Raw genomic sequence first — 109,344 nt, forward strand, 5'->3', positions numbered from 1 at the left:
CCGCGCCGGAAACCACCTCGCTGCGCCCCTGCCGTCTCTCCAGGCGTCCAAAGCCTAATAACGCAACAGGCCCCTTGAGGGGGAGATGGCCGGCAGGCCAGAGGGGGTCGGACCGACCGGACTCGGCCTGATTTCGCAGATAGAGGCTAGCGCTTCACGCGATGCGACCCCCTCTGTCGCCTTCGGCGACATCTCCCCCTCAAGGGGGGAGATCGGCCACTCACCTACCCCACAAACCCAACCCGTTTATGCGATCCGTCGCAAAACGGCTTGTTGGCAGAGTGGCCGCAGCGGCACAGAAAGGTGCGGGTGGTGCGGTCGATCGTGTGGCCGGTGCCGGTGACGATCTCGGCATTGCCTTCGACCTTCAACGGCCCGTTGGTGGTTGGCGTTATGGTCAGCGGGCCATTTCGCGCCTCCAGCGTCGCCGGCGCCTCCTTCAGCGGCGGCTCGCCGGTGGCTGTGAAGCCGGCCTTGATGTGGCTGTTGTCGCAGAACGGCTTGTTCTGCGAGGCGCCGCAGCGGCAGAGCGTGGCGCGAAAGGAGGTCTCGCCACCGAGCACGATCTCGGCATGGACGGCCAACGGCCCGTTCTCGCGCAGCCGCACGGTGTTGACCACCGGCGGCTTCTCCTGCGGCCCGCCATCCTTCCTCAGATAGCCGATGGCGCCGGACGGACAGTTTTCGGCCAGCGTCACAACCTGCTCGACGCTAGCCGCCTCGGGGTGGATCCACTCGCCGGGCGCATTGGGCACGAAGACATGCGGGTTGCCGAGCACGCAATTGCGCGAATGGATGCAGCGCTTGCCGTTGAAGGAAACGTCGATCTTTTCGCCTTCGACCGTGCCTGCCATGGAGCTCTCCTCGTGGTGGGTGACAAGAGGCTAGGGCGGCGGCGGCAAGGGCGTCAAGCTCGGCGGAGCGGCTGATCAGAGGGGGTCGCCGCGCGTGGAGCGCTGGCCCTCTTCTACGGCAATGAGGCCGAGCCCGGTCGAACCGACCCCCTCTGTCGCCTGTCGGCGACATCTCCCCCTCGAGGGGGGAGACTAGTTCCTCACTCCACCAGATCGATCGTCTCCGTCGTCTTCTCCACGCAGATGAAACAGCAGGTATCGCACGGCTGGTCATTGTCCGGCCCGACCCCCGCCGAAATCGCGTCGTTGCCGTTGACCCAGGCGCCATAGCAGATGTTCTCGCCCTGATTGCACGAGATCGGCACCGATTTCTGCGAGTTCGGCTCGATCAGAAACACCTGCTCGTCGCCCGGCCATGACATCTTGCGGTCACGGCTGAACAGCTCCACCGCCACCGCCTGTTTGCGCAGGTTCTTGACGAAGAACGCCATGTCGGCGGCATGCGCCGGAGTGGCGAGGAGGAAGGCGGCAAGGGTGAGGCGGAGCATGGCGGTGGTTTCCGAATCGGAGAGGGGAACTAGAGCATGAGCGGAGAGACGGCGCGAGGCGGAGCGTAATCTCCCCCCTCGAGGCGGAGATGGCCGGCAGGCCAGAGGGGGTCGGTTCGTCCGGGCTCGACGTACTTTGCCGCAGAAGGGGGTTAGCGCTCCACGCGCGGCGACCCCCTCTGTCGCCTTCGGCGACATCTCCCCCTCAAGGGGGGAGATTAGTGCCCCACGACCACCTGCGGCGCGAATTTTCTCACCGCCTCGATAACGTCCTGGCCGCTCATGTCGAGCGAGGTGATCTCCATGTGCACGATGTTCCTGCCGAAGGGCAGGATCCGGTTCAGCGCATTGGCCGATGCGTATTTGATCTCGTCGGGCGGCTCGCCGGTCAGTTCGAAATTGACCATTCCCGAGCCCTTGCCGGGGGAGGAGAGGTGCACGCTCACCACCTGGTCCCATGGCACCAGCACGTCGCCGAGGCGGCGATCGCGGAAGCCGTTTTCGTCGAGCACCACCTTGACCCGGGTGTCGAAGGCGCCGCGCGCGCTGTAGCCGGCGAGCCCGAGGAAGCCCAGCGCCAGCAGCGCCACCAACAACACCCGCCCGCCGTCGGCGCCGCCGGCCAGCCCCTTCAGCGTGTAGAAGCCGAAGATCGCCGCCATCAGCAACGACCCGGCGACGGAACTGAACTTGTTGGTGGGACTGTTGCGGAGTTCTATCGGCGCGGACATTTCGGTGGTTTCCGAGTGTTGAGGATCAGGCGGAACGGTTCCTCCTTCCTTGCCTGAGTGAGAAGGAGAATCAGAGCCTCACCACCACATGCGGTGCGAATTTCTTTATGGCTTCGACCATGTCCTGGCCGACAAACCTCTCCGTGCTTTGAGCGTCATCGCGGCGAAAGAGCCCATCCCAAAGGAAGTCTATAAGGAAAAGAACCAGCTGTATTTCTACATGACACGCTATCTAATCGAGCGCTTGTCTTGGCTCTGTCGGGATCACCGTCCACTAGCTCCAGAAGGCGATGGACGAGTGGCGATCACTTTCTCCCGCCGGGGCGGGATGCAGTACGAAGAGTTTCGGGAATACCTTGAACGTTTGAAGGCCGACAAGTCGGGCGACGTTCGTATACACTGGCCAGTGATTGACATTGATGCCGTGACAGCAGCCGATCATAGCAAGAGCGCGAGCCTTCAGCTTGCCGATGCGATTGCCTCTGCGATGGCCGCTGGTTTTGAACCTGATCGGTATGGAAATTGTGAGCCGCGTTATGCCGAGACGCTTAAGCCTGTAACTTACAGCCGCAAGAAAAAGTATCTCAGCTACGGAATAAAGATGGTCCCGCATCACGAACAATGCAATTTGGATCAGCAGCAACTGAAGATGCTAGAAATCTGGAAATAAAAGCGGCAGCCCCCCGGCCCATAATTGCGATTTCTCGCCTGCAATCTCGCGACTGCTTTGGGGTGTTCCGGCGCATGGCTGCCTTACACCAATATGGCATTGTTCCCGGTATGTTTCAATAGAGGTTGAGAGAAAATCTATTTGAATCAATGGTTTATGACGTAAGTCATTGTTTATGAATCGGTTTTTTATCTGTCCGACGTCCACTTTTTCGTTTTGCCAGCGCTGAATTTCTAGACCGTATCGTGGTTGAAACAGCCTTCGGGTACAACCGCACTCAGATCATTAACGGTCTTCAACAAGTCAGCTGCTTGCTTCTGACCCAATTTGGCTAATGGCGCTCAGCGGAAGGCGGATCGCGGCGACCTCTGGCGAATAAACGTCCACCCAGCAGCTTCAGCGCCGAGCTGGCGGGGGCCCGCTGCCTCCGGCAGCTCCCCCCGCTTTCGAAGCCTGCCATCGATCCACTGGATCGATGTCTTGGCGCGCTATGCGCGCCAACCGACTTCTCAATCCCCCATCTTAAGCGCCTGGATAAACGCCTCCTGCGGGATATCCACCTTCCCGAACTGCCGCATCCGCTTCTTGCCCTCTTTCTGCTTGTCGAGCAGCTTGCGCTTGCGGCTCACGTCGCCGCCATAGCACTTGGCGGTAACGTCCTTGCGCAGCGCCGAGATGGTTTCGCGGGCGATGACCTTGCCGCCGATCGCAGCCTGAATCGGGATCTTGAAGAGGTGGTGCGGGATCAGCTCCTTCAGCTTCTCGCACATCTGGCGGCCGCGCTTTTCCGCCGCCGTGCGGTGGACCAGCATGGACAGCGCGTCGACCGGCTCCTCATTGACCAGGATCGACATCTTCACCAGGTCGCCCTCGCGGTAGTCGGTCAGGTGATAATCGAAGGAGGCGTAGCCCTTGGAGATCGACTTCAGCCGGTCGTAGAAATCGAAGACCACTTCGTTGAGCGGCAAATCATAGGTCAGCATGGCGCGCTTGCCGACATAGGAGAGGTCGGCCTGGATGCCGCGCCTGTCCTGGCAGAGCTTCAGGATGCCGCCGAGATAGTCGTCGGGGGTGAGGATGGTGGCGCGGATCCACGGCTCCTCGATGGCCGAAATCTTCACCACGTCCGGCATGTCGGCGGGGTTGTGCAGCTCTTTCATCGAGCCGTCATTGAGCAGCAGCCGGTAGACGACGGATGGGGCAGTGGCGATCAGGTCGAGGTTGAACTCGCGCTCCAGCCGCTCCTGGATGATTTCGAGGTGCAGCAGGCCAAGGAAGCCGCAGCGATAGCCGAAGCCGAGCGCGGCTGACGTTTCCATTTCATAGGAGAAGGAGGCGTCGTTGAGGCGCAGCTTGCCGACGGCGGCGCGCAGGTCCTCGAAATCCGCGGCGTCGACTGGGAACAGGCCGCAGAACACCACCGGCTGCGCCGGCTTGAAGCCGGGCAAGGCATGCGCCGTCTGGCGCTTGTCCTCGGTGATGGTGTCGCCGACGCGGGTGTCGGCCACTTCCTTGATCGAGCCGGTGAAGAAGCCGAACTCGCCGGGGCCGAGTTCGTCGACATTGATGCGGGCGGGCGTGAAGACGCCGGTGCGCTCGACCAGATATTTGGCGCCGGTGCCCATCATACGGATGGTCTGGCCCTTTTTCAGCACGCCGTCGATGATGCGGACCAGAACGATGACGCCGAGATAGGCATCGTACCAGCTGTCGACCAGCATGGCTTTCAGCGGGGCCGTGGCATCGCCCTCGCGCGGCGGCGGCAACTGGTGGACGATGGCCTCCAACACGTCCGGAATGCCGAGGCCGGTCTTGGCCGAGATCAGCACGGCGTTGGAGGCGTCGATGCCGATGACCTCCTCGACCTGCTCGCGGATGCGCTCGGGCTCGGCGGCCGGCAGGTCGACCTTGTTCAGCACCACGACGATCTCGTGGTTGTTGTCGATGGCCTGGTAGACATTGGCCAGCGTCTGCGCCTCGACGCCCTGGGAGGCGTCGACCACCAGCAGCGAACCCTCGCAGGCGGCCAGCGACCGCGACACTTCATAGGCGAAGTCGACGTGTCCGGGCGTGTCGATGAGGTTGAGGATGTAATCCTCGCCATTGTTGGCGCGGTATTTGAGCCGCACCGTCTGCGCCTTGATGGTGATGCCGCGCTCGCGCTCGATGTCCATCGAGTCCAGCACCTGCTCCTTCATGTCGCGCAGCTCCAGCCCGCCGGTCAGCTGGATCAGGCGGTCGGCAAGCGTCGATTTGCCATGGTCGATATGGGCGACGATGGAGAAATTGCGGATGTGGTCGAGGGGCGTGCTCATGGCGCGGCCTTTAGCAGGGGCGGGGTTGAGGGGCAAGCGGGGCGGGGATGGCCTTCCTTCCCCCCTTGTGGGGGAAGGTGGATCGGCGCGATAGCGCCGAGACGGATGAGGGGTGTTCCAGCGGAGTGAGACGTTGGTTATTCTGACGCTATGCCGCATCAGCCTGTCACTCCCGCCAAGCGCAGCTTTGCCCGTTCGCTTCGGCGTGACATGACCGAGGCGGAGAGCAGGCTCTGGCAAGAACTGCGAGATCGCAGGCTCGACCGGATAAAATTTCGGCGCCAGATGCCTGTCGGCAAATACATCGCCGATTTCGCTTGTCCCGAAGCGCGCCTTATCGTCGAGATCGATGGCAGTCAGCACGCAGACTCGGATTCCGACCTGGCTCGCGGATCTGAACTGAAAGCGAGAGGCTTTCGCGTTTTGCGCTTCTGGAACGATGATGTGCTGAAGGATTTGAATGCCGTCTGCGATACAATCATCGCCTATGTAAGGGACACAAACTTGCAGCCCTGGCGGTGACGGATGAGGGGTGTTCCAGGGAACGCCAACGCCTCACTCCGCTGGAACACCCCTCATCCGTCGCCTTCGGCGACACCTTCTCCCACAGGGGGGAGAAGGGAAGGCGCCGGCGCCCCCGCAATCACAAACCGGTGAGCGATGTAACGAAGCCTCCGGACACGGCGAAGTGAGTGATGACCGGCGCATCCCAGCGCCCCACGGAGCAAGCCATGTCCAGAAAACTTATCGCCTTGTCCGGCCTCCTTGCAGCATCGCTGTTGTCGTCGATGGGCACCGCCTTCGCCCAGCCGCTCACCGTGGTCGAATTGTTCACCAGCCAGGGCTGCTCGTCCTGCCCGCCGGCCAATGCCAATCTGATCAAGGTCAAGGACAAGCCGGGCGTGCTGGCGCTGTCGTTCAACGTCACCTACTGGGACTATCTCGGCTGGAAGGACACGTTCGGCCGCGAGGAGTTTACCCAGCGCCAGGTGCGCTATGAGCCGTCGCTTGGCCGCTCGGGCCCGTTCACGCCGCAGGTGGTGGTCAATGGCGGTGCCGACGCCGTGGGCGCTGCACCCGGCGAGATCGAGCAACTGATTTCCTCGAGCAGCGGCACCAAGGGTCCGTCGCTGTCGCTCGATAGCGGCAAGATCGCGATCGGCGCCGGTTCCGCTCCGGGCGGCAAGGCCGATGTCTGGCTGGTTCGCTACAACAAGGGCGTCATCGAGGTGCCGGTGGCGCGCGGCGAAAACACCGGCCACACGCTGCCGCATGCCAATGTCGTGCACTCGCTGACAAAGCTCGGCAGCTGGAACGGCGAGGCGGCGACGCTGAAGCTGCCGGCGCCAAGCGCCGGGCTCAGCACCGCGGTGCTGGTGCAGACGCCGGGCGGCGGGCCGATCCTGGCCGCGGCCGCCGACTGATTTTCCCCACGCAACGCCGCAGACGGCTGCGCATCACCGGCCCGCATATGCGCGCCACAACCCCTGAGAAGGAATACCAGCATGACCAAGACCCTTACCGCGCTCGCCTTTGCGCTTTCGATGACGGCTTTTGCCGCAGGCGCCCGCGCCGAGGATACGACCAATGCCATGAAGCCGGCCGATGCGATGGCTACCGAGGCGATGAAGCCTGCAACGGACGCCATGAAGCCTGCGGATGCGATGGCGCCAGACCCGATGGCCACCGAGGCGATGAAGCCGGCAACGGACGCCATGAAGCCCGCGACCGACGCGATGAAGCCCGCCGATGCGATGGCGCCGGCCGACGCCATGAAGCCTGCGGACGCCATGAAGCCCGCGGACGCGATGGCGCCCGCGCAATAAGGCATGAGCACTGGTCCGGCTGCCTGGCGGCCGGGCCACGCACGGCAATTTGAGAAACCCGACACGACAATCTGTCGTATAGTCGGAAACACCATCAAGGGAGATCAGACATGACCGGCATGGAAAAGACGAGAACGCCGATCTTCGCCAAAAGCGCTCTTGCGGCGCTCATCGTTGCCGGGGCGGCGGCCGCCTTTTGGCAGAGCCCGGCCCAATCGGCCGAGGACGCGGTGGTGATCCCGCCGCCGGCAATGGACGAAAAGGCCGCCAGCGGCAGCGAGAAGGCCGTTTTCGCCGGTGGCTGTTTCTGGGGCGTGCAGGGCGTGTTCCAGCACGTCAAGGGCGTGACCAAGGCCGTCTCCGGCTACACCGGCGGTGCCAAGGACGATGCCGTCTACGAAACGGTGGGCAGCGGCCGCACCGGCCATGCCGAATCGGTCGAGATCACTTACGATCCGTCCAAGGTGACCTACGGCCAGCTGCTGCAGGTCTATTTCTCGGTCGCGCACAACCCGACGCAGCTGAACTACCAGGGCCCAGACTCGGGCACCCAGTACCGCTCGACCATCTTTGCCGAGAATGGCGAACAGCAGAAGATCGCCCAGAGCTACATCGCCCAGCTCGACCAGGCCAAGGTGTTTTCGAAACCCATCGTCACCACGCTGGAGACGGGGAAAACCTTCTATCCGGCCGAGGAATATCACCAGGACTTCCTGACGCTGAACCCGACCTACCCCTACATCGTCTACAACGACCTGCCCAAGGTGGCGAATTTGAAGTCGCTGTTCCCGGCGCTGTACAGCGACAAGCCGGTCCTGGTCCTGGCGGCGAGCAAGAGCTGAGGATTGGGCTTGGGGGGCACGGGTCGCGACGCTCCCCAACCTTCGTCATCCTAGGGCGAAGCAAGGAGCGAAGCGACGCAGCGCAGACCCTAGGATCCATGCCGCGCCCGCCGTGCAGTGCTCCAGCGGTGCAAAAAACCGGGCGGCTACCAGCCTGTCCCACGGAAGAGCTCAAACCATTCGGGATTGGCCTTTTCGATCAGGTCGATCTTCCACTGTCTTGGCCACCGCTTCAGTGACTTCTCGCGCTGGATGGCATCGGTGATGTCGAAGAATTCCTCGTACCAGACCAGCCGCTGTACGCCGTAGCGGCTGGTGAAGCCTGCACCCTGGCCGGATTTGTGCTCTGGCATTCGGCGGCCAAGGTCATTGGTGACGCCGATGTAAATCGTGCCGCGTTTCTGGCTTGCGGTCATGTAGACATAGCCGGTCATGGCTCAGGGTAACAAGGGTCGGTGCGCGCACAAGCGCCATTCTTGTCCGCTGCGTTCCAGGGCAAACGTCACGGCATGGATCCTAGGGTCTGCGCTGCGTCGCTTCGCTCCTTGCTTCGCCCTAGGATGACGAAGTCGCGAGGGCTTTTGCCAACCTCTTCGCCAACGCCCTTACCCCTCAATCATACGTCAGATCCGTCGCCTTGCCGCCAAACACGCGATACGCGTAGAACGAATAGAAGATGATGATCGGCAGGACGACAACGACGCCGGCCAGGATTATGGCGAGGCTTTCGGTCGCCGAGGCCGCCTGCCAGATGGTCAGACGATCTGGCACCACGAACGGGTAGAACGACCAGGCGAGCCCGGCAAAGCCGAGTGCGAAGATGGTGGCGAGCGTCAGGAACGGCCTGAGCGCATGGCGGTCGTCTTGCTTAGGCAGATGGAAGGTCTGCCGCCACAGCCACAGGAACAGCAGCGCCGACAGGATCGGCAGCGGCGACAGATAGAGCATTTCGGGCCAGTCGAACCATTTGGCGAAGATGCGCGGGCTGGCAAAGGGCGTGGCGAGCGACACCGCGGCCATGCCGAGCGCGGTCAGCACAAGCGCCGTGCGCAGCCAGGCCACCGCCTTCTTCTGCAATTCGCCTTCGGTCTTGTAGATCACCCAGGCGGCGCCCATCGCTGCATAGGCGGCCGACAGGCAGAGCGCCACCAGCGCGCCGAAGGCGATGCCGCCAAGGCCGACATCGAGGCCGAGCACGTACACGCCGAGCATATAGCCTTGCGCCAGCGAGGCGATGATTGAACCGAGGAAGAAGATGCGGTTCCAGCGATGCTTCTTGCCGGCCGGCACCTTGGCGCGGAAATCGAAGGCGACGCCGCGCAGGATGAGGCCGACCAAAAGCACGAAGACCGGCAGATAGAGCGCGGTGAGGATGACGCCATGCGCCATCGGGAAGGCGACCAAAAGCAGGCCGACAGCCAGCACCAGCCAGGTCTCGTTGGCGTCCCAGAACGGGCCGATGGCGGCGATCATCGTGTCCTGCTCGGCGTCCTCGGCAACCGAGAACAGGATGCCGATGCCGAGATCGAACCCGTCGAGAATGACATAGATCAGGATGGCAAGGCCCATCAGGCCAGCGAAGATGAGCGGCAGCGCGGTTGGCCAGTCGAAGCTCATGGGTCTGTCGTCCCTCTCATCAACGGTTCTGCCCTTCGCTATGGCTCCGGGCGTTCGTCATTCGAAAAGCCAAATCGTTGGCTTTTCGTCCGCTGCGCGGACCATTTCTCACTCCCCTGCAGCCGGTTGCGACATGGCCGTCTTCATCACGCCCGGCAGCGGCGAGGTGTCGCCATCCTTGGCCGCCTTCAGCGCCAGGTGCACCAGCACGCCGAGATAGGCGATCAGCAAAAGCACATAGAGGATGAGATAGACGGCAAGCGTCAGCGCGACATGGCTACCGGCGACCGGGCCGACGGCGTCGGCGGTCTTCAACACGCCCGTCACTAGCCAGGGCTGGCGGCCGATCTCGGTCGTGTACCAGCCGGCGAGCGTCGCCAGCCAGCCGGACAGCGCCATCGGCACCATCAGCATGGCCAGCGGCTTCGGCAGGCTGTGGCGGCGCTTGAGGAAGAAGGTCGCCGACCAGGAGACGATCAGCATCAAGATGCCGGTGCCGACCATGATGCGAAAGCCCCAGAACAACGGAAGGACCGGCGGATGCAGGCCGGGATAGTCGTTCAGCCCCGGCACGATGCCGCTGGTCGAGTGCCGCAGCACAACACTGGCGCCATCGGGAATGGCGACCTCGAACCTGTTTTCCTTCGTCGCCTCATCCGGCCAGGCGAACAGAACCAGCGGCACATTGGGGCCGGTGTTCCAGTTGGCCTCCATGGCGGCGATTTTCTGCGGCTGATGCTCCAGCGTGTTCAGCCCGTGCTGGTCACCGGCAAAGATCTGGATCGGGATCAGGATGGCGCCGGTGAAGACGCCGGTGCGCAGCGCCTTCCACATCGATTCCGAACGGTCGCCGCTGAGATAGCGCAGCGCCGACAGGCCGGCGATCAGGAACGAGACGGTCAGCCCCGAGGCAATCAGCATGTGCACGAGGCGGTAAGGCATGGACGGGTTGAAGACGATCGCCCACCAGTCGACGGGATGCGCCTTGCCGTCGATCATTTCGAAGCCGGCCGGCGTCTGCATCCAGGAATTGAGCGCGATGATCCAGAAGGCGGACAGCGTGGTGCCGCCGGCAACCAGCACGGTGGCCAGCGTGTGGACGCGGTTCGACACGCGGCGGAACCCGAACAGCATGATGCCGAGGAAGGCCGCCTCAAGGAAGAAGGCGGTGAGGATCTCGTAGGCGAGCAGCGGCCCGGCGATGTTGCCGACCGTTTCCATATAGCCCGGCCAGTTGGTGCCGAACTGAAAGCTCATGGTGACGCCCGAGACGACGCCCATGGCGAAGGATAGCGCAAACACCTTCACCCAGGTGAAGTAGGCGCGCATCCAGGCGGAATCGTTGGTGGCGTTGTAGCGGAGCTTGAAGAACAGCAGCACCCAGCCAAGCGCAATCGTGATCGTCGGAAACAGGATGTGGAACGAAATGTTCGCCCCGAACTGCATACGTGACAGGATGAGCGGGTCCATTGCGGGCTCCGGCTGCTGTTTGTGGTTGAACAATAGGGCGGAAGCCCAGCCCGGTCAAAGCGGCGTGGCGCCACGCGGGGCGCGTTGTCGCAGCAGATCGGGCCAAACCGTCAGCGCTCCCGGCTACATCTTGGCGAAACGACGAAAAGGGAACGTTTGTCCACATTTGTCAGCAGCGGCATTGACTTCCGGCCGTCCGCACCGACATTCAGCGCAATAAAAATCCCTTTCAAGCAGTCGTTCCCCGCCTCATGTCTTCCACCAATTCGCCCTCCATCATTTCGATTTCCGGCGTCACCAAGACCTACGCCACCGGCTTCAAGGCGCTGAAGGAAATCAACCTCGGCATCGAACGCGGCGAGATCTTCGCGCTGCTGGGGCCGAACGGCGCCGGCAAGACGACGCTGATCTCGATCGTCTGCGGTATCGTCAACCGCTCGTCAGGCACGGTGACTGTCGACGGCCATGACATCACCAGAGACTACCGCGCCGCGCGCAGCCTGATCGGGCTGGTGCCGCAGGAATTGACCATAGACGCCTTCGAGAGTGTCTGGGCGACGGTCAATTACAGCCGCGGCCTGTTCGGCAAGGCGCCCAATCCGGGCTTCGTCGAAAAAGTGCTGCGCGACCTCTCACTGTGGGACAAGAAGGACGCCAAGGCGATCACGCTGTCGGGCGGCATGAAGCGCCGGCTAATGATCGCCAAGGCGCTGTCACACGAGCCGCGCGTGCTGTTCCTCGACGAGCCGACGGCCGGCGTCGATGTCGAACTGCGCCAGGACATGTGGGCGATGGTGCGCCGGCTGCGCGACGACGGCGTCACCATCATCCTCACCACGCATTACATCGAAGAGGCCGAGGCGATGGCCGACCGCGTCGGCGTCATCAACCGCGGCGAGATCATCCTGGTCGAGGGCAAGGCCGAGCTGATGCGCAAGCTTGGCCGCAAACGCCTGATCGTGGAATTGCGTAACACCCTCACCGCTATTCCAAACGCCTTCTCGCACTATGCGCTGGAACTCTCGCCGGATGGCACACAGCTGACCTACACCTATGACAATCAGAGCGAACGCCCCGGCGTCGCTTCGCTGCTGCGCGAGCTCGAGGCGGCCGGCATTCAGTTCCGCGACATGGACACGCAAAACTCTTCGCTAGAGGAGATCTTCGTCAATCTGCTGAGGCAAGAGCCATGAATATTCGCGCGGTCTGGGCGATCTACCGGGTCGAGATGGCGCGTGCGTTCCGCACCGTGCTGCAGAGCATCGTCTCGCCGGTGATTTCGACATCGCTCTATTTCGTCGTCTTCGGCTCGGCCATCGGTTCGCGCATCACCGAGATCGACGGCATCAGCTACGGCGCCTTCATCGTGCCCGGCCTGATCATGCTGTCGCTGTTGACGCAGTCGATCTCCAACGCCTCCTTCGCCATCTATTTCCCGAAATTCGTCGGCTCGATCTACGAGCTTTTGTCGGCGCCGGTGTCTTATCTGGAGATCGTCATCGCCTATGTCGGCGGCGCCGCGACCAAGTCGATCATCCTCGGCCTGATCATTCTGGCGACGGCCTCGCTGTTCGTGCCGCTGCATATCCAGCATCCGTTCTGGATGCTCGCCTTCCTGGTGCTGACAGCGGTGACCTTCAGCCTGTTCGGCTTCATCATCGGCATCTGGGCGAAAAGCTTCGAGCAGCTGCAGCTGGTGCCGCTTTTGATCATCACGCCGCTGACCTTCCTTGGCGGCAGCTTCTATTCGATCAACATGCTGCCCGAGGCCTGGCGCACGGTGACGCTGTTCAATCCGGTCGTCTACCTGATCAGCGGCTTCCGCTGGAGCTTTTACGGCAAGTCGGACGTCTCGGTCGGCGTCAGCCTCGGCATGACTGTGGTGTTCCTGGCCATCTGCATCGCCATCGTCGCCTGGATATTCAGGACCGGCTACCGGCTGCGCAACTGACCCCTCCGCCCTGGCAATCGCGTATGGGCCGGTCAAATCTACGTTTTGCCGAGGGCAGATCGGCCGGGCGGGCCGCCACGGATCTTGCTAGACCGCCTTGATCAGGCGCAGCAGGCCCAGCATTTCAACCAGCGTGCCCTTGCGGAAGGCGATGTAGGTCGGCTCCTCGACGCCGTGGAAGCGGCGCTTGAACGCCGCCTGGCCCTTGAGGTTGAACTTGCTGCGGTTGACCCAGGGCGAGTCATAGGCGCGCTCGAAGGCGTTGCGCCAGAAGCTCGATTCGGTAAATTCATTGGCCCCGACGTCGAGCATCGGCGACAGGCCGAGCGTGACGACGGAAATGCCCTCGCCGCGAAAGCGGTCGACGGCGAATTTGGTCAGCCCGATCTCGGCATGCGGCGAGGCATCGATGTGCTTGCGCTTGAACGAGGTGGTGTAGCCGATCACCTTGCCGTCCCTGAACAGCGGATCGAAATCGAGCAAGGCGACAAGCTCGCCCTCCGGGCTGTAGAGCACGAAACGGCGCATATCGATGCCGAGATGATCGGAAAAGGGGCGGTTGAGGAAGGCCATCTCCCAGCGCTTGACGATGCGGTCGGCCCGCCAGTTCTGCGACAGGCGCTGAACCTCGTCGAGGTAGACCGCTCCCTCGCCAAAGGAAAACCCCTTCTTCAACAGCCAGCGTTCGGAATAGCGCACGGTTTCGTTGCGCTTGCCGGAAAAGTTGTGCGCCGGAAGCTCCAGCCGCGTGTCGATGCCGAGGCGGTTGACCTGGTAGCCAAGCCCGGACAGCACGCGCGCCGTCGGCTGGCCGATCTGCACGAACCATGGGCTGTCGGCGGCTTCGACAAAGCGTCTGATATAGTCGGCCCGGTCGGACGGATGGGCCACCGGATCGCCGAGCGCGAAATGGTGCTTCATCTTGGTGCCGAAGGCGATGTAGCCATCGGTGTCGCCGAAATAAGAGAGTTTCTGCTGCACGGCGGTCGAATAGGCCAGCGAGAAGTCGCCGTGCCGGCGGACCATCACCAGCCGCTCGACATGCGACAAATCCTGGCGCGGCACCTTGGCTGCGGCGCCCTCCAGCAGTCTGTCGAGAAAGATACGCAAGGAGGGCATGGTCGAGCTTCCGCGTGCCGATGATAAACAGAGGCCTGCCCCCGAGGCCTCGAATCAGTCGCATTGACGCGACCTCATTATCGATCATATCGCCCCTGTGCCATACAGGACGTGCCATACAGGACGGGTCCCCATGGCGCAGCTAAAAGGGAATCTCGACCGAATGGCGGCAACGACAAGCGAAACGATGCCCATCGTCCCTAGGTCGAAAGGATCCGACGAGACGGTGATCGTCATCGGTGCCGGAGCAGCAGGACTGGCAGCGGCCGACGCGCTTGCAACGTGCCGGCTAGGCCAAGGGCCGGCTTCGCGGCCTCAGGCCGATTTTGGCTCCAGCCGGCGGAAACCGACGGCTTCAATCAGCATGTCCTCCTCGACCATGCCGGCATTGTGCAGTGCCAGCACAGTCAGCGCGAGTTCGCGCGCCTCGGTCGAATCGGGATGCAGGTCGCGCCTGCTACAGGCCTCGTCGAACACACGTTGCAGCTTGGCAATATCATCGGGCCTGAGCAGGCCCCGGTCATAAACAGACTTCGGCATGGCAGCCTCCTCCAGAAGACCTAGGGCGCCGTGTTTAAATGTCCAATCTTTCCCGAGGCTTGAGCGGAGCAGTCGCCTGGATTCGGGTAAATCCGGCTCGAGCGTTGGCAATCAGACCACGATCCGGCTGCCACCCACCCGGCCATCTCTCGCCGCCGGCCGGGCATGTTCCGCTGCAGTTCGCTTGACGTGCCGGCGCGCTTGCGGAACAAGGGCTGCCACAAACGGCAGCGAGGGACAAAGTGAGCTTCTGGGGACTGGCGCAGCTTGTCATTTCAACGGTGATCTTCCTGCTGGCGGCAACCGCGGCCAAGCAATGGGGGCTGGCGCCGAGCCTTGGCAAGATCCTGGTGACGCTGGCGCTGTATACGCTGGGCAATCTGATCATGCTGCGGCTGGTCCGCGAGTTCGGCATGTCGGTGTCGTTCAGCCTGTCGGCGGTGATCCAGCTGGTGTCGGTCAATGTCGTGGCGCTGGTGTTCTTCGGCGAACGCGTCAATACCTTGCAGGCGACCGGCATCGTCCTGGCCATCGCCGCCGTGGCGCTGATCACGCTCGGGCCCTATCTGCAGGGACGGCTATAGTACAATGAAGACCGCCCTCCGCATCCTCGCCAACTGGATCGAATTTCCGGTGCTGCTTGCCGGGCTGATCATCGCCGGCGGGCTTTGGGGGCTCGAGGAGCTGATGGAGGTGGCGCGCGACACCACCCCGCATGCTTTCGATACCGAAATCCTGCTCGCCTTCCGCCAGGCCGGCCATCCCGACGTTCCGCTCGGCCCGCTCTGGTTGCACGGCGCGATGCGCGACATAACCAGCCTCGGCAGCTCGGCGGTGCTGGTACTGATCGTGGCGGCGGTGATCGTCTACCTCCTGCTGATCCGCAAGGCAGGGACGGCGCTGTTCGTCCTGGCGGCGGTGGCCAGCGGCCAGGCACTGTCCAGCCTGTTGAAAGCCGACGTCGACCGGCCGCGCCCGGACCTCGTCTCGCACCTCGTCACAGAGACGTCGCTGTCGTTTCCAAGCGGCCATGCCATGGTCTCGGCAGTGACCTATCTGACGCTCGGCTCGCTGGCGGCGGGCTTTCTGCCGGGACGCACGACCAAGATCTTCGTGCTCTGCCTTGCGGTTCTGACGACGCTGCTGGTCGGCGTCAGCCGCGTCTATCTCGGCGTCCACTGGCCTTCCGACGTGCTCGCCGGCTGGTGCGCGGGCTTCGCCTGGGCGATGCTGTGCTGGCTGGCGGCGCGACTTCTGCAGCGGCGGCATGCGGTGACCGATAGTGGCGGCGACCTGAAAGACTGATGGCGCGGGGTGACAATCAGATCAGCCGGTCGATCAATCCGTTAGCGCAGCATGCTTATCCCGTTTCCCGCCATCCGACTCCACAGACAGATCATGTTTCATATATGCTTCATGATGGTTGAAACATCATAATGATTATATTATACGTGAAACCGCAGACTCAGACGGGGGGTTCCGGTCGATGATCACTGCCGCGCAGATGCGCGCCGCGAGGGCGCTGGCCGGCATCGATCAGAAGACGCTCGCCGAGCGCGCCGGGGTTTCGCTTCCGACTATCCAACGCATGGAAGCGAGCGACGGCGTGGTCAGGGGCGTGGTCGATACGCTGATGAAGGTCATCCAGGCTCTCGACGAGGCCGGGGTGGAGCTGATCGGCGAGAACCAGACCAGCGAGCGCGGCGGCAGAGGCGTGCGCCTCAAGCCGGTCGCGGCGCCGAACCCGCAAGGCTGAGCCGGCATACAGTCGCGACGGCGACCGCCGACAGTCCTGCCGACGATCCCGCCGCCTTCACGCAAGCGGAAGGCAGTCCATGGATCAGATCCGTCAGGCAGTCGAGCAACCGGCCCATCACCTGGCGAAGCCGACATTTTCGGAGCTGTTCACGCCGAAACTGGTGACGGTCTGGCGCGAAGGTTACCGCCTGCCGGAATTCAAGGCCGACGTCATGTCCGGCCTGACGGTTGCCATTGTCGCGCTGCCGCTGTCGATGGCGATCGCCATCGCTTCGGGTGTGACGCCGGAGCGCGGCCTCTACACCTCGATCATCGGCGGCTTCATCATTTCGGCGCTCGGCGGCAGCCGGTTCCAGATCGGCGGCCCGGCCGGCGCCTTCATCGTGCTGGTGGCGGCTACGGTGGCGCGCGTCGACGTCGACGGTCTGCTGCTGGCGACGATGATGGCGGGCGTCTTCCTGCTTGCCATCGGCTACCTCCGCCTCGGGACCTATATCAAGTTCATCCCCTATCCGGTGACGGTCGCCTTCACTGCCGGCATTGCGGTCATCATCTTTTCCGGCCAGATCGCCGAACTGTTCGGATTGACCTTGCCCGGGAAGGAGCCGGGACCTTTCGTGCCCAAGCTGATCGCGCTTGGCGAAGCGGCTGGCACGATCAACGTTGCGGCGACTTGCGTGGCGGCACTGACCATCATCACCATCGCCTTCCTGAAGCGCTGGCGGCCGAAATGGCCGGCGATGCTGATCGCCATCGCACTGGCCTCGCTCGTCGCGGCGCTGCTGGCGCTGCCGGCCGAAACGATCGGCACGCGCTTCGGCGGCATCCCGCGCAGCCTGCAAGTCCCGGCCTTGCCGCCGATCAGCCTGGACAGGATGATCGACGTGCTGCCGGACGCCATCGCCTTTGCCCTGCTCGGCGCGATCGAATCGCTGCTGTCGGCAGTGGTCGCCGACGGCATGACCGGACGCCGGCACCGTTCCAACTGCGAACTGGTGGCGCAAGGTTTTGCCAACATCGCCTCTGCCATGTTCGGTGGCATCTGCGCCACCGGCACCATTGCCCGCACGGCGACGAATGTGCGGGCCGGCGCGCACGGGCCGGTCTCGGGCATGGTTCACTCGGCGATCCTGCTGGCGCTGATGCTGGTGGCGGCGCCGCTTGCCAGCTACATCCCGCTTGCCGCCCTTGCCGGCGTACTGGCGGTGGTCTGCTGGAACATGTTCGAGAAGCAAGCCTTTCTCACATTGCTGCGCGCTTCGCGCGGCGACGCGCTGGTGCTGGTGGCGACTTTCCTGATCGTCGTGTTCCGGGACCTGACTGAAGGCATCGTCGTCGGCTTCGCGCTGGGCTCGATCCTGTTTATCGACCGCATGGCCAAGTCGATTGCCGTCGAGGCGGATCAATCGCTGGTACCGGAGGACGTCGCCGACACCGCTGGCACATACGATTCCAGCGAAGCCAGCGATGCCGACACCGTCGTCTATCGGATCTCCGGCGCCTTCTTCTTCGGCGCCGCCTCGACCGTCGGCACGGTGCTCGACCGCATCGCCGACCAGCGCAAGAACTTCATCCTCGATTGCTCGGCGGTGCCGTTCTTGGATTCTACCGCGGCCAATGTCATCGAGGGCGCGGCGCACAAGGCGAAGCGCGCCGGCGTCCGCTTCATCATCGCCGGCGCCTCGCCGCAGACGCGGCGCATGCTCATCACCCACGGCGTCAAGCGGCCGCTGGTGACCTTTGCCGCTTCGATCCGGGACGCGCGGGCGCAGCTCAAAGCGGCACCCGCTGGCTGAGCCGGCAAGTGTGCGGCCTCAGTCGAGACTCATCGCCGCGATCTCACCTTCGTTCATCAGCGGCACATAGATCACCGACGCGCCGTCGGTGCCGATATCGGCGCTGCCCGGCCTGAACTGCACGACTGCTTCCGGCGTGCCGCCGACCTTGTAGCGATAGAGCGTGCCGGTCAAGTAGGCGGTGGCGTAGATGCTGTCGCCGATGGCGACGACACCGTCGAGGTCGGCGAAGTTTTGTGCCCTCGGCAGCGGCGTGATCGCCTTGCTGGCGAGGTCGACAGACAGCAACCCGCCGGGCTCGGCGGTGCTGAAATCGGCCTTGATGCCCTTGCCCCAGGACGCCACGATCAGCCGATCGCCATCGGCGAAGACGCCATTGGGCGAGGCGAGCTTCGCATCCTTCACGAACAGTTCAGGCTTGTCGCCGTCGATGCGGTAGATCGCATCGGCAAGCATGTCGGTGACATACACCTTGCCCGAACTGTCCGACGTCACGTCGTTGAGGAAAACGGCGCCGGGCACATCGATGGTCGAGACGAGGTTGCCGCTGGTCAGATCGACGACCCGCATCTTGGTGATGTCGGCGACGTAGAGCTTGCCGCCGGAGATCGCCGAGCCCTTCGGTGCATCCATGCCGTCGGTCCAGTGCTGGGCGACGACCTTGCCGTCCGCAGACAGCAGCGAGAGATAGCCGTTGCCGTCGGCTGCACCGGGATTGCCGACGATGTTGGAAACGATGATGCGGTTGTTGGTGGCGTCGAACAGCGCCGATTCCGGCTGCTGGAAGCCGGAAGCGCGCCAGACTTCACCGGCCTGTGCGGTCGGTGCGAGCGTGATCCCGAAGGTGGCGACACAAATCGAGGTGATGAGGGTTTTCATGGCCAGGTCTCCTGTGATGACGAGCGGAGAGCTAGAGATTTTGATACTTTTCTGGAAGGCGGATTGCCGCTAGTATCGAAACCCGATACCAAATCATGCGAAATAGGCGCATCCCATGAACGGACTGATCTTCGAGGCGCTGAAGCGGACGCTGAAGGCCAAGGGCGTCACCTATCGCGACCTTGCCGAGCGTATGGACGTTTCCGAGCCGACCGTGAAGCGCATCTTCCACGAGCGCAACTGCAAGCTCGACCGGCTGGTGGAGATCTGTGCTGCCGCCGGCGTCGAGCTGGAAAACGTGCTCGGCTCGATGAACAGGGGACCGGGGCCGGTCAACCGCATCGCGCCGGAGATCGAGCGCAAGCTTGCCGGGCGGCCGGCGCTGCTGTTCATCTTCGTCATGCTGTCGGAGAAGTTCACCCCTGAGGGCGTAATGCGCTCGCAAGGGCTGAGCGAAGCCTCGATGTTCCTCTATCTGCGCGATCTCGAAGCGCTCGGCCTGATTGCGCTTGGCAGCGGGCTGTCGGCCCGGCTGCTGGTCGACACACCCATCCAGTGGAATTTCGAAGGACCGCTCAGGCCATTGTTCGAGATGACCAACAAGAATTTCATCGGCTGGGCGATCACCCATCTGGAGCGGGAAGCGACCTTTGTCTCGTTCTCCAGGCGCATGCGGCCGGAGACGGCGGAGATGGTCAAGCGCGAGGCCGAGGAACTGGCCGAGCGCGTCAAGCTGCTCGCCCACCACGACCAGCACACGACGCCAGAAGACGGGCTGACCGGCTACAAATGGACGTTTGCCTTTGGTGCAACGCCGTTCCCGGCAATCATGCCGATCGGCCCGCATCCCAGGGATGCCGGTGCGTCCGACCGGCCCGCCGTTCCTGCAAAGGGCCGCCGTCCATTGCCGGCCTGATACGGCCAAGCCTCCGCCCTGTCCTGCTTCGGTTTTCACCCAGATCTTTTGTCCGGACGTTTTTGCTCCTTGCAGCCGCGTTTCAAAAATGAAACCGACATTCGTGATAGAGTTCGCGCATTGATTTGCCAGAACGCATCACACGTCCCCCCGAATCGAAGTGATCCCATGCCGACCGCGCCAACACTTGAACTTCGCCGCTATTCGCGTCTGAAAAATTTGCGGGATCGCGCAGAACGCCAGGGAGCTGCATTGCAGTTCTGGGCGCGTACGGCATCTCTTGCCGCGATCTCCTGCTTCTTTTCATTGATCAGCCGCTGGGATGCCTCGTTGCTCTTCGTGCTGGCGGGCCTCGTGCTGTTCCAGCTCGTCGGCCTGATCCAGTTTCTCTTCGCGCGCCGTCGCACCACGGCGCGATGGTGGATCGGTTACCTCGTCGGTACGCTGGACATCTTTCTGTTGACCGTCCTGCTGGTAACGCCCAACCCGTTTTCCCAGGAGATCGCGCCGGCCGCGATGCAATTGCGCGAGGGCAGCTTCAAATTCCTGCTGATTTTCGTATGCCTCGGCGCGCTGACCCTTTCGACACGGTTGGCGCTCTATCTCGGCGCGCTCGCGGCCTTGACGTGGACGATCGGCGTGGGATGGGTGATTTTTCGTCCGGGAACCGTCATTCCGGCGACGAACCTCTATTCGCTGCCGATGACAGAGCGACTGAACCTCTATCTCAACCCCAATTTCGTCGACACATTCGCGCAGGCGACCAACGTGTTGGTTGTGCTGATTATCGGTGCGATCATGGCGCTGGTCGTCTCTCGTTCCCGGCATCTGTCGGAAGACTATGTCAAGGCAGAGCGCGCCCGCGCCAATCTCGCCCGGCATTTTTCGCCCAATGTCGTCGACCAGCTCGCCACGGATGACGAGCCCTTCGGCCCGGTCCGCCGGCAGGATATCGCGGTGCTGTTCGCCGACATCGTCGGCTTCACACACTATTCCGAGGATCATCCGGCCGAAGCGGTGTTCGAACTTCTGCGCCAGTTCCACCGTCGCATGGAGCAGGTCGTTTTCGACCACCATGGCACCGTCGATAACTATATCGGCGATTGCATCATGGCGACATTCGGAGTTCCGCAAGCCAGCCATGACGATGCGACCCGGGCCATCCAGTGCGCCGAAGCGATGATCGCCGCTCTCGAAGACTGGAATGTTCAGCGGGTGTCCAGGGGATACCCGCAGCTGGACGTTCGGATCGGTGCACAATATGGCGCAGTCGTCATCGGCGCGGTCGGCAGCGAGCGCAATCTGTCCTTCGCGGTGGTGGGCGACACGGTCAACGTCGCCAGCCGTTTGCAGGCGCTTTGCCGCGAGCTTCAGGCGAATATTTGCTTTGGGTCACGACTGATCGAGGCCGCGAAAGCGGAATCGCCCACGACACAGTTGAATGCGCGCGATCATGGACCGGTGAGCATCCGCGGCCGGGACGAACCGGTCCATGTCTGGGTCGAACACAGAGCCGAAAACCAGGGCGCTGTTGCGGTTTCGGCCGCCATGTGAAACGCCTGCGCCTGGGCCAGACAGCGGCAGGGCGCCATGGGGCATGTCTTGCCCCATGGCCGAAAGCCATCACGTGTCTGAGGCGATTGCGCTAGCCTTCGCGGCCGCGGCGTCTGTGCTTGCCTTGTCCTCCCAGGTCACCGCCCGGTAGTCGAAACCGTATTCCAGTGTCGGCTTGACGATCCGGAAGAAGGGCGAAAGGTCGAAGTCGCGCGGCGTGTAGAGCGAATGATGGCGTATGTGCAGGATTTCCCGTCGCGAATAGTTCGACTGCGCCGAGGCGCGGCCGGGCGCGCGGGTGATCTCGGGCAGGATCGGATAGCGAATCTCGCCATAAGCTTCGGCGATCAGCGTCGAGCAGATGGCGCGCGTTGGATCGCCCGAGCCGAAAGCCAGCATGCGGCGGCGCCAGCGTACCGGAACGGGCAGCGTCGGCATGAAAAAGCGCAGCATGTCGAAAATGTTCTTGAGATCGTATTTCAGGCCGAGCTTGCCGATCATGAAAGCGACGACATGGTCGCGATCCTCCGGCGCCAGCCCGCTCGCCCGGCAGATGCGGGTGTTATAGGTGTGGTAGCGCGACAGCGGCACGGCGACACAGCCTTCGCCGAGCGTCACTTCGATCAGGCGGGGACGTTCCGATCCGTCCGGCGGTTTGGGCAACGCATCACCGACATAGAAGGCCGCATGCGACCAGGTTGATTGCGTCAGGTACTTGATCACCGCCGAGATCTTCTGGTTGCCCTCGACAAGCAGGATGTCGCCGGATTCGAGCGTGCGCCGCAGCGTCTCGGCATCGGATGGCGTGTAGGGCTCATAGCCCGATGATTCATCCTGCAGCCGGCCGGCAAGCCAGCGGCCAAGCCGGTCGAGAAGCGTGTCGCGAGGCGCGGTCATGGTAGAGCGTGACTAGCACGAGCCGGCGGGGGAGGGCTAGCGTCAGCCGACGGTCGCGTCTTCGAGGGGCGCTGGGCCGGCCAGATCATCGCGCGCATTGCGGGCGAGTTTCTTTGTCGAGCGCTTGGGGCTGTCGCCGAACAGTTCGGCAGCCCCGGCGAGACAGGCCTTCTTCAGGCTCTTTTCCGAGCGCTTCAACAGCTTGCCGAGAAGCTTGGTGTCCTGCGCATCGCCAAGCGGCTCCCCGTCGGCTTCGAGCAGCGCGCGCATGACGAAGACATCGTGCAGTTCGCCGAGTTTTTCGCCCAGTTCGTCGACCGCCTTGCGCCGCACCTTGATCGGCGTCGGCCACAGCCGGCCGAGCAGCGACAGATGCATCGAATGGGTTTTTGCCGCCTTGCGCAGATCGTGGAAATCCTCTGCTTCGCCACGCGATCCCGCCCTGTCCAACGCCTTCCTGGCGCGGCGCAAGGTCTTGCGGGCGCCGTCGGCAAGCACGTCGGCGGCATGTTCGGGCAAATCTGGGAGCAGCAGCCGCTCTATCCGCACCAGGCCTTCCTCGCAGGCGGCGGTCGCCGCGCCGATTGCCGCGTCCAGGCCGGCGCCGGCATGCATTTCATGCTGGCGGGTGACAAGCCGGTCGCGCACGCTGTCGAGGCCGCCGCCGGCAACTTGCTCAGGGAAGGCCGCTGCCAGCCGGTCGATGGTCTCGACCAGCGCGGTCGCTTCGCGCGGACCCGCCAGCAGGGCCGCCACCTGGCGGTAGCACTGGTTTTCGGTCTGGCAAAACGTTTCGTTGCCGGAATGGACAAGGCGCAGCAAGGCACGCGCGCTCTTCAGCCGCTTGCGGCATTTGTGCAGCGCCTGCTCCGGCCGGTCGTGTGCGACGGCCAGATGGGCAAGCGCCCTGGCGATCTCCTCGCCAAGGATGCGCCTGACCTCGCCGGTCAGCGGCAGGCGCGGGTCGATGCGAAAACTCATGCGGCGATCTCCGGAATCCCCCCAAGGGCGAGCGACGCGTTGTAAAACCTTTGCTCGCCGGTCACTTCGCGGCCGAGCCAATCAGGCAGCATTTCGTCAGGTACATCCTCCGGCGTCTCGAGCTCGGCCACCACAAGGCCGGCAAGAATCCCGCCGAAAACATCGACTTCGTACAGATAGCCGCGATGCCTAACATGGTGCCGTGTCTTCTCGATGACATGTCCGATGGCGAAGGCCTGCATCTCCTCGGCATCGGCCAGCGGGATCGTATACTCGTATTCGTCGCGCTCGCGGGCGCGGCTGCCGAATTTGAGCGTCAGTTTCGCCGAGCTACCGTCGCTGATGCGCACGCGCACGGTGCGGCCAGGCGCTGCGGCAAGATAGAACTGGCGAATGCGGATATCCGCCTCGGCCAGATTACGCCACGCGGCGCTGGAGACCAGGAACTTGCGTTCGACTTCCTTGCCCATGGCCGCGCACTAAAGCGCCTGCGGCTCGACATGGCAAGCCAGCACAGAGAATCAGTTTGACTTTAATCAATCGATTGATTAACAGATCGGCATGATCAAAGCCGCGCCGAATAAAACGCCCCGCCAGGAGACATCGCCCGCTGAGCAGACCCGCGCCGCACTTGTGCTGGCCGCGCTCAAACTGTTCGGACGGCAGGGCTTCGACGGCACCTCGACGCGCGAGATCGCGGCGGAGGCGAAGGCCAACATAGGCTCCATCGCCTATCATTTCGGCAGCAAGGAAGGGCTGCGCGCGGCTGCCGCCGACCACATTGTCGAGACCATCCAGGCAATTGCCGGACCAGCGATCGGAACTGCGCCGGCCCCCTCCACCCCCGAGGCCGCCAGGGCGCAGCTGGTCGCAGCGCTGGAGCGCATGGTGGGGTTCGTTGTCGCGAGTCCCGAGGCCGGCGAAATCGTACAATTCGTACTTCGCGAGCTCTCGCATCCCACGGCCGCGCTCGACCGCATCTATGCCGGCGTGTTCGAGCCGACGCATCGGCGGCTCTGCCAGGTCTGGGAACAGGCGACCGGCGAGCCGGCCGAGAGCGAGGCCACCAAGCTCACCGTTTTCACCCTGATCGGCCAGGTCATCTATTTCCGCATCGGCCGCGAGGCGGTGCTGCGCCGGATGGGCTGGCGCGAAATCGGCGCCGCGGAAGCCGCCAAGGTGGTGGCGGTCGCCACCAACAATCTCGAGGCCATGCTCGGCGCGCGCAAGGCCGCCGCCCGCAAGGAGGGCAAGCGATGAGTTTTCTCTGTTCCCTGCCGCTCGCGACCCAGCTGTTCGGCGCCTGCGCGCCGGCAGCGCCGCTGGCCGTTGGTTATGTCGAGGGCGATTATGTGCTTCTGGCGCCGATCGAGGTGGCACAGGTCGAGACCGTGACGGTCAAGCGTGGCGATCGCGTTGTAACAAACACGCCGGTGGTGACGCTGGAAAGCGCCGACGCCAAAATCGCCGTCGCCCAGGCCGAGGCAGCTCTCGCCCAGGCGCAGGCGCAGCTTGCCGATCTGCAGGTCGGCAAAAGACCGGAAGAAATCGCTGTGTTGAAGGCCGAGGTCGACATGGCCCGCGCGCAAGCCACCGACGCCATGCGCCGTTATGACCGCGCCTCCGATCTGTTCAAGCGCGGCACCGGCACGCAGGCCGACTACGACACCGCGTCGGCGACGCTGGAGACGGCAAATGCGCAGGTCGGCCAGGCGGAGGCAAATCTCGCCGTCGGCGGCCTGCCGGCGCGGCCCGAAACCATCAAGGCGGCGGACAATCAGGTCAAGCAGGCGCAGTCGGCGCTGGAACAGGCACAATGGCGGCTGTCGAAGCGGGTGCTGGCGGCGCCCTCGTCCGGTCGCGTCAACGATGTCATCCGCAACCCCGGCGACACTGCCGGGCCGACCGCGCCCGTCATCTCGATGCTGCCGGATGGCGCGGTGAAGCTCAGCGTCTATATCCCGGAAAGCGCCTTTTCATCGATCAACGTCGGCACGCTGCTTTCCGTCCATTGCGACGGCTGCGGCGAGGGTGTGAAGGCGCGTGTCAGCTACGTTTCGCCCGATCCCGAATTCACCCCGCCGGTGATCTATTCGCTGGAGAACCGGCAGAAGCTGGTCTACCTCGTCGAGGCGCGGCCCGAGGGCGAGGCGCAAGCGCTGCAGCCGGGACAGATCGTCGATGTCGAACTGGCGGCCGCGGCAAAATGAACGCCATCGACGTTCATGGCCTGGTCAAGCGTTTCGGCGACAAGACCGTCGTCGACCATGTAACGATGACGGTAGCCGAAGGCGAGATCGTCGGTTTCCTCGGGCCGAACGGCTCCGGCAAGACGACGACCATCCGCATCATGTGCGGCCTGCTGACGCCCGATGAGGGCGAAGGCACGGTGCTGGGTTTCAACATCCGCACCGAGTCGCTCCGCATCAAGCGCGAAGTCGGCTACATGACGCAGAAATTCTCGTTCTACGAGGATCTGACGATCGGCGAGAACCTCGAATTCGTGGCGCGGCTTTACCGGCTGAAGCCGGTCGAGGAGCATGTCGCCCGCACATTGGAGGATCTCGGCCTCTCGACCCGCCGCAATCAGCTCGCCGGCACGCTGTCGGGCGGCTGGAAGCAGCGCCTGGCGCTGGCCGCCTGCATCATGCACAAACCGAAGCTGCTGCTGCTCGACGAGCCGACCGCCGGCGTCGACCCGAAGGCGCGGCGCGAGTTCTGGGACGAAATCCATCGCCTCGCCAGCGGCGGACTGACCGTTCTGGTCTCCACCCACTACATGGACGAGGCCGAGCGCTGCCACCGCATCTCTTACATCTCCTACGGCAAGATGCTGACCACCGGCACCGTTGCCGAAGTGGTGGAGAATGCCGGGCTGACCACTTTCGTGCTGCAGGGACCGCAGCTCGACCAGGTGGCGCAAGCGCTGCAAGGGCGCCACGGCGTCGACCAGGTGGCGCCGTTCGGCGCCACGCTGCATGTCGTCGGCTCCGATGCGGCGGCGCTGAAAAAGGCGCTCGCCGATGTCGAGAAGGATCACAAGGGCGTCACCGTGCAGCCCGGCGAGACCAGCCTGGAAGATGTGTTCATCCAGTTCATGTCCGGCTCGAAGGACAATATGGCATGAACGCGGTCTTCTCCTTCGCCCGGCTGGGGGCACTGCTGATCAAGGAATTCATCCAGATGCGGCGCGACCGCATCACCTTCGCCATGATGCTGGGCGTGCCGCTGATCCAGCTGGTGCTGTTCGGCTACGCCATCAACAACGATCCGAAGAGCCTGCCCGCGGCCCTGGTGGCGATGAGCAGCGACCCCTATACGCGCGCCATGGTGTCTGCGCTGCAGACGACGGGCTATTACCGCTTCGACCATGTCGCGCAAAGTGCGGCGGAGGCCGAGTTCCTGATGTCGCGCGGCGACGTCGCCTTCGTCGTAACCATTCCCGCCGATTTTGGCCGCCGGGTGGAGCGTGGCGACAAGCCGCAAATCCTGATCGAGGCCGATGCCACCGACCCGGCGGTGGCGAGTGGCGCCATCTCGACGCTTGGCACCGTCGCCGGCCAGGCACTGCTCAGGGCGCAAGGCATGCAGGAGGCCGCGGCGGAAACCGCGCGTGGCCAGCTCGATGTCGTCGTGCACCGGCGCTACAACCCGGAAGGCGTCTCGCAATACAACATCGTGCCCGGCCTGCTCGGCGTCATCCTGCAGATGACCATGGTGATGATGACCTCGATCGCACTGACTCGCGAAACCGAGCGCGGCACCATGGAAAACCTGCTCGCCATGCCGTCCAGCCCGCTCGAAATCATGATGGGCAAGGTGCTGCCCTATCTGGTGGTCGGCGGCGTGCAGGTGCTGGTGGTGCTGGCGGCGTCGAAGCTTCTGTTCGCCATCCCCTTCACCGGGTCGATAACGTTGCTGCTCAGCGCCGTGCTGGTGTTCGTGCTGGCGCTGGTGCTGCTCGGCTACACGATCTCGACCATCGCCCGCACGCAGATGCAGGCCTTGCAGCTGACCTTCTTCTTCTTCCTGCCGTCGATTCTTTTGTCCGGCTTCATGTTCCCCTATCGCGGCATGCCGGGCTGGGCGCAGGCGTTCGGCGAGATTTTCCCCCTGACGCATTTTCTGCGTATCACCCGGGCGGTGATGCTGAAGGGCGCCGAACTGCCGGCGGTGGCGGGCGAGATCACCTGGCTGGTCGCGTTCGTGGCCTTGTTTGCCGGCGTCGCGCTGGTGCGGTTCAGGCGCACGCTGGATTAGCTCGGTTCACGATTTGGCGGGATCGAAGGGGAGACGAGCATCGCCTCGGCGCTCAGCATCAAGCGACAGTTCAATCATCCTCGATGGCAAGATCGGTGCCAACGATGCGCCCGTATCTGCGAACTGCGCGGTTCATCGACGGCATTTTTTGCTGGATGATCCCGAGACACCGGCGACGGTCGCTGGAGAGGTCGGTCGTTTCATTTCAACGTGACCAGGTCTATACTCCACGGGGGACAGGCCAGATCGATGGACCGCAAGCTTTCCGCCATTCTCGCTGCCGATGTTGTGGGCTATTCCGCCCAGATGGAACGCGACGAGGCCGGCACGTTCGAGCGCCTTCGTGCTCAACGCAAGGAACTGTTCGAGCCTGAGATTGCCCGCCAGCACGGCCACATCTTCAAGCTGATGGGCGATGGACTGCTGGCCGAATTCGGCAGCGTCGTGGACGCGGTCGAATGTGCCGTGTCGTTGCAGCACGCCCTGGCGGAACACAACGCCGCCGTTTCCGAGGATCATCGGATTCGCGTCAGGATCGGGATCAATCTCGGCGAAGTGATTGTGGAGGGCGAGGACCGATATGGCGAGGGCGTCAACGTCGCTGCCAGGCTCCAACAACTAGCGGAGCCTGGCGGCATCTGTGTCTCGGCAAAGGTCGCAAAAGAGGTTGAGAAGAAGTTGGCTTTCGGCTTTGAGCCGATGGGCCAACAGAAGCTGAAGAACATCGCCGAACCGGTGCAGGCGTATCGGGTGCTGCTCGATCCCACGGTGGCGGGAAAGCCCATGGCGGTCAATCGACACCGACGTTTCAGCCGCAATCTGGCCGTCGCTATTGCGGTCCTTGTTGTCGCAGTCGGCCTTGCAGCAGCGTGGTGGCGACCGTGGGAGCCTCCGATTCGGCCCACCGCTGTTACGGACAATGCGAAAGCAGACACCCGGCCATCCCTCGTCGTGCTTCCATTTGACAATCTCAGCGACGACAAGGCGCAAGGTTATCTGGCTGACGGTTTCACCGAGGACCTGACCACAGAACTTGCACGTGTGCCCGGTCTGTTCGTCGTATCGCGAAACGCGGCTTCCACCTACAAGGGCAAGGAGACTAAACCCGCTGAGGTCGCCGCAGCGCTTGGTGTCCGGTACATCCTGGAGGGCTCGATACGTCGAGTCGGCGACGACATGCGTATCAACGCGCAACTGATCGACGGCTCGACCACCGGTCACCTCTGGGCGGAACGTTTCGACGGCCAGTGGACAGATGTGTTTACGCTGCAGGACAAGGTCGTCGTCAGCATCGCAGGCGCGCTCAAGCTCCGTCTCGTCAGCGCCCAAGGCAAGGCAGATGTCGCGGGCGGCACGCGCAATCCTGCGGCGTACGAAGCTTACCTCCAGGGTACGGAAATCTACAATCGTCGCAATACTCCAGACGAGTTTGCGCAGGCAGTGAGGCTTTTCCAGCAGGCGCTGGAACTCGATCCGAATTTCGGCGCGGCGGCAGCCTCACTCGCATGGGCCTATTGGGAGATGGACGGGCCGCGGGTCAAAGCTTTGGCCTCTTCGGATATCATTGCGCTGTACAACGTCTACAAGTACCTGGGGGAGGCAGCCAAGCATCCTTCGCCGTCCTACTATCAACTCGTCGCCAGTTTGATGGTTCGCGAGCACCGGTCCGACGAGGCAGTCGCGGTTATGTTCAAGGCAGTGGCGCTCGACCCGAGCGATCCCCTGAACTATGTCGGGCTGGCAGAAGCCCTAAACTTCAATGGCAGGCCGAACGAGGCGCGCGACTACCTCATCGCGGCCAATCGTGTCGACCCAGGCGGCAATGACCATCGGCACTACCTGGCTGGGCTGGCTGAATTTGGCCAGGGTCGTTTCGAAGAAGCTGTCGACTACCTTGAAAGGATCGATCTCCAATCGCCCGATCCATGGCCGAAATTCTACGGCCTGCAGGTGTTGGTTTCGGCCTACGCACATCTCGGGCGCAGCGATCAGGTTGCGGCCTATAGTGACAGGCTAAAGAACGTCATGTTGGAACGAAAGGATGGGGGGGCAAATCAGCTGGTCACGCAGAGGTATTTTGTGTTCAAGAACCCAGCTGACATCGGGCGCCTGCTGGACGGCCTGGACAAGGCCGGATTGCCGGAGTTGCCGGAAGAGGTCGATGTGGACGCGAAGGACCGGCTTACCGGTTCGGAGATCAGGTCGCTCATCCTCGGTCGTGACCTGAGCGGGGGAGGCGCATGGATAGATAAAGGAACCAGCTGGGTGCAGGGGAACTTCCTGTGCGACGCCATTCCGAAAGTTCAGACAACCTGCGGCGCGATCTTCCGCAATCCTACCGGGACGCCGGAGCGACGCAACGAGTATACGGCAGTCTTCCGTTTCGATCGTTTTGAGTTTTCGACCGTCAAATGAGACCACCCCCGACCTGCCGGCGGTGGTGGGTGAGATCGCCTGGCTGGTTGCGTTCGTGGCTTTGTTTGCCGGCGTCGCATTGGTGCGGTTCAGGCGCACACTCGATTAGTTCTCACGGGTTGAGCGATCTCGGACCGCTTACGAAAGCGCTTCCCCTGACATAAAATCGCAGCGGGCGGTCCGCATCCTTGGTGATGCCGATCCGAATGCCATGGCCGATATCGCCGGGCTCGTGCTCGTCGGCTGCCAGCCATAGCGGGCCTTGCCGGCACAGATCGAGGCCGTCCAGCGAACGGTCGATCCGCAAGGCCTGGGCGAGCCGGCCCGGTCCCCGCGCCAGGTCGCGCAGGCGCTCGACGCCCCGGTTCTGCTGCATAAGTGGGATGCCTTCGAGCGGTTCGAGCGCCCGGATCAGGACGCCGGTTCCGGTCCCCGGCCCCTCGCTCGAGACGTTGAGCATCCAGGAGACGCCATAGGCGAGATAGACGTAGGCATGTCCGGGCCCGAGGAACAGCGAGCGATTGCGCGGCGTTATCCCGCGATAGCCGTGGCCGGCGGCATCGCCGACGACATAGGCCTCGGTCTCGACGATGCGGCCGCTGGCGATGCCTTCCGGCAGCTCCCGCACTACGAGCTTGCCGATGAGGTAGCGGGCGAGAGCGGCGGTATCGTTAGGCAGGTCGGCGCGGGAAAGCGGTTCGCGCATCCGGCCCTTCGCCTAGGCCGCGGCCATGATCGCGGCATAGGTGCTGAAATCGACATTGCCGCCTGACAGCACCACGGCGACGCATTTGCCCGCCAGTTCGATCTCGCCGGATGAAAGTGCGGCCAGCGCCACGCAGCCGCCTGGCTCGACCACCAGCTTGAGATGCGCCATCGCGTCGCGCATCGCCTGTGCGGCCGCCTTGTCGGAGACGGCGATGGCGCCGGCGAGGTTCTTGCGGTTGATCTCGAAGGTGATGGCGCCGGGCTCGGCGGTCAGGATCGCGTCGCAGATCGAGCTGTGGCCCGGCTCGTTGGAAACTCTTTTTCCCTCGATCAGCGAGCGGCGCGTGTCGTCGAAATGCTCGGGCTCCACCGCCCAGACGGCCGTGGCCGGAGAGGCATCCTTGACGGCGATCGAAATGCCGCTCGACAGGCCGCCGCCGCCACAGGGGATGGCGACCGCGTCGAGGCTGACGCCGAGCGCCTTGGCCTGACGCATCAGTTCGAGGCCGATGGTGCCCTGACCGGAGATGATGGCCGGATCGTCGAAGGGCGGCACCAGCACCATGCCCTTGTCCATATAGGGGCGCACCACGGTCATGCGGTCGTCGCGAAAGCGGTCGAACGGCACCACTTCGGCGCCCATTTTGCGGACATTGGCGATCTTCATCGCCGGCGCGTCGGCGGGCATGGCGATGACGGCCTTGACGCCGAACATGGCGGCGGACGCGGCGACGCCTTGAGCATGGTTTCCGGACGAAAAGGCGACGACGCCGCGGCTGCGTTCTTCCTCGCTCAGCGTCGACAATTTGTTGTAGGCGCCGCGGAACTTGAACGAGCCGGTGCGCTGCAGCGTCTCCGGCTTGAAAAGGATGCGGCCGCCGAAGCGCTTGTTGAGTTCTAGCGACTCGATCAAGGGCGTTTCAACGATCAGGCCGGAGAGCCGCGCGGCGGCAGCGTGGATGTCGGCAATGCCGGGAAGCGTGGTCATGGCGAAGTCCTGAGAGGGATGAGATCGGCGCATGGTGCACGCAAAGGCAGGCCGCGCACCAATGAAAAAATGTGACCGTTACAAAGTTTGGCGGGCATGTCTTGCGAGGAGAAGGGTCACACTGGCCCACCTCTCCCGCCTTTATCCGCGGGGCCGTATCGGCTAAGGGCGGGGGAACAGAATTCCGGACCGCCAGAAATGACCGCCAAACCAAAACCCCTGTTCCTCGGTATCGACACCGGCGGCACCTATACCGATGCCGTGCTGTGGTCCGAGCAAGGCGGGCCGAAAGGCATGGTGCTGGCCAAGGCCAAGGCGCTGACCACGAGGCACGACCTTGCCGTCGGCATTTCAGGCGCGGTCGATGCGGTGCTGGAAAAATCGGCCACTAACCCGGCTTCGATCAAACTTGTGTCGATGTCGACGACGCTCGCCACCAATGCGCTGGTCGAGGGCCAGGGCGGCCGCGTGGCGCTGATCATGATCGGATTCACCGAGGCCGATCTTGCCCGCGATGGGCTGAAGACCGCGCTCGGCACCGATCCGGTGGTGTTTTGCCCCGGCGGCCACGATGTCCACGGCAACGCGGCCAAGCTCGATCTGTCGGGATTGGAAGCGGCACTCCCCGAGCTTGGCGCTTCGGTGTCGGGCTTTGCCGTCTGTGCCTATTTCGCCACCCGCAACCCGGCGCATGAGCTTGCGGCGCGCGACCTCATCCGCGATAAGACCGGCCTGCCTGTCACCGCCAGCCACGAATTGTCGGCCAAGCTCGGCGGCCCGCGCCGCGCGCTCACCACTTTGCTCAACGCCCGGCTGATCTCGATGATCGACCGGCTGGTGGCGGCGACCGAAGGCTTTCTCGACGCGCGCAAGATCGTGGCGCCGCTGATGGTGGTGCGTGGCGACGGCGCGTTGGTCTCGGCCGCCTTTGCCCGCCAGCGGCCGATCGAGACCATCCTGTCCGGTCCGGCCGCCAGCCTCGTCGGCGCCCGCCACATGACCGGGCTCGACAACGCCATGGTTTCCGACATTGGCGGCACCACCACGGATGTCGCAGTGCTCGACGGCGGCCGTCCGCGGCTCGATCCGGAAGGGGCCACCGTTGGCGGCTTCCGCACCATGGTCGAGGCGGTGGCCATGCGCACGTTCGGGCTCGGCGGCGATTCCGAAGTGGCGCTGGAAGATGGCGCTCTCAACCCGAAAATCCTGCTCGGCCCGCGCCGCCTGGTGCCGCTGGCGCTGGCCGGCATGATGCATGGCGTTGCCGTGATATCGGAACTCGAACGCCAGCTCCGCGCGCCCAATCCCGGCCGCATGGATGGCCGCTTCGCGCTGCGTACCGGCGTGCCGGACAGGCTCGCCGCCGGCCTGACCGCGCCCGAGGCCAAACTCTACGAGCAGATCGGTGCCGTGCCGCTCGCCATCGACAGGTTGCTAACGTCGAACGCCCAGAACGCCACACTGAACCGCCTGGTGTCGCGCGGGCTGGTGCATATCTCGGGCTTTACGCCATCCGATGCCGCCCATGTGCTGGGCAGGCAGGCCAACTGGGATCAGGCTGCGGCTCGGCTCGGCGCCGAACTCTTCGCCCGCAAGCGCGACGGCCGTGGACAGAACATCGCCGCCTCTCCCGAGGTGATTTCGGAACGCGTGCTGCTGACCCTGACGCGCTGGTCGGCCGAATACATTCTGGAAACCGCCTTCGCCGAGGACGGGCTGGACGGCGCCGCCACCGTCGCCCATGCGCTGGTGCAGCGCGCCGTCGATGCCCATCCCGGCATCGCGCGCTTAACCGTCGCGCTCGACCGCCCGGTCATCGGCCTGGGCGCCTCGGCGCCGCTGCACTATGCCGGCTTGGCCGAACTGGTCGGCAATGAGTGCGTCGTGCCGGAGGATACCGACGTCGCCAACGCGCTCGGCGCCGTCGTCGGCCAGGTCCGCGTTTCCGCTGAAGCCCGCGTCAGCCAGCCCAAGGAAGGCCTGTTTCGCCTGGCGTCGGGGCAGACCGTGCGCGATTTCACCGACGAGGTGAAGGCAATCGCGGCGGCGGAGGCCGATGTACGGGCCATCGTTGCGGAACGCGCGAAGGATGCCGGCACGGACAATGCGGAGATCGAGGTCGCGACAGAGTTTCGCGTCTCCACAGTGGAGGCTCAGCGCATGTTCATCGAGGCGCATGTGGTCGCGGTGGCGTCGGGACGGCCGAGGATTGCGGTTTGAAAGCCTTTTCCTTCTCCCCGTAGAACGGGGAGAAGGAAGCATTCACCCTAAGCTGAATTGACCCTTCACCCCTGACATGCCAAAGGCCGCAAAGCCTTTCATCTGGAGAAGCCCTGATGACCGATTGCGTCGAGATCGCCGGATTGCGGATTGCCCGCGAACTCAATGACTTTGTTGCCGGCGAAGCGCTGCCGGGCACCGGCATTGCGGCCGACGCCTTCTGGACCGGCTTCTCGGCCATCGTCCATGATTTCGGGCCGAAGAACCGGGCGCTGCTGGCCAGGCGCGACGCCATGCAGGCGAAGCTCGACGCCTGGTACCGCGCCAATGGCACGCCGATCGATATGGAGGCTTACAAAGCCTTCCTCAAGGAAATTGGCTATCTCGTGCCGGAAGGACCGGCCTTCTCCGTCTCGACCGACAAAGTCGACCCCGAAATAGCCGTTGTCGCCGGGCCGCAGCTGGTCGTGCCGGTGATGAACGCGCGCTATGCGCTTAACGCCGCCAATGCGCGCTGGGGTTCGCTCTACGATGCGCTCTATGGCACCGATGCCATTGCCGAGACCGGCGGCGCCGAAAAGGGCAAAAGCTTCAACCCCGTGCGCGGCGCCAAGGTCGTTGCCTGGGCAAAGAGCTTTCTCGACGACTCCGTGCCGCTCACCTCCGGAAAATGGGCCGGGGTGAACGGGCTTACAGTCCAGGGCAGCATCTTGCGGCTAAGCGCCGGCGCCGGCGGCACCACGCTGGCCAACCCGAAACAGTTTGCCGGCTATCGCGGCGATACCGCCAACCCTGAGGCCATCCTGCTGGTCCAGAACGGTCTGCATATCGAAATCCTGATCGACCGCGCCAACCAGATCGGCCGTACCGATCCGGCCGGCATTGCCGACGTCATCCTGGAATCGGCGCTGACCACCATTCAGGACTGTGAGGATTCGGTCGCGGCGGTGGATGCCGAAGACAAGGTCGTCATCTACCGCAACTGGCTCGGCCTGATGAAGGGCGACCTTTCGGAAGAGATCAGCAAGGGCGGCAAGTCTTTTGTCCGCAAGCTGAACCCCGACCGGGCCTGGACCGCGCCCGATGGCGGCGCGCTGAGCCTGCCTGGCCGCTCGCTGATGCTGGTCAGAAACGTCGGCCACCTGATGACCAATCCGGCCATCCTCGACCGCGACGGCAATGAGGTGCCGGAAGGCATCATGGACGCGGCGATGACGGCGTTGATCGCGCTGCACGATGTCGGCCCGAACGGACGGCGGATGAACTCCCGCGCCGGGTCGATGTATGTGGTGAAGCCGAAGATGCATGGTCCGGAAGAGGTCGCCTTCGCCGTCGAGATTTTCGACCGCGTTGAAGCGTTGCTCGGCATGGCCAAAAACACCATCAAGATGGGCATCATGGACGAGGAGCGGCGCACCACCGTCAACCTCAAGGAGGCGATCCGCGCGGCGAAGGAACGCGTGGTGTTCATCAACACCGGCTTCCTCGACCGCACCGGCGACGAGATCCACACCTCGATGGAAGCCGGGCCGATGATCCGCAAGGGCGACATGAAGCAGGCCGCCTGGATTTCCGCCTATGAGGCGTGGAATGTCGATACGGGCTTGGAATGCGGGCTGGCCGGCCACGCCCAGATCGGCAAGGGCATGTGGGCGATGCCGGATCTGATGGCGGCAATGCTGGAACAGAAGATCGCCCATCCCAAGGCCGGCGCCAACACCGCCTGGGTGCCGTCGCCAACCGCGGCGACGTTGCACGCCACGCACTATCACAAGGTCGATGTCCATGCCGTGCAGGCGGCGTTGAAGAGCCGGCCGAAGGCCAGGCTCGACGACATACTGTCCGTGCCGGTCGCGGTGCGGCCGAATTGGACGCCGGACGAAATCCAGCGCGAGCTCGACAACAATGCGCAAGGCATTCTGGGCTATGTCGTGCGCTGGATCGACCAGGGCGTCGGCTGCTCGAAAGTGCCTGACATCAACGATGTCGGCCTGATGGAGGACCGCGCCACGCTGCGCATCTCCTCGCAGCACATCGCCAACTGGCTGCACCACAAGGTTTGCTCCGAGATTCAGGTGATGGATTCGCTGCGCCGCATGGCGGCGACCGTCGACCTGCAGAATGTCGGCGACCCGCTCTACCGCGCGATGGCCGCCGATTTCGACAATTCCATCGCCTTTCAGGCCGCCTGCGACCTGGTCTTCAAGGGCCGGGAGCAGCCGAACGGCTACACCGAACCGGTGCTGCACGCGCGGCGGCTGGAGCTGAAGGCGAAGCAGGACCACTGATCTCCGCCCTTGTGGGTGAGATCATCTACGCTGCCTGCGCCACCCGCTCCGACATCATGCGGTAGGAAATCGCCTCGGCCAGGTGAATGCGGCCGACCGTCTCGCTGGCGTCGAGGTCGGCGAGCGTTCTCGCCACTTTCAGCACCCGGTGGTAGGCCCGCGCCGAAAAGCCGAGCTTCTCGCTGGCGTCCTTCAGCAGCGACAGGCCGGCGGCGTCCGGCACGGCAATGTCTTCGATGATTGCTGGCGAGCAATGCGCGTTGGTGGTGGCGCTGGTGACGCCGAGACGCTCGAAGCGTTCGCGCTGGATGGTGCGGGCGCGGGCTACGCGCAGCGCAACGGAAGCGCTCTTTTCCGCGCGGTCGGGCCGGATGAGGTCGGCGGCCGAGACTGCCGGCACTTCGATCCTGAGGTCGATGCGGTCGAGCAGCGGGCCTGAGATGCGCGCCTGGTAGTCGGTGCGGCAGCGCTCGCCGCGCAGGCAGCGATAGCCGGGTTCGCCGGCCATGCCGCAGCGGCACGGATTCATCGCCGCCACCAGCTGGATGCGCGCCGGATAGGTGACGCGGTGGTTGGCGCGCGCGATCATGCAGTCGCCGGTCTCCAGCGGCTGGCGCAGCGCGTCCAGCGTCTGCGGTGAAAACTCGGGGAATTCGTCGAGGAACAGCACGCCGTGATGGGCGAGCGAGACCTCGCCCGGCCGCACCCGCAAGCCGCCGCCGACCATTGCCGCCATCGAGGCCGAATGGTGTGGGGCGCGGAACGGCCGCCGGTCGGTCAGCTTGCCTTCGCCGAGCTCGCCGGCCACCGAGGCGATCATCGAGACTTCGAGCAATTCCTTCGGCGCCAGCGGCGGCAGGATCGACGGCAGCCTTTGCGCCAGCATCGATTTTCCCGAGCCAGGCGGGCCGACCATCAATAGGTTGTGGCCGCCGGCCGCGGCCACTTCCAGCGCCCGCTTGGCGCTCTCCTGGCCCTTGATGTCGCAGAGGTCCGGCAGGTCGCGCGCCGAGACATGGATACCGGGTTCGGGTCGCGACAGCACCTGCGTGCCGCGAAAATGATTGGCGATGGCAATCAGGCTGCGCGGCGCCAATATGTCGAAATCCTTGCCCGCCCAAGCCGCTTCCGGCCCGCAGCCGAACGGGCAGATCAGCCCCTTTCCCTCGGCATTGGCGCCGATCGCAGCCGGCAGCGCGCCGGCGACCGCGGCAATGGTACCGTCGAGCGACAATTCGCCCAGCACGACATAGGAGGCCAGCATGTCGCCCGGAATGGCGCCGAGTGCGGCCATCAGGCCAAGCGCGATCGGCAGATCGTAATGGCTGCCTTCCTTGGGCAAATCGGCAGGCGCAAGGTTGACGGTCACCTTCTTCGACGGCATCGACAGGCCCGACGCATGGAGCGCCGCCTGCACGCGCTCGCGGCTTTCGGCCACCGCCTTGTCGGCCAGGCCGACGATCTGCATGCCGACCTTGCCCGGCGCGATCATCACCTGGACATCGACCGGAACGGCCTCGATGCCCTGGAAAGCAACCGTGCGAACCCGCGCCACCATTTTGATCTGCCCCCGGTTACCGGCTCGCTCGGGCCTTTGTGGTCAGGCCGCGCGCGACGTCGGCCCAAGACAACCATAGATTTCAGGCCAAGGCAAGAACATTACGGGAACATACGGTCCACCGTGCTTCCGGCACCATAGATGCCGACGCAAGCTTCCGCCCGAGACAGAATTGACTGCAAAGGCGGCGTGATTGGTGTCACCGATCCGACTCGCATACTATGGTATGGTTGGGATCGGGGGATATCCGCAGCGCGTTCAAGCGCAAAAGCGAGGACAACAGGATGCCGACCTTAAGCAATGGCAGTGTGCTCACTGTATGGGAAGAACCTGACAATCCCAACCCGAGCCCCGACGCGGTGCTTTTCAGCATCACGGAAACCGATGGCGACGTGATCGGACCGATAGGGGCAAAGCCGGATTTCCCGTTCGGCGGCATCGACGTGGCTTCGGTCGATGTCTTCGACGGCTTCTTCACCATCACCAGTTTCACCAATGAGGGCCGGACCGAGACCTGGACGACGGTGGAAGCGCAGGTCTTCGACAATGAAGGCAATCTTCTCCGCACCTTGTCCGACCAGGCGGCCTACCTGTCGGCCCGGATCGTCTCGGTCAACGCCGACAGCCCCGACACCATCACCGTGACATGGATCGGGGCGAACGAATATTTTGGCGGCGAAAACACCCAATACGGCCAGCACCAGATCATCCTGGACGGCGGCGCGCTTCAGCCCGACACCTTCGTCAACCATGCGCCGACGGCCGCCGATCTGGATGTCTCGGTTTCGCAGGGGCAATCTCTCGATGACATCAAGTTCAGCGCGGCGGATGCCGACTACGATCTCTTGAGCTTCGTCGTCGTCGATGGGCCGGACCACGGCGCCCTTGAGCAGAGCACGCGGTTCGACGGCAATTACTATCCGTTCCACCAAGGTCACGTAGGCACCAGCCTGCACTATCATGCCGACTTTCTGAACGGCAATCTGTTCGACTATACGCCCGAGGCCGGCTTCGTCGGCACCGACAGCTTTAAAGTTTACGCCACGGACGGCCAGGGCAACAGCAATGTGGTGACGATTACGGTCACGGTCACGCCACCGGCCGAGTCCATCGCGCTGGACGACGCCACGAACACTGTGAGCTATGCAGGCAACGACAGTGCCGTGCTCGTCGCCGCGCTGGACGGCGGCGATCGGGTCACCGGCACCGCCTTCAACGATATGCTCGACGGCGGCGCAGGCCACGACCAGCTGTTCGGCGGCGCTGGTTCCGACACCCTGATCGGCGGCGCGGGCACCGATTGGTTGAAGGGCGGCGCCGGCAATGACGTCATAAGCGGCGGCGCGGGCACGGACGGCCTCCGCGGCGATGAAGGCGACGATAACCTCGACGGCGGCGCCGGTTCCGACGACCTGCGGGGCGGCGCTGGCGATGACATCCTCAATGGCGGTGCCGGCAGCGACCGGTTGGCCGGCGGCGAGGGCAGGGATGTCTTCGCGTTCGACACCTTTGGACTGGCGAACCGCGACTGGATCGAGGACTTCAATGCGCACGATGATGTGATCCGGCTCGACAGCTCCGTATTTGTCGGGCTGCAGGCCGGCCCGCTCTTCGCTTCGGCTTTCGCGGTCGGTAGCGCAGCCATCGATGACAGCGACCACATCCTTTACAACGACGTGACCGGCGATCTGCTGTTCGATGTGGACGGGGTGGGAGGCTCGGCGGCCGTCAAGTTCGCCGCCATCGACCCCGGCACCTTGCTCACCGCGGACGACTTCATCCTGGTCTAAACTCAAGCAACTGGCGACCGCCAACGACCGAGATTGGTGGAAGACGGACGGTCCCAAATTCCGTCGAAACGGGTAGAATGGGCCGCAGCTGACATTCGTGCCGCTTCTCCAGAGTGCGGGATATGCCCGACGATCGCATCGTAGCGTTCCGCGTAACCTTCATACGAAGCGATCGTCTGGCGGCTCTGCGCCAGCCGTGCTGGTTGCAGCCGCGTTGTGCCCTGTAGAGGGCGACGGAGTTCCTCCGGCAATCCGAGGCTGTTGCCGTCTAAGCGGTGACGAAGGCATCGACGGCACCTGAAAGGGATCGATCGATTGCGATTTGGGGTGGAAGCCACTCCATGACAGGATATCGGAAAGGCCAAGGCATGGCGATCCGGTGCAAAGAGCCGCTTTCCAGAAAAATCTCATTTACAAGGTCTATGAACCGCCCGCGGTCTCGTTCAATTCGTTTCAAAGTTTGCGAACGAATGTAATCCCGGGGAATTCGTTGCTCCTTCAGCGCTAAGACAGCCTCCGCGATGGATCGAGGATCGGGTGGAACTGTACGCGAATAGTCGTCATCCAGATAAAGGTCTCGGCCACCATGGTTCGGCGTCGTGACCACGGGAAGCCCCGCGAGAAGATATTCTGTGCTGGCGAACATTGGTCCCTCCACCTCAGAGAGACAAATTCCCACGGCTGCACGATTTAGATGCGTGTTCACCTGAGCCGGTGCCAATCGGACAGGCTTGCCGGTGCCGTCAAACTCGTTGATAAAGACGTGATGCGGCGCGAGCTCCCTGTGCCGATTTATTCTTGCTCTTTCCGACGCCATCCTAGAGGACCCGCTTGAATCTCGATAAAAGACAAATGCGCAACGCTGGATGCCAAGCGACAAGTCATGGCGCTTCCACGGAGCCAGTTGCGCATTGTAGATCGCATCAAATTCTACAGGGACGTCATCGAGAGGCCTGAATATGTGTTCGGAGGTTGTTGACGTCTTGTTGTGCAGGACGGCGGCCTCGCCGGACTGGTTCAACAGATCAGCCTCGGCCTGAGTGTTGGACAGGAAGATTAGCGAGTGATGGGGGTTCTTGAGTCTATGCAGAACGGCATAGGTCCGGATGGTTTTGACGCTAGCACTGTTTTCGATGGACCAAGTTGGCGAGATGAGAAACCAGGCGCGGTGGCTGGCTGGAAGGAAAGGCATATGACTTGCTAATCCGAGGGGCGTACCGGACATTCCCGAATAGGATATGAACGGATCGTCCGACAGCAAACTTGCCTGAAGAGCAGGTTGCGACTTCGCGGAAGGGTGCCCTTTTCTGAGGTTGTGGCCATGACGCAGCATGGCTCTGACAATCTCGAATTTGGTAGGAGGGCGATACCCGTGCTGTAGGGTCAACATGCGGCAATTGCGATCTTGAGTGCGGGAGAAAAACTCGCTTCGACAGAGAGAAATTTGGCAAAGAAAACATCGCCATTTGATCGACGGAATATCTCAGGCGATCAAATCTGGTGTACGGAGACGCGCCTCTTGAAAGAAAACATCGTCCCAAGCGGGGCTGGTTCTCACATCGCACTACCAACCGTATCCGTTTGCGTAGGCTGTTTCAATCAAGAGGCATTCATCGACACTGCGATCCGATCCGTAGCGGCGCAGACGTACACTGCGTTCGAGTGCGTGGTGGTCGATGATTTTTCGACCGACGGTTCCCGCCGAAGGATTGAAGAGTGTCTGTCCCAGCTTGGCGACAGTCGTTTCCGCTTTCTGCCCCGACTGCAAAATGGCGGGCAGTTGGCAACAATGATGACCGGGCTTGACGCGACAGCCGGACCTCTGATCTCCTTTCTTGACGGTGACGATGCTTGGCATCCTGACTTCATAGAATGCCATGCGAGAGCGCATCTCAGCCACACCCGTATCGCGGCGATGTCAAGCTCCGATGAGGTGTTGATAGATACGGCCGGCAACCTGCTTGCGGGCGGTCATCCCGTATTCCACCTGAATGACCCGCGATCGATGCCGAAAATGAGCGGCTACCTGCATGTCGATACCGAAGCTGACCCAACATTATTATTTATTGATCGGGGTACCGTGGGTTGGTTTTGGTCAACCACATCGGGGATGATGTTTCGTCGAGCTCCGCTTGAAATCATGCGTCCATCTGATCCGGACGAAATAAGGATATGTGCCGATGGTTATGTGGCTCGTGCCGCCCATATGATCGGCGGAACCGTGAGGATTGGGCGGGCTCTTGGCAGTTATCGGCTTCACGGCGGCAATGGCTGGGCGGACGGGCGCGTCCTGGGTACCGGAGTAGGCCTCGGCAGGATGTCGCCTGATAATGAAATAGCGATACGGCGGGCACTGGCCAATCGTTGGTGCGAAGTGGCGCCGGGACTGGAGCATTTAATCTCCCGCCACTCAATGCGCAGGACCTTGGTCGACCTGATTGGACTGTCTGCGGCTTTTGCATTGCTGGAAAAGAACTCCGATGCGGGTTTTCTGCTGAAAGACTGGGCAACACCACAGCGAAAATTGCAGACCAGACTTATCGGTCTCCTTCCTCCGAAACTGAGGCCTCGGCGCTTCCGGGACAGAGTTTGATGTGATGAGCCGATTGCTCGGCAGTCTTACTCGATAAAGAGCATCTTTCGATGCTTCTCTGGAAAGTCCTCCGTAGCAACGCACACTACGCGCCCGACTTCCGCCGCTTTTCCTCCACCGCATCCCAGAACAGGCTCGCAATGTCGGCGCCGCCAAAGCGCTGCACTTCGCGCACGCCGGTGGGCGAGGTCACGTTGATCTCGGTCATGTAGTCGCCGATCACGTCTATGCCGACGAGGATGAAGCCGCGTTCCCTGAGCGACGGCCCGATGCGCTCGCAGATTTCGCGCTCGCGTTTCGTCAGCTCGGTCTTTTCGGCGCGGCCGCCGACATGCATGTTGGAGCGCGAATCGTGGTCGGCCGGCACCCGGTTGATGGCGCCGACCGCCTCGCCGTCGATCAGGATGATGCGCTTGTCGCCCTTGCGCACGTCCTTGAGATAACGCTGCACGATATAAGGTTCGCGCGACAGCTGGGCGAACATTTCGAGCAGCGAGGCAAGGTTGCGGTCGTCCTCCTTGAGATGGAAGATGCCAGCGCCGCCATTGCCGTAGAGCGGCTTGACGATGATGTCGCCGAACGCCTTGCGGAAGGCCGCGACCTCCTGCGGGTCCTTGGTGATCAGCGTTTCCGGCATCAGGTCGGGGAATTCGGTGACGAAGATCTTTTCCGGGCTGTTGCGCACCCAGGCCGGGTCGTTGACGACCAGTGTCTTCGGGTGGATGCGCTCGAGCATGTGCGTGGTGGTGATGTAGTTCATGTCGAAGGGCGGGTCCTGGCGCAGCAGGATCACGTCCATTTCCGACAGGTCGGTGCGCACCTTGTCGCCCAGCGTATAATGGCTGCCCTTCTCGTCGCGGAGCTTCATCTCCTCGATGCGGGCAAACACCTTGCCGCCCAGCATCGACAGCCGGTCGGGCGTGTAGTGGAACAATTGGTGGCCGCGCCGCTGTGCCTCCAGCGACAGCGCAAACGACGTGTCGCCGGCGATCGAGACGGTGGAGACATGGTCCATCTGGACGGCGATTTTCAGCTTCATGGCGGTCTCCGGCGCGATTGGAGCGAGTTCGGGTCGATGCGTCGACGAGAGCGATATACGGAACTCGGCGCCGTCTGCCAATCACGCTTGCTTGGCTCAGGCTTAATGCGTGTCGTCAGCGGCAAGTCGGCCGGGACGGCTCAGCCGATCGCGGAGGGATCGTCGGTGACCTTCGGACTCGGCAGGTGCCGACGCTCATCAGTTCGACTCTCAGCCAATTTCCTTTGCGTGAGTATTGGCTAATATATACTTGCGCCGGGGGAGCCATGAATGAGAGTCAATGTCGTCTACGCACATCCACTCGCCGACAGTTACCAGGCATCGCTTCACAAACGCGTCGTGCGGACACTCAAAGCCAGGGGCGACGAGGTCGTCGACTTCGACCTCTACGAAATGAAGTTCAATCCGGTGATGCAACCAGAAGAGCGGCGTGGCCACTTTGATCCTTCTAAAATACCGACGGATTTGCGAGTCTACATCGAAGCCTTGCAATGGGCCGAGGCGTGCGTGTTCTGCTTTCCAACATGGTGGTCAGGCATGCCCGCCATGCTGAAGGGCTATTTCGATCGCGTTTGGCGACCCGGTGTCGCGTATCACGTGCCGGCGGACGGCGGCGTCATCAGACCGGCACTTCTGAACATCCGCCGAATGGGAGTGGTGACGACGTGCGGATCGCCCTGGTGGTATACGGAAATGTATATGCAAAATCCTGGAAGGAAGGTGCTGCTGCGTGGCCTGAAGACCATGTGTGGAGGCAACGTGAAGCATCTGTACATGACGAGATATTCCGTCGAGGGCATATCCAACGAAAAGAGGGAAATGTTCGCGCGAAAGGTGGAGCGGCGGTTCGAGAAATTCTGATGAGCCGAGGCTGCGCCGTGGTGTTGGACAAGAGGCAAGTGGAACCCTGAACAAGGAGGGCCGGGCAGGAGAGCTGGAAACCAATGCCGAATTCGGCAGGCGGCGCGACTTTGCCTTCGGCCACCCTGTGCGCCGGTCTGGCGTCAGATACGATCCTTGCAGGACGTGAGAGCGGCAACATCGTCGGGTTCTCCGTAGGCTGACACGATCGAGGTGGCGCGGTTTATGCGCCCGGCGGGCGACATCCGGCCAATCGCGACATTGTGAGAGGGATCAGCCCGCCGCCGGATCGGTCCCGTTCGGATCATTTGGAGACAAGGCGAGGCAGCGCGTCATCGTTTTCTTAAGCCTTGCCGTGCAAGGTAAGTGCCGCTTCGCCCGGCCACGCCACGCCCGCGCCTCGATGGAACAACGACCATGAACGCCGTCACCGCCATCCGCACCGCCTCGGTCAAAGCGCTCGAACTCACCATCCTGATGCCGTGCCTCAATGAGGCCGAGACGCTGGCCGTCTGCATCGGCAAGGCAAAGGCATTTCTCGACAAGGCGAAAATCTCCGGCGAGGTGCTGATCGCCGACAATGGCAGCAGCGACGGCTCGCAGGACATCGCCACCGCCATCGGCGCCCGCGTCGTGCCGGTGGCGCAGAAGGGTTATGGCGCCGCCCTGCTCGGCGGCATCGCTGTAGCCAAGGGCCGTTTCATCATCATGGGCGATGCGGACGACAGCTATGATTTCGGCGCGCTCGAGGCCTTCGTCGCCCGCCTGCGCGACGGCGCCGACCTGGTCATGGGAAACCGCTTCCAGGGTGGCATCGAGCCCGGCGCCATGCCGCCGCTGCACCGCTATCTCGGCAATCCGGTGCTGAGCTTTGTCGGCCGGCTGTTCTTCCGCATCAAGACCGGGGATTTCCATTGCGGCTTGCGCGGTTTCAATGCCGAGAGCATACGCAAGCTCGACCTGCAGACCACCGGCATGGAATTCGCCTCGGAGATGGTGGTGCGCGGCGCGCTTGCCGGCCTGCGCATCGAGGAAGTGCCGACCACGCTGAAGCCCGACGGCCGCAGCCGGCCGCCGCATCTGCGGACCTGGCGCGACGGCTGGCGGCATCTGAAATTCCTGCTGGTCTACAATCCGCGCTGGATGTTCTTCATCCCAGGCACGCTATTGTGCGGCGTCGGCGCACTGTTTGCCGCGCTGCTGGTGTTCGGGCCGCTGCGCGTGATCGACAATCTGTCGCTCGACCTCAACACCTTCGTCGCCGCCTGCTTCATGATCGTCACCGGCGTCCAGCTCGTCACCTTCGGCGCCATTTCGCGCTACTATGCCGAGATCACCGGCATCCTGCCGCCAAGCCGCCGTTCCGGCTGGCTGGCAAAAACCATCAGCACCGACCGTCTTGCCGCCAATGCCGGCATCTGCTTTGCCGGCGGCGCGCTGTTCGTGGGCTACGCCGTGGCGCGCTGGGCGCATCTCGGCTTCGGTCCGCTCAATGATTCCGAAATCCCGCGCATCGTCGTGCTCGGCCTCAGCCTGATCGTGATTTCGTTCCAGGCCTTCTTCTCGGCGTTTCTTCTCGGCGTCCTGGAGATACCGGTCAAGCGGATGAAAGCAGGCCAGCCCAGCCGATCGGATGACGCCCTGGCGCCGGCGGAAGAATGAACGGGTTTGCGCGAAAATTCGCCGCCATACGGCTTATCCGGTTCGCCGTGGTCGGCATTGGCGCGGCGCTTCTGTTCTTCGTGCTGTCGTGGGCCCTGGTTTCGGCCGGCTTGCCGCCATTTGTCGGGAGCGTCATCGCCTATGGGCTGGCGTTCGTGGTGGCGTATTCGGCACAGCGCGGCTGGACGTTCGAGGGACAGCACGCCCATGGCCGTGCGTTGCCACGCTATCTCGTCACGCAGTTGGTCTGCGCAGTGTTTGCCGGTCTGTCGGCCCATGTCGCGGTGTCGGTATTTTCCGCCTCACCGCTGGTGATGTCAGCCATCATAACGGTCGCCGCCGGCGCAGCCAGCTACGTGCTTTCATCGGTCTGGGTGTTTCGCGACGATCAAAGAGCCGCGTGAAGGCGCCCGGCCGCAGCCGCGGCTCTACCGAAGCGATGCGACGAAGTGCAGTCCCCTGTCAAACAGCAGGTTCGCCGGAAACGGATACAGCGACAGGTTCTCGCGCCATGCCCGGGCTTTGAGCCCGACCTGATCGAAAATCGCGTCCCATTCCCGTCTGGACAGATAGTTGTAGGGCAGCCGCACGTCGTGCCCCTTGTTTCCCACCCAGTCCATGAACCTGAGTGTGCTATAGGCGAAGGGTCCATCACGCAGATGGTCCTTGATGACAACGCCTTTGCGGGCGACCCTTGCGGCTTCAGCGACAAGTCGGCTGGGATCGTCCGTGTGGTGGAGGACGTCGACTATGGTCACCCAGTCGAACGACCCGGAAGCAGCCGGGATCGTAGTGCCGTCGAAAATCTCTACGGGGATGGCTGTTTGCGGTCGCAGAAAAACATCGATCCCGCGAAACGTCAGTCCGGGTTTCCTGTCCATCACCGCCTTGGCGAGCGAGCCATCGCCGCAGCCGAGATCGAGAACAGTGCCGTCGGCGCCCAGCATGTCGCTGATATGTTCGGAAAGGACCCGGATGCGGCGTTGAAACACTGCCCGATTATGGGCTGCGTTCAGGATCTTCTTTTCGACAGCCATAACACTCATGCCAGGATCCAGGTCCGAGTTGCCTACTCATATTTGTTCCGGGAACGTATCTGTGAATGGCAAACAAAGCGTTTCGCAACCTCTGACAAGGGCGGTTTAAGGTTTGCGCAGTGAGTTGGCGCTAGGTTTCCTCTTGCGAAAGAGAGCAACCAAAGGCCGCGCCCCGTGACTTCTGTCGATGCTGTGATGCCCATCAAGGCCCGCCCATCATGGCGCAATGACCTCGCGCTTGCGCTCATCGCCGCGCTGCTGTCGGTTGTCGTCAGCGCGTGCACCGGATTCCGCGAACTGACCAATGCCGGCGGCGACAATGACAGTCTGCTGCGTCTGGTCGAGGTTCGCGACTTGCTGGCCGGACAGGGCTGGTTCGATCTGCATCAGTACAGGATGGGGCTTGAAGGCGGCTTCGTGATGCACTGGTCGCGGCTGGTCGATGCGCCGCTCGCCGCCATCGTCCTTGCCGCTCACGCGCTGACCGGCAGTATGGCCATGGCCGAGGCCATCGCGCAGGTGCTGTGGCCAGCGCTGCTGTTCTTCCTGGCCGTGTTCTTCACCGCCCGCGCGGCCCGCGGTTTCGCTGGCCCGGGCGCCGTACTGCCGGCGATCGTCGTTGGTGGGGCGGCGCTGCATTTCATTGGCATCTTTTCGCCGGGTGCGCTCGATCATCACAATGTCCAGCTGACGCTGACCATGGCCAGCCTCAGCCTGTTGCTCGAGGCGCCGGCGCGCCGTTGGGCGGCGTTGTTTTCGGGCCTATGCGCGGCGCTGACGCTCGCCGTCGGCATGGAAACCGTGCCCTATGTCGCCACCATCGGCGTGTGCATCTCCTTGCTGTTTGTCGTCGACCCGGGGGGCGAGGCAGGGATCGCCAGGGATTTCGGTCTCGGATTCGCCGGGGTTTCAGCGCTCGTCTTCGTCACCACCATCCCGCCATCGGCCTGGAGGCAGGCGCAATGCGATGCCTTCTCCACCGTGCAATTCGTGGTGGCGGCGATCGCTGGACTGGGCCTTGCTGCCATCACCTCGTTCAAAGCATCCAGCGGCACCGTCAGCCGTCGCCTGATTTCGCTCGGTCTTCTTGCGCTGGGGCTCGGCGGCGTTGTCGTTGCGCTGTTCCCGCAATGCCTGGCCGCGCCCTATGCGAACGTTGATCCGCGTTTCAAGGAGTTCCTGCTCGACCACATCGACGAAGCGCAGTCGATGTTTAACCTCATGGTCAACGAGCCGGCCTCGGTGGCGGCGCGATACGCCACGCCGCTGGTGGCGCTCGTGCTGATGGCGCTTCGCCTGCGCGGGTCATGGCGCCGCCAGGACAGCCTCGTTGGCGCCTTGCTGGTCGCCGCCTTCATCGTCAGCGCCTGGCAGGTCCGCGGTTCGACCTTCTCGATCGCCTTTGCCGTCATCCCGCTGTCGGCCTGGATCGCAACCTGGCGCGAGCGGGCGAGAATCACCCCCTCGCGCAGCGTGTCGCTGCGCATGGCCGCAGCCTGGCTGGTGTCGGTGAATGTCGTCTGGACCGCCGCCGCCGCCGCGACCTCGGCAGCCTTGGAGGCCAAGGTCACCGCTGCGGCCAAGGACGCCGACGCCGATGCGCCTTGCGAGCGCAAGGCTTCCTTCGACGCCTTATCCAGGCTGCCGGACACCACGGTGCTCGCCATTTCCAATCTTGGCTCGCCCATCCTGGCCTATTCCGGACACCGCGCGTTTTCCGGTCCCTATCATCGCAACATCGCCGGCTACTTGCTTGCGCTCGATGCTTTTCTCGGATCGGCGGACCAAGCGAAGACAATCGTGGCGGAGCACGATGTCGGCCTGGTTGCGCTCTGCCGCGGCAGCGCGGAAACCAAGATGCTCACCGCCAAGGCACCGCAAGGCTTCCTCGCCGGGCTGGTGCGCGACAGCGTGCCGGACTGGCTCGAACCCATCGCCGAAACGCGCGGAAACCCGGTCGAACTCTACCGCGTCCGCTAAAGCATCATTCGTCAGCGAAAAATCGATTTCGCGATACGGTTCCTAAACGCTTTGCTGCCAGTCTCAGCGCAAATTTCGGACGTCAAAAACAGGGATACCGATGCAAACGATGTTTGGCACCGGGCAGGCAAGCAGGGAAAACACGGATCTGGCGTTCACCGACACGCTGACCGGGCTTGGCAACCATCGCCGCTTCTTCGACAAGGTCGACCGCCTGATCAGCGACCGCGCCGACGATCCCGCGCCTTTCACCGTCGGCATTCTCGACCTCGACGGCTTCAAGCCGATCAACGATCTGTTCGGCCACAAGGCCGGCGACGACATATTGATCCAGGTGGCCATGCGGCTGCGCGCCTCGATGGACAGCCATTCCACGGTCTGCCGCATCGGCGCCGACGAATTCGCCTTCCTCTATCCGATGGTGTTCTCCGAGGAAGCCGCGGCCGAGAAGGCGCGCATGATGATCGAGATCCTGTCGGCGCCCTACGATGTCGGCGAACGCACCGCCAGGCTCTCGGCCTCGGTCGGCTGCTCGTTGTTCTATTCCGGCGACGAAACCACGGAAATCCTCGTCCACAAGGCCGAAACGGCGCTCTACCACGCCAAGCGTTCGGGCCGCGGCCGCGTCGTCGTCTACACACGCGAGATGGAAGAGGCGGCCAAGCGCGTCACCCGCATCGAACAGGCGCTGCGCCGTGCCGTCTCGGCCGGCGAGGTCGAGCCGCATTTCCAGCCCATCGTCGATCTCAACACCCGCCGTACCATCGGCTTCGAGACGCTGGCGCGCTGGACCGATCGCGACCTCGGCGTCGTCCCGCCGACCGTGTTCATTCCCATCGCCGAAGAGCGCGGCATCATCGGTCCACTGTCGCAGCTGGTGCTGCGCAAGGCGACCGAAGCGGCGCGCAGCTGGCCGAAGGACCTGTTCCTGTCCTTCAACCTGTCGCCCTCGCAGCTCGTCGACCAGAACACCGGCCTGCACATACTGTCGATCCTCGACCGCACCGGCTTCGATCCGCGCCGGCTGGAGATCGAGATCACCGAAACCGGCCTGATGAACGATCCGGCATCGGCCGAGAAGATCGTCGAGGATCTGCGCCGTGTCGGCATCCGCGTCTCGCTCGACGATTTCGGCACCGGTCAGTCCTCGCTCGGCCGCCTGCGCGAATTCCATTTCGACAAGCTCAAGATCGACCGCGCCTTCGTGTCTTCCATCCTTGACGACCGTCCGTCGGAACACATCATCCGCGCCATTCTCGCAATGTGCGAAGGGCTCGGCATGGATGTCGTCGCCGAGGGCATCGAGGAGGAGGCCCAGGCCGACCGCCTCGTCCAGTTCGGTTGCGCCGGCGGGCAAGGCTATCTCTTCGGCAAGCCGGTCGATGCCGACGCCACGCTCGGCTACCTCCGCGATTCCTATCGCGGCGCCCTCTACGCCAAGGCGATCTGAGCGGCGGTCTGCCGCAATCTCCAATCCGGGGATGACAGCGCAGTGTGGCGCCTTGTCGTTTTGTCTGACATAAGCCCGCAGACCCGACGTTTCACCCTTGCCCGCCGAACTTCTCTGGCTAGGATGCGCGCCGGTTGTGGTCGGAGAAAAAAGATATGATGCCATCGGCGGATTTTGCCGACCTCAGGGGCGCCTCGGTGCTGATCACCGGCGGCGGTTCCGGAATTGGTGCGGCATTGACCGAGGGTTTCGTTCGCCAGGGCGCCAATGTCGCCTTCATCGACATCGCCGATGGCCCAAGCGCGATGCTTGCCGACCGCGTCGAACAGGAACTTGGCCGGCGGCCGCTCTACCTCAGGACCGATCTGCGCGATGTCGAGGCGCTGCGTGCCTCCGCTGCCAAGGCGGCTGAGGCGCATGGCGACATCACCGTGCTGGTCAACAATGCCGCCTGGGACGAACGCCACGATGTCGCTGACGTCACCGTTGAGTTCTGGGACAACAACCTCGCCGTCAATCTGCGACCGCATTTCTTCACTGCCCAGGCGGTGGCGCCGGGCATGAAGCGGGCCGGCGGCGGCTCGATCATCAACTTCACCTCGACCTCCTATCTCATCAACCACCCCGATATGCCGGCCTACACCACCGCCAAGGCCGGCATACTCGGTCTGACCAAGGGGCTTGCCGGCAAGCTCGGCGTCGACGGCATCCGCGTGAACGCGATTGCGCCGGGCTGGGTGATCACCGAACGGCAGAAGGAACTCTGGGTCACCGAACAGGGCCTTGCCGCCCATGTCGCCAAGCAGTGCATCAAGCAGGTCATGCAGCCCGACGATATTGTCGGCACCGTGCTGTTCCTGGCCTCGGATGCCTCACGTATGCTGACGGCGCAAATGCTGATCGTCGATGGGGGGTTCCTGTGAGCCCGGCAAGCCAAAGTCCGGCCAACAAGGCGCCGGCCGTCGCCGCCGTCGACTGGGGCACGACCCGCATGCGGGTCTGGCTGATCGACGAGGCGGGTGGGGTGCTTGCCGAAAGACGCGGCGATGACGGCCTGATCACCGCGCAGCAAAAGGGCTTTTCAACCATCCTCGAGGGCCACCTGGGGGCACTGGGCGCGCCGCAGGGGCTGCCGGTCATCATCTGCGGCATGGCCGGCTCGCGCCAGGGCTGGGTGGAGGCGCCTTACGTCACCGTGCCGGCGCCGATCGGCGCCATCCTCGCGGGCGCCGCGCGCATCCCTGGCCAGAGCCGCGACATCCGCATCGTGCCCGGCCTTGCGCAGCGACTGGCCGACGCGCCGGACGTGATGCGCGGCGAGGAAACGCAGCTTGCCGGCGCCGGTTTGCCGGCTAAGGGACGCCATCTCGTCTGCATGCCCGGCACCCACTCGAAATGGGTTCTGGTCGAGGATGGCGCGGTCGATGGTTTCTGCACCTGGCCGACCGGCGAGCTGTTTTCGGTGCTGGCCGCACATTCGATCCTGCGCCACTCGCTGGGCGAGAACCCGAAGCCGGTCGCGGCGGACAATCCGTTCTTCCAGGACTGGTGCCGCGAGGCGCTGGCCGAGGGCGGTGATGTCACCTCGCGGCTGTTTTCGATCCGCGCCGCCGGCCTGCTGCAGGACCTCAAGGCGGACGATGCCGCCGCCTGCCTGTCCGGGCTGCTGATCGGGGGCGAGATCGCCTCGGCCGGCCGCCGTTACGGCGAAAGCGCCACCGCAATCGTGCTGGTCGCCTCCGGTTCGCTTGCGGCTCTCTATCGGCAGGCGCTCGACCTTGCGGGACTTGCCGTCAGGACGGTCGATGCCGACGAGGCGGTGCGTGCCGGCCTCATCGAGGCGGCACGCGAAAATGGCATGATCGCCAAATGAATATGACCCACCAGAGTGGAGTGACCGCGTGACCCAGACCGCACCTTTCCCGAAGCTCAAGCGTGGTCTCGTCGCCATTCTGCGTGGTCTGAAGCCTGGCGAGGCTGTCTCCATCGGCCAGGCGCTGTTCGATGCCGGCATCGAAGCCATCGAGGTGCCGCTCAATTCGCCGGAGCCGTTTGTGTCGATCGCCAGCATTGTCGCGGCATTGCCCAAAACGGCGCTGGTCGGCGCCGGCACGGTGCTGACGGCGGCCGATGTCGACGCCTTGGCAAAGGCCGGCGGCAGACTGCTGGTCAGCCCCAACATCGATGCCGAGGTCATGGCCCGCGCCATGCACCATGGCATGGTGACGATGCCCGGTGTGTTCACGCCCACCGAAGCTTTTCTGGCGATACGGCTTGGCGCCTCGGCGCTGAAATTCTTCCCGGCAAGCGTGCTTGGGGCCGGCGGCATTTCGGCGACGCGCGCCGTGCTGCCGAGCGACACCGTGGTAGGCGCCGTCGGCGGCGTTTCGGACAAGGACTTTGCCGGCTACAAGTCGGCCGGGGTGACCGCGTTCGGCCTCGGCTCAAGCCTCTTCAAGCCGGGCATGAGCGTTGACGAGGTGGCCACGCGCGCCCGGGCGGCGGTGACGGCCTGGGATGCGGCCTTCGGCGGAGAGGCGTGATGGAAAACGTTTCGGTTTTCTCGAGCCATGTCTGCGAACTCGGCGAAGGTCCGAGCTACGATCCCGCCACCGATACGCTGTTCTGGTTCGACATCGTCAACGGGCTTCTGCTGGAGCAGGGTGTCACCTCAGGCGCGCTGAAGGTCCATGAGCTCGGCCAGATGGCCAGCGCCATCGCTGTCATCGATGACAAGCGCCAGCTTATCGCCACCGAGACCGGCCTGCATGTCCGCGATGTTTCGACCGGCAAGCTGACATTGCATACAGCCATCGAAGCCGACAACGCGCTGACGCGCTCCAACGATTCGCGCGTCCACCCTTGCGGCGCCTTCTGGGTCGGCACCATGGGCAAGGGTGAGCAGAAGGGCGCCGGGTCGATCTACTGGTTCTTCAAGGGCGAGCTGCGCACGCTCTACACCGGCATCACCGTATCGAACTCCGTCTGTTTTTCCGAAGATGGGACGATCGCCTATTACACCGACACCGCGACCGGCCTGTTGATGCGCGTCGCCTGCGACCCGGCGACGGGCCTGCCGGCCGGCGAGTCCAAAGTGTTCGTCGACCACCGTTCATCCAAGGGCTATGTCGACGGCTCGGTTGTCGACCGCGACGGCGTGCTGTGGAACGCCGTCTGGGGCGGCAAGGCGGTCAAGGCCTATGCGCCTGACGGCACGCTACTGCGTGAAATACCGATGCCGGCGGGGCAGTCCTCGTGCCCGGCCTTTATCGGCGCCAAAGCTGACCGGCTGGCGGTGACCTCGGCCTGGAAGGGCAAGGACGACAAGCAACGCAAACTCGATCCGCAGGCAGGCATGACCTTCCTGCTCGACATCCCTGTCAACGGCCGCTTCGAGCCGCGCGTGCTGATCGCCTGACGGCTCGGGTTGTCGCGCAGGCGTCCGGCGCTGGTCGGTTTCGCGCAAGCTGATTGCGGTGGCCATGCGATGGTGGAAGCATCACCAGGAAGTCCTGATCCATGCCAAGCCCGACCTTGTACCTCGTTCACGAGCCGGAAAAGGCCTGTCTCGACCGGCTGGTCGCCGACGGCTTTCCGGCCGAACGTGCGCTCGAAATCTCGTCCTATCTGGCGCAATCGACCGATCTCGCCCCGGAATTCGATGACCTCGCCGCTGCTTGCGCACGGCGCGGCCTCACCTTCATGCCCGTTGAGCTCGACGATGCGGCGGCAGCGCTGGCGAAGGCCGATCCGCAGACGACCATTGTGTGGACGCTGACCGATGGCATTGCCTATTTCCGCGGTGCTGCGGCGCCCGCACTCGCCAGGCTGAACGGGCTCAGAACCATCGGCGCCGACGATGCGCTGTTCGCGCTCTGCCAGGACAAGTTCCGTTCCGGCGCCGTGCTCGGTGCGCTCGGCCTGCCGGTGCCGCAGGCGGGTCTCGCCCGCGATGGCCACTGGCTGGCCGAGCCGCCGCCGTCAGCCGCGGGCTGGTTCGTCAAGCCGAACCGACTCGGCTCCAAGGTCGGCATCTGGCCGGATTCGCACTGCAAGGGCCTGCCCCATGCGCTGGAACTCAGCCGGCGTGTCTACGCGGCCTACCGTGACGATGTCGTCGTCCAGCCCTATGTCGCCGGCCGAAATGTGCGCGCCAGCTTTTTGGGCCTTGAGCCGGGAACCGGCCCGGAGGCGCTCGGTATCGCTTTCGTCGACTCCGGCGGCGATTTCCAGACCATGGCCGACTCGATGGCGCTGTATGGCGACACCGGCGAGGCCGCCAGGGCGGCGGGAGAGTACAAGGAGCCGCTGCTGGAGCCGGTCGCCGACAACCAGCCCGGCGCCGCCGCAACCATCCGCCGCATCGCCGAGCGGCTGGTCAGTGGGCTTGGCCTGCGCGACGTATTCTCCATCGATTTCAGGGTCAAGGCCGACGATCACGTCCAACTCATCGAGTTCGAGGTCTGCCCCGGCCTGCCCTGCTTCGATTTCCGCGCCTATTGTCGGCAGCAATGGGGCATGACGCTGGCCGATGCGATGGCCGCAACTGCGGCCAATCGGCTGAGCGGCTAAACCCCTTCGACGAGTACGATTTCGCCGTCGGCCACTTTCTGGCGGATGGCGACGGCGCGCTGGTATTCCGGCGAGTGGTAGCAATCATGCGCCACGCCAAGCGATTCGAATTCGATGATGACGTTGCGGGCGCGCCCGGGGCCTTCGGCCTTTTCGTGCTCGCCGCCGCGCGCCAGGAATTTCGCGCCGAAGCGCTCGAAGGCCAGCTTCGACGCCGCGACATAGTCCTTGTAGCCTTCGGCGTCGCGCACATCGACGCGCGCGATCCAGTATCCCTTGGGCATCTGTTTTCTCCTCGCTTCCTTCTTTGACGCAATCCCGGACGGGAAAACCGCTTCACACTTTTCCTGGAATTGCTCTATGCCGAGCGCATCTCTTCCAGTATGGCCTCCGCCGCCGCGCGCCTGTCGCTTGCCGCGACGATCGGCCGGCCGACGACCAGATGGCTGGAGCCGTTGCGGATCGCCTGAGCGGGCGTCACCACGCGCTTCTGGTCGCCATGGTCGCTGCCCTTGGGGCGGATGCCGGGGGTCACCACCGCCAGGTCGGGTCCGACGATGCGGCGCACCGCTTCCGCCTCCTCGGCAGAGCAGACGACGCCGCCCATGCCGGCATGCAGCGCCTGTTCGGCACGCCTCAGCACCAGCGTGTGCGGGTCGTATTCATAGCCGGCGTCGATCACGTCCTGCTCGTCCATTGAGGTCAGCACGCTGACCGCCAGCAGGCAGAGATCGCTGCCCTGGGCGGCCTCCACCGCGGCCCGCATTGCCTTGGGATAGGCGTGGATGGTAAGCATGGTCATGCCCATGCGCATAATGTTCTCGACACCCTTGGCCACCGTGTGGTCGATGTCGAGCAGCTTCATGTCGAGAAAGATCTTGGTCCCGCCGCTGGCCAACTCGCGGGCAAAGTCGAGCCCGCCGGCGAAGGCCAGCTGATAGCCGATCTTGTAGAAGGAGACGACGCCGTCGAGCGCGCGCACCGCCTCTTCGGCCTCTTTCACCGTCGGCACATCGAGGCCGACGATCAGCCGGTCCCTCATGGTCTCGGCCTGGATTGCCTTGGCGATCAAGGTTCGACCCTGGTCGACAGCATGCGCGAGGTTTCGATCAGCGTGCGGCATAGGTGCTCCATCGATCTGTGCAGTCGTTCATCACGGAAGTTGCCGTCACTGTCGAAGGCATTGCCGCCTTCGGGCACCGAGCACTCCGGCGTCACCACCTCCATCTGGCAGCGTACCAACACGGCGCGCAGATGGTTGATGCAGCGTATCCCGGCGAAATGTCCGTTGGAAGACGAGCACAGGCCCGCGACCTTGCCGGCAAGCGGCCTGACCGACCGGCCGCCATCGGCGCGCACCCGGCTTACCCAGTCGATCGTGTTCTTGAGCAGTGGCGGGATCGAGCCATTATATTCCGGCGTCGCAATCAGCAGCCCGTCATGGGCTGCGATCAGCCGACCAAGCTTCACGGCATTGTCGGGGACGCCTTTTTCCTTTTCGAGATCTTCGTCCAGGATCGGCAGCGGATAGTCGGCCAGCGAAATGCGGGTCACCTCGGCGCCCCGCATGGCCAGCTCCTTCTGCGCCACATCGGCGGTTCTGCCGCTGAAGGCGCCGCTGCGCACCGAGCCGGCAAAAACGAGGATTTTCGGGATCACTGCCATTGGCCAACCTTGTCCCGGGACAGGTACAGCCAAGGATCACTCAAATCAATGCGCCTCGCGCCGGTAGATCCACAGCTGCGTTGGCGGGATGTTGCGAATGATGAAATCGAAATGCTTGACGGTGTAGTTGCCGCGGCCGGGCGGGATCGGCGACAGCGGCCCGTAGGTCAGCTGTACGATCGGCCGCCCCACCGGGATGCGGTCGAGCAGGCTTTCGATATAGGTGATGCGCTGGGCAACCGGGAAATTGAGCAGCGGCACGCCGGAGACGACGGAATCGAACACCATCCCGCTCTTCTCGCCAAGCGTGGCGTTGAGATTGAAGGCGTCGCCCTCGATGACGTTGACGCCGGGATAGAGCTGCCGCAGGTGGCGCACGAAATCGGTGGAATATTCGACCGCGTAGAGGTTTTCGGGCTTCACGCCCAAGGCGAGAATTTGGCGGGTGATGACGCCTGTGCCGGGGCCGACCTCGAGAACCGGCAGGCCGGACTTCGGATTGACGATGGAAGCCATCTTGCGGGCGGTGATGGAACTTGTCGGCACGATCGATCCGACGGTCTTCGGCTTGTCGATCCAGCCTTTAAAGAATTTCAGTTCGTCGTCGAACTTTTCCGCCAGCGCTTTCCGCAATCCCGGACCACGTGCCATGCAAGTTCTCCTCAACCACCCCCCTGCACGCTACTTAGCAGCTAACAGGTCCAAGGCAAGGCGCGATCTGGCATAAGATGTTGATGACGTTCGGGAAGCGCCAAACGCAAGTCGCCCAAAAGTGCCCGGCGGTTTTGGGATAGCGACTTGCGTCAGGAAAAGATCAGCGCTCGCCGAATGACTCGAAAAAGTCCTTCATGCGAGCGAAAAAGCCGCTCGACTGGGGCGAATTGTCTTTTGAGGACAGCTGTTCGAACTCCTCCAACAGCTCGCGCTGGCGCCGCGACAGGTTCTGCGGCGTCTCGACTGCGGTCTGGATATAGAGGTCGCCGACATTGGGCTGGCGCAGCACCGGCATGCCCTTGCCCTTGAGGCGGAACTGGCGGCCGTTCTGGGTGCCCTCGGTGACTTTCACCTTGGTCTGGCTGCCGTCCAGCGTGGTCACCTCGAAGGAGCCGCCAAGGGCGGCCGTCGTCATCGAGATCGGAACCTTGCAGTAGAGGTCGGCGCCGTCGCGCTGGAAGAATTCATGCGGTTTGACCGCCAGGAAAATATAAAGGTCGCCGGACGGGCCGCCGCGCAAGCCGGCCTCGCCCTCGTTGGCAAGCCGGATGCGGGTGCCGTCCTCGATGCCGGCCGGGATGTTGACCGACAGCGAGCGCTCCTCGGTGACGCGGCCCTGCCCGGCGCATTTCGGGCATGGGTCCTTGATCGTCTGGCCGCGGCCCTGGCATTGCGGGCAGGTGCGCTCGATCGAGAAGAAGCCTTGCGTGGCGCGGACCTTGCCGTGGCCATGGCACATCGAGCAGGTCACCGGCTGGGTACCGGGCTTGGCGCCGGTGCCGGAGCATTCCGTGCATGAGATCGAGGCCGGCACGCGGATCTGCGCGGTCTTGCCGGTAAAGGCCTCTTCAAGAGAAATTTCCATGTTGTAGCGCAGATCGGCGCCGCGCTCGCGGCCGCCCGACGAACGGCGCTGCCGCCCGCCCATCATGTCGCCGAAAATATCCTCGAAAATGTCGGCAAAGCCGCCGGCGCCGAAGCCGTGCGCGCCGCCATTCATGCCCTGTTCGAAGGCGGCATGACCGAAACGGTCATAGGCCGCGCGCTTCTGCGGGTCCTTCAGCGTCTCGTAGGCTTCGTTGATTTCCTTGAACTTGTGCTCGCAGGCATGGTCGCCTGGATTGCGGTCGGGATGGAACTGCATGGCGAGCTTGCGGAAAGCGCTCTTGAGCTCCTTCTCGTCGGCGCCCTTTTGTACGCCCAGCGTCTCGTAGAAATCAGCTTTCATCTTTTCCCGCAGTCCGGATGCTCAACGTCTTGATGCATGTTGCGTCGTTTGCCGGCACGTTGCCTCGATTTAGGAGCGGTGCTGCCCGGATGCTAGGGGCCGGCGCGGACTTGTTCGTGTTTTTCAGCGACTTTTTCGGCAGGACCCGCACTTTTTTCAGCGAGGGTTGCAAAAAAGCCCGGCTTTGCGCCGGGCTTTCAGCTTTATCTTGCCGTCAACCGGTTCAGGCCGACTTCTTCTTGTCGTCGTCTTCGTCGATTTCTTCGAAATCGGCGTCGACCACGTCGCTATCCTTGGCGGCGTCCGCCTTGGCGTCGGCTTCCGCCGCTTCCTTCTGCGAGGCCTCGTACATGGCCTGGCCGAGCTTCATCGAAGCTTCGGCAAGCGCCTGCGACTTGGCCTCGATGTCGGCGGCGTCATCGCCTTCGGCAGCAGCCTTCAGCGCCGCGATCGCATCCGATATCGCCGTGCGCTCGGTTTCCGAAACCTTGTCGCCATATTCCTTCAGCGACTTCTCGGACGAATGCACCAGCGCCTCGGCCTGGTTGCGGGCCTCGACCACGGCGCGACGCTTCTTGTCGGCGTCGGCATTGGCCTCGGCGTCCTTGACCATCTTCTCGATGTCGGCGTCCGAAAGACCACCCGAAGCCTGGATGCGGATCTGGTGCTCCTTGCCGGTGCCCTTGTCCTTGGCCGAGACGTTGACGATGCCGTTGGCGTCGATGTCGAAGGTGACCTCGATCTGCGGCACGCCGCGCGGCGCAGGCGGAATGCCGACCAGGTCGAACTGGCCGAGCGCCTTGTTGTCGGCGGCCATTTCGCGCTCGCCCTGGAAGACGCGGATGGTCACGGCCGACTGCGAATCTTCAGCGGTCGAGAACACCTGGCTTTTCTTGGTCGGGATCGTCGTGTTGCGCTCGATCAGTCGGGTGAACACGCCGCCCAGCGTCTCGATGCCGAGCGACAGCGGGGTCACGTCGAGCAGCAGCACGTCCTTGACGTCGCCCTGCAGCACGCCGGCCTGGATGGCGGCGCCGAGCGCGACGACCTCATCGGGGTTGACGCCCTTGTGCGGCTCCTTGCCGAAGAACTGCTTCACGATTTCCTGGATCTTGGGCATGCGGGTCATGCCGCCGACCAGGACCACCTCGTCGATCTCGCCAGCCTTCAGGCCGGCATCCTTGAGCGCCGCCTTGCAGGGGTCGATGGTGCGCTGGACGAGGTCGTCGACCAGCTGCTCGAACTTGGCGCGCGTCAGCTTCAGCGTCAGGTGCTTCGGGCCGGTCGCGTCGGCGGTGATGAAGGGCAGATTGATTTCGGTCTGCGTCGTCGACGACAGCTCGATCTTGGCCTTTTCAGCCGCCTCCTTGAGGCGCTGCAAAGCGAGCTTGTCGTTCTTCAGGTCGATGCCCTGTTCCTTCTTGAACTCGGCCGCCAGGTATTCGACCAGGCGCATGTCGAAATCCTCGCCGCCGAGGAAGGTGTCGCCATTGGTCGACTTGACCTCGAACACGCCGTCGCCGATTTCGAGCACCGAAATGTCGAACGTGCCGCCGCCAAGGTCATAGACGGCAATGGTCTTGCCATCCTTCTTGTCGAGGCCGTAGGCGAGCGCGGCTGCCGTCGGCTCGTTGATGATGCGCAGCACTTCGAGGCCGGCGATCTTGCCGGCATCCTTGGTGGCCTGGCGCTGGGCGTCGTTGAAATAGGCCGGAACGGTGATGACCGCCTTCTCGACCTTCTCGCCGAGATAGGCTTCCGCCGTTTCCTTCATCTTCTGCAGGATCATGGCCGAGATCTGGCTGGGCGACTGCTTCTTGCCGCCGGCCTCGACCCAGGCATCGCCATTGTCGCCCTTGACGATCTTGTAGGGGACAAGCTTCTTGTCCTTCTCCGTCACCGGATCGTCATAGCGGCGGCCGATCAGGCGCTTGACCGCGAAGATGGTGTTTTCTGGATTGGTGACCGCCTGGCGCTTGGCCGGCTGGCCGACGAGACGTTCGCCGTCGCCACTGATGGCGACGATGGAAGGCGTCGTGCGCGCGCCTTCCGCATTCTCAATCACCTTGGGTTCCTTGCCATCCATGATGGCGATGCAGGAGTTGGTGGTGCCGAGATCGATACCGATTACTTTTGCCATTTTTCTAGTCTCTCCGCTAAGCAGGCTCTCAGGACCCGTAAGGCGTTCCGACGAAAGCCCCTGTTCACAAGAAATCCCGTTTGGCGACCGGTGTTCCGCCGCCGCAGGGCTGGCGCGTATATAAGAACAGGCGGCATCGGGCGCAAGCATTCTGCGCACGGCGTCCACTATGCGCCAAATCGACCCCTTATAGGGGCGGAAGCGGCCGAGCGGACAGCATTGTGGACGAAAACGCCGCTTCTCATCGTTTTTGCCGCGGTTATAGTGCCATATCGTTTGGGGACCTGGATGATGCGTTGGATTTTTGGGCGATTGCTCGCTCTTTTTGCCGTTGCCAGCCTGTCATGGGCCGCTTGCCCGCCGGCCCAGGCAGTCGAGTTCCAGACCATCACCATCAAGGTCGGCTATGGCGCAGGCGGCGGCTATGACCAGACATCCAGGCTGATTGCCCGTCATCTCGGCCGGTTTCTGCCCGGAAATCCCAGCATCATTGTCCAGAATGTGCCAGGCGGCGGCAGCCTGAAGCTCACCAAGATGCTTGTCGGCAGCGAACCGGCCGACGGCAGCGTCATCGCCTCGGTCAGCGAGGCAATGTTCTATGCTCCGATCCTCGATCCCGAGAATGCCAGTTTCGACCCGCTCGCCCTGCAGTGGATCGGTTCGCTGGTCGACGACCCGGCCTATTGCCTGACCAGCAAGCAATCCGGCATTGATACGATGGAAAAGTTCCTGCAGGAGGATTTCCTGATCGGCGCGACAGGCAAGAACAGCACCACCTACATCTTCGCCGCACTGGCCAAGAATGGCATGAAGGCCAGATACAAGATCGTCACTGGCTTCGACGGCACCGCCGACATCGAACTGGCCATGCAGCGCGGCGAGATCGCCGGCATGTGCGGAGTATCGAGCTCCCTGCTCAGGAGTGATCGCGCCGCGATCAACATCATCGGCAGGTTCGGGCAGGGCGGTTCCGGCGCGACGCCGAGCATTTCGGCAACCATCGCCGACCCGACGGCACGTCAGGCGGCCGACCTTATCGAATCGGCGTTGCACATTCACCATCCGCTCGTCGCCCCGCCCGGCGTGCCGAAAGAGACCGTCGACGCGCTGCGCAAGGCCTATTCCGCGATGGTCGTGGACGCCGATTTTCTCGCCGATGCCACGAAGCTTGGCGACCTCACCCTCAATCCGACATCCGGCGAAGCGATCAGCCAGTTGGTCGCGCAACAGCTGAAAGCTGCGCCTGCGGTCTTCGCCGCCGCCCGGGAACTCGTGAAATAGGCCTCCGGTGGACCTGATCCTTACCGCCATTGCGGAGATGGCGCAGCCATTCCGCATGCTCATGCTGGTCACCGGCGTGTTCGCCGGCCTCGTTGTCGGTGTCGTGCCGGGCATTGGCGGCCTGTTCGCCATGGCCCTGCTGATTCCGATGACCTACAATATGGACCCCTATGCCGCCTTCGCGCTGCTGCTCGGCATGGGCTCTGTAACCACCACATCGGACACCATTCCGGCGATCCTGTTCGGCGTTCCGGGCACGGTTGGTGCCGCGGCGACCGTGCTCGACGGCCACGCCATGGCCAAGAAGGGCGAAGCGGCGCGGGCCTTCGGCGCCTCCTATTCGGCCTCGATGATCGGCGGCGTGTTCGGCGCGCTGGTGCTGGCCGCGGCAATTCCGGTCATGCGCCCGCTGGTGCTCTACCTCAAGACGCCCGATTTCTTCGCCATTTGCGCCTTCGGCCTTTCGATCGTCGCCATTCTCGCCGGCAGCCAGCCGTTGAAGGGGCTGGCGGCGGCGATGCTCGGCATGCTCGCCTCCTTCATCGGCATCGACAGCATTGCCGGGGTCGAGCGCTGGAGTTTCGGCCAGGTCTACCTCTGGGACGGCTTGCCGATTTCGCTGGTCTTCCTCGGCCTGTTCGGGCTGCCCGAACTTGCCTCGCTGCTGCTGCGCGGCTCCATCCAGGGCAATGCCGAGCGGCCGACCTATGCCGGCATGTGGCAAGGCATCAGGGATACGCTGCGCGAATGGCCATTGGTGCTCCGCTGCAGCGCTATCGGCTCGCTGCTCGGCGCCGTGCCCGGAATCGGCATCGCCGTGCTCGACTGGATCGCCTACGGCCATGCCTCGCGCCGGCCGGGTCCGGGTCCGAAATTCGGCCAGGGCAATGTACGTGGCGTCATTGCACCGGAAAGCGCCAACAACGCCAAGGAAGGCGGCTCGCTGATCCCGACCATCGCCTTCGGCGTGCCGGGATCGGCTTCGATGAGCATCCTGCTCGGCGCCTTTGTCATCCACGGCCTTGTCCCCGGCCCCGACATGCTCGGCAAGAACGCGGCGATCACCGTTTCGATGGTGCTGTCGGTCGCCGTCGCCAACATCGTCGGCGCCGTCACCTGCCTGCTGTTGACCAGGCAGCTGGCGCGTATCGCGCAAGTATCGGCAGCGATCCTGGTGCCGCTGGTGGTCACCTTTATCGTCGTCGGCGCCTACCAGACCAATATGAGCGCTTTCGACTTCCTGCTGGTGATGCTGGTCGGCGCTGTCGGCATGGCGATGAAGGAGCTCAACTGGCCGCGCTCGGCCTTTTCGCTCGGCTTTGTGCTCGGCCCCAGTCTCGAAAACTACTTCTTCCTCGCCTACCAGATTTCCGGTTGGGCCTGGCTGAAACAGCCTCTGGTGCTCATCCTGCTTGGCCTCGCCATTGCCGGCGTGGTCCGGCAGACCGTGTCCTGGATCAAGGCCCGCGGCGATGCCGGCGCCTTGCCACCGGCGCTGCCCGATATCGCTGCCAGCGGCGCATTGACGCTGCTTGGCGCGGCGGCCCTGGCCACCGCACTCCTCGATTTCCCCTTCGAAGCCGCCGTCTTCCCGGCCATCACGGCCGGCCTTCTGACGCTGTTTTCTCTTCTGACAACCATCCAGACCGGGCTGCGCTGGCGAAAGCCAATCCCTGCCGGCGGAGCCGATATGACGTCGGCCGGCGAATGGCAGCCTTCCGATGGGCCGGCGATGAAGGGCAATCTCGCCGTGCTTGGCCTCTGCCTGGCGCTCGCCTTTCTGGTCCTGCTGGCGGGCCATCTCGCCGCCACCTTCGTCTTTGTGGCCGGCGGCATCTGGATGCTGGGATCGCGGTCGCCGAAAATGGCGCTGGCTGTTGCCGCGGGCACGACGCTTTGCATTTATGCGGTGTTCGATCTCCTGGCGTCGCAGCCCTGGCCGACGCCCTGGCTGGCCGGTCCTTTCAAAGCCTTCTGAGGAACAACCGCCGCTCATGCAGGTGGCGAAGCGGCGAGCCTTAACCTGTTGAAGCAAAAACGCTACGGTTTGGCGGCGGCCGGCGACAGCGTTTCGACAAGGCGGCGGCGCAGCAGTTTGCCATTGTCGCTGTAGGGCAGTGACGTTACCAGCCTGACCTCGCGCGGCCGCCGGTCGGGCGAGATGTTGGCGCGCAGGAAGGCCTCGAATTCGGCAACGCTTCCCTGGTCGGAGACGATGAAGGCGGCGATCTCCTGGCCCATCGTCGCATCGGGAAAGCCGGCGACCGCGACATCCCGGACCTTGGGATGGGCGCGGATCAGCTTTTCCAGTTCCTGCGGCGCGACATTGACGCCGCCGCGCACGATCATGTCGGCCTCGCGGTCAACGATGGTCAGGAACCCTTCCTCGTCGAGGAAGCCGATGTCGCCGGGAATGCCCCAGCCGTCGCCCATCACCTTAGGGTCGACAAACGGCTTGTTACCGGCCGACACCACCGCCGAAACCATGGTCGACGTCCAGGCCTTGATCAGTCCGCTCTCGCCCGTGTCGAGCACGCGCCCGTCCGCATCGAGAATTTCGACGCGCACATCGGCAAACGGACGCCCGGCGGTGCTGGGCTTGGCCAGCACGTCGGCGCCGGACAGCGTGGTGATGCCGCCGGTCAGGCTCGACGCATAATTGATGCGATATCCCGGCGAAAGGTTGCGATAGGCCGCCAGCTTGTCTTCGACGGTTGCAGGTCCGCCGATGCTGAAAAGCACCGCCAGGTCCGGCAGCAACCGGGTCGAGCGTTCGCCCACTTCGCGCACCAGCCGCGTAATCACCGGCGGCGGCAATGCCGATCCGCTGGCCTGGAACGACAGCAGACCCTCGATCAGCTCCGACGGCGTGAACAGCGGCGGAAAGAAATTGATCGTCCCGCCATGGCGCAGATAGCTGAACACCTGATGGCGCGTCGCCGAATAGGACATCACCATCGGGGTCAGCAGGCGCATGACCGTTCCATTCAGCCCACGCCGGTGCGACGTCACGCGTCCGGCAAGCGCCTCATGCGATTGCAGATAGCCTTTTGGGTCACCGGTCGTGCCCGACGAGAACATCAGGAAGGCCGGGTTGCTGTCGTCGCCGCCGTCTCCAGCAAAGGGCGCTGGCGAGGTGTGCTTCCAGTCGTCCTGGAAAAGTACGCCCGGATAGACATCGTCACCCGGCGGGCTGCGGCTTTCCAGAATCAGCGTCAGGACGAAGTCGCGCGCAAACTGCGCCCGCTGGCTGCGCGGCGCGCGAAAGTCGGCAATCGAAACCGTGGCGCCGAGCTTCCAGCAGGCCAGGATCGACAGCACCACGTCGATGTTGCCGATCATGGCCAGGCCGACGCGATCGCCGGAGCGAATGCCGAGGGCGCTGAAATTGGCGGCGAGATGGTCGATCTGGGTCAGCGCCTGCGCATAGGTGATCTGGTCGCGGCCACTGACCATTGCAACACGGTCGCCATGGCCGGCGAAGGCGGCCAGTACGTCGCGGCCAAAACCCATCTAGCGGACCGGCATTGCGGCCGGCGCGCGCGTGGCGTCGAGGAAGGCGATGATGGTGGCGTCGATCGCATCCATGTTGGCGGCGCGGAACTTGTCATGCGTGCCCGGCATGACGACCGTCTCCACCCGCGTGTTCTCGCTCGCCCAGTCTTTGTACTGCTCGACCGTGGTGGCGCTCCATTCCGAGCTGGCGATGACCAGCATGTCGCACGGGTAGGACGACGGCAGGAAACCCGCGGCTGCCCGCACCAACATGCTCTTGAAGGCTTTCTGCCTGGTGTGGCGCCCGAGCCTGGACTGCCCAAGCCCGACCGCCGCCAGGCCGTCGCGCAAGAGCCGCCAGTAGACGACCTTACGGGTGATCTGACGCCGCCTTTGCGCGGTCATTCGATTGTCCGCCATCGGCTTGAGCCAGGCCGAACCCAGCGGCGGCGGATCGATCAGAAGCAAGGCCGGCCGCTCGCCGGTCGCCTCGTATGTCAGCCGCCCGACTTCGATCGCCAACAGCCCGCCAAGGCAGATGCCGCCGATGACGTGCGGGTGCTGGCCGGTGGCCGAGCTCAAGCCGTCGAAATAATTGGCGCTGATTTCCTCGACGCTTTCATACGGCGTCTCGCCGGGCTCGAGCCCCATGCCGCGAACGGCGATGATGGAATAGCGCTGCTTCAGCGCCTTGCCGAAGCGATTCGCAAACAGCGCCGAACCGGAAATGCCATGGATCATGGCGATCGGCTCCTGGCCGTGGCTGCCGGAAACCTGGACCGCCAGCCGCCGCGCCGGATGCTCGGGCAATTGCAACGAGATCAGCCTGCCGAATTCGCGCGGCGTCGGCGCTTCGAGCAGCACCGAGGTCTGCAGCTTCCCGCCGAACCGGCTTTGCACCGCAAGAACAAGGGTTTCCGCGGCCAGCGAATCGCCGCCGAGATCGAAGAAATTGTCGTCGAGGCCGACTGCGGCCAGCTGCAGCTCTTGCGCAAAGATGCCGGCGATCGCCTGCGCCGGCCCGCTGCCCAGCGCGGTTCGGTCTGCCCGGACGGCGTTATGCATGTTCATCGGCAAGCCCTTGAACCGATGGAATTGCCGTCTCCGGCAACAGGGCATCCTCCTGAATGCCTGTCCGCTTTTAACCCACAGCCTATGCGTTGAACAAGTAGCCTAGCCCTGCGTAATACCGGCGGGCGCGGGTCCGAAGGCCCGCGCGCACAGCGCCTGCAGCTTTGGAAAGACATGGCTACCGCCGGCAATCACCTGCGTGCCGTGGCTGAGCACCGTCCTGGGGTCCGGCCTCAGCACCGTACCGCCGGCCTCTTCCACCAACAGCATGCCGGCCAGGCAGTCCCACGCATTCATGTGCTCCTCGACATAGCCGAGCAGCCGCCCGGATGCCGCATAGGCCAGCATCAGCGCGCCCGAAGCATTGCGGAAGAAGACGCCGCCTTCAGCCATGATCAAGCCGACGAGCACCGCGACATGTCTGGTCTCGGCGCGGTTCGACAGCCCGGTTCCGACCGATCCCTCGCTCAAGCCGGCGGTGCTGGCCTTGATCGGCCGGCCATTGACGAAGGCGCCGCCGCCGCGGCGGCCGTGGAAGGTCTCGCCGGTCGACGGCTCGTGGATGACGCCGACGACGGCCTCGCCGTCCCTGGCGCAGGCGATGACCACGCACCAGGCCGGAATGCCACGCACGAAGTTGGCGGTGCCATCGATGGGGTCGATGACCCAGACATGGCCGGTCGATCCGGCTACCGCTTCATGTTCTTCGCCGACGATGCCGTCCTGCGGATAGGCGGCGGCGATCGCGGCGCGGATGAACAGCTCCACCTCGCGGTCGCCATCCGAAACCAGGTCCTGATGGCCCTTGCTCTCGACAGTCAGGTTTTCGAGGTCGCGAAAATATTTCAGCCCGAGCTCGCCGGCGCGACACGCCAGATCGATGGCGAAATGCATGCGCTGGTCGAGATCATGGGTCACGGCAGGGCTCTTGGCTGAGGAAGGCGTCTGCCCTTACCAGACGCGCATCTCAGGCAAAAGCGTCACGCGGCCTGCGACAGCGATTTATGCGCCTCGGCCAGGATCTCGAACGAGCGCACGCGGGCTGCATGGTCGAAAATCTGCGCCGTCACCATCAGTTCGTCGGCGCCGGTGCGGCGCACGAAGGCGTCGATGCCTTGCCGGACGGTTTCGGGCGAGCCGACAACGGCGCAGGACAGTGTCTGCGAAAGCATGGATTTCGCCATCGGCTCCAGCGTCTGGTCATAGCCCTCGACTGGCGGCGGCAAACGGCCCGGCCGCCCGGTGCGCAGATTGACGAAGGCCTGCTGCAGCGAGGTGAACAGCAGTTTTGCCTCGGCATCGGAGGGTGCTGCAAAGACGTTGAGGCCGAGCATGACATAGGGCTTGTCCAGCTGTTCCGAGGGCTGGAAGCGCGAGCGGTAGATCTCAAGCGCATGGTCGAGCTCGGCCGGGGCGAAATGCGAGGCAAAGGCGTAGGGCAGGCCAAGCATGGCGGCGAGCTGCGCGCCGTAGAGGCTTGAGCCGAGGATCCACACCGGTACCTTTTGGCCTTCGCCGGGCACGGCGTGGATGCGCTGGCCCTCTTCGGCCGGCTGGAAATAGCCCATCAGCTCGACGACATCCTGGGGAAAATTATCTGACGCCTCGAGATTGCGGCGCAGTGCGCGCGCCGTGCCCATGTCGGTGCCGGGCGCGCGGCCGAGGCCGAGATCGATGCGGTCGGGGTGCAGTGCCGCCAGCGTGCCGAACTGCTCGGCAATGACCAGCGGCGCGTGGTTGGGCAGCATGATGCCGCCGGCGCCGACGCGGATGGTCTTGGTGCCGCCGGCGACATGGGCGATGACGACGGCGGTCGCCGCACTGGCGATGCCCGCCATGTTGTGATGCTCGGCCAGCCAGTAGCGCTTGTAGCCCAGACGCTCGGCATGGCGGGCAAGGTCGAGCGAATTGGCCAGCGATTGCGAGGCGTTGCTGCCTTCGACGATCGGCGACAGGTCGAGTACGGAAAGAGCGGTCATGGGCCTCAAGCCTTTACGATGTTCAGCTGCCTGACCTTGGTTTCGAAGGCGGCGCGGTCGGGGATGATGATGTCGAGCTGGCTTTCCAGAATGTCGGCAAATTGGGTGGCCGTTTCGATCTCGCGGTGCTCAGTGCGGCCGCCCAGGTGATGTGTCGACAGGCGGTTGTTGCGCAGCGCATAGCGCCGGTCGGGCATGGCTCGCGCCGCAACGACAGAGGACAGAAAGTGCGAACTCGGATTGGTCGACAAATAGTAGTTGGCGACAGCATAGTCGACCTCATAGGCCGGCTGCATGTCGAAGCGGTAGAGTGAGTGCCACTCGCCGCCGACATTGGCCTGAACCCGGAAATTGTCGGATGTCTCGATGATGCGGAATGCTTCGTGCGGGGTCTGTTGTTCGAGGCCCGGCTCAAGCAACAGCGGTGCAGTCATCGTCAGCCCGCCAAAGCCGACATCGGCAATGTAGGTGCGGCCGTCGAGCTCGATGCGCAGCAGCATGTGGCTGCGCGCGGTGATGGCATCGTCGGGCAAGCCCCGCAGAACCCGCGCGGCGAGGCCGCTGACCTCGAAGCCCAGCGCGTCCAGCGCATGCATGAAAATCAGATTGTGTTCGAAGCAGTAGCCGCCACGGCGGCGCACGAAAATCTTGTCCTGCAGCGAAGCAGGATCGAGCTTCACCGCGATGCCCAGCAACGGATCCATGTTCTCGAACGCGATGGCTTGCGGGTGGAGGAGGTGCAGCGCCTTCAACGTATCCAGCGACGCATCCCGCGAACCGGCATAGCCGATGCGGTGGAAATAAGCGTCGAGGTCGAAGGAGGCATCGGTCATGGCAGGGTCCGGCTTGACCGGCTCGATATAGGCACTCGATCGAAAGACGACAAACAAGACACGACAGGCAGGCGCGACGAGCGATGTACTTGTCTTATGTCTTGCCGTTCTCCTCGACCGCTTCGTCCTCCACCACGACCGTCGTCTGCTGTGCGGCGAGGAAATTGCCGACATGGCTGAGGCCTTCGAAATGATCGCAGAACACCTTGACGACGACCAGCAGCGGCACCGCCATCAGCGCACCGACAAAGCCCCACAGCCAGGACCAGAAGGCGATTGCAATGAAGATCGCCACCGCGTTGATCTCCAGCCGCCGGCCGACCACCATCGGCGTCACGAACTGGCCCTCGACAATGTCGCACAACAGCACGAAGGCCGGCGCCAAAAGGGCGTAGGAGATCGAGTCAAAGCTGATCAGCGCAATGACGCTGACCAGTACGATGGTGATCAACGCGCCGACATAGGGCAGGAAATTGAGCAGCGCCGCCATCGTTCCCCAGACCAGCGGGTTGGGCATGCCGAGCCCCCACAGGCCGAGACCGATCACTGTGCCGAGGCCGGTATTGATGACGGCAACGGTCAGCAGATAGTGCGAGATTTCGCGCTCGACGTCATAGACGACACGCAGCGCCCGCTTCTTTTCGCTGAGCCTGGCGAAGGACTGGATGATCTTTTCATAAAACATCGTGCCGGACGCCAGCAGAAACAGCGATAACACGAAGATGATGGTGATGCTGGTGGCGGCCGACAGGATGTTGTCCGCGGCCGACGACAGCATGCCGGACTGCGCCACCGCAACCTTCTGCACATCGGCTTCCTGCGAGGTCTGGGTCAGCCCTTCCAGCTCATGCGCAATCTGCATGATCTTCTCGAACGGGCGACGGAACTGCGCCAGCCGCTCGCTCAGCTGCTGGCCGATGGCCGATGTGTTGTTGATGAGGTCGATGACCGGACCACTGAGCAGATAGCCGGCGGTGGCAAAGATACAGACAGAAAGCACCACCAGCAGCGTCGCCGACACCACTTCGGGCACGCCGTGCTTGCGCAGGAAGCGCACGATCGGCGTCAGCGTCAACGTCAGCAGGAAGGCGAGTATGACCGGCATGAAGAAGGCGCGGGCAAAATAAAGCGCGTAGATCGCCATGAACAAGAAGATGCCGATAAGCAGCGTCCGCATCAGGTGCGTATCCGCGCGTGCAACAGCGCGCGGATCTTCGCCGTCGACAGCACCAGCGCCCGAAGCGGCGGGTTCGGCTTTCATAGGGTTCCCTCGCCGGGCAAGCCGCAATTGGCGCAGCCCGTCAACGGAAACGTGCCGGTGGCGTCAAAGTTCCTTTGCCGGCGCGCCTCGCTATTTTTGGGTTTCTACGGGACTGGCTGCCTCAAGCGGCCGGCGCAACGGCGGCGGCCTTCGCCGTCTCCTTGCGCACGATCGGTGCCACCTTGGTGCCGTAAAGCTCGATCGCCTTCATGATCTTGGCGTGCGGCATGGTGCCGATCGCCATCTGCAGCAGGAAGCGGTCGTTGTTGAAGATCCTGTGCTGGGCGACGATCTTTTCCGCCACCTGCTCGGGGTTGCCGACGAACAGCGCGCCGTTGGGACCGCGCGACTGGTCGAAATGCGCCCGCGAAGTTGGGCCCCAGCCGCGCTCGCGGCCGATGCGGTTCATCACTTCGGCCTGCGGACCGTAGAAATCATCGGCCGCCTGTTCGGTCGTCTCGGCAATGAAGCCGTGCACATTGATGCTGGTGGCAAGCCCGGTGGGGTCGGTCCCGGCCCGCTTGGCGGCCTCGCGGTAGATGTCGAAGAGCGGCGCGAACCGTGCCGGCTCGCCGCCGATGATGGCCAGCGCCAGCGGCAGGCCGAGCACGCCTGCGCGGGCGGCCGATTGCGGCGTTCCGCCAATGGCGATCCAGATCGGCAATTTCTCCTGCAACGGGCGCGGATAGACGCCGCGGTCATTGATCGCCGCGCGCAGATTGCCGGACCACGTGACCTTGACGCTGTCACGGATGGCCAGGAGAAGGTCAAGCTTCTCGGCGAACAATTCGTCATAGTCTTCGAGATTGTAGCCGAACAGCGGGAAGGATTCGATGAACGAGCCGCGCCCGGCCATGATCTCGGCCCGGCCGCCCGACAGGAGGTCGAGCGTCGCGAACTGCTGGAAGACGCGCACCGGATCGTCGGAGGACAGCACAGTGACCGCGCTGGTCAGCTTGATGCGCTTGGTGCGTTCGGCGGCGGCCGCCAGCGCCACCACCGGCGCGGACGCGGCATAGTCCGGGCGGTGATGCTCGCCGAGGCCGAAGACGTCGAGGCCGACCTGGTCGGCTAGCTCGATCTCTTCGACCAGGTTGCGCAGCCGCTCGTGCGGCCCGACGGCGCCGGCGCCGGGCTCGGGGCTGACGTCCGCAAAGGTATAGAGGCCGAGTTCCATGATCTGTCATCCAATGGTTGGGTTTTGCGGCTAGAGGTAGCGACCAAGCCGCTCCGCCGCCAGAGGGGCGGATGGTGAACAGTGCATGTCGGTTTCAGCCAGCTCCTGTCGGCTTTGGTCGGCAGAAGCGCGTCTCTTGGCTGCAACAGCATAGAATTTCATGGCTGGCATACCGTTTTGGCGCTTGAACTCTCGGTTTTCGCGCGTATGTAAGCGTCGCGAATTGACTTCAGGGAAGTGGACTTGGCTATCTACAGGGAAAAAGACATTTTCGAGCGGCGCAATGCCGCGAACGAGGCAAAGAAGGCGCTTCTGGAGCGCTTCAAGTCAAAGCCGGCGGCGGATGATCCTGCGGTTCTGGCCAAACAGGCCGAACGCAAGGCGATTCTGGCGGCTCGCGAAATACGCGAGGCCGAAAAGGCCAGGCTGAAGCAGGAAAAGCTGGCACGCGAGGCGGTCGAGAAGGCCGAGCGCGAGGCCGCAGCCGAAGCGGCGCGTATTGCGGCCGAAGAGGCAGCGCAGGCTGAAGCGAAGATCAAGGAAGCCGAAGAAAACGAGCGCATCGCCCGTTTGCTGGCCGATGAAGCCGAACGCAAAGCCAAGCGCGACGCACGCTATGCGGCGCGCAAGCAGCGCACCGGCAGGACGCCTCCGGGCTTCTCCGCCCGCTAAACCGCTTCGATCGGAACGATCGAACATCAGGGCCGCCTTCAGCGGCCCTGAACGCGTCTGTGCGCGCAAACAAAGAGTGTCAGGCGGCGAGCTTCAGCCCCATAATGCCGCAGACGATGAGCGCAATGCAGCCGAGCCGGATCGCGGTTGCCGGTTCGCCCAGCAGCCAGATGCCGAGCAGCGCTGTGCCGACCGTGCCGATGCCGGTCCACACAGCATAGGCCGTGCCGACGGGCAGCGTCTTCAGCGCCAGGCCGAGCAGGCCCAGGCTGACGATCATCGAGGCGACGGTAAGCACCGTCGGCAGCGGCTTCGAGAAGCCGTCAGTGTATTTGAGGCCGATCGCCCAGCCGATCTCGAACAGGCCGGCGAAAAACAGAAAAATCCACGACATCGGGATGCACTCCGTTCCACGAGGATGGCGGGTCGTCCCGGCCGGTTTTTGGGGGAAGGCGCGAAGTCGTCCTCGCCGCCTCGGTACAGGCGGATTCGCCTGCCCGATCAACAAAAACACCGGCAGCATTGTTCATGCCGCCGGTGTCAAAATCTGCGCCGAAACGGTTTGCCCGGACTTCAATGGTCCAAGGCGGGCTTACTTGTCCTTGAGCCTTATGGCCTTGACGGGCGGCGCCTTGAGCGCCGGAGCAGCGGCAGGCTTCTTGGCGTCCTTCTTCGGCTTGCGGGCTTCCTTGCCTGCCTTCATCGCACCTTTAGCCATGATTCGGTCCTCCAATTGGTGGGACACCAAGTGAAACAAGAGAAACGCCGGACTGCAAGGGGTCTGGCGTCTGTCGCCGGCGCCAGCAGCCTGCTTTCAACCGGTTTCTAATTTGCTCGTAAACCATGCCGGTCCATGCCATGGTTGTCTTCGCACTGCAGCATCGGCCATGCCTTCGCCCGGCGATGATCAGGCAGTCCGGTCAGGACGACAATGCGAATCCGCATCGGCAGCGAGATGAGTTTCGATTTTCCGCAGGAAACGCCGCTGATCGCGATGCTCAACGTCCACTATTCCCGAGCCTCCGATCTCGAGCGCCCGGACTTCCTCACCTCCAACCCGGCCGTTCCGATCCAGAGCTACCGCGACAGTTTCGGCAACTGGTGCAACCGCTTCGTCGCCCCGCCCGGCCGCTTCACCTTCGGCACCGATTCGGTGATCCGCGACCCCGGCACCTTCGAGATGGGCGACCTGATGGCCTGGCAGCACGAGGTGCGCGACCTGCCGTCGGATACGCTGCTGTTTCTATTGCCCAGCCGCTTTTGCGAGAGCGATCTGCTGGCCAACGAAGCATGGCGGCTGTTTGGGCACACGCCGCTCGGCATTGCGCGCGTCCAGGCGGTCTGCGACTTCGTCCACAATCACATCGTCTTCAACTACGGCAATGCGCGGCCGACGCGTACCGCCGCCGAGGCCTATCGAGAGCAAAGCGGCGTCTGCCGCGATTTTGCCCATCTAGCCGTCGCCTTCTGCCGCGCGCTCAACATCCCCACCCGCTACTGCACCGGCTACATCAGCGATATCGGCCTGCCCAAACCCTGGGCGAGCATGGATTTCGCCGCATGGATGGAGGTCTATCTCGGCGGTCGCTGGCATGTCTTCGATCCGCGCAACAATTCCCCGCGCATCGGCCGCATCCTGATCGCCTCGGGCCGCGATGCCGCCGACGTGCCGCTGACCCATATCTTCGGTCCGGGCACGCTGGCCGGGTTCAAGGTGTGGACGGACGAGATCATCGAATAGGGCGTCTTTTCCGCGAGCGAGCTTCAAGAACCTGAACGACCGAGCGATTGGTGCGTTGTGATGCCTGTGGAGCTTCGGCTGCAGGGCCGTTACATTGGGTGGCTTGGAGGGCAAGACAGCATGGCAGCGCATGGCGGGTCGAAGACGGTCATCTACGCGGCGCTCGCCGGCAATCTCGCCATTGCACTGACCAAATTCGTCGCCGCCTTCTTCACCGGGAGCTCGGCGATGCTGTCGGAAGGTGTCCACTCGCTGGTCGACACCGGCAATGGCGGGCTGCTGCTCTACGGCATGCACCGCGCCGCCCGCCCGCCGGACCGCACGCACCCGCTCGGCCATGGCCGCGAACTGTATTTCTGGAGTTTCATTGTCGCCCTGCTGGTCTTTGCGCTCGGCGCCGGCGTGTCCTTCTACGAAGGCGTCGTCCACATCATGTCGCCCGAACCGGTCGCCAATCCCAGGATCAACTATATCGTGCTTGGGCTCTCGATGCTGTTCGAGGGCAGCTCGTGGTATGTGGCGCTGAAGGAGTTCCGCCGGGAGAAGGGCAAGCAGGGCTGGCTGCAGGCCGTGCAATCGAGCAAGGATCCGAGCGTCTACACGATCCTGTTCGAGGACAGCGCCGCCCTCCTCGGTCTCGTCGTCGCCTTTGCCGGTATCCTGGCGGCGGAACTCCTCGATATGCCCGAGCTCGACGGTGCCGCCTCGATCGGCATCGCGGTGATCCTCGGCGCCACCGCCATCTTCCTCGCTCGTGAAAGCAAGGGCCTGCTCATCGGCGAGCCGGCCTCGGCCGAAGTCCAGGCCAAGGTGCTGGCCATCGCCCAGCGGGATCCGGCGGTGCAACGCGCCAACGGCGTTCTCACCGTCCATCTCGGCCCGCAAGAGATCGTCGCCGGCCTCAGCATCGAGTTCGAGGACCATCTGACGGCGCCCGAGATCGAAGCCTGCGTCGAGCGCCTGGAGGCACTGCTGAAGAAAGACATGCCGGAGATCACCAGGCTGTTCGTCAAGCCGCAGACGACGGGAACCTGGGAACACCGGCGCAAGGCGGTCGAAGCTGCATCGAACTAGTGCTGGACCAGAAGTCCACCGTTGCCTCATCGCCTGGTCCCGCTAAGATCAGTCGACGGATTTCGGAGGAGCAGCCATGAGAATCGATGGTGGGTGTCATTGCGGCGCCATTACTTATGAAGCAGAGGTCGACCCGGAAAAGACCTCCATCTGTCATTGCACCGACTGCCAGCAACTGACCGGCACTGCCTTTCGTGTCACCGTTCCCGCGCCTGAGGATCACTACAGGATCACCAAGGGCACGCCGAAGGTCTATATCAAGACAGGATCCAGCGGCGCCAAGCGCGCCCAGGCCTTTTGCGGCGAGTGCGGTTCGCACCTTTACGCGACGTCGGTTGGCGACGGCCCCAAGGTTTATGGGATAAGGGCGGGGACCGCGCGGCAACGCGAGGATCTGGTTCCGACACAACAGAAATGGCACCGGTCGGCCCTGCACTGGCTTCCGGAATTCGAGGGCATAGGCATCGTAGAGGAGCAATAGCACCTGCCTGTCTGTCTAACGCGACCAAACCAGACGATTATGTGCTAGGCTCGCGGCCCATCAGACCGCTTGGCGGGTGAAAGCGATGCTGGAACCAGACAAGATTTTTGCCGGCTCGATTCCGGAAAATTACGACCGCTATATGGTGCCGTTGATTTTCGAGCCGTTCGCCGCCGATATGGCACGGCGGGCAGCGTCTTTGTCGCCCGGCGCCGTCCTGGAAGTCGCCGCCGGCACCGGGGTCGTCACCCGCGCATTGGCGCCAAAACTGTCTCCTGGCGCAAGCTATGTCGTGACCGATCTCAACCAGCCAATGCTCGACTTTGCCGCTTCGCGGCAAGCTCCCGACAGTCGCATTCAATGGCGTCAGGCGGATGCGCTGGCGTTGCCGTTTGAAGATGCGACCTTCGATCTCGTTTGCTGCCAGTTCGGCGCGATGTTCTTTCCCGACCGCACCGCCGGCTATCGCGAAGCAAAGCGGGTCCTGAAGCCCGGAGGCCATTTCCTGTTCAACGTATGGGATCGCATCGAGGAGAATGTGTTTGCCAATGATGTGACGAACGCTCTTGCGGAGATCTTTCCGAACGATCCGCCGCGCTTTCTCGCCCGCACCCCGCACGGCTACCATGACACGGCCCTGATCTGCAGCGAGCTGGAAGACGCAGGTTTCTCCCGTGTGGCGATCGAGACGAGAGCCGAGCAAAGCCGTGCATCGTCCCCGCGGCTTCCGGCGGTTGCCTATTGCCAGGGGACGGTTCTTCGCACCGAGATCGAGGCCAGGGACGCAGGACAACTGCAAGCCGCAACCGACCATGCCGCAGCCGTGATTGCAGCCAGACATGGCAGCGGCGAGGTTGCGGCCAAAATTCAGGCGCACGTAATCGTGGCTACGGTCTAGAGCAGGCTCTAGAGCAATTCCAGGATAAGTGTGTAGCGGTTTTCCCGGGAAAAGCGCGTAGCGCTTTCCCTTGAGGAATTGCGCAAAAACAAGGAGGTAGAGCGGGTCAGCGATTCCGTGAAACGCTGACCCGCTCTAATCGTCGCCTTCGACGACACGTAGCCTGAGCTGGCCCGTCTTGGAATCCGCCACCCGCACCCCGGGTTCGGCCTTGGCGGGTCCACCGCCACGCACTTCAGCCTCGCCTTCGCCAAACTCCAGCGCCTCGATCTTCTGGCCGCGCCTGGTCACTTTCGATGTCGACACCAATATCTCGTCAATGTCCTTGGCCGACTGGCCAAAGTGCGTCTGCAGCCGCCGCACGCGTTCGTCGACGCGCGCGACGTCTTCCATCAGCCGGATGACCTCGCCCTGGATAAGATGCGCCTGTTCGCGCATGCGGGCATCCTTGAGGATCGCCTGGATGACCTGAATCGACAGCATCAGCAACGACGGCGAAACGATGATGACCCGCGCGCGGTGCGCCTTCTGGATGAGGGCGTCGAAATTCTCGTGGATTTCGGCGAACACCGATTCCGACGGCACGAACATGAAGGCGGTGTCCTGCGTCTCGCCCTGGATCAAATATTTCTCCGAGATATCGCGGACATGGATCTCGATGTCGCGGCGGAAGGCTTGGGCGGCGACCCTTTGCAGTTCGGCGCCATCGGCGGCGCGAATGGCATTCCAGGCTTCCAGCGGAAACTTGGCGTCGATGGCGAGGGAGGGCGCGCCGTTGGGCATCCGCACCAGGCAGTCGGGCCGGCTGCCATTCGACAGCGTCGCCTGGAATTCATAAGCGCCCATCGGCAGGCCGTCGGCGACAATCGCTTCCATGCGCGACTGACCGAAGGCGCCGCGCGTCTGCTTGTTGGACAGGATCGCCTGCAACTGCACGACCTGGCCGGCCAGCGACTGGATGTTGCCCTGTGCGGTGTCGATGACGGCCAGCCTTTCCTGCAGTTTCGCCAGGCTTTCATGCGTCGATTTGGTCTGCTCTGTCATGGTCTGGCCGAGGCGGCCGGTCATGGCGTCCAGCCGCTGGCCGATCGACTGGTTGAGTTCGGCCTGCCTTGCGCCGAACACATCGGCGATGGCCCCCATGCGGCCCTGCATCTCGGCCTGGCTTTGCAATATGCCGGCCATCCGCGCCTCGGCGTCGCGGGCGTGGTCTGCGGCCTCAGCGGCAGCGATGGTCCGCGCCCTGGCCGACCGCCACAGGGCGACGACCAGCGCCAGAAAAAGGCCGAGAAACACGATCGCGCCGAGCGCCAGCGCATGGCCGAGCGTGATGGTCGTGGCGCCGAGCCGGGCGACGGGTTCGGAAAGGATGGTGCTCAGGTCGTTCATCCCTACAGCATAGCCGATTCGCCGCCCTGGCACAGATCAAAACGTGAACGGGCGCCAACCGCACCGGTTGACGCTTTTCCTGCGACGTTTTAGGTGAGACGCCATGTCGATCAAGCCGCTCATCATCCTTCCCGATCCCATCCTGCGCCAGGTTTCCAAACCGCTCGAACGCGTCGATGCGCCTTTGCGCAAACTCGCCGACGATATGCTGGCTACGATGTATGAAGCGCCCGGCATCGGGCTGGCCGCAATCCAGATCGGCGAGCCGCTGCGCATGCTGGTCATCGACCTCGCCAAGGAAGACGAGGCGCCGGCGCCGCATGTCTTCATCAATCCCGAAGTCCTCGAAAGCGCCGACGCGCGCTCGGTCTACGAGGAAGGATGCCTGTCGATCCCGGACTACTACGCCGAGGTCGAGCGCCCGGCTTCGGTGCGGGTGAAATATCTCGACCGCGATGGCAAGCTGCAGGAGATCGAGGCCGAAGGCCTGATGGCGACCTGCCTGCAGCACGAGATCGACCACCTCAACGGCGTGCTGTTCATCGACCACATCTCGAAGCTGAAGCGCGACATGGTGGTGAAGAAGTTCAAGAAGCTCGCCAAGGACAAGGCGCCGGGCAAGCTGGTGGGATAGGGCATGGCCCTTCGCGTCATCTTCATGGGCACGCCGGAGTTTTCGGTGCCGGTGCTGCGTGCGGTCGCCGAGGCCGGCCATGAGATAGCCGCCGTCTACACCCAGCCGCCGCGCGCTGCAGGCCGCCGCGGGATGGAGCTGACGCCGTCGCCGGTGCAGCGCGAGGCCGAGCGACTGGGCATCGATGTGCGCACGCCGACGTCGCTGAAAGGCGAGGCTGAGCAGGCTGCATTCGCCGCCTTGCAGGCGGATGTCGCCGTGGTCGTCGCCTATGGCCTGCTGTTGCCGAAGCCCGTTCTCGAGGCACCGCGGCTTGGCTGCCTTAACGGCCACGCCTCGCTTTTGCCGCGCTGGCGGGGCGCCGCTCCCATCCAGCGCGCCATCATGGCTGGCGACGTGGAAACCGGCATGATGGTGATGCGCATGGAAGAAGGCCTCGACACGGGTCCGGTGGGATTGGTTGAAAAATGCGCCATCGGACCCGATATGACGGCCGGCGACCTGCACGATCAGCTGATGCACATTGCTGCCACACTGATGGTGGAAGCGTTGTCCCGAATTGAGACGGCAACGCTGGCATTCACCTTGCAAGCTGTGGATGGGGTGACCTACGCCCGAAAAATCGACAAATCGGAGACCCGCGTGGACTGGACGCGGCCGGCTGTCGAGGTCCACAATCACCTTCGTGGCCTGTCGCCCTTTCCCGGGGCTTGGTCCGAGATTGAAATTGGCGGCCGTGCGGAACGGCTGAAACTGCTTCGCTCGACGCTTTCTGAAGGCATGGGCGAGTCGGGAGGAATTCTCGATGATCGGCTGACGGTCGCCTGCGGGACAGGCGCCATCAGGCTGGTCGAAGTTCAACGGGCGGGCGGAAGGCCCGCTGCCGCGCAGGAGTTTTTGCGCGGGGCCAAGATCGAAAAAGGAATGAAATTCTCATGAGCATGATGTCGATACGCGCGGCAACGCCGCGGGATCGCGAGGCTATACGCCTCGTCGAGGAACACGCATTCGGCCAGCAGGCGGAGGCCGGTCTGGTCGACGCGCTGGTCACCGGCGGCGACGCCGTTGTCGAGCTGGTGGCGGAAGAAGACGGCCAGGTGGTCGGCCACATCCTGTTTTCCAGGCTGTTTGTCCAGAACGGCGGCAAGCAGTTTGCAGCCGTGGCGCTGGCGCCCTTGGCGGTGGAACCTTCGTTCCATGGCTCCGGCATTGGCGGTGCGCTGATTCGCGAGGCGCATATCCGCCTCAGGGATGCCGGCGAGACGCTCGCCGTGGTGCTGGGCGATCCGGCCTATTACGGCCGCTTCGGCTACAGCCATGTGCGCGCCGAAAACTTCGAGAGCGAATACCAGGGTGAGGCGCTGCAGGCGCTGGCCTGGGGCGACGCACCCGAAAAAGGCAGACTGGTCTACGCCCAGGCCTTTACCGCACTCGCCGCCTGAACGGCGGATGTCGATCGCTTATGCCGCGTTTTCGTCTCGATATCGAATATGACGGCAGCCTCTTCGCCGGCTGGCAACACCAGGCGGATCAGCCATCGGTGCAGCAGGCGATAGAGCAGGCGATCGAGAAATTCAGCGGCGAGGCGGTGCGGTTGCGCGCCGCCGGCCGCACCGACGCCGGCGTGCATGCGACCGCGCAGGTAGCGCATGTCGACCTCAACAAGGCGTGGCCAACCGACAAGGTGCGCGACGCCATCAACGCGCATCTGCAGGCGGCGGGCGCGCACGTCGCCATCTTGCAGGCGAGGGTTGTCTCAGACGAGTTCGACGCCCGTTTCTCGGCCACCGGACGGCACTATCTCTACCGCATCCTCAACCGGCGCGCGCCGGCTGCGATGGAAAAGGGCAAGGTCTGGTGGGTGCCGAAGCGGCTCGATGCGGACGCCATGCACGAAGCGGCGAAAGTCCTGCTCGGCCGACACGATTTTACCACCTTCCGCTCGACGCAATGCCAAGCCAACAGTCCGGTGCGCACTTTGGAGCAGCTTGATGTGAGTCGCCAGGGCGACCTGATCGATATCAGGGCCTCGGCCCGCTCGTTTCTGCACAACCAGGTGCGCTCCATGGTCGGCTCGCTGAAACGCGTTGGCGATGGCGGCTGGACCGCTGCCGATCTCAAGGCAGCGCTCGATGCGCAGGACCGCGCCGCCTGCGGCCAGGTGGCGCCGCCGGATGGGCTGTTTCTCGTCGGTGTCGATTACCCCGATGGGTCCTAAGCCGGCGCGGCGGTCGGTAAAGTGATGCCGAGCAGCGCCACCAGGCCGAACAAGACGGCCAGAGACACCACCAACATGCCTGCGAACACGGCGCTGCCGACAGCCGCGCCCTTGCCGATCGCGGCGTTGGTCATCCGCCAGGTGAGTACCAGCGACAGCACCACCAGAACCAGCCACACCAATTCGGCAACTGGGTTGCCGGGCGGCAGGAAAAGCCGGATCAACGCCGATGGCAGCAGCATCCAGGCGGTGATGGCCGACGCCCAGTTGCTGGCGACGACGTAGTGGACGAAGCGGTCGCCGATGCCGGCTCGCGACGCGACCAGGGCAAGCGCAACCAGCGGCAGCAGCCACGAACCGAGGTCGACGGTTGCCAGGCGGATCAACATGCCCAGACGCCCAGCGAACGCATTGGGGTCGCCGATCTCGTTGGCCGTGCCGACCCAGCCGACGATCATCGCCGGCGCGGCGACGACGATGGCGAAGAAGGAATTCCAGAAGCCGTCGGCCGACAGGTCGAGCAGCCGCAATCCGTCGGTCTTGCCGAGCATCAGCCGCCAGGCGCCGGTAAGCGATGAAGAGGTCTCGTCAACCGAAAGCATGATCAGCCCTGCTCGAACCAGTCTTCGATGAAGCGCTGGTAGATCTGGGTCAGCGTTTCGAGGTCGGCCAGTGCGACGCGTTCATCGACCATATGCATGGTCTTGCCGACCAGTCCGAACTCGACCACCGGGCAATAATCCTTGATGAAGCGGGCGTCCGATGTGCCGCCGGAGGTGGAGAGCGCCGGTTCCCTGCCGACCGCGGCCTTGATCGAGCCGCGCAGCGTGTCGATCAGCTTGTCGTCGCGTGTCAGGAAGACATGGCTCGGCCGGTCGCGCCAGACCAGCTCATAGTCGACAGGGCTCTTCTTGCCGGTCCGGTATTTCTTGCGCTTGGCCGCCTGGTCGAGGCGGTTGTGGATCTCGGCCTGCACCGTCTCGGCCGTCCAGCTGTCGTTGAAGCGGATGTTGAAGGTGGCTGTCGCCTTGGCCGGAATGACATTGGTCGCCGGATTGCCGACATCGATCGAGGTCACCTCCAGATTGGTCGGCTGGAAATCCTTCGTGCCCTTGTCGAAGACGGGGTGGAGCAAGGCCTCGACCAGACTCATCAGGCCGCGCACCGGATTGTCGGCAAGCAAGGGATAGGCGACATGGCCTTGGCGGCCATTGACGGTGACGCTGCCCGACATCGAGCCACGCCGGCCGATCTTGATCATGTCGCCGAGCGCGTCCGGGTTGGTCGGCTCGCCGACGATCGAGGCGTCCCATTTCTCGCCTTTGGCCGCCGCCCAGTCGAGCAGTTTTGTCGTGCCGTTGATGGCCGGGCCCTCTTCGTCACCGGTGATCAGCAGCGAAACCGAGCCCTTCGGGCCGCCCTTGTTCTCCACGTGGCGCGCCACCGCGGCGATGAAACAGGCGATGCCGCCCTTCATGTCGACGGCGCCGCGGCCGAACATCTCGCCCTTGGCGATTTCGGCGGCGAAGGGCGGGTGTGTCCACGACGCCTCGTCGCCCACCGGCACCACGTCGGTATGGCCGGCAAACATCAGATGCGGCCCATTGCCGGAGCGGCGCGCGTAAAGGTTCTCGATATCGGGCGTGCCGTCTTCGGAAAACACCGGGCGTTCGACGGAAAAGCCAAGCGGCTTCAGCATGCCTTCCAGCGCAGCCAGCGCACCGCCCTCGGCGGGTGTTACGGAAGCGCAGCGTATGAGGGTCGCGAGGTTTGCGGCGGGATCGGTCGGCAGGTTCATGGGCAAAGCGATAATCGAAAGCGAAAGGCCTGTCACGGCCAGAGATGATGACCGGTCCTACCGCCGACATTATGGTTTTCATGTCGTATAATGCAGGGCCAACACGGGATTGTCGCATGGCCAATGCCGAAAACACCATCGTCATTGCCGGCGCCGGCAGCATCGGCTGCTATGTCGGCGGCTGCCTGGCGCTGGCCGGACGCAAGGTGGTGTTTTTGGCGCGGCCGCGCATCGCGGAGGCGTTGCTGGGCGGTGGGCTGCGCGTCACCGACCTCGACGGCCGCGACCGATCCATCAAGCCGATGTACGTCACTGCCGATCCGGCCGCCGCCCTGGCCAACGCCGACGTGGTGCTGGTGACGGTCAAGAACGGCGCCACCGAGGAGATGGCGGCGCTCATTGCCGCACACGCTCGCGGCAATGTCGTGGTGGTCAGCCTGCAGAACGGCGTCGGCAATGCCGAGCGGCTGCGCGCCGGGCTGGGCCTTCGGCCGGTGCTGGCCGGCATGGTTCCGTTCAATGTCGTCCAGTCGGCCGAAGGTAACGTGCCGCTTCACGTGCATCGCGCCAGCGATGGCAAGGTGCTGATCGAGGACGGTATGGCCGGCCTTGCCGGCCTTCTCGATGTCGAAGGACTTGCCATCGAAACCCATGCCGACATCAAGGCGGTGCAGTGGGGCAAGTTGCTGATCAACCTCAACAATGCGCTCGTCGCGCTGTCCGGCCTGCCGCTGGCTAGCGAGCTTGCCGACCGCCGCTGGCGGCTGATCCTTGCCGGTCAGATCGATGAGGCGCTTGCGGCGATGAAGGCATCACACATCGCCCCGGCGCGGATCGGCGGCCTGCGTCCCGGCCTGCTGCCGAAACTGCTCCGGCTGCCGGACTGGCTGTTCCGGCTGGTGGCCCGGCGCATGCTCGCCATCGACCCGCAGGCGCGCTCGTCCATGTGGGACGACCTCCAGCGCTGCCGGCCAACCGAAATCGGCGAGCTTCAGGGAACGGTTCTGAGCCTCGCCGAAAAGGCCGGCACGGCGGCGCCTTTGCTCAAGCGGGTCACCGCGCTGGTGCGGCAGGCGGAGTGGGAAAAGCGCGGATCGCCCGGCCTGACGCCGGAAGCCGTCACCGGATAGGCTACTCGCCGTGAGCGTCAGGCCTTAGCCCGGAAAAGCAGGCGCGCCGGCACCGTCTCACGGCTTTGGTGCGCGCCTCGGAGCCGGCACTTTGCTCGCCGGGCCTGGCGCCGGCAGTGGCTGCGCCGCCGGATGGTTTTCGATCAGCGTGATCTTCTGCCAGATCTTGCGCGACAGGTTGGACGCCAGGTTCTCGACGTCGTTGACGCCGTCGATGACCACATCGTCATTGACCGATTGCGCGAACAGCGCCGCGATCTTGCCGGTGATCGACAGCATTTCCGAGCAATAGTCGAGGTAGCGCGCCAGGTCCGCGGCATTGGTGATGCGCGCCGGCGAATGCGCGGTCGGCTTGAAATTGGCAGACAGTGCGGCCGGATCCTTGGTCAGCTGATGCATGTCGATGACATGGATCAGCGACCTCAGCCCGTGCAACTGGCGAAACACCCGCTTGCGCTTGATGCGCTCCTCGGTGCGGATCAGCGCCAGCAGGCCGAGCACGGCAAGGATGATCATGTTGATCGTGGCTTCGATGCCCTGCACCGACTGCACCGCGTCGTCTGCCTGCGAGATATGGATGAGCGGCAGGATGGTGCCGACGAACAGGAAGATCAGCGCGCCGGCGGCGACGGCGGCGACGATGGCGCCGCGCAGCCACCAGATCGGCGCCTCGAGCGCCTGCGCCGCCTTGGCCAGGTCGCGCGACAGCGACACCAGTTCGGCGGCAACGCCGCGCAGGCCGGCCTCGGGAAAACGCTCGGCGACGCGTCCTTCCAGCCGCTCGGCGGTGTCGATGATCAGTTTCGGATCAAGCGTGCGGTAGCGCATGGCAAGATATCCGGTCGCCCTCAGGGTTGTGCGGGAGAATTGGTGTGCCGGCCGTAGCGATTGGGCCCGGGATCGCTGCTGAAACAAGCCAGAATGAGAAGAAGAATCGGGCCTATGATGAGGGAGATCAACGCGTAGTAGGTCGGCTTGCCGAAATCATGGAAGCGCTTTGCCGTCACCGCGAAGCTTGACCAGGTCGAAATCAGCAGCACGGTCCAGAACACAATTGCCCACACCTGGCTATTTGCGGTGCCGGGCTCCAGTCTGGCAAACTGGTAGAGGGGGAAAAACTGGGCAAGCAGCAAAAGCAGGCCGGCCAGCGCATACGCACTGGGGCTGACGCGGCCTGAGGTTTTGAAGAAAAGCCAAATGAGGTCTGTTTTTTCAGGCAAGCGGATCCGGTCCATATTGATTGGCGCCTCGAGTGCCTTCGAGGATGCCGCATTCTACGAGGAACCAGATCGCACCAATTAAAGGCACAAACAGGATCAGGGACCACCAACCCGACTTGTTGCGATCATGCCAACGCTTGGCATAAACCGCGAGGGCGAAATAGATCGACGCCAGCGAAACGATGATTCCGATAATACCGATTTCGGCGCCACCGCCGAGATCCATGCGTGTGCCCAGGATCGAATCCAGGATCAAGGCGATGATGCCGATCACGAAAAAAACACCGATCGCCGCCCAGAACTTGGCGCGATTGATGCGGCCGTCAAAGCTGGTCAGAAGGTATTTCCAGTCCATGTCACCCCTCCATGCTGAATCGGCGCGACGGAATGTCGCGCCGGCGGAAGGTGCGTCCGTTTGCAAAAAAGATCAATCGCGCAGCAATTCGTTGATCGAGGTCTTGGAGCGGGTCTTGGCGTCGACGCGCTTGACGATGACGGCGCAGTAGAGGCCGGGGCCCGGCTCGTTGTTCGGAAAGGCCTTGCCCGGCATCGAGCCGGCGACGACGACGGAATTGGCCGGCACTTCGCCGTAAAACACCTCGCCCGTGGCGCGGTCGACGATCTTGGTCGACTGGCCGATGAAGACGCCCATGCCGAGCACCGAGCCCTCGCGCACGATGCAGCCTTCGACCACTTCCGAGCGTGCGCCGATGAAGCAATTGTCCTCGATGATGGTCGGGCCGGCCTGCATCGGCTCCAGCACGCCGCCAATACCGACGCCGCCCGACAGGTGCACGTTCTTGCCGATCTGGGCGCAGGAGCCGACCGAGGCCCAGGTGTCGACCATGGTGCCGCTATCGACATAGGCGCCGACATTGACGAAGGATGGCATCAGCACCGCGCCCGGCGCGACATAGGCCGAGCGGCGCACTATCGACGACGGTACGGCGCGGAAGCCGGCCTTCTCGAAATCGACAGCGCTCCAGCCGTCGAACTTCGATTGCACTTTGTCCCACCACACCGCCTGGCCGGGACCACCCTTGATGATCTCCATCGGATAGAGGCGGAACGACAAGAGCACGGCCTTCTTCAGCCACTGGTTGACATGCCACTTGCCGTCGGCCTGGCGTTCGGCGACGCGCACCGTGCCGCGGTCGAGCAGGTCGAGCGAGGACTGGATGGCGTCGCGCGTTTCGCCGCGGGTCGCGGTCGAAATCGTGTCACGCTCCTCGAAGGCCTTCTCGATGGTCTTTTCGAGGCTTGCCAGATCAGGCTTCGACATGAATTTCGCTCCGTTACCACGCTGTTAAGGCCATCGCCTTAACCTTGTTTTGAAAATCGCGCGGACCCTATGTTAAGGCGTAGTGGGGGTCAATCGCGCGTGCGCCATGGGACGGCGCAACTGAACTGTTGGGACGGGTAAAGCATATGACTCCTATGGAAAAGGCGGGGTGGACGCCGCTGCCGCATTCGGACGAGGATCTGGAGCGCTCGAAAAGCGTGCCCGATACGCCGCAGACGCGCGCCGACACCTACCGTCTCGCCTGGAACGATCCCGATTTCATGACGCGTCGTGAATTGCGCGCGGTGCGCTTGCAGCTGGAACTCTTGAAGCCCGAAATGATCCTGGCCGAACGCGGCATCCGCTCGACGGTGATCCTGTTCGGCGGCGCACGCATTCCCGAACCCGGCGGCGAGGCCTGGGCGGCCAAGAACGAGACGCAGAAGAAGAACCTCGAGCAAAACAGCAAATATTACGAGGAGGCGCGCAAGTTCGCCCGCCTCTGCTCGCAGCAGTCGGCAACGTCCTATTACCGCGAATTCGTCGTCGTCACCGGCGGCGGGCCAGGCGTCATGGAAGCGGGCAATCGCGGCGCCGACGATGTCGGCGCACCGTCGATCGGCCTCAACATTGTCCTGCCGCACGAGCAGGCGCCGAACGCCTATGTGACGCCGGAACTGTGCTTCAACTTCCACTATTTCGCCATCCGCAAGATGCACTTCGTCATGCGCGCCAAGGCCGTCGCTGTGTTTCCGGGCGGCTTCGGCACCATGGACGAGTTTTTCGAGACGCTGACGCTGATCCAGACCGGGCGCATGGAGCGCGTCCCGGTGATCCTGTTCGGCAAGGCGTTCTGGAAAAGGGCGATCGATCTCGATTTCCTGGCGGAACAGGGCACCATCACGCCCGGTGACCAGGACATAATCGACTTCGTCGACACCGCCGACGAGGCCTGGGGTATCGTCAGCCGCTTCTACAACCTGTAAGAGCGGGGCCGTCCGCGGCCGGCGGATCGCCTCAGGCTGTAACTTCGACGATCGCGGTCAGGAATGTGGCGAGATCGTCGGTGACGAAATCGACGTCGTCCTCATTGGCCGGGTCGCGTTCCCAGATCTCGGCGAAGGTCGGCTCGAAATTGCGCGGCACCACCAGCACCGTGGTCATGCCAAGCGATTTCGGCACCGCCAGATTGCGGGCGAGATCCTCGAACATCACTGCATTGTGGCCGGTGACGGCGTGCAGTTCGGCAAACTTCTCGTAGGTCTGGCGCGACGGCTTCGGCGTCAGCCCGGCGGCGACGATGTCGAATATGTCGTCGAAATGGTCGAGTATGCCGAGTTGGCGCGCGGTCCGTTCGGCATGCTTGCGATCGCCATTGGTAAAGATGAATTTGCGCCCGGGAAGCTGGCGGATAGCGGTGCCGAGCACCGGATCGGGCACCAGCCACGAATAGTCGATGTCGTGCACCTTTTCGAGGAAGTCGTCGGGGTCGATGCCGTGGCGCGTCATCAGCCCGTTCAGCGTCGTACCGTATTCGAGATAGAGTTCCTTCTGCAGCTTGCGGGCCTCGTCGCGCGGCAGCGTCAGCAATTCTCCGACATAGGCCGTCATCTTGACGTCGATCTGTGAAAACAGATTCGAATGGTGCGGATAAAGCGTGTTGTCGAGGTCGAACACCCAGTCGGTGACATGGGCGAAGCGGGCTGGATCGGGCGACGTGGTCATGGCGTCCTTATGGCACGAAATATCTGCCGTTCGAACCACTTTCTGATGTCAGGCTTATCCACAACCTGGATGCATCTAGAGTTGTAAAAATGGGCTCTCCATTCAAATTTTAGCCATCCCCGAAAGGTGGCCTTCAGGGCTTGCTGGCACAGAGATGGTTCAGTGGGAGCCAGCGATGAGTCGCATAGTTTTGAAGTCCGCCGCCGTTGCGTTCGGCTCGGTAGCCGTCTCGCTTTTGCTGACGCTGATTATCGTTCCCGCCATGGGTTTTCCGGTCAGTCGCACCATTTGGCTGACATCGACCGTGTGCCCGCTGGCGCTCGCCTGGATCGCCTGCGCCAGCTCCTTCTGGCAGAGCGACAGGTTGAAAGGCGCGCACCGCGACCTTGCCCGTGCGCATGCCCAGCTCGCCGCCGCGCACCGGCGCCTGTCGGAGAAGGCGAGCCGCGACGACATGACCGGGATGCTTAACCGCGAGAGCTTCTTTGCCGCGCTCGACGGTTCGCGGCGCAAATCCGATCGCGGCGCGCTGTTGATCATCGACGCCGACCATTTCAAGGCGATCAACGACAGTTTTGGCCATTTGACCGGCGACGACGCGTTGCTGCTGATCGCCAGCGCCATCGAGCGCGGCGTGCGCAGCGGCGACGTGCTTGGCCGCATCGGCGGCGAGGAATTCGGCGCCTTCCTGGTCGGCGCCACCGGCGCGGAGGCCAGGCGCGTCGCCGAGCGCATCCGCAGGGAAGTCGAGCTGATCCGCTTCCGCCCGGTCGACGAGCGGACGGTGCCGCTGACCGTCAGCATTGGCGGCATTACTTGCGACGAGGACGCCAATGTTTCGGAACTGATGCGCGCCGCCGACCTCCGGCTTTATGAGGCCAAGCACCGTGGCCGCAATCTGTCGATCCTGGACCGGGACATTTCCGAGGCCGCCTGAGGCTCCCGCCCATGCTTGCCAAGGATTTGCTGACATTGTTGCAGCGCAACCGCGCCGTTTACCCGGTTGTAAGCCGTTTACCGATAGGACTGGCACGGAAATGGCCTGTCTGGCCGGCACGTGTGCCGTTCAGGGAACGCCATGCGTGGATCGAAGCCCCCATCGAGAGACGTGTCATGAGCTTCTTCATCAAGAAAATATCGCGCCGCGCCATCGTGCAGGCGCTGATTGCCATGCCGGCGTTGCAGCTGTTCCGCAAGCTGCCTGACGGCGACCGCCCCCATGCCGACCCTGACGAGATCGTCGAGGTCAATGGCTGGATCCTGAAGCGGAGCGACCTGGCATGATCTTCGACAGCTATGAGGCGTATCGCGCCTCGGAGTTCAAGCCGAAGGTCTGCATTCTCGGCTCCGGGCCTGCCGGCACCACCATTGCCAGGAAGCTTGGCGCCGCCGGCATCCCGGTCGTGGTGCTGGAAGCCGGCTCGCGCGAATTCAGCGACGAGTCGCAGGATTTCTACCGCGGCACCACCGTCGGCGATCCCTATTTCGACCTCGACATCACCCGGTTGCGGTTCATGGGCGGGTCGTCGAACCACTGGGCCGGCTGGTGCCGGGTGCTCGACAAGCAGGACTTCGAGCCCAAGGCGTGGGCGCCGGACACGGGCTGGCCGATCAGCCGCGCCGACATCGAGCCTTATCTGCTCGAGGTGCATGACATACTCGAGCTTCCGGACTTCCGGCCAGATGTGCCGATTTCGGACGACATACGCTGGATACAGCTGATCAAGAGCCCGGCCGTGCGCTTTGGCGAGAAATTTGCCGATGAGCTCGACAAGAGCAAGACCATCGCCGTCGTGCTCAACACCTATGCCACCGAACTTGCAGGCGACGGCAAGCGGGTGACTGGCGCCAGGCTGTGGTCGAACGGCCAGGATGCCGGCGCCTTCAGCGCCGATTATTTCATCGTCTGCACCGGCGGGCTGGAGAACTCACGACTGCTTCTATGGTCGAACCAGCGCTCGAACGGGGGCGTGGTGCCGAACGCCACGGCGCTTGGCCGTTACTGGATGGAACACCCGACCTTCGAGGGCGGCAATGCCATCCTGGCCGATTACAGCGAATTCGAGGTCGACGCCGTCAACGAGGCCTTCTTCTCGCCGACGCTTGCCGCCATGGAGCGGCTGCAGATCATGAATTTCGGCATACGCCTGATCGAGACGCCCTACGCCGGGGTCAAGAGCCTGATTGCCGACCTCGCCTGCACCGCGCCCGACGCTGCCGAGTGGGTAGCCTACCAGCTCAGCCAGAATCTGCGCTGTGCCGCCCAGCTCTATGTCGCCTGGGAACAGGCGCCGCTGGCTTCGAATCACATCGAATTGTCGAAGACCGATGTCGACCATGCCGGCGTGCCGCGCATCGAGTTGCACTGGAAGAAGTCACCGCTGGAGCGCCGCACCATTCTTGAGGGGCTCAAACTGTTCGGCAGGACGTTGATCGAGAAGAACCTCGGCCGCGTCCGCATCATGGACTGGCTTGCCAATGGTCAGGACTACCCGACCGACGAGGAACTGGCCGGCCACCACCATATGGGTGGCACGCGCATGGGCACGGATGTGACCAAGAGCGTGGTCGACGCCAACTGCAAGGTGCACGGCATGGACAATCTCTATGTCGGCGGCTCGTCGGTGTTCTGCACCTCCGGCCAATGCAACCCGACGACGACGATCACCGCGCTGGCCTGCCGGCTTGGCGAACATCTGAGCAAGGTCGTCACAGTGTGACGCAGTCCCGGTTTGACCCAGTCACCACCATCTGATCGCCAAAAGCGGACGGTGCCGGCAGGATTGCTGCCGGCACCGCCCTGGCGCGCCTTTGGGTGGATTCAGGTCTGGACCAGAGCGTGATTCCGAAACCGGTTTTCGGAAGGGTCCGCTCGGTGGAAGGTAAGCCTCATCCCGATTCGTCGGGATGGAACAGCCTCTAAAGGCCGTACACGGCGACGCGCACCAGCACAGCCGCGGCAGCCAGCGCCACCACCATGATGCCGAGGCCGATGGGCGAGCCCCAGCCATACCATTTCATCGCCATCTCGGCGTATTTGTACTCTTCCTCGTGGGAGAGCGGCGCGCGTTGTTGAATTAAGCTCATTTTTCACTCCTTGTCGGCGGCAGGCCCTTGCTATGTCCGGACCGCAGCTGCATATTGATGCAATGGTCTAAGTGTTAGACAGATTGATAGTTAGATGATCGAAATAAATTCGTCAAGCCGGAATCGCGAGGACATGACGACGGCCATCGGCCTGGCCATCATGCAGTGGCAGGACGCCACACAGGCCTATGACGAAGCGGTGGGGGAAAGGCTCGGGCTGAACATGGCCGAACGCCATTGCATCGGGCTGCTCTATGGCGGTCCGCAATCGGCCGGCGCCGTTGCGATAGCGACCGGCCTGACGCCCGCTGCCGTGACCGCGCTGACCGACCGGCTGGAAGCGCGCGGGCTTTTGACGCGCACGCGCAGTCTCGAGGACAGGCGCAAGGTGGTGATCGAGGCGACCGAGGCGACACGCGAACTGTCGGCGCGTTACTACGGTGCCATCGCGCGGGAAGGAGAAAAGGTGATCGCCACTTTCAATGACGCCGAGCTCGCGACCATATCGCGCTTCGTCAACGCCGCCCTCGACCTGCAGCGCGCTCAGCTTGCGCGGCTGAAGGCCGAGGGGCCGGACGCCCCTGGGCGATAGAAGCGCTGCTGTGCTTGCGGCGTTCAGCTGATGTCGGCAGGACTATTTCGGCTGGACCCCATAAACAACCAGAAATGCTTCCACCGAGGCATCCGCGTGCCGTTCCAGTTCGGCCTTGGAGCGCCGGTTGCTTCCAGTGAACATGGCTTCATTCATGGGGATCCAAAGAAGCATCCCAAAAAGATGGCTGGCCGCCAGATAGGGATCGCTGGTTTGTATCAGTCCTCGACTGGTGAGCTTTTGAAAGCACGATGCCGTCGAGGCAAGCATGCGTTCAAAACCTTTCTCGTACCAACTGCGCCCAAGCTGCGGCATTCGATCCGCATTGGCGATAATCAAGCGCCGCAGCTTCAACAACTCTTCATCCATGAGAACCGCTATCAGACGTCGGGCAAGCTGCTGCAACCCGCCTTCCATAAATTTCGCCTCGGAAAGCAGCGTCGTCACGGACTCGATGATGTCGTTGACCTGGCCAGCGGTTGACAGAACGACTTCGCCGAACAGGGTCTCCTTGTCGGTGAAATGCTTGTAGACGGTCTGCTTGGAAGCCCCTGCCCTGGTGGCGATTTCCTCCATGCTGGTTCCATCATAACCCTTGCCGATGAACGCTGCAGTGGCCGCCTGGATGATTTCACGGTCCTTGCGTGCCGATCTGGTTTCACCGTCAATCTCCATGGGCGCTCTCCTGACCAGTACTAGACGGTACCGTTCCCGTATGATAACCACAATCCCAGTACTAGACTGGCTAGTACCCGCCAACAAAGCAGGGCTTAAACTGATGAGCAAAATGATCTTCGTCAACCTACCGGTTCGCGATCTGCAGGCAGCGACAAACTTCTATCTCGCGATCGGGGGCACGCTAAACCCGCAGTTCTCGAGCGACCAGGCCAGCTCGATCATGTTCTCCGACTCGATTGGGGTCATGTTGCTGACGCACCAGCACTACAGCCAGTTCACAGCTCGGCAGATCGGCGACGCCAGGCGTGACAGCCAGATGCTGATCGCGCTCACCACTGGCAGCAAGGACGAGGTCAATGCCACAATCGATAAGGGTGTGGCGGCAGGCGGCCGCGCTGATCCCAATCCCGCGCAGGATCTCGGTTTCATGTTCAACCGCCACATCGAAGACCCAGACGGCAACGTGTGGGAGTTCCTGTGGATGAACCCCGCCGCCATGCAATAGCCTGTCGGGAACAAAAGCCTAAAGTACGTCGCGTTGAAGCGGATTCATGCGACGCGCTTTAGGCCTTTGTTCTATGCATGTCGTGTTTCCAAGATCACTTTTCGGCGACACGCATTAGACGGTCGCCGGGTCGAGCGCGGCCTGACCCTTGCGACGCGCCACGATCGCCTTGAAATCGGCGGTGCGGAACGCATCGCGCAGCACGTCGAACGACGGCAGCACGAAATAGGCGCGCTGGAACTTGTCGATCTCGTAGCCGGTGCGCATCACCGTCTCCAGGTCGAAGGGCACGTGATGCGCGTCCTTGCTGTCGACGGCAAACTGCAATTCGGTGAAGGACGACATCAGCCCGGCGCCGAACGCCTTCAAGGGCTGGCCCTTCTCTTGCATCAGTCCGTATTCGGCGGTGTACCAGTAAAGGCGGGTGATCATCTCGTCGCCGCCCAGCGCGATCACGCTCTCGGCCTTCTCGCCATACATCTGCATGAAGTCGGCGAACACCGGCTGCGTCAGGATGGGCACATGGCCGAAGAAGTCGTGGAACATGTCCGGTTCGACGATGTAGTCGAGCTCGTCCTTGGTGCGCAGCCAGTTGGTCACCGGAAAGCGCCGGTTGGCGAGATGGTCGAAGAAGGGCGCAGCCGGAATGAGGCCGGGAACGGCGACGATCTCCCAGCCGGTCAGCTTGCGCAGCCTGTCTGAGACCGCGTCGAAATCCGGGATCTTGTCGAGCAGGCCGAGCGTGGCGACGCCATCGAGATAGGAATGGTGGGCCAGTTTCTGCGTCAGCTTGGTCTGGCGGTCGCACAGCGTGCGCCACACCGCCTGCTCCTCGGCGCTGTAATCATAGCCTTGCGCCACGGTGAAATCGGAACGGCAAACCGAATAGTCGCCGCGCAACCCTTGCGCCGCGCAATCGCGGGCATATTCGGCAACGCTCATCGTCGTCATGGCTCTTCTCCCTGCAAATCATCAACGGCTGACGTGCCTGGAGGCTAACCCGGTTTTCCGAGGCAAATCGGTTTTGATGATGGCTCAGGCAGATATTTCGAGATAACATCCCCTCAATAACTGTCTCAGAGGAGTGAAAATGCCTCAGTTCGATGATTTCGAGATCAAGATGCTGGAAGTGCTGCAGCGTGACGGGCGCAAGCCCGTCTCCGAACTGGCGCAGGAAATCGGCCTGTCGACGACGCCGTGCGCGCGCCGCTTCGAGGCGCTGCAGGAGGCCGGCATCATCAAGGGGTTCGCCGCCGTGCTCAGCCGCCGCGCCGTCGGCCTGATGGTCGAGGTGTTCATCGAGGTGCGGCTGGTCAGCCACAGCGATGGTTCGCCCGAAACCTTCATCGCCGCCGTGCAGCGCATGGACGAAGTCTCGTCCTGCTGGACGATGACCGGCGACCACGATTTCCTGCTGCATGTCATGGTGCCATCGGTCGACGAACTCAACGCCTTCGTCATGCACCGGCTGATGCGGCTTTCGGGTGTGCGCGACGTCCACACCCAGTTGGTGCTGCAGAATATCAAGGGCCCGGGCCATGTGCCGCTCGCCCATCTCAGGCGGTAAGGCTCGGCATCGCCATTTCTGCGGAAAAGCTGCACGCAAACTGCTGAACGGAGCCCAATTCCAGGTCTGAAACACCGGCTACGCCATGCGGACCGACTTGCAGAGGTCCGTCATGAACATCGTCCTGATCAATCCGCCGCACACCGCCATCGGCAGCCGCGTGCCTGACGACCATCTGCCGCCGCTCGGCCTGCTTGCAATCGGCGGGCCGCTCATCGACGCCGGCCATCAGGTGCGGCTGGTCGATGCGGAATTCGGCCCGATGCCGTTGGACACACTGGTGCGCGATGCCTTGAGCGGCCAGCCTGATAGCATCCTGATCGGCCATTCCGGCTCGACCTCGGCACATCCGACGGCACTCGCCATTGCCCGCATGGTCAAGACGCGCGAGCCGGCGACGCTGGTGATCTATGGCGGCGTGTTCCCGACCTATCATTGGCGCGACATACTGGCGGCAACGGATGTTTTCGACTTCATCGTGCGCGGCGAGGGCGAGGCAACCATTGTCGCTCTCATCGAGGCGCTGGATAATCGCCGCCCGCTGGCGGATATCGCCGGCATCGCTTATCGCGACGATCTCGGCCGTCCCTTTGCAACGCGGCCAGCCGACACCATCGTCACTCTCGACGACTACCGCGTCGGCTGGGAGCTGATCGATCACCGCCGCTACAGTTATTGGGGCGGCAAGCGCGCAGTGGTCATGCAGTTTTCGCGCGGCTGCCCGCATCTGTGCAATTATTGCGGCCAGCGCGGCTTCTGGACCCGTTGGCGGCATCGCGATCCAGTCAAATTCGCTAAGGAGATTGCCTGGCTGCACCGCGAGCACGGCGTCGAACTGATCAACCTCGCCGACGAGAACCCGACGGTGTCGAAGAAAGCGTGGCGCGCCTTTCTCGACGCCATGATCGCCGAGGATGTGCCGGTGCTGATCGTCGGCTCGACCCGCGCCGACGACATTGTGCGCGACGCCGACATTTTGCACCTCTACCGAAAGGCGGGCGTCATCCGCTGGCTGCTCGGCATGGAAAACACCGACGAACAGACGCTTCAATTGATCCGCAAGGGCGGCAGCACCTCATCCGACCGCGAGGCGATCAGGCTGTTGCGCCAGCATGGCATCCTGTCTATGGCGACCTGGGTGGCCGGCTTCGAGGACGAGACTTTTCGCGATTTGTGGCGCGGTTTCCGCCAGCTGCTTGCCTATGACCCCGACCAGATCCAGGCACTTTACGTCACCCCGCACCGCTGGACGCCGTTCTTCCGCATCGCCCGGGATCGCAAGGTGATCCAGACCGACGCCCGGTTGTGGGACTACAAGCACCAGGTGCTGCAGATGACCCGACTGAAACCGTGGATGTTGTTCCTCTCCGTCAAGCTGATCGAGGTCGCGGTGCAGTCCCGGCCCAAGGCATTGGCGCGCATTCTCTTCCATCCCGATCCCGAACAGCGCCATTCGATGCGCTGGTACACGCAGATGGGCCGCCGCGTCTGGTTCCGCGAGGTCTGGGGCTTTCTGGCCCTGGATCGCCGCCTCGAGGACGGCCCGACGCTGGCCGAATTTTGGGGCGCGCCGCAGGACCAGGAAGAGGAATCGATGGTCGTCATGCGGCCGACTCGCAAGGCGGCGGTAACGGCCGCCGCGATCTCGCCCGGCGCCTGACGGGTTCAGTTGCAGTCACAAATATACGTTGCGTATGTATATTGACATACGCAACGTATGAACCCATCTTGGACATACGGGGCGTATGTAAACGACCACGGCAGGCCGAGATCGTTGAGAGCCTGCCATGTCCAGATGGAGTAGAAATGACCAAACGTGACGCGATATTCCCTGCCGGTCGGCAGGCTCTCTACGAGATCAACCGCTATTCGGCGGCGATCCGCTCGGGCGACTTCCTGTTCGTCTCGGGCCAGGTCGGCAGCCGCGAGGACGGCTCGCCTGAGCCGGTGTTTGAAAAGCAGGTCCAGCTTGCCTTCGACAATCTGGCCGCGGTGCTGAAAGCTGCGGGCTGCACGTTCGACGACATTGTCGACGTGACGAGCTTCCACACAGATCCGGCCGCGCAGTGGGGCGCCATTGACGCCGTCCGGCTGAAGGTGTTTGGCGAACCGCCCTATACCAACTGGACGGCGGTCGGCGTCAATTGGTTAGCCGGCTTCGACTTCGAGATAAAGGTCATCGCCCGCTTGCCCCAGCCGGCCTGATCGAGGGGCGGCGGGCGGCCGGGTTCACGGCACGATCAGCGTGCCGGCGCCGTGTTCGGTGAACAGTTCCAGGAGCACCGCATGCGGCGTCTTGCCGTTGAGGATGACGACGCCTTCGACGCCGCGTTCGATCGCTTCGATGCAGGTCTCGACCTTGGGAATCATGCCGCCCGACACCGTGCCGTCCTTGATCAGCGCCTTGGCTTCGGCCACCGTCAGTTCATCGATCAGCTTCTTGTTCTTGTCGAGCACGCCGGGCACATCGGTCAGGAACAAAAGGCGCGTCGCCTGGCAGGCCCCGGCAATGGCGCCGGCAAAAGTGTCGGCATTGATGTTGTAGGTGTGGCCGTCGCGGCCGGGCGCCACCGGCGCCAGCACCGGGATCATTTCCGAGCGCGCCAAAAGGTCGAGCAGCGTGCGGTCGACTTCGACCGGTTCGCCGACGAAGCCGAGATCGAGCACCCGCTCGATGTTGGAGTCAGGGTCGATCATGGTCTTGCGCGCCTTTTCGGCGAACACCATGTTGCCGTCCTTGCCGCACAGGCCGATCGCCCATTCACCCTCGGCGTTGATCAGCGCCACGATCTCCTTGTTGATCGAGCCGGCGAGCACCATCTCGACGATCTCGACCGTCTTCTGGTCGGTGACGCGCAGGCCGCCTTCGAACTTCGATTCGATGCCCATCTTGGAGAGCATGGCGCCGATCTGCGGGCCGCCGCCATGGACGACGATCGGGTTGACGCCGGATTGTTTCAACAGCGCGATGTCGCGGGCGAAGGCCTTGCCCAGTTCGATATCGCCCATGGCATGGCCGCCATACTTCACGACCACCGTCTTGTTTTCGTAGCGCTGCATATAGGGCAACGCCCGCGAAAGCAGCGCGGCCTGCATCTCGGCGGTGGCGGTGATCTCCGTCATCGGTAGGTTCCCGGCTTTTTGGAAGGACGGCGGCGTCTTAGCGGGAATTGGCGCGAGGGGCAAATGGTTCGACGCGACTTGGGCCCAGAGCGATCGAATTATTCCTCGATCCGTAGCCCGCCTGCGGTGATCAGCTCAAAGACATTCTCGATATCCGCCGAAGCCCAACCATAGTCATGCGGAAGCCCGAAATTGACTTCGTCGAGCGTGATTGAGCCGCGCTCCCGATACCGATCGATCAGGACCAGGATCGCGTTTCGAATGTGTTCTGGCAGGCCGGGATACTCGCTCATCCGCGCAAAGATTGGTCGGCATGGCCGGTTGTCAAGGCACTAACCTATTTGAGCACCTTCAGCGGCGCCCGCCGTGTCAACCACCCCGAAATCTTTTCCATCTGTGCGGCGAGCGACAAAAGCGTCTCTTCGTCGCCGGGGCGGCCGACGACCTGGATGCCGAGCGGCAGGCCGGCAGCGGTGACATGGACAGGCAGCGCGATCGACGGCTGTCCCGTGACATTCTGGATCGCCGGCCAGTGGGTGAACCACAGGCTCTTGTCCATCAGCTGCCCGAACAGCGGCTTCAGTTTCAGCAGCACGACAGGTGATTTCCTTGGCAACCGACTGACGATTACTGGAGGGGAGGCGCAGACATCGATTGCGTAGACAACAACATTTCCGCCTTTGCAAATAAATCGCAATCGCCTAGCTTGTCGGCATGACGCCGCAGGACATCTCCACCCTGATTGTCCGGACCTCGATGAAGGATCGGGCTGCGTTTGATCTGCTTTACCGACAAACCAGCGCGAAACTTTTCGGCGTTTGCCTTCGTGTATTGAGGGACCGGGGAGATGCGGAAGAAGCGCTGCAAGAGGTCTTCGTCAAAGTGTGGACGAAGGCGGATCGTTTCGCGGTTTCTGATCTCAGCCCAATCTCCTGGCTGGTGGCCATAGCCCGCAATCATGCGATTGATCGCATCCGATCACGGCGCAAGCCTGCTGCCGATATCGATGCCGCGCTTGACGTGGCTGACCCGGGTCCGGGGCCTGAGGCTATGGTTGTTGCGGGCGGTGAATCCGAGCGCATCTACCAGTGCCTCGACGAGTTGGAACAAGACAGGGCGCAGGCCGTCCGGGGCGCTTATTTGAACGGCGAAAGTTACGCCGAACTGGCGGAGCGCCACAAGGTTCCGCTCAACACGATGCGGACATGGCTGCGGCGCAGCCTGTTGAAACTTAGAGAATGTCTGGAAAGATGACGCTCGCAGAAGAAAATGGACCGGAACGTGGAGGCGACGACCTGCTCGCAGCCGAATACGTTCTCGGTGTGCTGCCGGCGGACGAACGCCAGATAGCCTCGGGACGCATCGACGCGGAGACCGGCTTTGCCCGTCTGGTCGATTCCTGGGAGGTTCACCTTTCGCCGATGGCCGCCGCCTATGCTGAGGTAGAGCCGCCGGCCACGATCAAGCCGGCTATCGATCGCCGGCTGTTCTCCTCCACCGCAGCGTCGACTGCCGCGGCGCCGAGCGGCAGCCTTTGGGCGAGCCTTGCCTTCTGGCGCGGTCTCACCGCGGCGGCTCTCGGGGCGCTGGTGCTCTACGCTGCCGTGCCACTCTTCAGGGCTCCGCCGGTCACCGAGCCGCAGGAGCGCCTTGTCGCCTCGCTGGCCGCCGATGGCAGCGATGTCAAATACCTCGTCGTCTATGACGCCGCACGCCGCGATGTCGGCCTGTCGCTGGTGTCGGGCGAACGCGCCGCCGGCAAGGACTTCGAACTGTGGATGATTGAAGGCAAGAATGCGCCGGTCTCGATGGGTGTCATTCCGGCCGGCCAGACCACGCACATCCCCGTTGCACCGGCCGTGCAGCAGAAGCTGGCGCAAGGCGCCGTGCTCGCCGTCAGCGTCGAGCCCACTGGCGGTTCGCCGACCGGACAGCCGACCGGACCGGTCGTTGCCGCGGGCGATCTGAAGGGTATCTGATAGTTCTCAATAGAGAATTGCTTAGTGAAGAACGGCAGAAGTTTATCTTCCGCCGTTTTGGCGTTCAGATGCGCTGTCTTGAATCAAGAGATCGATCGTCAAAGATTTAATTCACCGACAAAATAAATAACAATTTTTCCCGACGCGCGGAAACTCAAGCGGTTCTGTTCCGTATCTCCATATGTTCCCGAGAGAGGAACAATAACCCGAGGAGTCCGAACACTATGCGTAAACTCGCCACCCTTTTGCTCGCCGGTACCATTGCCGTATCCGCCCTCGCCACTGCTGCCTATGCCGAGAATCCGATGGTTGGCGGCGCCGCCATGTTCGCCGACAAGAACATCGTCGAGAACGCCGTCAATTCGAAGGACCACACGACGCTGGTCGCGGCCGTCAAGGCTGCCGGTCTGGTCGAGACGCTGCAGGGCGCCGGTCCGTTCACCGTCTTCGCGCCGACCAACGACGCCTTTGCCGCCCTTCCGGCCGGTACGGTCGAGACGCTGCTCAAGCCCGAGAACAAGGACATGCTCACCAAGATCCTGACCTGCCACGTCATCGGCGCCAAGGCGATGGGCGTTGATGTCGCCGCGATGGCCAAGGCCGACGGCGGCACCCACAAGGTCAAGACGGTCGGCGGCTGTGAGCTGTCGCTCAAGGCTGATGGCGGCAAGGTCACCGTCACCGACGAGAACGGCAATGTCGCCAATGTGACGATCGCCGATGTCGAGCAGTCCAACGGCGTCATCCATGTCGTCGACAAGGTTCTGCTGCCGAAGATGTAACAAAGCGCCTGCCGCCGGCGAACAGTTGGTCAAGGCTCCCTGCAGATTGCGCGGCTCGCGCCCCCGTGGGCCGCGCAAACGACCGAGCGCTCCATCCCGTCCGCAGCAAGTGCGGAACTGGTGTGGAGCGTTCGTTTGCAGAGGCCACCGTCACCGGCTTTTGATTTTGCTGTGGCGGCCAAATTTGGCAAAACAATCTGCAGGAGGATTCTGTCATGAACCGTCGAGATTTGCTTTTGAGCGGCGCCGCCATCGCTGCCGTCGCCGGCGCGGCGGCAACGCTGCGCATGGGCGGGCTTCAACCCGCCAGGGCTGCCGAAACCTTCGAGGTCACCAAGACCGACGCCGAATGGCACGCCATCCTGTCCGACGAAGCCTTCAACGTGTTACGCAAGGAAGGCACCGAATACCCCGGCACCAGCCCGCTGCTCAACGAACACCGCAAGGGCATTTTCGCCTGCGCCGGCTGCGACCTGCCGGTCTATCCCTCGGAGACCAAGTTCGATTCCGGCACCGGCTGGCCGAGCTTCTGGCAGGAGATTGCCAACGGCATCGGCAAAACCGAGGACCGCTCGCTGGGCATGACCCGCACCGAGGTCCACTGCCGCCGCTGCGGCGGCCATCTCGGCCATGTCTTCGATGACGGCCCAGCGCCGACCGGCCTGCGCCACTGCATCAACGGCGTCGCGCTGAAATTCAAGCCGGCGACTGCCTGACCGTCCAGCGTCTCTTGGCGATGTGGAGAATTTGGGAGGCGGCGTGAAACCGCCTCCTATCTCTTGAAATGGGGCGAAAACACTTAATTTCAAGAATTGGCAGACGGCTTTTTATGCGTAGATTCCGCAGCCCTTATCGAGAGGGCCAGTACCTATGCAACGAGAGCAAGAACACGCTCGCCAGGGCGAGCGCAAATCGACCGGTCGCGGAGATGCCGACCGGTCGCAAATCTCCCACCCTGTGGTGATAGCCGGAGGCGGCCCGACAGGGCTGATGCTGGCCGGCGAGCTTTCCTTGGCCGGTGTCGATGCCGCCATCGTCGAGCGGCGCGCTGGACAAGAGGTCGAAGGGTTGCGCTCCGGCGGTCTGCACGCACGAACCATCGAGTTATTCGACCAGCGCGGCATTGCTGACCGGTTTCTGGCGCAAGGGCGAACTGCCCAGGTCGCGGGTTTTGCCGGCGTTTCCCTCGATATCAGCGACTTTCCCACCCGCCACAATTACGGGCTCGCTTTGTGGCAGAAGCATATAGAGCGCATCCTCGCCGACTGGGTGGAGGAGCTTGGCGTCACGATCTACCGTCGCTGCGAGGTGACGGCTTTCGCGCAGGACGGGAGTGGCGTCGACGTCGCGCTCAGCGATGGCCGCTCGCTTCGCACCGATTACCTCGTCGGCTGCGACGGCGGCAGAAGCCTCGTGCGCAAGGCATCGGGCATAGAGTTCCCGGGTTCGAATCCGACGACCAGCAACCTGATTGGCGAGGTCGAAATAACGGAGGAACCGAACTGGGGCATCCACCGCGATGCAACAGGCATTCACGGCCTCAGCAAGCTGGACGACGGGACCGTGCGGGTGATGGTGACCGAACGCGAGGTCGGGGCTGTCGCGCCACCCACGCTGCGCGATCTGAGCGACGCGCTCATTGCCGTCTTCGGCACCGATTATGGCGTCCACAATCCGGCATCGCTTTCCCGTTTCACCGATATGGTCCGGCAGGCAGCGTCATACCGCAAGGGTCGGGTGCTGCTGGCGGGCGACGCCGCCCATGTGCATCCGCCAGACGGCGGACAGGGCATGCAGCTTGGCGTGCAGGACGCGGTGAACCTCGGATGGAAGCTCGCCCAGGTGGTCAGGAAAACAGCGCCGGAAAGCCTGCTCGATACCTATCAGGCAGAGCGTCATCCGGTTGCCGCCAGGGCGTTGCAAAACACCATGGCGGCGGTCGTGCTGCGTCGTGAAGACGAACGTATAAAGGCGCTGCGAGACATGGTGTCCGGGCTTCTTGCCATGGAGGAGCCGCGCAAGCGTTTTGCCGGCATGATGTCCGGCCTGGACATCCACTACGACCTTGGCGAAGGCCACGAACTGCTGGGACGTCGCATGCCGGATCTCGACCTCGTCACCGATGCCGGCCGGCAACGGGTCTTTGGGCTGCTGCACGAGGCGCGACCTCTGCTGCTCAACTTCGGCCAGCCGGGCGCTTTCGACATCGGCCCATGGGCGGACCGGGTTCGGTCGGTCGACGCCAGCTACAATGGTGCATGGGAGCTTCCGGTGCTGGGTGCGGTCGAAGCTCCCGGCGCCGTGCTGGTCCGGCCCGACGGCCATGTGGCCTGGGTTGGCGACGGGGGATCGGCTGGACTGGCCGACGCGTTGACCAGATGGTTCGGCCCACCGGCCATGACACAGAGCAATTGAAAGCGATTGATGCTTAAGCATGACCCCGGAAATCGGGGGTGATTTCCGGGGTCATGTATGAGGGCGCCAGGCGGGGGAGTCCGGCGCGCTCAATGGCCTCCGCCGCCACCGCCCGCAGGCGGCGCCGGCTTGGCGATGACGAGGGTGAACAGAGCCATCGTCGCGAACAGCACGGTCAGCATGGTGAAGACGTCCATGAACGACAGCAGCGACGCCTGCTGCTGGACCATGCCAGACAGTTTGGAAATCGCCGCCTTGGTGGCGTCGAGGCCGGGGGTCTGCTGGAAGTCGAGCGTCATGTTCTGCAGCTTCTGCTGCGCCGCCGCGCTGCCCCATTCGACATGTTCGGCCAGCCTTGCATAGTGGAAGGCGTTGCGGTCGATCAGCACCGTGTTGATGATGGCAAGGCCGACCGCGCCGCCGAGGTTGCGGGTCAGGTTGAACAGGCCCGAGGCGTTCTTCAGCCGGTCCGGCGGCAAGGTGCCGAGCGCGATGTTGTTGATCGGCACCATGCACAGCATCATCGAGGAGCCGCGCAGGATCTGCGGGATCAGCAGTTCATAGAAATCCCAGTCTGCCGTCAGATGCGTCATCCACCAGGTGCCGGCGGCAAAGCCGAGCAGCCCGATCATCATCATGATGCGCAAATCCATCTTGCTCGACAGGATGCCGGAAATCGGCGCGGTGACGAACATCGCCAGGCCGCTGACGAACAGCGCCTCGCCGATCATCAAGGAATCGTAGCCGCGGATGCGCCCGAGGAACACCGGATAGAGATAGGTCAGGCCGTAGAGGCCGATGCCGATGACGAAGGAGAACATCGAACCGAAGGCGAAATTGACGTTGGTGAAGGCCCTGAGATCGACGATAGGCTCCTCGGCGGTAAAGGCGCGCCAGAAGAACAGCACCGCACCGACCACCATGATGATCGCGCAGATGAACACCGCCTGTTCCTGCAGCCAGTCATGGTTGGGACCTTCCTCGAGCACATATTCCATACAGCCGAGGAACGCCGCCATGCCGGCAAGGCCCCACCAGTCGAACTTGCTGAACAGGCCGAGATTGGGCTTGTCGAAATCGATCAGCGACCAGGTCGTGGCCGTCACCAGAATGCCGGGCACGACATTGATCAGGAACAGCCAGTGCCATGACAGGGCGTGGCTGATATAGCCGCCGACGGTCGGGCCAATGGTCGGCGCGAGCGTCGCCACGAGGCCGATCATCGGCGACACCATGGCGCGGCGCGACGGCGGGAAGATGGTGAAGGCGGCCGCGAAGACGCTCGGGATCATGCCGCCGCCGATAAAGCCCTGAATGGCGCGGTAGACGATCATCTGGTCGATGTTGGTTGCGGTTGCCGCCAGCGCGCTGGCCGCCGTGAAGCCGGCCGCGGCGCCTGCAAACAGCACGCGCGTCGACAGCATCCGGCTGAGGAAGCCGGACAACGGGATCATCACCACCTCGGCGATCAGATAGGCGGTCTGCACCCACGGGATCTCATCGGAGCTGGCGCTGAGGCCGGCTTGAATCTCGGCCAGCGAGGCCGAGACGATCTGGATGTCGAGGATCGCCATGAACATGCCGAACACCATCGCCAGGAAGGCGATGAGGCGGCGCGTCGAGATCGTTGTCGGCACCGCCGGCATGGCAGGCGCCGGCGCCGCTCCTGCTGTTATGGTTGCGGTTGCCATGGTGTTATCCCCTTGCGGCCGCTCAGTTCGCCGCGGCCGGAGCCGTACGGCTGTCGACGGCGACGACGACACTCAGGCCGGCGCGCAGCCTGCCTGCCTTCAACACATCGGCCGGCACTTCGATGCGGACCGGGACGCGCTGCACCACCTTGGTGAAGTTACCGGTGGCGTTTTCCGGCGGCAGCAGCGAGAACACCGCGCCCGAAGCCGGCGCCAGCGACGACACCGTACCTTCGAAATCATGGCCGTCGGTGGCGTCGACCGAGATCCGGACCTTCTCGCCGGGCACCAGCTTGGCCAGTTGCGTCTCCTTGAAGTTGGCGACGATATAGAGCTTGTCCATCGGCACCACCACGGCGAGCTTTTGGCCGGGGCTGACGAGATCGCCCTGCTCGACCGAGCGGTTGCCGACGACGCCGTCATAAGGCGCCTTGAGCACGGTGAAGGACAGATCGCGCGCTGCCTTGTCGCGGCTCAGCTGCAGCGAGGCGAGCGTGCTGGCCGATTCAGCGCGCTGCGCCTCGTACACGCCGATATTGGCCTGCGCCGCGGCGATCTGCGCATCGGCGCCGACAAGGGCTGCATTGGCCTGGTCGAGAGCGGTCTGGGCGTCGTCGAGCTGCGCCTGGGTACCGACACGGGTCTTGACCAGCTGCGTGGCGCGCTGCTGGGCACGGGCGGCGTTGGCGGCGGCTGCCTGGTCGGCGACCTTCTGCGCCTGTGCCTGTTGCAACGAAGCCTGCGCGGCCTTGGTCTGCGCGTCGATGCGGTCGAGCGTCCTTGCCAGCGTGGCGATCTGCGCCTCTGCCTGGGCAACGGCTATTCTGTAGTCGCCGTCATCGATGGTCAGCAGTGGGTCGCCGGCCTTGACCTGCTGGTTCTCCGAGACCTTGACCTGGTCGACATAGCCGGAAATCTTCGGCGAAACGAACGACATGTCGGCCTGGACATAGGCGTCGTCGGTGGAGATCAGGAACCGGCCGTCGGTCCAGTAGTTGTAGCCATACCAGGCGCCGGCGCCGAGCAGAGCTAGGCCGATGATCGGCAGCATAAGGGAGCGTGCCGACCGCTTCTTTTTAGCCGGCGTCTCGGCCAGAACTTCGGCGGCAGGCTTGGGGGGCGCTTCCGGGGCTTCGATGACCGGCGAGACCTTGGCGGTGGGAAAGGGCCGGACTTCGGCGGTCGTGTTTGGCGTGTTCGAGGACATGATATCTCGCTACTGTCGCTATATAAGGAAATCGTGTTATACTGAACCGTTCGGTTCGATGTGGACGTTGACATAGCGCTAAAAGGAGCCCATATCAAGAGCAATCGAACCGATCGGTTCGAATTATTTTGCGAGGTGTGACTTTGATGGCCGATACGCTACCCGATGCTGACATTGACCTGTGCGATGCGCTGGACAGTGCGCGTCGCGGCCGCCCGGCAGCGGGCCAGGATCCGGTCAAGCGCAGCCAGATCATCGAGGGCGCGCGTCGCGTCTTCATCGACAAGGGCTTCGAGGCGGCGTCGATGAACGACATCACCCGCGAGGCCGGCGTCTCGAAGGGCACGATCTATGTGTACTTCGCCAACAAGGAAGAGCTGTTCGAGGCGCTGATCGAAGAAGAGCGCGGCACCATCTTCAAGAACATGTACGACATGCTCGACCGCGCCGACGACCTGCGCCAGACGCTGGTGAAGTTCGGCAAGGTGCTGTCGATGAAGATCACCTCGGCCAAGGTGATCCAGGCGCAGCGGACGGTCATCGGCGCCTCCGACAGGATACCCGACATGGGCGCCCGCTTTTACGAACGCGGCCCCAAACGCGGTCACGACAAGGTGGCGGAGTTCCTCAATGCCGCCGTCGAACGCGGCCTGCTCAAGATCGACGATGTCGATCTTGCCGCCTATCAATTCACCGAGCTGTGCCTGGCCGGCCTGTTCCGCCAGTGCATCTTCGCCTACCGCACCAAGGCGCCCAGCCAGGATGAAATCGACCACATCGTCCGGTCGGGCGTCAGCCTGTTCCTGAAGTACTACGGCACCGAAAGGCTTGCCGAGGAAGAAAGCCACCAGATGATCGCCCTGGAGGCGAAGGCCAAGGCCTAGCTGGCTCGCTCAGCCGCCATTGGCGGCCAGCACGATCGCCGCGCGTAATTCCTCAAGACCTTCGCCCTTTTCGGACGATGTGGCGAGCACGAACGGAAACGCCGCCGGCCGCTTCTGGATCTTTTGCAGCGTCTCTTCGATCAGCCGTGGCACGCCCGCGGCCTTGATCTTGTCGGTCTTTGTCAGCACGATCTGGTAGGACACCGCCGCCTTGTCGAGCAACGACAGCACCTCGTCGTCCTTGGCCTTGATGCCGTGGCGGGCATCGATCAGCACATAGACCCGCTTCAGCGTCACGCGGCCCTTTAGATAGTCGAAGACCAGCTTGGTCCAGTCGTCGACCTTCTCCTTGGGCGCGCTGGCATAGCCGTAGCCCGGCATGTCGACCAACGCCATTGGCGGCAGGTCCGCGCCTTCGCCGGAAAACCCGCCCGGCACGAAATAGTTGAGCTCCTGCGTGCGCCCCGGCGTGTTGGAGGTGCGTGCCAGCCCGTTATGGCCGACCAGCGCATTGATCAGCGATGACTTGCCGACGTTGGAGCGGCCGGCAAAGGCGATTTCCGGCGGCCCTTCCGGCGGCAAAAACTTCATCGCCGGCACGCCGCGGATGAAGATCCAACCCTTGGTGAACAGCTCGACGCCGATAACGGTGTTGCCCAACGCGTTCAAACCGCTGCCTCCAGCCTGGAAATATCGGCGCCCCGGATGGCATTGAGGTTGCGGCCGATCTTGTCCACCGGCCAATTCCACCACGCCACGGAAAGCAGTCGCCGCACGGTCCTGTCGTCGAAGCGCATCTTCACCACCTTTGCCGCATTGCCGGCGACGATCGCATAGGCCGGAACGTCATGCGTCACCACCGATTTCGCCGCCACGATGGCGCCATGGCCGATCGACACGCCGGGCATGATCACTGCATCCATGCCGATCCATACATCATTGCCCACCATCGTGTCGCCACGCACTTCCTGCGACCAGGTTTTCGGATCGAAGCCGTATTCCCAGCCATGGCCGAAAATGTTGAACGGATAGGTCGAGAAGCCGGACATTGCATGGTTGGCGCCGTTCATGATGAAGCGCGCGCCCTCGGCGATGGCGCAGAACTTGCCGATGATGAGCTTGTCGCCGATGAAGGGGTAGTGATGCAGCACGCATCGCTCGGCGAATTTGTCCGGTCCGTCCGGATCGTCATAGTAGGTGAAGTCGCCGATCTCGATATTCGGCGCAGTGACCAGCGGCTTCAGGAAGCCGACCCGGGTGTGCATCGGGATCGGGTGCTTGATGTCTGGGTTGGGTCCGTCCATGGCGAGGTCCGTCGAAGAGTGGCAGCCGGGCGCAGGCGAAACCTGCCGCGTCGTTCAAAATAGCCTGATCCGCCCTATAGCACCAATCGCCCGGTGCGCGAGCCTTCGCTGTCAGCCTTGCTCGATGGAGCGAAGCGGCGGTTCCCGATCGGATCGGAACCGCGGGGATCCGGAGCGGTTCAGCCGCTAAAACGAAACCGGGGCCCTGCGAAGGACTAAGCAGGACCCCGGTCGTGTCGAAGGCGGCTTCCGCAACACATGGCACCTCGTCATGAGGCGGGATGGCAAGCCGAGAAAGCCGCCACGGACTTGCCGTCATCCCCTTTTCCGGAAGCCGTTACTTCGGCAACAGCACTTTGTTGACGACGTGAATGACGCCGTTTGACTGGTTGACGTCGGCGATCGTCACCTTGGCGGCGCTGCCGGACTCGTCGACGATGTAGAGCGATCCGCCCTTGACCTCGGCGGTCAGCGTGTCACCGGAAACGGTCTTCATCTCATACTTGCCGCCCATCGCCTTGGCCTTGGTCATCATTTCCTCGGCCGAGATCTTGCCGGCAACGACATGCGCCGTCAGGATCTTGGTCAGCTTGTCCTTGTTCTCCGGCTTCACCAGCGTGGCGACGGTGCCGGCGGGCAGCTTCTTAAAGGCGGAATCGGTCGGCGCGAAGACGGTGAAGGGACCGGCGCTCTGCAGCGTGTCGACAAGACCGGCGGCCTTGACGGCTGCCACCAGCGTCTTGTGGATCGGCGAGTTGACGGCATTCTCGACGATGTTTTTCGTGGTCGACATCGCGGCACCGCCGACGGCGGGGTTGGCGAATGTGTAGACGGTCGTGGCGGCAAGGCTGGAAGCAGCGAGGACGGCCGAGATGCAGAGAGCTTTGAGGATGGACTGTACCATTGGAGAACCCTTCTGATGGAGGCAAAGGTTAATTCGATTGCCGCAAGAGTTACGCCAGGGAATCAGGATAGTTTCGGTTGCACTGAAAAAAAGAATAACAAAAACAATTGGTTATATGAGATTTCCTGCGGCCACGGCAGCTATCCTCGTGACAGCGTCACGAGGCTATCCGGCCGCGGCAGCAACCGTGTTCAAGCACCATGCTGGTTATGTGAATAACGCCATTCCAATCGTCCTCCGGGAATGGCAACGCAAGCAGTAACGACCCGGAGCACGCCGAAGTTTCGCCGCTCACCGAACCGTGATGCCTCGCGCCCCCGGAATGTTCATCTGCCCGCGAGCGCAACAAAAAAGCCCCGCTGGCGGGGCTTTTCAGGTCTTCGAAAAGGTAGGCGTCGGCTATTCCGCCGGCGACGGTTTCTTTCGGAACATCCCCGCCAGATTGTCCCACAACTCGATCTTGGCGCCCTGGCGCTTCATAATCGCGCCCTGCTGCAGGATCGACAGTGTGTTGTTCCAGGCCCAGTAGATGACGAGACCGGCGGGGAAGCTGCCCATCATGAAGGTGAAGATCACCGGCATCCAGGTGAAGATCTGGGCCTGCGTCGGGTCCGGCGGTGTCGGGTTCATGCGCATCTGCAGGAACATGGTGATGCCCATCACCACAGCCCATACGCCCAGATGCGGCAGGAATGCCGGCGGCGCGAAGGGCAGCAGGCCGAACAGGTTGAAGATCGAGGTCGGATCGGGCGCGGCCAGATCGTGGATCCAGCCGAAGAACGGCGCGTGGCGCATCTCGATGGTGATGTAGAGCACCTTGTAGAGCGAGAAGAAC

113 protein-coding genes (1 of these 113 only partly in view) are annotated in these 109,344 nt (G+C 63.3%); 59 read left to right on the forward strand and 54 right to left on the reverse strand.

From position 1 onward, the window contains the following. Positions 1 to 224: 224 nt before the first annotated feature. From ACWGTI_RS24370 to ACWGTI_RS24380, 3 genes are all read right to left on the reverse strand, one after another. On the reverse strand, positions 225 to 854 hold the full coding sequence (locus ACWGTI_RS24370; RefSeq protein WP_454589487.1) for a CDGSH iron-sulfur domain-containing protein: 630 nt from the start codon (positions 852 to 854) through the stop codon (positions 225 to 227). Positions 855 to 1,054: 200 nt separating this feature from the next. Next, positions 1,055 to 1,402 (reverse strand): hypothetical protein, encoded by a 348-nt coding sequence (locus ACWGTI_RS24375; RefSeq protein WP_454589488.1) that lies wholly within the window; start codon positions 1,400 to 1,402, stop codon positions 1,055 to 1,057. Positions 1,403 to 1,620: 218 nt separating this feature from the next. Continuing rightward, positions 1,621 to 2,133: a hypothetical protein gene (locus ACWGTI_RS24380; protein WP_454589489.1), complete on the reverse strand. Its 513-nt coding sequence runs from the start codon at positions 2,131 to 2,133 to the stop codon at positions 1,621 to 1,623. 88 nt (positions 2,134 to 2,221) lie between these two features. Here ACWGTI_RS24380 and ACWGTI_RS24385 point away from each other — a divergent pair, with 88 nt between their 5' ends. Beyond that, complete coding sequence (locus tag ACWGTI_RS24385; protein WP_454589490.1) at positions 2,222 to 2,803, forward strand: DUF3800 domain-containing protein; 582 nt, start codon at positions 2,222 to 2,224, stop codon at positions 2,801 to 2,803. A 509-nt stretch (positions 2,804 to 3,312) separates the two neighbouring features. Here the strand turns inward: ACWGTI_RS24385 and lepA are convergent. Further along, positions 3,313 to 5,118, reverse strand: coding sequence for a translation elongation factor 4 (gene lepA / locus ACWGTI_RS24390; RefSeq protein WP_454589491.1), 1,806 nt, complete (start codon positions 5,116 to 5,118; stop codon positions 3,313 to 3,315). Between the two features lie 150 nt (positions 5,119 to 5,268). Here lepA and ACWGTI_RS24395 point away from each other — a divergent pair, with 150 nt between their 5' ends. From ACWGTI_RS24395 to msrA, 4 genes are all read left to right on the forward strand, one after another. Continuing rightward, entirely contained in the window at positions 5,269 to 5,640 is a 372-nt protein-coding gene (locus ACWGTI_RS24395; RefSeq protein ID WP_454589492.1) for an endonuclease domain-containing protein, read from the forward strand. 209 nt (positions 5,641 to 5,849) lie between these two features. Then, entirely contained in the window at positions 5,850 to 6,542 is a 693-nt protein-coding gene (locus ACWGTI_RS24400; protein WP_454589493.1) for a DUF1223 domain-containing protein, read from the forward strand. A gap of 81 nt (positions 6,543 to 6,623) precedes the next feature. Then, positions 6,624 to 6,944 (forward strand): hypothetical protein, encoded by a 321-nt coding sequence (locus ACWGTI_RS24405; protein WP_454589494.1) that lies wholly within the window; start codon positions 6,624 to 6,626, stop codon positions 6,942 to 6,944. Between the two features lie 110 nt (positions 6,945 to 7,054). Beyond that, positions 7,055 to 7,786, forward strand: coding sequence for a peptide-methionine (S)-S-oxide reductase MsrA (gene msrA / locus ACWGTI_RS24410; protein ID WP_454589495.1), 732 nt, complete (start codon positions 7,055 to 7,057; stop codon positions 7,784 to 7,786). Positions 7,787 to 7,932: 146 nt separating this feature from the next. Here the strand turns inward: msrA and ACWGTI_RS24415 are convergent, their stop codons facing one another. From ACWGTI_RS24415 to ACWGTI_RS24425, 3 genes are all read right to left on the reverse strand, one after another. Further along, positions 7,933 to 8,220, reverse strand: coding sequence for a GIY-YIG nuclease family protein (locus tag ACWGTI_RS24415; RefSeq protein WP_454589496.1), 288 nt, complete (start codon positions 8,218 to 8,220; stop codon positions 7,933 to 7,935). Positions 8,221 to 8,398: 178 nt separating this feature from the next. Continuing rightward, positions 8,399 to 9,403, reverse strand: coding sequence for a cytochrome d ubiquinol oxidase subunit II (locus tag ACWGTI_RS24420; protein ID WP_454589497.1), 1,005 nt, complete (start codon positions 9,401 to 9,403; stop codon positions 8,399 to 8,401). Positions 9,404 to 9,511: 108 nt separating this feature from the next. Continuing rightward, complete coding sequence (locus tag ACWGTI_RS24425; RefSeq protein WP_454589498.1) at positions 9,512 to 10,873, reverse strand: cytochrome ubiquinol oxidase subunit I; 1,362 nt, start codon at positions 10,871 to 10,873, stop codon at positions 9,512 to 9,514. Between the two features lie 251 nt (positions 10,874 to 11,124). On the opposite strand from ACWGTI_RS24425, the gene ACWGTI_RS24430 reads away from it, so the two are divergent. Next, entirely contained in the window at positions 11,125 to 12,066 is a 942-nt protein-coding gene (locus ACWGTI_RS24430; RefSeq protein ID WP_454589499.1) for an ABC transporter ATP-binding protein, read from the forward strand. Then, the gene (locus ACWGTI_RS24435; protein ID WP_454589500.1) at positions 12,063 to 12,824 is read left to right on the forward strand and encodes an ABC transporter permease; all 762 of its coding nucleotides are present in this window, start codon (positions 12,063 to 12,065) and stop codon (positions 12,822 to 12,824) included. The genes ACWGTI_RS24430 and ACWGTI_RS24435 overlap by 4 nt, the downstream gene beginning before the upstream one ends. Before the next feature lie 87 nt (positions 12,825 to 12,911). Here ACWGTI_RS24435 and ACWGTI_RS24440 read toward each other — a convergent pair whose 3' ends face one another. After that, positions 12,912 to 13,943: a phosphatidylglycerol lysyltransferase domain-containing protein gene (locus tag ACWGTI_RS24440; RefSeq protein WP_454589501.1), complete on the reverse strand. Its 1,032-nt coding sequence runs from the start codon at positions 13,941 to 13,943 to the stop codon at positions 12,912 to 12,914. 315 nt (positions 13,944 to 14,258) lie between these two features. Further along, a complete protein-coding gene (locus tag ACWGTI_RS24445; protein WP_454575483.1) occupies positions 14,259 to 14,483 on the reverse strand; it encodes a hypothetical protein in 225 nt (74 codons plus the stop codon). Between the two features lie 242 nt (positions 14,484 to 14,725). Between ACWGTI_RS24445 and ACWGTI_RS24450 the strand changes: the two genes are divergently transcribed. The 4 genes from ACWGTI_RS24450 (at position 14,726) to ACWGTI_RS24465 (ending at position 18,037) form a co-directional block, all read left to right on the forward strand. Next, complete coding sequence (locus tag ACWGTI_RS24450; RefSeq protein ID WP_454575482.1) at positions 14,726 to 15,067, forward strand: hypothetical protein; 342 nt, start codon at positions 14,726 to 14,728, stop codon at positions 15,065 to 15,067. 4 nt (positions 15,068 to 15,071) lie between these two features. Continuing rightward, positions 15,072 to 15,788: a phosphatase PAP2 family protein gene (locus ACWGTI_RS24455; protein WP_454589502.1), complete on the forward strand. Its 717-nt coding sequence runs from the start codon at positions 15,072 to 15,074 to the stop codon at positions 15,786 to 15,788. Positions 15,789 to 15,969: 181 nt separating this feature from the next. Beyond that, positions 15,970 to 16,239, forward strand: a complete 270-nt coding sequence (locus ACWGTI_RS24460) for a helix-turn-helix domain-containing protein (RefSeq protein WP_454589503.1) — start codon at positions 15,970 to 15,972, stop codon at positions 16,237 to 16,239. A gap of 79 nt (positions 16,240 to 16,318) precedes the next feature. After that, the gene (locus ACWGTI_RS24465; RefSeq protein ID WP_454589504.1) at positions 16,319 to 18,037 is read left to right on the forward strand and encodes a SulP family inorganic anion transporter; all 1,719 of its coding nucleotides are present in this window, start codon (positions 16,319 to 16,321) and stop codon (positions 18,035 to 18,037) included. 18 nt (positions 18,038 to 18,055) lie between these two features. Here ACWGTI_RS24465 and ACWGTI_RS24470 read toward each other — a convergent pair whose 3' ends face one another. Next, positions 18,056 to 18,916, reverse strand: coding sequence for an SMP-30/gluconolactonase/LRE family protein (locus ACWGTI_RS24470; RefSeq protein WP_454589505.1), 861 nt, complete (start codon positions 18,914 to 18,916; stop codon positions 18,056 to 18,058). Between the two features lie 115 nt (positions 18,917 to 19,031). Here ACWGTI_RS24470 and ACWGTI_RS24475 point away from each other — a divergent pair, with 115 nt between their 5' ends. Both ACWGTI_RS24475 and ACWGTI_RS24480 read left to right on the forward strand, forming a co-directional pair. Further along, the gene (locus ACWGTI_RS24475; protein WP_454589506.1) at positions 19,032 to 19,832 is read left to right on the forward strand and encodes a helix-turn-helix domain-containing protein; all 801 of its coding nucleotides are present in this window, start codon (positions 19,032 to 19,034) and stop codon (positions 19,830 to 19,832) included. 69 nt (positions 19,833 to 19,901) lie between these two features. Then, complete coding sequence (locus ACWGTI_RS24480; RefSeq protein WP_454589507.1) at positions 19,902 to 21,386, forward strand: adenylate/guanylate cyclase domain-containing protein; 1,485 nt, start codon at positions 19,902 to 19,904, stop codon at positions 21,384 to 21,386. 69 nt (positions 21,387 to 21,455) lie between these two features. Here ACWGTI_RS24480 and ACWGTI_RS24485 read toward each other — a convergent pair whose 3' ends face one another. The 3 genes from ACWGTI_RS24485 to ACWGTI_RS24495 are packed head-to-tail and all read right to left on the reverse strand — an operon-like array spanning position 21,456 to position 23,734. Continuing rightward, positions 21,456 to 22,283: a lipo-like protein gene (locus ACWGTI_RS24485; RefSeq protein WP_454589508.1), complete on the reverse strand. Its 828-nt coding sequence runs from the start codon at positions 22,281 to 22,283 to the stop codon at positions 21,456 to 21,458. Between the two features lie 42 nt (positions 22,284 to 22,325). Then, positions 22,326 to 23,264 carry a CHAD domain-containing protein gene (locus ACWGTI_RS24490; RefSeq protein WP_454589509.1) on the reverse strand — a complete coding sequence of 313 codons (939 nt, stop codon included), beginning with the start codon at positions 23,262 to 23,264 and terminating at the stop codon, positions 22,326 to 22,328. Further along, positions 23,261 to 23,734 (reverse strand): CYTH domain-containing protein, encoded by a 474-nt coding sequence (locus ACWGTI_RS24495; protein ID WP_454589510.1) that lies wholly within the window; start codon positions 23,732 to 23,734, stop codon positions 23,261 to 23,263. The genes ACWGTI_RS24490 and ACWGTI_RS24495 overlap by 4 nt, the downstream gene beginning before the upstream one ends. A 91-nt stretch (positions 23,735 to 23,825) precedes the next feature. On the opposite strand from ACWGTI_RS24495, the gene ACWGTI_RS24500 reads away from it, so the two are divergent. The 5 genes from ACWGTI_RS24500 (at position 23,826) to ACWGTI_RS24520 (ending at position 29,939) form a co-directional block, all read left to right on the forward strand. Continuing rightward, positions 23,826 to 24,524, forward strand: coding sequence for a CerR family C-terminal domain-containing protein (locus ACWGTI_RS24500; protein WP_454589511.1), 699 nt, complete (start codon positions 23,826 to 23,828; stop codon positions 24,522 to 24,524). After that, complete coding sequence (locus tag ACWGTI_RS24505) at positions 24,521 to 25,474, forward strand: HlyD family secretion protein (RefSeq protein WP_454589512.1); 954 nt, start codon at positions 24,521 to 24,523, stop codon at positions 25,472 to 25,474. The genes ACWGTI_RS24500 and ACWGTI_RS24505 overlap by 4 nt, the downstream gene beginning before the upstream one ends. Next, a complete protein-coding gene (locus ACWGTI_RS24510; RefSeq protein WP_454589513.1) occupies positions 25,471 to 26,391 on the forward strand; it encodes an ABC transporter ATP-binding protein in 921 nt (306 codons plus the stop codon). The genes ACWGTI_RS24505 and ACWGTI_RS24510 overlap by 4 nt, the downstream gene beginning before the upstream one ends. Beyond that, positions 26,388 to 27,524: an ABC transporter permease gene (locus ACWGTI_RS24515; protein ID WP_454589514.1), complete on the forward strand. Its 1,137-nt coding sequence runs from the start codon at positions 26,388 to 26,390 to the stop codon at positions 27,522 to 27,524. Before ACWGTI_RS24510 ends, ACWGTI_RS24515 begins: the two co-directional genes overlap by 4 nt. Before the next feature lie 249 nt (positions 27,525 to 27,773). Next, positions 27,774 to 29,939 carry an adenylate/guanylate cyclase domain-containing protein gene (locus tag ACWGTI_RS24520; protein WP_454589515.1) on the forward strand — a complete coding sequence of 722 codons (2,166 nt, stop codon included), beginning with the start codon at positions 27,774 to 27,776 and terminating at the stop codon, positions 29,937 to 29,939. Between the two features lie 112 nt (positions 29,940 to 30,051). On the opposite strand, the gene ACWGTI_RS24525 is transcribed toward ACWGTI_RS24520, so the two are convergent. Together ACWGTI_RS24525 and ACWGTI_RS24530 are read right to left on the reverse strand one after the other, a co-directional pair. Continuing rightward, positions 30,052 to 30,645: a DNA-3-methyladenine glycosylase gene (locus ACWGTI_RS24525; protein ID WP_454589516.1), complete on the reverse strand. Its 594-nt coding sequence runs from the start codon at positions 30,643 to 30,645 to the stop codon at positions 30,052 to 30,054. Between the two features lie 12 nt (positions 30,646 to 30,657). Further along, positions 30,658 to 31,635 carry a threonine/serine dehydratase gene (locus ACWGTI_RS24530; RefSeq protein WP_454589517.1) on the reverse strand — a complete coding sequence of 326 codons (978 nt, stop codon included), beginning with the start codon at positions 31,633 to 31,635 and terminating at the stop codon, positions 30,658 to 30,660. A gap of 198 nt (positions 31,636 to 31,833) precedes the next feature. Here ACWGTI_RS24530 and ACWGTI_RS24535 point away from each other — a divergent pair, with 198 nt between their 5' ends. Further along, entirely contained in the window at positions 31,834 to 33,855 is a 2,022-nt protein-coding gene (locus ACWGTI_RS24535) for a hydantoinase/oxoprolinase N-terminal domain-containing protein (RefSeq protein ID WP_454589518.1), read from the forward strand. Between the two features lie 116 nt (positions 33,856 to 33,971). Beyond that, positions 33,972 to 36,143: a malate synthase G gene (locus tag ACWGTI_RS24540; protein ID WP_454589519.1), complete on the forward strand. Its 2,172-nt coding sequence runs from the start codon at positions 33,972 to 33,974 to the stop codon at positions 36,141 to 36,143. A 25-nt stretch (positions 36,144 to 36,168) separates the two neighbouring features. Here the strand turns inward: ACWGTI_RS24540 and ACWGTI_RS24545 are convergent, their stop codons facing one another. Further along, the gene (locus ACWGTI_RS24545) at positions 36,169 to 37,701 is read right to left on the reverse strand and encodes a YifB family Mg chelatase-like AAA ATPase (RefSeq protein WP_454589520.1); all 1,533 of its coding nucleotides are present in this window, start codon (positions 37,699 to 37,701) and stop codon (positions 36,169 to 36,171) included. A 443-nt stretch (positions 37,702 to 38,144) separates the two neighbouring features. Here ACWGTI_RS24545 and ACWGTI_RS24550 point away from each other — a divergent pair, with 443 nt between their 5' ends. Further along, entirely contained in the window at positions 38,145 to 39,491 is a 1,347-nt protein-coding gene (locus tag ACWGTI_RS24550; protein WP_454589521.1) for an Ig-like domain-containing protein, read from the forward strand. 268 nt (positions 39,492 to 39,759) lie between these two features. Here the strand turns inward: ACWGTI_RS24550 and ACWGTI_RS24555 are convergent, their stop codons facing one another. Then, complete coding sequence (locus tag ACWGTI_RS24555; RefSeq protein ID WP_454589522.1) at positions 39,760 to 40,824, reverse strand: glycosyltransferase; 1,065 nt, start codon at positions 40,822 to 40,824, stop codon at positions 39,760 to 39,762. A 186-nt stretch (positions 40,825 to 41,010) separates the two neighbouring features. Here ACWGTI_RS24555 and ACWGTI_RS24560 point away from each other — a divergent pair, with 186 nt between their 5' ends. Then, a complete protein-coding gene (locus ACWGTI_RS24560) occupies positions 41,011 to 42,084 on the forward strand; it encodes a glycosyltransferase family 2 protein (RefSeq protein WP_454589523.1) in 1,074 nt (357 codons plus the stop codon). Between the two features lie 85 nt (positions 42,085 to 42,169). On the opposite strand, the gene gshB is transcribed toward ACWGTI_RS24560, so the two are convergent. After that, complete coding sequence (gene gshB, locus ACWGTI_RS24565) at positions 42,170 to 43,123, reverse strand: glutathione synthase (RefSeq protein WP_454589524.1); 954 nt, start codon at positions 43,121 to 43,123, stop codon at positions 42,170 to 42,172. Between the two features lie 270 nt (positions 43,124 to 43,393). On the opposite strand from gshB, the gene ACWGTI_RS24570 reads away from it, so the two are divergent. The 3 genes from ACWGTI_RS24570 (at position 43,394) to ACWGTI_RS24580 (ending at position 46,050) form a co-directional block, all read left to right on the forward strand. Next, a complete protein-coding gene (locus ACWGTI_RS24570) occupies positions 43,394 to 43,984 on the forward strand; it encodes an NAD(P)H-dependent oxidoreductase (protein ID WP_454589525.1) in 591 nt (196 codons plus the stop codon). A 417-nt stretch (positions 43,985 to 44,401) separates the two neighbouring features. Continuing rightward, complete coding sequence (locus ACWGTI_RS24575; RefSeq protein ID WP_454589526.1) at positions 44,402 to 45,646, forward strand: glycosyltransferase family 2 protein; 1,245 nt, start codon at positions 44,402 to 44,404, stop codon at positions 45,644 to 45,646. Continuing rightward, entirely contained in the window at positions 45,643 to 46,050 is a 408-nt protein-coding gene (locus ACWGTI_RS24580; protein ID WP_454589527.1) for a GtrA family protein, read from the forward strand. The genes ACWGTI_RS24575 and ACWGTI_RS24580 overlap by 4 nt, the downstream gene beginning before the upstream one ends. 24 nt (positions 46,051 to 46,074) lie before the next feature. Here ACWGTI_RS24580 and ACWGTI_RS24585 read toward each other — a convergent pair whose 3' ends face one another. Next, positions 46,075 to 46,683: a class I SAM-dependent methyltransferase gene (locus tag ACWGTI_RS24585; protein ID WP_454589528.1), complete on the reverse strand. Its 609-nt coding sequence runs from the start codon at positions 46,681 to 46,683 to the stop codon at positions 46,075 to 46,077. A 195-nt stretch (positions 46,684 to 46,878) separates the two neighbouring features. Between ACWGTI_RS24585 and ACWGTI_RS24590 the strand changes: the two genes are divergently transcribed. The 7 genes from ACWGTI_RS24590 (at position 46,879) to ACWGTI_RS24620 (ending at position 54,685) form a co-directional block, all read left to right on the forward strand. Then, a complete protein-coding gene (locus ACWGTI_RS24590; protein ID WP_454589529.1) occupies positions 46,879 to 48,663 on the forward strand; it encodes a GtrA family protein in 1,785 nt (594 codons plus the stop codon). A gap of 100 nt (positions 48,664 to 48,763) precedes the next feature. After that, complete coding sequence (locus ACWGTI_RS24595) at positions 48,764 to 50,113, forward strand: putative bifunctional diguanylate cyclase/phosphodiesterase (RefSeq protein ID WP_454589530.1); 1,350 nt, start codon at positions 48,764 to 48,766, stop codon at positions 50,111 to 50,113. 155 nt (positions 50,114 to 50,268) lie between these two features. Continuing rightward, on the forward strand, positions 50,269 to 51,036 hold the full coding sequence (locus ACWGTI_RS24600; RefSeq protein WP_454589531.1) for an SDR family NAD(P)-dependent oxidoreductase: 768 nt from the start codon (positions 50,269 to 50,271) through the stop codon (positions 51,034 to 51,036). Then, a complete protein-coding gene (locus ACWGTI_RS24605) occupies positions 51,033 to 51,986 on the forward strand; it encodes a 2-dehydro-3-deoxygalactonokinase (RefSeq protein ID WP_454589532.1) in 954 nt (317 codons plus the stop codon). Before ACWGTI_RS24600 ends, ACWGTI_RS24605 begins: the two co-directional genes overlap by 4 nt. A gap of 28 nt (positions 51,987 to 52,014) precedes the next feature. Next, the gene (locus ACWGTI_RS24610) at positions 52,015 to 52,656 is read left to right on the forward strand and encodes a 2-dehydro-3-deoxy-6-phosphogalactonate aldolase (protein WP_454589533.1); all 642 of its coding nucleotides are present in this window, start codon (positions 52,015 to 52,017) and stop codon (positions 52,654 to 52,656) included. Next, a complete protein-coding gene (locus ACWGTI_RS24615; RefSeq protein WP_454589534.1) occupies positions 52,656 to 53,531 on the forward strand; it encodes an SMP-30/gluconolactonase/LRE family protein in 876 nt (291 codons plus the stop codon). The genes ACWGTI_RS24610 and ACWGTI_RS24615 overlap by 1 nt, the downstream gene beginning before the upstream one ends. Before the next feature lie 101 nt (positions 53,532 to 53,632). Next, a complete protein-coding gene (locus ACWGTI_RS24620) occupies positions 53,633 to 54,685 on the forward strand; it encodes a D-alanine:D-lactate ligase-like protein (RefSeq protein ID WP_454589535.1) in 1,053 nt (350 codons plus the stop codon). Here ACWGTI_RS24620 and ACWGTI_RS24625 read toward each other — a convergent pair. From ACWGTI_RS24625 to dnaK, 6 genes are all read right to left on the reverse strand, one after another. After that, positions 54,682 to 54,969, reverse strand: coding sequence for a DUF1330 domain-containing protein (locus ACWGTI_RS24625; RefSeq protein WP_454589536.1), 288 nt, complete (start codon positions 54,967 to 54,969; stop codon positions 54,682 to 54,684). The genes ACWGTI_RS24620 and ACWGTI_RS24625 overlap by 4 nt on opposite strands. 74 nt (positions 54,970 to 55,043) lie before the next feature. After that, complete coding sequence (pyrF, locus tag ACWGTI_RS24630) at positions 55,044 to 55,757, reverse strand: orotidine-5'-phosphate decarboxylase (RefSeq protein WP_454589537.1); 714 nt, start codon at positions 55,755 to 55,757, stop codon at positions 55,044 to 55,046. After that, positions 55,754 to 56,350, reverse strand: a complete 597-nt coding sequence (locus ACWGTI_RS24635; protein WP_454589538.1) for an NADPH-dependent FMN reductase — start codon at positions 56,348 to 56,350, stop codon at positions 55,754 to 55,756. The genes pyrF and ACWGTI_RS24635 overlap by 4 nt, the downstream gene beginning before the upstream one ends. A gap of 45 nt (positions 56,351 to 56,395) precedes the next feature. Beyond that, positions 56,396 to 57,001, reverse strand: coding sequence for a phospholipid N-methyltransferase PmtA (pmtA, locus tag ACWGTI_RS24640; RefSeq protein ID WP_454589539.1), 606 nt, complete (start codon positions 56,999 to 57,001; stop codon positions 56,396 to 56,398). A 163-nt stretch (positions 57,002 to 57,164) separates the two neighbouring features. Beyond that, positions 57,165 to 58,292, reverse strand: a complete 1,128-nt coding sequence (dnaJ, locus tag ACWGTI_RS24645; protein WP_454575446.1) for a molecular chaperone DnaJ — start codon at positions 58,290 to 58,292, stop codon at positions 57,165 to 57,167. 223 nt (positions 58,293 to 58,515) lie between these two features. Next, on the reverse strand, positions 58,516 to 60,432 hold the full coding sequence (gene dnaK, locus ACWGTI_RS24650; protein WP_454575445.1) for a molecular chaperone DnaK: 1,917 nt from the start codon (positions 60,430 to 60,432) through the stop codon (positions 58,516 to 58,518). Positions 60,433 to 60,720: 288 nt separating this feature from the next. Here dnaK and ACWGTI_RS24655 point away from each other — a divergent pair, with 288 nt between their 5' ends. Continuing rightward, positions 60,721 to 61,713: a Bug family tripartite tricarboxylate transporter substrate binding protein gene (locus tag ACWGTI_RS24655; protein WP_454589540.1), complete on the forward strand. Its 993-nt coding sequence runs from the start codon at positions 60,721 to 60,723 to the stop codon at positions 61,711 to 61,713. Positions 61,714 to 61,720: 7 nt separating this feature from the next. After that, on the forward strand, positions 61,721 to 63,691 hold the full coding sequence (locus ACWGTI_RS24660) for a tripartite tricarboxylate transporter permease (RefSeq protein ID WP_454589541.1): 1,971 nt from the start codon (positions 61,721 to 61,723) through the stop codon (positions 63,689 to 63,691). Between the two features lie 62 nt (positions 63,692 to 63,753). On the opposite strand, the gene ACWGTI_RS24665 is transcribed toward ACWGTI_RS24660, so the two are convergent. The 7 genes from ACWGTI_RS24665 to ACWGTI_RS24695 form a co-directional block, all read right to left on the reverse strand. Beyond that, entirely contained in the window at positions 63,754 to 65,226 is a 1,473-nt protein-coding gene (locus ACWGTI_RS24665) for a class I adenylate-forming enzyme family protein (protein WP_454589542.1), read from the reverse strand. Beyond that, positions 65,227 to 66,279 (reverse strand): thioesterase domain-containing protein, encoded by a 1,053-nt coding sequence (locus tag ACWGTI_RS24670; RefSeq protein ID WP_454589543.1) that lies wholly within the window; start codon positions 66,277 to 66,279, stop codon positions 65,227 to 65,229. Between the two features lie 102 nt (positions 66,280 to 66,381). Continuing rightward, positions 66,382 to 67,197, reverse strand: coding sequence for an inositol monophosphatase family protein (locus ACWGTI_RS24675; RefSeq protein ID WP_454589544.1), 816 nt, complete (start codon positions 67,195 to 67,197; stop codon positions 66,382 to 66,384). Positions 67,198 to 67,259: 62 nt separating this feature from the next. Further along, positions 67,260 to 68,258 (reverse strand): LLM class flavin-dependent oxidoreductase, encoded by a 999-nt coding sequence (locus ACWGTI_RS24680; protein WP_454589545.1) that lies wholly within the window; start codon positions 68,256 to 68,258, stop codon positions 67,260 to 67,262. 5 nt (positions 68,259 to 68,263) lie between these two features. Then, a complete protein-coding gene (locus tag ACWGTI_RS24685) occupies positions 68,264 to 69,091 on the reverse strand; it encodes an arylamine N-acetyltransferase family protein (protein ID WP_454589546.1) in 828 nt (275 codons plus the stop codon). A gap of 94 nt (positions 69,092 to 69,185) precedes the next feature. Beyond that, the gene (locus ACWGTI_RS24690; protein ID WP_454589547.1) at positions 69,186 to 70,352 is read right to left on the reverse strand and encodes an AI-2E family transporter; all 1,167 of its coding nucleotides are present in this window, start codon (positions 70,350 to 70,352) and stop codon (positions 69,186 to 69,188) included. 121 nt (positions 70,353 to 70,473) lie between these two features. Next, on the reverse strand, positions 70,474 to 71,529 hold the full coding sequence (locus tag ACWGTI_RS24695) for an LLM class flavin-dependent oxidoreductase (protein ID WP_454589548.1): 1,056 nt from the start codon (positions 71,527 to 71,529) through the stop codon (positions 70,474 to 70,476). Positions 71,530 to 71,772: 243 nt separating this feature from the next. On the opposite strand from ACWGTI_RS24695, the gene ACWGTI_RS24700 reads away from it, so the two are divergent. After that, entirely contained in the window at positions 71,773 to 72,201 is a 429-nt protein-coding gene (locus tag ACWGTI_RS24700; protein WP_181059857.1) for a DUF6481 family protein, read from the forward strand. Between the two features lie 79 nt (positions 72,202 to 72,280). On the opposite strand, the gene sugE is transcribed toward ACWGTI_RS24700, so the two are convergent. Continuing rightward, positions 72,281 to 72,595 (reverse strand): quaternary ammonium compound efflux SMR transporter SugE, encoded by a 315-nt coding sequence (sugE, locus tag ACWGTI_RS24705; RefSeq protein WP_181059856.1) that lies wholly within the window; start codon positions 72,593 to 72,595, stop codon positions 72,281 to 72,283. A gap of 198 nt (positions 72,596 to 72,793) precedes the next feature. Next, positions 72,794 to 72,919, reverse strand: a complete 126-nt coding sequence (locus ACWGTI_RS24710) for a hypothetical protein (protein ID WP_112559036.1) — start codon at positions 72,917 to 72,919, stop codon at positions 72,794 to 72,796. A gap of 213 nt (positions 72,920 to 73,132) precedes the next feature. Between ACWGTI_RS24710 and ACWGTI_RS24715 the strand changes: the two genes are divergently transcribed. The 4 genes from ACWGTI_RS24715 (at position 73,133) to ACWGTI_RS24730 (ending at position 76,395) form a co-directional block, all read left to right on the forward strand. Next, a complete protein-coding gene (locus ACWGTI_RS24715) occupies positions 73,133 to 73,942 on the forward strand; it encodes a transglutaminase-like domain-containing protein (RefSeq protein ID WP_454589549.1) in 810 nt (269 codons plus the stop codon). Positions 73,943 to 74,062: 120 nt separating this feature from the next. Beyond that, positions 74,063 to 75,016, forward strand: coding sequence for a cation diffusion facilitator family transporter (locus ACWGTI_RS24720; RefSeq protein WP_454589550.1), 954 nt, complete (start codon positions 74,063 to 74,065; stop codon positions 75,014 to 75,016). Between the two features lie 76 nt (positions 75,017 to 75,092). Beyond that, entirely contained in the window at positions 75,093 to 75,497 is a 405-nt protein-coding gene (locus tag ACWGTI_RS24725) for a GFA family protein (RefSeq protein WP_454589551.1), read from the forward strand. Positions 75,498 to 75,582: 85 nt separating this feature from the next. After that, positions 75,583 to 76,395 (forward strand): class I SAM-dependent methyltransferase, encoded by an 813-nt coding sequence (locus tag ACWGTI_RS24730; RefSeq protein ID WP_454589621.1) that lies wholly within the window; start codon positions 75,583 to 75,585, stop codon positions 76,393 to 76,395. Between the two features lie 135 nt (positions 76,396 to 76,530). On the opposite strand, the gene ACWGTI_RS24735 is transcribed toward ACWGTI_RS24730, so the two are convergent. Beyond that, on the reverse strand, positions 76,531 to 77,784 hold the full coding sequence (locus ACWGTI_RS24735; protein WP_454589552.1) for a DNA recombination protein RmuC: 1,254 nt from the start codon (positions 77,782 to 77,784) through the stop codon (positions 76,531 to 76,533). Positions 77,785 to 77,887: 103 nt separating this feature from the next. On the opposite strand from ACWGTI_RS24735, the gene def reads away from it, so the two are divergent. Genes def through truA form a run of 4 tightly spaced genes read left to right on the forward strand, consistent with a single transcriptional unit; the run spans position 77,888 to position 80,636 of the window. Continuing rightward, positions 77,888 to 78,418: a peptide deformylase gene (gene def, locus ACWGTI_RS24740; protein WP_454575427.1), complete on the forward strand. Its 531-nt coding sequence runs from the start codon at positions 77,888 to 77,890 to the stop codon at positions 78,416 to 78,418. A 3-nt stretch (positions 78,419 to 78,421) separates the two neighbouring features. Next, a complete protein-coding gene (gene fmt, locus ACWGTI_RS24745; RefSeq protein WP_454589553.1) occupies positions 78,422 to 79,357 on the forward strand; it encodes a methionyl-tRNA formyltransferase in 936 nt (311 codons plus the stop codon). Further along, positions 79,354 to 79,860, forward strand: coding sequence for a GNAT family N-acetyltransferase (locus tag ACWGTI_RS24750; protein WP_454589554.1), 507 nt, complete (start codon positions 79,354 to 79,356; stop codon positions 79,858 to 79,860). Before fmt ends, ACWGTI_RS24750 begins: the two co-directional genes overlap by 4 nt. Before the next feature lie 20 nt (positions 79,861 to 79,880). Continuing rightward, the gene (gene truA / locus ACWGTI_RS24755) at positions 79,881 to 80,636 is read left to right on the forward strand and encodes a tRNA pseudouridine(38-40) synthase TruA (RefSeq protein WP_454589555.1); all 756 of its coding nucleotides are present in this window, start codon (positions 79,881 to 79,883) and stop codon (positions 80,634 to 80,636) included. Here the strand turns inward: truA and ACWGTI_RS24760 are convergent. Together ACWGTI_RS24760 and dapE are read right to left on the reverse strand one after the other, a co-directional pair. Then, positions 80,633 to 81,238, reverse strand: coding sequence for a transporter (locus ACWGTI_RS24760; RefSeq protein WP_454589556.1), 606 nt, complete (start codon positions 81,236 to 81,238; stop codon positions 80,633 to 80,635). The two genes, truA and ACWGTI_RS24760, sit on opposite strands and share 4 nt — an antisense overlap. A 2-nt stretch (positions 81,239 to 81,240) precedes the next feature. Next, entirely contained in the window at positions 81,241 to 82,434 is a 1,194-nt protein-coding gene (gene dapE, locus ACWGTI_RS24765) for a succinyl-diaminopimelate desuccinylase (RefSeq protein WP_454589557.1), read from the reverse strand. 116 nt (positions 82,435 to 82,550) lie between these two features. Here dapE and ACWGTI_RS24770 point away from each other — a divergent pair, with 116 nt between their 5' ends. After that, positions 82,551 to 83,564: a 2-dehydropantoate 2-reductase gene (locus tag ACWGTI_RS24770; protein WP_454589558.1), complete on the forward strand. Its 1,014-nt coding sequence runs from the start codon at positions 82,551 to 82,553 to the stop codon at positions 83,562 to 83,564. Between the two features lie 57 nt (positions 83,565 to 83,621). On the opposite strand, the gene ACWGTI_RS24775 is transcribed toward ACWGTI_RS24770, so the two are convergent. The 4 genes from ACWGTI_RS24775 to dapD all read right to left on the reverse strand — a co-directional run bounded on the left by ACWGTI_RS24775 (position 83,622) and on the right by dapD (position 86,066). Next, the gene (locus ACWGTI_RS24775; protein ID WP_454589559.1) at positions 83,622 to 84,392 is read right to left on the reverse strand and encodes a hypothetical protein; all 771 of its coding nucleotides are present in this window, start codon (positions 84,390 to 84,392) and stop codon (positions 83,622 to 83,624) included. Positions 84,393 to 84,412: 20 nt separating this feature from the next. Further along, a complete protein-coding gene (locus ACWGTI_RS24780) occupies positions 84,413 to 84,799 on the reverse strand; it encodes a DUF805 domain-containing protein (protein WP_454589560.1) in 387 nt (128 codons plus the stop codon). Next, positions 84,777 to 85,139, reverse strand: coding sequence for a DUF805 domain-containing protein (locus ACWGTI_RS24785; RefSeq protein WP_454589561.1), 363 nt, complete (start codon positions 85,137 to 85,139; stop codon positions 84,777 to 84,779). The genes ACWGTI_RS24780 and ACWGTI_RS24785 overlap by 23 nt, the downstream gene beginning before the upstream one ends. Positions 85,140 to 85,211: 72 nt before the next feature. Then, the gene (gene dapD, locus ACWGTI_RS24790) at positions 85,212 to 86,066 is read right to left on the reverse strand and encodes a 2,3,4,5-tetrahydropyridine-2,6-dicarboxylate N-succinyltransferase (RefSeq protein ID WP_454589562.1); all 855 of its coding nucleotides are present in this window, start codon (positions 86,064 to 86,066) and stop codon (positions 85,212 to 85,214) included. Between the two features lie 146 nt (positions 86,067 to 86,212). On the opposite strand from dapD, the gene ACWGTI_RS24795 reads away from it, so the two are divergent. Continuing rightward, positions 86,213 to 87,052, forward strand: coding sequence for an LOG family protein (locus tag ACWGTI_RS24795; RefSeq protein WP_454589563.1), 840 nt, complete (start codon positions 86,213 to 86,215; stop codon positions 87,050 to 87,052). A 31-nt stretch (positions 87,053 to 87,083) separates the two neighbouring features. Here ACWGTI_RS24795 and ACWGTI_RS24800 read toward each other — a convergent pair whose 3' ends face one another. After that, positions 87,084 to 87,791 carry a pyrimidine 5'-nucleotidase gene (locus ACWGTI_RS24800; protein ID WP_454575415.1) on the reverse strand — a complete coding sequence of 236 codons (708 nt, stop codon included), beginning with the start codon at positions 87,789 to 87,791 and terminating at the stop codon, positions 87,084 to 87,086. A 175-nt stretch (positions 87,792 to 87,966) separates the two neighbouring features. Between ACWGTI_RS24800 and ACWGTI_RS24805 the strand changes: the two genes are divergently transcribed. The 3 genes from ACWGTI_RS24805 (at position 87,967) to ACWGTI_RS24815 (ending at position 90,511) form a co-directional block, all read left to right on the forward strand. Continuing rightward, a complete protein-coding gene (locus tag ACWGTI_RS24805; RefSeq protein ID WP_454589564.1) occupies positions 87,967 to 88,728 on the forward strand; it encodes a GGDEF domain-containing protein in 762 nt (253 codons plus the stop codon). Positions 88,729 to 88,904: 176 nt separating this feature from the next. Then, positions 88,905 to 89,075 (forward strand): hypothetical protein, encoded by a 171-nt coding sequence (locus tag ACWGTI_RS24810; RefSeq protein ID WP_454589565.1) that lies wholly within the window; start codon positions 88,905 to 88,907, stop codon positions 89,073 to 89,075. Then, entirely contained in the window at positions 89,072 to 90,511 is a 1,440-nt protein-coding gene (locus tag ACWGTI_RS24815) for a GMC oxidoreductase (protein WP_454589566.1), read from the forward strand. The genes ACWGTI_RS24810 and ACWGTI_RS24815 overlap by 4 nt, the downstream gene beginning before the upstream one ends. A gap of 199 nt (positions 90,512 to 90,710) precedes the next feature. Here the strand turns inward: ACWGTI_RS24815 and ACWGTI_RS24820 are convergent, their stop codons facing one another. Beyond that, the gene (locus ACWGTI_RS24820; RefSeq protein WP_454589567.1) at positions 90,711 to 90,878 is read right to left on the reverse strand and encodes a hypothetical protein; all 168 of its coding nucleotides are present in this window, start codon (positions 90,876 to 90,878) and stop codon (positions 90,711 to 90,713) included. Positions 90,879 to 90,972: 94 nt separating this feature from the next. On the opposite strand from ACWGTI_RS24820, the gene ACWGTI_RS24825 reads away from it, so the two are divergent. After that, positions 90,973 to 91,470, forward strand: a complete 498-nt coding sequence (locus tag ACWGTI_RS24825) for a MarR family winged helix-turn-helix transcriptional regulator (protein ID WP_454589568.1) — start codon at positions 90,973 to 90,975, stop codon at positions 91,468 to 91,470. A gap of 42 nt (positions 91,471 to 91,512) precedes the next feature. On the opposite strand, the gene ACWGTI_RS24830 is transcribed toward ACWGTI_RS24825, so the two are convergent. Continuing rightward, on the reverse strand, positions 91,513 to 92,145 hold the full coding sequence (locus ACWGTI_RS24830; RefSeq protein WP_454589569.1) for a TetR/AcrR family transcriptional regulator: 633 nt from the start codon (positions 92,143 to 92,145) through the stop codon (positions 91,513 to 91,515). A 103-nt stretch (positions 92,146 to 92,248) separates the two neighbouring features. On the opposite strand from ACWGTI_RS24830, the gene ACWGTI_RS24835 reads away from it, so the two are divergent. Further along, positions 92,249 to 92,653, forward strand: coding sequence for a VOC family protein (locus ACWGTI_RS24835; RefSeq protein WP_454589570.1), 405 nt, complete (start codon positions 92,249 to 92,251; stop codon positions 92,651 to 92,653). A 114-nt stretch (positions 92,654 to 92,767) separates the two neighbouring features. Here the strand turns inward: ACWGTI_RS24835 and phhA are convergent, their stop codons facing one another. Beyond that, positions 92,768 to 93,604, reverse strand: a complete 837-nt coding sequence (gene phhA, locus ACWGTI_RS24840; protein WP_454589571.1) for a phenylalanine 4-monooxygenase — start codon at positions 93,602 to 93,604, stop codon at positions 92,768 to 92,770. 139 nt (positions 93,605 to 93,743) lie between these two features. Here phhA and ACWGTI_RS24845 point away from each other — a divergent pair, with 139 nt between their 5' ends. From ACWGTI_RS24845 to ACWGTI_RS24855, 3 genes are all read left to right on the forward strand, one after another. Further along, positions 93,744 to 94,220, forward strand: a complete 477-nt coding sequence (locus ACWGTI_RS24845) for an Lrp/AsnC family transcriptional regulator (protein ID WP_454589572.1) — start codon at positions 93,744 to 93,746, stop codon at positions 94,218 to 94,220. A gap of 112 nt (positions 94,221 to 94,332) precedes the next feature. Further along, positions 94,333 to 95,880, forward strand: coding sequence for a magnesium-protoporphyrin IX monomethyl ester anaerobic oxidative cyclase (gene bchE, locus ACWGTI_RS24850; protein WP_454589573.1), 1,548 nt, complete (start codon positions 94,333 to 94,335; stop codon positions 95,878 to 95,880). Between the two features lie 146 nt (positions 95,881 to 96,026). Further along, on the forward strand, positions 96,027 to 96,425 hold the full coding sequence (locus ACWGTI_RS24855; protein ID WP_454589574.1) for a RidA family protein: 399 nt from the start codon (positions 96,027 to 96,029) through the stop codon (positions 96,423 to 96,425). 24 nt (positions 96,426 to 96,449) lie between these two features. Here ACWGTI_RS24855 and argB read toward each other — a convergent pair whose 3' ends face one another. The 3 genes from argB to ACWGTI_RS24870 form a co-directional block, all read right to left on the reverse strand. Beyond that, a complete protein-coding gene (gene argB / locus ACWGTI_RS24860) occupies positions 96,450 to 97,343 on the reverse strand; it encodes an acetylglutamate kinase (RefSeq protein ID WP_454589575.1) in 894 nt (297 codons plus the stop codon). Positions 97,344 to 97,441: 98 nt separating this feature from the next. Continuing rightward, positions 97,442 to 97,636 (reverse strand): RNA polymerase sigma factor region1.1 domain-containing protein, encoded by a 195-nt coding sequence (locus ACWGTI_RS24865; protein ID WP_454589576.1) that lies wholly within the window; start codon positions 97,634 to 97,636, stop codon positions 97,442 to 97,444. A gap of 44 nt (positions 97,637 to 97,680) precedes the next feature. Then, on the reverse strand, positions 97,681 to 97,938 hold the full coding sequence (locus tag ACWGTI_RS24870) for an amidase family protein (RefSeq protein ID WP_454589577.1): 258 nt from the start codon (positions 97,936 to 97,938) through the stop codon (positions 97,681 to 97,683). 119 nt (positions 97,939 to 98,057) lie between these two features. Here ACWGTI_RS24870 and ACWGTI_RS24875 point away from each other — a divergent pair, with 119 nt between their 5' ends. From ACWGTI_RS24875 to ACWGTI_RS24895, 5 genes are all read left to right on the forward strand, one after another. After that, a complete protein-coding gene (locus ACWGTI_RS24875; RefSeq protein WP_454589578.1) occupies positions 98,058 to 98,597 on the forward strand; it encodes a sigma-70 family RNA polymerase sigma factor in 540 nt (179 codons plus the stop codon). Next, complete coding sequence (locus tag ACWGTI_RS24880; protein ID WP_454589579.1) at positions 98,594 to 99,322, forward strand: anti-sigma factor; 729 nt, start codon at positions 98,594 to 98,596, stop codon at positions 99,320 to 99,322. Before ACWGTI_RS24875 ends, ACWGTI_RS24880 begins: the two co-directional genes overlap by 4 nt. A 224-nt stretch (positions 99,323 to 99,546) precedes the next feature. Next, positions 99,547 to 100,104 carry a fasciclin domain-containing protein gene (locus tag ACWGTI_RS24885; protein WP_454589580.1) on the forward strand — a complete coding sequence of 186 codons (558 nt, stop codon included), beginning with the start codon at positions 99,547 to 99,549 and terminating at the stop codon, positions 100,102 to 100,104. Between the two features lie 215 nt (positions 100,105 to 100,319). Next, positions 100,320 to 100,820: a peptide-methionine (R)-S-oxide reductase MsrB gene (gene msrB, locus ACWGTI_RS24890; protein ID WP_454589581.1), complete on the forward strand. Its 501-nt coding sequence runs from the start codon at positions 100,320 to 100,322 to the stop codon at positions 100,818 to 100,820. A 154-nt stretch (positions 100,821 to 100,974) separates the two neighbouring features. Then, positions 100,975 to 102,519 carry an FAD-dependent monooxygenase gene (locus ACWGTI_RS24895; protein ID WP_454589582.1) on the forward strand — a complete coding sequence of 515 codons (1,545 nt, stop codon included), beginning with the start codon at positions 100,975 to 100,977 and terminating at the stop codon, positions 102,517 to 102,519. A gap of 89 nt (positions 102,520 to 102,608) precedes the next feature. Here ACWGTI_RS24895 and ACWGTI_RS24900 read toward each other — a convergent pair whose 3' ends face one another. Beyond that, complete coding sequence (locus ACWGTI_RS24900) at positions 102,609 to 104,210, reverse strand: DHA2 family efflux MFS transporter permease subunit (protein WP_454589583.1); 1,602 nt, start codon at positions 104,208 to 104,210, stop codon at positions 102,609 to 102,611. 22 nt (positions 104,211 to 104,232) lie between these two features. Then, entirely contained in the window at positions 104,233 to 105,417 is a 1,185-nt protein-coding gene (locus ACWGTI_RS24905) for an HlyD family secretion protein (protein ID WP_454589584.1), read from the reverse strand. A 146-nt stretch (positions 105,418 to 105,563) separates the two neighbouring features. On the opposite strand from ACWGTI_RS24905, the gene ACWGTI_RS24910 reads away from it, so the two are divergent. After that, on the forward strand, positions 105,564 to 106,301 hold the full coding sequence (locus ACWGTI_RS24910) for a TetR/AcrR family transcriptional regulator (RefSeq protein ID WP_454589585.1): 738 nt from the start codon (positions 105,564 to 105,566) through the stop codon (positions 106,299 to 106,301). 9 nt (positions 106,302 to 106,310) lie between these two features. On the opposite strand, the gene yihA is transcribed toward ACWGTI_RS24910, so the two are convergent. From yihA to yidC, 4 genes are all read right to left on the reverse strand, one after another. After that, positions 106,311 to 106,892 (reverse strand): ribosome biogenesis GTP-binding protein YihA/YsxC, encoded by a 582-nt coding sequence (gene yihA / locus ACWGTI_RS24915; RefSeq protein ID WP_454589622.1) that lies wholly within the window; start codon positions 106,890 to 106,892, stop codon positions 106,311 to 106,313. A 74-nt stretch (positions 106,893 to 106,966) separates the two neighbouring features. Continuing rightward, positions 106,967 to 107,605, reverse strand: a complete 639-nt coding sequence (locus ACWGTI_RS24920; RefSeq protein ID WP_454589586.1) for a CatB-related O-acetyltransferase — start codon at positions 107,603 to 107,605, stop codon at positions 106,967 to 106,969. Between the two features lie 337 nt (positions 107,606 to 107,942). Beyond that, positions 107,943 to 108,509: a fasciclin domain-containing protein gene (locus ACWGTI_RS24925; RefSeq protein ID WP_454589587.1), complete on the reverse strand. Its 567-nt coding sequence runs from the start codon at positions 108,507 to 108,509 to the stop codon at positions 107,943 to 107,945. A 399-nt stretch (positions 108,510 to 108,908) separates the two neighbouring features. Next, on the reverse strand, positions 108,909 to 109,344 hold the 3' portion of the coding sequence (yidC, locus tag ACWGTI_RS24930) for a membrane protein insertase YidC (RefSeq protein WP_454589588.1). It continues 1,379 nt past the right edge of the window; 436 of the gene's 1,815 nt are visible here — the last part of the coding sequence; its start codon lies beyond the right edge, outside the window; it ends in the stop codon at positions 108,909 to 108,911.

This window comes from Mesorhizobium sp. ArgA1 (assembly GCF_053714375.1).

Bases quoted from the DNA above. Each gene is read 5' to 3' on its own strand.
- ACWGTI_RS24490 (WP_454589509.1), bottom strand. From the start codon at position 23,264: ATGAGTTTTCGCATCGACCCGCGCCTGCCGCTGACCGGCGAGGTCAGG.
- ACWGTI_RS24440 (WP_454589501.1), bottom strand. From the start codon at position 13,943: ATGCCCTCCTTGCGTATCTTTCTCGACAGACTGCTGGAGGGCGCCGCA.
- ACWGTI_RS24920 (WP_454589586.1), bottom strand. From the start codon at position 107,605: ATGGACGGACCCAACCCAGACATCAAGCACCCGATCCCGATGCACACC.
- ACWGTI_RS24570 (WP_454589525.1), top strand. From the start codon at position 43,394: ATGAGAGTCAATGTCGTCTACGCACATCCACTCGCCGACAGTTACCAG.
- ACWGTI_RS24820 (WP_454589567.1), bottom strand. From the start codon at position 90,878: ATGAGCTTAATTCAACAACGCGCGCCGCTCTCCCACGAGGAAGAGTAC.
- ACWGTI_RS24625 (WP_454589536.1), bottom strand. From the start codon at position 54,969: ATGCCCAAGGGATACTGGATCGCGCGCGTCGATGTGCGCGACGCCGAA.
- ACWGTI_RS24385 (WP_454589490.1), top strand. From the start codon at position 2,222: ATGCGGTGCGAATTTCTTTATGGCTTCGACCATGTCCTGGCCGACAAA.
- ACWGTI_RS24495 (WP_454589510.1), bottom strand. From the start codon at position 23,734: ATGGGCAAGGAAGTCGAACGCAAGTTCCTGGTCTCCAGCGCCGCGTGG.
- ACWGTI_RS24680 (WP_454589545.1), bottom strand. From the start codon at position 68,258: ATGACCGCTCTTTCCGTACTCGACCTGTCGCCGATCGTCGAAGGCAGC.
- msrB (WP_454589581.1), top strand. From the start codon at position 100,320: ATGAACCGTCGAGATTTGCTTTTGAGCGGCGCCGCCATCGCTGCCGTC.
- lepA (WP_454589491.1), bottom strand. From the start codon at position 5,118: ATGAGCACGCCCCTCGACCACATCCGCAATTTCTCCATCGTCGCCCAT.
- ACWGTI_RS24730 (WP_454589621.1), top strand. From the start codon at position 75,583: ATGCTGGAACCAGACAAGATTTTTGCCGGCTCGATTCCGGAAAATTAC.
- ACWGTI_RS24525 (WP_454589516.1), bottom strand. From the start codon at position 30,645: ATGCGCGAACCGCTTTCCCGCGCCGACCTGCCTAACGATACCGCCGCT.
- ACWGTI_RS24555 (WP_454589522.1), bottom strand. From the start codon at position 40,824: ATGCTGCGTCATGGCCACAACCTCAGAAAAGGGCACCCTTCCGCGAAG.
- ACWGTI_RS24760 (WP_454589556.1), bottom strand. From the start codon at position 81,238: ATGCTTTCGGTTGACGAGACCTCTTCATCGCTTACCGGCGCCTGGCGG.
- pmtA (WP_454589539.1), bottom strand. From the start codon at position 57,001: ATGGCACGTGGTCCGGGATTGCGGAAAGCGCTGGCGGAAAAGTTCGAC.
- ACWGTI_RS24425 (WP_454589498.1), bottom strand. From the start codon at position 10,873: ATGGACCCGCTCATCCTGTCACGTATGCAGTTCGGGGCGAACATTTCG.
- ACWGTI_RS24445 (WP_454575483.1), bottom strand. From the start codon at position 14,483: ATGCCGAAGTCTGTTTATGACCGGGGCCTGCTCAGGCCCGATGATATT.
- ACWGTI_RS24530 (WP_454589517.1), bottom strand. From the start codon at position 31,635: ATGACCACGCTTCCCGGCATTGCCGACATCCACGCTGCCGCCGCGCGG.
- ACWGTI_RS24835 (WP_454589570.1), top strand. From the start codon at position 92,249: ATGAGCAAAATGATCTTCGTCAACCTACCGGTTCGCGATCTGCAGGCA.
- ACWGTI_RS24925 (WP_454589587.1), bottom strand. From the start codon at position 108,509: ATGGTACAGTCCATCCTCAAAGCTCTCTGCATCTCGGCCGTCCTCGCT.
- ACWGTI_RS24710 (WP_112559036.1), bottom strand. From the start codon at position 72,919: ATGGCTAAAGGTGCGATGAAGGCAGGCAAGGAAGCCCGCAAGCCGAAG.
- truA (WP_454589555.1), top strand. From the start codon at position 79,881: ATGCCGCGTTTTCGTCTCGATATCGAATATGACGGCAGCCTCTTCGCC.
- ACWGTI_RS24905 (WP_454589584.1), bottom strand. From the start codon at position 105,417: ATGTCCTCGAACACGCCAAACACGACCGCCGAAGTCCGGCCCTTTCCC.
- ACWGTI_RS24855 (WP_454589574.1), top strand. From the start codon at position 96,027: ATGACCAAACGTGACGCGATATTCCCTGCCGGTCGGCAGGCTCTCTAC.
- ACWGTI_RS24600 (WP_454589531.1), top strand. From the start codon at position 50,269: ATGATGCCATCGGCGGATTTTGCCGACCTCAGGGGCGCCTCGGTGCTG.
- bchE (WP_454589573.1), top strand. From the start codon at position 94,333: ATGAACATCGTCCTGATCAATCCGCCGCACACCGCCATCGGCAGCCGC.
- ACWGTI_RS24420 (WP_454589497.1), bottom strand. From the start codon at position 9,403: ATGAGCTTCGACTGGCCAACCGCGCTGCCGCTCATCTTCGCTGGCCTG.
- ACWGTI_RS24795 (WP_454589563.1), top strand. From the start codon at position 86,213: ATGACTCCTATGGAAAAGGCGGGGTGGACGCCGCTGCCGCATTCGGAC.
- ACWGTI_RS24825 (WP_454589568.1), top strand. From the start codon at position 90,973: ATGATCGAAATAAATTCGTCAAGCCGGAATCGCGAGGACATGACGACG.
- ACWGTI_RS24815 (WP_454589566.1), top strand. From the start codon at position 89,072: ATGATCTTCGACAGCTATGAGGCGTATCGCGCCTCGGAGTTCAAGCCG.
- ACWGTI_RS24455 (WP_454589502.1), top strand. From the start codon at position 15,072: ATGAAGACCGCCCTCCGCATCCTCGCCAACTGGATCGAATTTCCGGTG.
- ACWGTI_RS24805 (WP_454589564.1), top strand. From the start codon at position 87,967: ATGAGTCGCATAGTTTTGAAGTCCGCCGCCGTTGCGTTCGGCTCGGTA.
- ACWGTI_RS24470 (WP_454589505.1), bottom strand. From the start codon at position 18,916: ATGAAAACCCTCATCACCTCGATTTGTGTCGCCACCTTCGGGATCACG.
- ACWGTI_RS24380 (WP_454589489.1), bottom strand. From the start codon at position 2,133: ATGTCCGCGCCGATAGAACTCCGCAACAGTCCCACCAACAAGTTCAGT.
- ACWGTI_RS24875 (WP_454589578.1), top strand. From the start codon at position 98,058: ATGACGCCGCAGGACATCTCCACCCTGATTGTCCGGACCTCGATGAAG.
- ACWGTI_RS24400 (WP_454589493.1), top strand. From the start codon at position 5,850: ATGTCCAGAAAACTTATCGCCTTGTCCGGCCTCCTTGCAGCATCGCTG.
- ACWGTI_RS24880 (WP_454589579.1), top strand. From the start codon at position 98,594: ATGACGCTCGCAGAAGAAAATGGACCGGAACGTGGAGGCGACGACCTG.
- ACWGTI_RS24910 (WP_454589585.1), top strand. From the start codon at position 105,564: ATGGCCGATACGCTACCCGATGCTGACATTGACCTGTGCGATGCGCTG.
- ACWGTI_RS24690 (WP_454589547.1), bottom strand. From the start codon at position 70,352: ATGAAAGCCGAACCCGCCGCTTCGGGCGCTGGTGCTGTCGACGGCGAA.
- ACWGTI_RS24460 (WP_454589503.1), top strand. From the start codon at position 15,970: ATGATCACTGCCGCGCAGATGCGCGCCGCGAGGGCGCTGGCCGGCATC.
- ACWGTI_RS24535 (WP_454589518.1), top strand. From the start codon at position 31,834: ATGACCGCCAAACCAAAACCCCTGTTCCTCGGTATCGACACCGGCGGC.
- ACWGTI_RS24670 (WP_454589543.1), bottom strand. From the start codon at position 66,279: ATGAACATGCATAACGCCGTCCGGGCAGACCGAACCGCGCTGGGCAGC.
- ACWGTI_RS24750 (WP_454589554.1), top strand. From the start codon at position 79,354: ATGAGCATGATGTCGATACGCGCGGCAACGCCGCGGGATCGCGAGGCT.
- ACWGTI_RS24620 (WP_454589535.1), top strand. From the start codon at position 53,633: ATGCCAAGCCCGACCTTGTACCTCGTTCACGAGCCGGAAAAGGCCTGT.
- ACWGTI_RS24865 (WP_454589576.1), bottom strand. From the start codon at position 97,636: ATGAGCGAGTATCCCGGCCTGCCAGAACACATTCGAAACGCGATCCTG.
- argB (WP_454589575.1), bottom strand. From the start codon at position 97,343: ATGACGGAGATCACCGCCACCGCCGAGATGCAGGCCGCGCTGCTTTCG.
- ACWGTI_RS24585 (WP_454589528.1), bottom strand. From the start codon at position 46,683: ATGGCTGTCGAAAAGAAGATCCTGAACGCAGCCCATAATCGGGCAGTG.
- ACWGTI_RS24415 (WP_454589496.1), bottom strand. From the start codon at position 8,220: ATGACCGGCTATGTCTACATGACCGCAAGCCAGAAACGCGGCACGATT.
- fmt (WP_454589553.1), top strand. From the start codon at position 78,422: ATGGCCCTTCGCGTCATCTTCATGGGCACGCCGGAGTTTTCGGTGCCG.
- ACWGTI_RS24845 (WP_454589572.1), top strand. From the start codon at position 93,744: ATGCCTCAGTTCGATGATTTCGAGATCAAGATGCTGGAAGTGCTGCAG.
- ACWGTI_RS24800 (WP_454575415.1), bottom strand. From the start codon at position 87,791: ATGACCACGTCGCCCGATCCAGCCCGCTTCGCCCATGTCACCGACTGG.
- ACWGTI_RS24405 (WP_454589494.1), top strand. From the start codon at position 6,624: ATGACCAAGACCCTTACCGCGCTCGCCTTTGCGCTTTCGATGACGGCT.
- ACWGTI_RS24725 (WP_454589551.1), top strand. From the start codon at position 75,093: ATGAGAATCGATGGTGGGTGTCATTGCGGCGCCATTACTTATGAAGCA.
- ACWGTI_RS24370 (WP_454589487.1), bottom strand. From the start codon at position 854: ATGGCAGGCACGGTCGAAGGCGAAAAGATCGACGTTTCCTTCAACGGC.
- ACWGTI_RS24505 (WP_454589512.1), top strand. From the start codon at position 24,521: ATGAGTTTTCTCTGTTCCCTGCCGCTCGCGACCCAGCTGTTCGGCGCC.
- dnaK (WP_454575445.1), bottom strand. From the start codon at position 60,432: ATGGCAAAAGTAATCGGTATCGATCTCGGCACCACCAACTCCTGCATC.
- ACWGTI_RS24735 (WP_454589552.1), bottom strand. From the start codon at position 77,784: ATGAACGACCTGAGCACCATCCTTTCCGAACCCGTCGCCCGGCTCGGC.
- ACWGTI_RS24615 (WP_454589534.1), top strand. From the start codon at position 52,656: ATGGAAAACGTTTCGGTTTTCTCGAGCCATGTCTGCGAACTCGGCGAA.
- ACWGTI_RS24435 (WP_454589500.1), top strand. From the start codon at position 12,063: ATGAATATTCGCGCGGTCTGGGCGATCTACCGGGTCGAGATGGCGCGT.
- gshB (WP_454589524.1), bottom strand. From the start codon at position 43,123: ATGAAGCTGAAAATCGCCGTCCAGATGGACCATGTCTCCACCGTCTCG.
- ACWGTI_RS24635 (WP_454589538.1), bottom strand. From the start codon at position 56,350: ATGGCAGTGATCCCGAAAATCCTCGTTTTTGCCGGCTCGGTGCGCAGC.
- ACWGTI_RS24465 (WP_454589504.1), top strand. From the start codon at position 16,319: ATGGATCAGATCCGTCAGGCAGTCGAGCAACCGGCCCATCACCTGGCG.
- ACWGTI_RS24665 (WP_454589542.1), bottom strand. From the start codon at position 65,226: ATGGGTTTTGGCCGCGACGTACTGGCCGCCTTCGCCGGCCATGGCGAC.
- ACWGTI_RS24580 (WP_454589527.1), top strand. From the start codon at position 45,643: ATGAACGGGTTTGCGCGAAAATTCGCCGCCATACGGCTTATCCGGTTC.
- ACWGTI_RS24785 (WP_454589561.1), bottom strand. From the start codon at position 85,139: ATGGACTGGAAATACCTTCTGACCAGCTTTGACGGCCGCATCAATCGC.
- ACWGTI_RS24720 (WP_454589550.1), top strand. From the start codon at position 74,063: ATGGCAGCGCATGGCGGGTCGAAGACGGTCATCTACGCGGCGCTCGCC.
- ACWGTI_RS24810 (WP_454589565.1), top strand. From the start codon at position 88,905: ATGAGCTTCTTCATCAAGAAAATATCGCGCCGCGCCATCGTGCAGGCG.
- yihA (WP_454589622.1), bottom strand. From the start codon at position 106,892: ATGAAGTTTTTGCCGCCGGAAGGGCCGCCGGAAATCGCCTTTGCCGGC.
- dapE (WP_454589557.1), bottom strand. From the start codon at position 82,434: ATGAACCTGCCGACCGATCCCGCCGCAAACCTCGCGACCCTCATACGC.
- ACWGTI_RS24485 (WP_454589508.1), bottom strand. From the start codon at position 22,283: ATGACCGCGCCTCGCGACACGCTTCTCGACCGGCTTGGCCGCTGGCTT.
- dnaJ (WP_454575446.1), bottom strand. From the start codon at position 58,292: ATGAAAGCTGATTTCTACGAGACGCTGGGCGTACAAAAGGGCGCCGAC.
- ACWGTI_RS24375 (WP_454589488.1), bottom strand. From the start codon at position 1,402: ATGCTCCGCCTCACCCTTGCCGCCTTCCTCCTCGCCACTCCGGCGCAT.
- ACWGTI_RS24715 (WP_454589549.1), top strand. From the start codon at position 73,133: ATGCGAATCCGCATCGGCAGCGAGATGAGTTTCGATTTTCCGCAGGAA.
- def (WP_454575427.1), top strand. From the start codon at position 77,888: ATGTCGATCAAGCCGCTCATCATCCTTCCCGATCCCATCCTGCGCCAG.
- sugE (WP_181059856.1), bottom strand. From the start codon at position 72,595: ATGTCGTGGATTTTTCTGTTTTTCGCCGGCCTGTTCGAGATCGGCTGG.
- ACWGTI_RS24770 (WP_454589558.1), top strand. From the start codon at position 82,551: ATGGCCAATGCCGAAAACACCATCGTCATTGCCGGCGCCGGCAGCATC.
- ACWGTI_RS24895 (WP_454589582.1), top strand. From the start codon at position 100,975: ATGCAACGAGAGCAAGAACACGCTCGCCAGGGCGAGCGCAAATCGACC.
- ACWGTI_RS24430 (WP_454589499.1), top strand. From the start codon at position 11,125: ATGTCTTCCACCAATTCGCCCTCCATCATTTCGATTTCCGGCGTCACC.
- dapD (WP_454589562.1), bottom strand. From the start codon at position 86,066: ATGTCGAAGCCTGATCTGGCAAGCCTCGAAAAGACCATCGAGAAGGCC.
- ACWGTI_RS24775 (WP_454589559.1), bottom strand. From the start codon at position 84,392: ATGCGCTACCGCACGCTTGATCCGAAACTGATCATCGACACCGCCGAG.
- ACWGTI_RS24695 (WP_454589548.1), bottom strand. From the start codon at position 71,529: ATGGAACTCGGCCTCTATACCTTTGCGGACGTCAGCCCCGAGCCCGGC.
- ACWGTI_RS24595 (WP_454589530.1), top strand. From the start codon at position 48,764: ATGCAAACGATGTTTGGCACCGGGCAGGCAAGCAGGGAAAACACGGAT.
- msrA (WP_454589495.1), top strand. From the start codon at position 7,055: ATGACCGGCATGGAAAAGACGAGAACGCCGATCTTCGCCAAAAGCGCT.
- ACWGTI_RS24885 (WP_454589580.1), top strand. From the start codon at position 99,547: ATGCGTAAACTCGCCACCCTTTTGCTCGCCGGTACCATTGCCGTATCC.
- ACWGTI_RS24545 (WP_454589520.1), bottom strand. From the start codon at position 37,701: ATGGTGGCGCGGGTTCGCACGGTTGCTTTCCAGGGCATCGAGGCCGTT.
- ACWGTI_RS24590 (WP_454589529.1), top strand. From the start codon at position 46,879: ATGCCCATCAAGGCCCGCCCATCATGGCGCAATGACCTCGCGCTTGCG.
- ACWGTI_RS24520 (WP_454589515.1), top strand. From the start codon at position 27,774: ATGGACCGCAAGCTTTCCGCCATTCTCGCTGCCGATGTTGTGGGCTAT.
- ACWGTI_RS24830 (WP_454589569.1), bottom strand. From the start codon at position 92,145: ATGGAGATTGACGGTGAAACCAGATCGGCACGCAAGGACCGTGAAATC.
- ACWGTI_RS24515 (WP_454589514.1), top strand. From the start codon at position 26,388: ATGAACGCGGTCTTCTCCTTCGCCCGGCTGGGGGCACTGCTGATCAAG.
- ACWGTI_RS24500 (WP_454589511.1), top strand. From the start codon at position 23,826: ATGATCAAAGCCGCGCCGAATAAAACGCCCCGCCAGGAGACATCGCCC.
- ACWGTI_RS24900 (WP_454589583.1), bottom strand. From the start codon at position 104,210: ATGGCAACCGCAACCATAACAGCAGGAGCGGCGCCGGCGCCTGCCATG.
- ACWGTI_RS24475 (WP_454589506.1), top strand. From the start codon at position 19,032: ATGAACGGACTGATCTTCGAGGCGCTGAAGCGGACGCTGAAGGCCAAG.
- ACWGTI_RS24395 (WP_454589492.1), top strand. From the start codon at position 5,269: ATGCCGCATCAGCCTGTCACTCCCGCCAAGCGCAGCTTTGCCCGTTCG.
- phhA (WP_454589571.1), bottom strand. From the start codon at position 93,604: ATGACGACGATGAGCGTTGCCGAATATGCCCGCGATTGCGCGGCGCAA.
- ACWGTI_RS24655 (WP_454589540.1), top strand. From the start codon at position 60,721: ATGATGCGTTGGATTTTTGGGCGATTGCTCGCTCTTTTTGCCGTTGCC.
- ACWGTI_RS24540 (WP_454589519.1), top strand. From the start codon at position 33,972: ATGACCGATTGCGTCGAGATCGCCGGATTGCGGATTGCCCGCGAACTC.
- ACWGTI_RS24575 (WP_454589526.1), top strand. From the start codon at position 44,402: ATGAACGCCGTCACCGCCATCCGCACCGCCTCGGTCAAAGCGCTCGAA.
- ACWGTI_RS24685 (WP_454589546.1), bottom strand. From the start codon at position 69,091: ATGACCGATGCCTCCTTCGACCTCGACGCTTATTTCCACCGCATCGGC.
- ACWGTI_RS24780 (WP_454589560.1), bottom strand. From the start codon at position 84,799: ATGGACCGGATCCGCTTGCCTGAAAAAACAGACCTCATTTGGCTTTTC.
- ACWGTI_RS24510 (WP_454589513.1), top strand. From the start codon at position 25,471: ATGAACGCCATCGACGTTCATGGCCTGGTCAAGCGTTTCGGCGACAAG.